General features: G+C 64.2%; 104 protein-coding genes, 2 tRNA genes and 1 pseudogene (2 of these 107 cut by a window edge). 60 read left to right on the forward strand and 47 right to left on the reverse strand.

Annotated features, from left to right (window positions below):
* From SPMU_RS04855 to SPMU_RS04880, 5 genes are all read right to left on the reverse strand, one after another.
* On the reverse strand, positions 1-266 hold the beginning of the coding sequence (locus SPMU_RS04855) for an NAD(P)/FAD-dependent oxidoreductase (RefSeq protein ID WP_088332415.1). The gene continues 964 nt to the left of window position 1, outside the view; only the first 266 of its 1,230 coding nucleotides appear in the window; it begins with the start codon at positions 264-266; its stop codon lies beyond the left edge, outside the window.
* Positions 267-730: 464 nt separating this feature from the next.
* Entirely contained in the window at positions 731-3,211 is a 2,481-nt protein-coding gene (locus SPMU_RS04860; protein ID WP_245832756.1) for a putative bifunctional diguanylate cyclase/phosphodiesterase, read from the reverse strand.
* 610 nt (positions 3,212-3,821) lie between these two features.
* Positions 3,822-4,235 carry a hypothetical protein gene (locus SPMU_RS04870; protein WP_245832758.1) on the reverse strand — a complete coding sequence of 138 codons (414 nt, stop codon included), beginning with the start codon at positions 4,233-4,235 and terminating at the stop codon, positions 3,822-3,824.
* An 84-nt stretch (positions 4,236-4,319) separates the two neighbouring features.
* The gene (locus tag SPMU_RS17060; protein WP_245832760.1) at positions 4,320-4,643 is read right to left on the reverse strand and encodes a YdeI/OmpD-associated family protein; all 324 of its coding nucleotides are present in this window, start codon (positions 4,641-4,643) and stop codon (positions 4,320-4,322) included.
* A gap of 438 nt (positions 4,644-5,081) precedes the next feature.
* Positions 5,082-5,978 carry an AraC family transcriptional regulator gene (locus SPMU_RS04880; protein WP_088333173.1) on the reverse strand — a complete coding sequence of 299 codons (897 nt, stop codon included), beginning with the start codon at positions 5,976-5,978 and terminating at the stop codon, positions 5,082-5,084.
* 148 nt (positions 5,979-6,126) lie between these two features.
* On the opposite strand from SPMU_RS04880, the gene SPMU_RS04885 reads away from it, so the two are divergent.
* Entirely contained in the window at positions 6,127-6,852 is a 726-nt protein-coding gene (locus SPMU_RS04885; protein ID WP_088332420.1) for an SDR family oxidoreductase, read from the forward strand.
* Positions 6,853-7,042: 190 nt separating this feature from the next.
* Here the strand turns inward: SPMU_RS04885 and SPMU_RS04890 are convergent, their stop codons facing one another.
* The gene (locus tag SPMU_RS04890; RefSeq protein ID WP_211275709.1) at positions 7,043-7,276 is read right to left on the reverse strand and encodes an SDR family oxidoreductase; all 234 of its coding nucleotides are present in this window, start codon (positions 7,274-7,276) and stop codon (positions 7,043-7,045) included.
* 32 nt (positions 7,277-7,308) lie between these two features.
* On the opposite strand from SPMU_RS04890, the gene SPMU_RS17530 reads away from it, so the two are divergent.
* Positions 7,309-7,464 (forward strand): hypothetical protein, encoded by a 156-nt coding sequence (locus SPMU_RS17530; RefSeq protein WP_425442143.1) that lies wholly within the window; start codon positions 7,309-7,311, stop codon positions 7,462-7,464.
* 792 nt (positions 7,465-8,256) lie between these two features.
* Entirely contained in the window at positions 8,257-10,983 is a 2,727-nt protein-coding gene (locus SPMU_RS04895; protein ID WP_088332422.1) for an FG-GAP-like repeat-containing protein, read from the forward strand.
* 445 nt (positions 10,984-11,428) lie between these two features.
* Here SPMU_RS04895 and SPMU_RS04900 read toward each other — a convergent pair whose 3' ends face one another.
* The 8 genes from SPMU_RS04900 to SPMU_RS04935 form a co-directional block, all read right to left on the reverse strand.
* Complete coding sequence (locus SPMU_RS04900) at positions 11,429-11,629, reverse strand: hypothetical protein (protein ID WP_088332424.1); 201 nt, start codon at positions 11,627-11,629, stop codon at positions 11,429-11,431.
* 496 nt (positions 11,630-12,125) lie between these two features.
* A complete protein-coding gene (locus SPMU_RS04905) occupies positions 12,126-12,914 on the reverse strand; it encodes a hypothetical protein (RefSeq protein WP_140418410.1) in 789 nt (262 codons plus the stop codon).
* Between the two features lie 1,438 nt (positions 12,915-14,352).
* Positions 14,353-14,428: transfer RNA gene (locus tag SPMU_RS04910), tRNA-Lys, on the reverse strand.
* An 81-nt stretch (positions 14,429-14,509) separates the two neighbouring features.
* The gene (rodA, locus tag SPMU_RS04915) at positions 14,510-15,571 is read right to left on the reverse strand and encodes a rod shape-determining protein RodA (protein ID WP_088332429.1); all 1,062 of its coding nucleotides are present in this window, start codon (positions 15,569-15,571) and stop codon (positions 14,510-14,512) included.
* A 47-nt stretch (positions 15,572-15,618) separates the two neighbouring features.
* Positions 15,619-17,712, reverse strand: coding sequence for a penicillin-binding protein 2 (gene mrdA, locus SPMU_RS04920; RefSeq protein ID WP_088332431.1), 2,094 nt, complete (start codon positions 17,710-17,712; stop codon positions 15,619-15,621).
* Positions 17,709-18,143 carry a rod shape-determining protein MreD gene (gene mreD / locus SPMU_RS04925; RefSeq protein ID WP_140418412.1) on the reverse strand — a complete coding sequence of 145 codons (435 nt, stop codon included), beginning with the start codon at positions 18,141-18,143 and terminating at the stop codon, positions 17,709-17,711. Before mreD ends, mrdA begins: the two co-directional genes overlap by 4 nt.
* A 71-nt stretch (positions 18,144-18,214) precedes the next feature.
* Positions 18,215-19,126, reverse strand: coding sequence for a rod shape-determining protein MreC (locus SPMU_RS04930; RefSeq protein ID WP_088332434.1), 912 nt, complete (start codon positions 19,124-19,126; stop codon positions 18,215-18,217).
* Between the two features lie 19 nt (positions 19,127-19,145).
* Positions 19,146-20,186: a rod shape-determining protein gene (locus SPMU_RS04935; protein ID WP_088332435.1), complete on the reverse strand. Its 1,041-nt coding sequence runs from the start codon at positions 20,184-20,186 to the stop codon at positions 19,146-19,148.
* 141 nt (positions 20,187-20,327) lie between these two features.
* On the opposite strand from SPMU_RS04935, the gene mutL reads away from it, so the two are divergent.
* Together mutL and SPMU_RS04945 are read left to right on the forward strand one after the other, a co-directional pair.
* Positions 20,328-22,115 carry a DNA mismatch repair endonuclease MutL gene (gene mutL, locus SPMU_RS04940; RefSeq protein ID WP_088332437.1) on the forward strand — a complete coding sequence of 596 codons (1,788 nt, stop codon included), beginning with the start codon at positions 20,328-20,330 and terminating at the stop codon, positions 22,113-22,115.
* Positions 22,116-22,474: 359 nt separating this feature from the next.
* A complete protein-coding gene (locus tag SPMU_RS04945; protein WP_088333174.1) occupies positions 22,475-22,900 on the forward strand; it encodes an organic hydroperoxide resistance protein in 426 nt (141 codons plus the stop codon).
* 122 nt (positions 22,901-23,022) lie between these two features.
* Here the strand turns inward: SPMU_RS04945 and rplI are convergent, their stop codons facing one another.
* From rplI to SPMU_RS04965, 4 genes are all read right to left on the reverse strand, one after another.
* Positions 23,023-23,616 carry a 50S ribosomal protein L9 gene (gene rplI, locus SPMU_RS04950; protein ID WP_088332439.1) on the reverse strand — a complete coding sequence of 198 codons (594 nt, stop codon included), beginning with the start codon at positions 23,614-23,616 and terminating at the stop codon, positions 23,023-23,025.
* Between the two features lie 12 nt (positions 23,617-23,628).
* Complete coding sequence (rpsR, locus tag SPMU_RS04955; RefSeq protein WP_007403456.1) at positions 23,629-23,853, reverse strand: 30S ribosomal protein S18; 225 nt, start codon at positions 23,851-23,853, stop codon at positions 23,629-23,631.
* Entirely contained in the window at positions 23,853-24,221 is a 369-nt protein-coding gene (gene rpsF / locus SPMU_RS04960; RefSeq protein ID WP_088332441.1) for a 30S ribosomal protein S6, read from the reverse strand. The genes rpsR and rpsF overlap by 1 nt, the downstream gene beginning before the upstream one ends.
* 143 nt (positions 24,222-24,364) lie before the next feature.
* Positions 24,365-24,727 (reverse strand): RcnB family protein, encoded by a 363-nt coding sequence (locus SPMU_RS04965; protein WP_088332442.1) that lies wholly within the window; start codon positions 24,725-24,727, stop codon positions 24,365-24,367.
* 306 nt (positions 24,728-25,033) lie between these two features.
* On the opposite strand from SPMU_RS04965, the gene SPMU_RS04970 reads away from it, so the two are divergent.
* The 13 genes from SPMU_RS04970 to trxA all read left to right on the forward strand — a co-directional run bounded on the left by SPMU_RS04970 (position 25,034) and on the right by trxA (position 42,285).
* A complete protein-coding gene (locus SPMU_RS04970; RefSeq protein WP_169715636.1) occupies positions 25,034-26,371 on the forward strand; it encodes an ArnT family glycosyltransferase in 1,338 nt (445 codons plus the stop codon).
* Between the two features lie 52 nt (positions 26,372-26,423).
* Complete coding sequence (gene fabD, locus SPMU_RS04975; protein WP_088332446.1) at positions 26,424-27,359, forward strand: ACP S-malonyltransferase; 936 nt, start codon at positions 26,424-26,426, stop codon at positions 27,357-27,359.
* A gap of 90 nt (positions 27,360-27,449) precedes the next feature.
* Positions 27,450-28,190: a 3-oxoacyl-[acyl-carrier-protein] reductase gene (fabG, locus tag SPMU_RS04980; protein WP_088332448.1), complete on the forward strand. Its 741-nt coding sequence runs from the start codon at positions 27,450-27,452 to the stop codon at positions 28,188-28,190.
* Positions 28,191-28,270: 80 nt separating this feature from the next.
* Complete coding sequence (locus SPMU_RS04985; RefSeq protein WP_046410516.1) at positions 28,271-28,507, forward strand: acyl carrier protein; 237 nt, start codon at positions 28,271-28,273, stop codon at positions 28,505-28,507.
* 117 nt (positions 28,508-28,624) lie between these two features.
* Positions 28,625-29,884: a beta-ketoacyl-ACP synthase II gene (gene fabF, locus SPMU_RS04990; protein WP_088332450.1), complete on the forward strand. Its 1,260-nt coding sequence runs from the start codon at positions 28,625-28,627 to the stop codon at positions 29,882-29,884.
* Between the two features lie 85 nt (positions 29,885-29,969).
* Complete coding sequence (gene mltG, locus SPMU_RS04995) at positions 29,970-30,938, forward strand: endolytic transglycosylase MltG (protein ID WP_088333175.1); 969 nt, start codon at positions 29,970-29,972, stop codon at positions 30,936-30,938.
* A gap of 75 nt (positions 30,939-31,013) precedes the next feature.
* Complete coding sequence (locus tag SPMU_RS05000) at positions 31,014-33,335, forward strand: sensor histidine kinase (RefSeq protein WP_088332452.1); 2,322 nt, start codon at positions 31,014-31,016, stop codon at positions 33,333-33,335.
* Complete coding sequence (tsaE, locus tag SPMU_RS05005; protein WP_088332454.1) at positions 33,332-33,784, forward strand: tRNA (adenosine(37)-N6)-threonylcarbamoyltransferase complex ATPase subunit type 1 TsaE; 453 nt, start codon at positions 33,332-33,334, stop codon at positions 33,782-33,784. The genes SPMU_RS05000 and tsaE overlap by 4 nt, the downstream gene beginning before the upstream one ends.
* On the forward strand, positions 33,775-34,758 hold the full coding sequence (locus SPMU_RS05010; protein ID WP_088333176.1) for an aminoglycoside phosphotransferase family protein: 984 nt from the start codon (positions 33,775-33,777) through the stop codon (positions 34,756-34,758). The genes tsaE and SPMU_RS05010 overlap by 10 nt, the downstream gene beginning before the upstream one ends.
* Positions 34,755-35,507: a nucleotidyltransferase family protein gene (locus tag SPMU_RS05015; protein ID WP_088332456.1), complete on the forward strand. Its 753-nt coding sequence runs from the start codon at positions 34,755-34,757 to the stop codon at positions 35,505-35,507. Before SPMU_RS05010 ends, SPMU_RS05015 begins: the two co-directional genes overlap by 4 nt.
* Positions 35,500-38,436 (forward strand): double-strand break repair protein AddB, encoded by a 2,937-nt coding sequence (gene addB, locus SPMU_RS05020; RefSeq protein WP_088332458.1) that lies wholly within the window; start codon positions 35,500-35,502, stop codon positions 38,434-38,436. The genes SPMU_RS05015 and addB overlap by 8 nt, the downstream gene beginning before the upstream one ends.
* A 27-nt stretch (positions 38,437-38,463) precedes the next feature.
* Positions 38,464-41,913 (forward strand): double-strand break repair helicase AddA, encoded by a 3,450-nt coding sequence (gene addA, locus SPMU_RS05025; protein WP_088332460.1) that lies wholly within the window; start codon positions 38,464-38,466, stop codon positions 41,911-41,913.
* Positions 41,914-41,961: 48 nt separating this feature from the next.
* Entirely contained in the window at positions 41,962-42,285 is a 324-nt protein-coding gene (gene trxA / locus SPMU_RS05030; RefSeq protein ID WP_088332462.1) for a thioredoxin TrxA, read from the forward strand.
* Between the two features lie 15 nt (positions 42,286-42,300).
* On the opposite strand, the gene SPMU_RS05035 is transcribed toward trxA, so the two are convergent.
* Entirely contained in the window at positions 42,301-43,095 is a 795-nt protein-coding gene (locus SPMU_RS05035) for an inositol monophosphatase family protein (protein WP_245832762.1), read from the reverse strand.
* Positions 43,092-44,318, reverse strand: a complete 1,227-nt coding sequence (gene argJ, locus SPMU_RS05040) for a bifunctional glutamate N-acetyltransferase/amino-acid acetyltransferase ArgJ (protein WP_088333178.1) — start codon at positions 44,316-44,318, stop codon at positions 43,092-43,094. Before argJ ends, SPMU_RS05035 begins: the two co-directional genes overlap by 4 nt.
* Here argJ and SPMU_RS16635 point away from each other — a divergent pair.
* Positions 44,317-44,778 (forward strand): hypothetical protein, encoded by a 462-nt coding sequence (locus tag SPMU_RS16635; RefSeq protein WP_140418413.1) that lies wholly within the window; start codon positions 44,317-44,319, stop codon positions 44,776-44,778. The two genes, argJ and SPMU_RS16635, sit on opposite strands and share 2 nt — an antisense overlap.
* Positions 44,779-44,874: 96 nt before the next feature.
* Positions 44,875-47,610, forward strand: coding sequence for a preprotein translocase subunit SecA (secA, locus tag SPMU_RS05050; protein ID WP_088332466.1), 2,736 nt, complete (start codon positions 44,875-44,877; stop codon positions 47,608-47,610).
* A gap of 159 nt (positions 47,611-47,769) precedes the next feature.
* Here secA and SPMU_RS05055 read toward each other — a convergent pair whose 3' ends face one another.
* From SPMU_RS05055 to SPMU_RS05070, 4 genes are all read right to left on the reverse strand, one after another.
* Complete coding sequence (locus SPMU_RS05055; protein ID WP_245832764.1) at positions 47,770-48,381, reverse strand: CC0125/CC1285 family lipoprotein; 612 nt, start codon at positions 48,379-48,381, stop codon at positions 47,770-47,772.
* Between the two features lie 108 nt (positions 48,382-48,489).
* Positions 48,490-49,659: a glycosyltransferase family 4 protein gene (locus tag SPMU_RS05060; protein WP_088333180.1), complete on the reverse strand. Its 1,170-nt coding sequence runs from the start codon at positions 49,657-49,659 to the stop codon at positions 48,490-48,492.
* A gap of 57 nt (positions 49,660-49,716) precedes the next feature.
* Positions 49,717-51,498 carry a cation:proton antiporter domain-containing protein gene (locus SPMU_RS05065; protein ID WP_088332468.1) on the reverse strand — a complete coding sequence of 594 codons (1,782 nt, stop codon included), beginning with the start codon at positions 51,496-51,498 and terminating at the stop codon, positions 49,717-49,719.
* A 330-nt stretch (positions 51,499-51,828) separates the two neighbouring features.
* A complete protein-coding gene (locus tag SPMU_RS05070; protein ID WP_088332470.1) occupies positions 51,829-53,049 on the reverse strand; it encodes an NADP-dependent isocitrate dehydrogenase in 1,221 nt (406 codons plus the stop codon).
* 115 nt (positions 53,050-53,164) lie between these two features.
* Here SPMU_RS05070 and SPMU_RS05075 point away from each other — a divergent pair, with 115 nt between their 5' ends.
* From SPMU_RS05075 to SPMU_RS05145, 15 genes are all read left to right on the forward strand, one after another.
* Positions 53,165-53,899, forward strand: coding sequence for a phosphatidylserine decarboxylase (locus SPMU_RS05075; RefSeq protein WP_088332472.1), 735 nt, complete (start codon positions 53,165-53,167; stop codon positions 53,897-53,899).
* Positions 53,896-54,762, forward strand: a complete 867-nt coding sequence (locus SPMU_RS05080; RefSeq protein WP_088332481.1) for a CDP-alcohol phosphatidyltransferase family protein — start codon at positions 53,896-53,898, stop codon at positions 54,760-54,762. The genes SPMU_RS05075 and SPMU_RS05080 overlap by 4 nt, the downstream gene beginning before the upstream one ends.
* Positions 54,763-55,263: 501 nt before the next feature.
* Complete coding sequence (gene rpsB, locus SPMU_RS05085; protein WP_088332483.1) at positions 55,264-56,070, forward strand: 30S ribosomal protein S2; 807 nt, start codon at positions 55,264-55,266, stop codon at positions 56,068-56,070.
* Between the two features lie 168 nt (positions 56,071-56,238).
* The gene (gene tsf / locus SPMU_RS05090) at positions 56,239-57,192 is read left to right on the forward strand and encodes a translation elongation factor Ts (protein ID WP_088332485.1); all 954 of its coding nucleotides are present in this window, start codon (positions 56,239-56,241) and stop codon (positions 57,190-57,192) included.
* A gap of 228 nt (positions 57,193-57,420) precedes the next feature.
* The gene (pyrH, locus tag SPMU_RS05095) at positions 57,421-58,164 is read left to right on the forward strand and encodes a UMP kinase (RefSeq protein WP_088332487.1); all 744 of its coding nucleotides are present in this window, start codon (positions 57,421-57,423) and stop codon (positions 58,162-58,164) included.
* Positions 58,151-58,708 (forward strand): ribosome recycling factor, encoded by a 558-nt coding sequence (gene frr / locus SPMU_RS05100; protein WP_088332489.1) that lies wholly within the window; start codon positions 58,151-58,153, stop codon positions 58,706-58,708. Before pyrH ends, frr begins: the two co-directional genes overlap by 14 nt.
* 118 nt (positions 58,709-58,826) lie before the next feature.
* Positions 58,827-59,543, forward strand: a complete 717-nt coding sequence (locus tag SPMU_RS05105) for an isoprenyl transferase (RefSeq protein WP_088333181.1) — start codon at positions 58,827-58,829, stop codon at positions 59,541-59,543.
* Between the two features lie 47 nt (positions 59,544-59,590).
* Complete coding sequence (locus tag SPMU_RS05110; protein WP_088333182.1) at positions 59,591-60,346, forward strand: phosphatidate cytidylyltransferase; 756 nt, start codon at positions 59,591-59,593, stop codon at positions 60,344-60,346.
* Positions 60,343-61,500, forward strand: a complete 1,158-nt coding sequence (locus SPMU_RS05115; protein ID WP_088332491.1) for a 1-deoxy-D-xylulose-5-phosphate reductoisomerase — start codon at positions 60,343-60,345, stop codon at positions 61,498-61,500. The genes SPMU_RS05110 and SPMU_RS05115 overlap by 4 nt, the downstream gene beginning before the upstream one ends.
* The gene (locus tag SPMU_RS05120) at positions 61,497-62,630 is read left to right on the forward strand and encodes a M50 family metallopeptidase (RefSeq protein ID WP_088332493.1); all 1,134 of its coding nucleotides are present in this window, start codon (positions 61,497-61,499) and stop codon (positions 62,628-62,630) included. Before SPMU_RS05115 ends, SPMU_RS05120 begins: the two co-directional genes overlap by 4 nt.
* 56 nt (positions 62,631-62,686) lie before the next feature.
* Entirely contained in the window at positions 62,687-65,401 is a 2,715-nt protein-coding gene (gene bamA / locus SPMU_RS05125) for an outer membrane protein assembly factor BamA (protein ID WP_425442129.1), read from the forward strand.
* Positions 65,401-66,045: an OmpH/Skp family outer membrane protein gene (locus tag SPMU_RS05130; protein WP_088332495.1), complete on the forward strand. Its 645-nt coding sequence runs from the start codon at positions 65,401-65,403 to the stop codon at positions 66,043-66,045. The genes bamA and SPMU_RS05130 overlap by 1 nt, the downstream gene beginning before the upstream one ends.
* Positions 66,046-66,053: 8 nt before the next feature.
* Positions 66,054-66,530 (forward strand): 3-hydroxyacyl-ACP dehydratase FabZ, encoded by a 477-nt coding sequence (gene fabZ / locus SPMU_RS05135; RefSeq protein ID WP_088332497.1) that lies wholly within the window; start codon positions 66,054-66,056, stop codon positions 66,528-66,530.
* Positions 66,531-66,637: 107 nt separating this feature from the next.
* Positions 66,638-66,865 carry a 50S ribosomal protein L31 gene (rpmE, locus tag SPMU_RS05140; protein ID WP_066778564.1) on the forward strand — a complete coding sequence of 76 codons (228 nt, stop codon included), beginning with the start codon at positions 66,638-66,640 and terminating at the stop codon, positions 66,863-66,865.
* Positions 66,866-66,902: 37 nt separating this feature from the next.
* Positions 66,903-67,214 (forward strand): PilZ domain-containing protein, encoded by a 312-nt coding sequence (locus tag SPMU_RS05145; RefSeq protein WP_088332499.1) that lies wholly within the window; start codon positions 66,903-66,905, stop codon positions 67,212-67,214.
* 185 nt (positions 67,215-67,399) lie between these two features.
* Here SPMU_RS05145 and SPMU_RS05150 read toward each other — a convergent pair.
* Positions 67,400-67,489: transfer RNA gene (locus SPMU_RS05150), tRNA-Ser, on the reverse strand.
* Positions 67,490-67,613: 124 nt separating this feature from the next.
* Here SPMU_RS05150 and SPMU_RS05155 point away from each other — a divergent pair.
* The 10 genes from SPMU_RS05155 (at position 67,614) to mazG (ending at position 76,385) form a co-directional block, all read left to right on the forward strand.
* Positions 67,614-68,627 (forward strand): lytic murein transglycosylase, encoded by a 1,014-nt coding sequence (locus tag SPMU_RS05155; protein WP_245832856.1) that lies wholly within the window; start codon positions 67,614-67,616, stop codon positions 68,625-68,627.
* Complete coding sequence (locus SPMU_RS05160; RefSeq protein ID WP_088332501.1) at positions 68,611-69,510, forward strand: SPOR domain-containing protein; 900 nt, start codon at positions 68,611-68,613, stop codon at positions 69,508-69,510. Before SPMU_RS05155 ends, SPMU_RS05160 begins: the two co-directional genes overlap by 17 nt.
* A 23-nt stretch (positions 69,511-69,533) precedes the next feature.
* Positions 69,534-70,709 carry a D-alanyl-D-alanine carboxypeptidase family protein gene (locus tag SPMU_RS05165; protein WP_088332503.1) on the forward strand — a complete coding sequence of 392 codons (1,176 nt, stop codon included), beginning with the start codon at positions 69,534-69,536 and terminating at the stop codon, positions 70,707-70,709.
* On the forward strand, positions 70,706-71,332 hold the full coding sequence (gene tmk, locus SPMU_RS05170) for a dTMP kinase (protein ID WP_088332505.1): 627 nt from the start codon (positions 70,706-70,708) through the stop codon (positions 71,330-71,332). Before SPMU_RS05165 ends, tmk begins: the two co-directional genes overlap by 4 nt.
* Positions 71,329-72,276, forward strand: coding sequence for an AAA family ATPase (locus SPMU_RS05175; protein WP_088332507.1), 948 nt, complete (start codon positions 71,329-71,331; stop codon positions 72,274-72,276). Before tmk ends, SPMU_RS05175 begins: the two co-directional genes overlap by 4 nt.
* Before the next feature lie 15 nt (positions 72,277-72,291).
* Entirely contained in the window at positions 72,292-73,839 is a 1,548-nt protein-coding gene (gene metG, locus SPMU_RS05180; protein ID WP_088332510.1) for a methionine--tRNA ligase, read from the forward strand.
* Positions 73,839-74,615 (forward strand): TatD family hydrolase, encoded by a 777-nt coding sequence (locus SPMU_RS05185; protein WP_088332512.1) that lies wholly within the window; start codon positions 73,839-73,841, stop codon positions 74,613-74,615. The genes metG and SPMU_RS05185 overlap by 1 nt, the downstream gene beginning before the upstream one ends.
* Positions 74,612-75,376: an MBL fold metallo-hydrolase gene (locus SPMU_RS05190; protein WP_088332514.1), complete on the forward strand. Its 765-nt coding sequence runs from the start codon at positions 74,612-74,614 to the stop codon at positions 75,374-75,376. The genes SPMU_RS05185 and SPMU_RS05190 overlap by 4 nt, the downstream gene beginning before the upstream one ends.
* Entirely contained in the window at positions 75,373-75,552 is a 180-nt protein-coding gene (locus SPMU_RS05195; protein WP_088332516.1) for a hypothetical protein, read from the forward strand. Before SPMU_RS05190 ends, SPMU_RS05195 begins: the two co-directional genes overlap by 4 nt.
* 65 nt (positions 75,553-75,617) lie before the next feature.
* Positions 75,618-76,385, forward strand: coding sequence for a nucleoside triphosphate pyrophosphohydrolase (gene mazG / locus SPMU_RS05200; RefSeq protein WP_088332518.1), 768 nt, complete (start codon positions 75,618-75,620; stop codon positions 76,383-76,385).
* 49 nt (positions 76,386-76,434) lie between these two features.
* Here mazG and hflX read toward each other — a convergent pair whose 3' ends face one another.
* The 7 genes and pseudogenes from hflX to dusB all read right to left on the reverse strand — a co-directional run bounded on the left by hflX (position 76,435) and on the right by dusB (position 85,526).
* The gene (gene hflX / locus SPMU_RS05205) at positions 76,435-77,745 is read right to left on the reverse strand and encodes a GTPase HflX (protein WP_088332520.1); all 1,311 of its coding nucleotides are present in this window, start codon (positions 77,743-77,745) and stop codon (positions 76,435-76,437) included.
* Positions 77,742-78,296, reverse strand: a pseudogene (hfq, locus tag SPMU_RS05210) (RNA chaperone Hfq); the annotation flags it as partial. The pseudogene hfq and the gene hflX, both read right to left, overlap by 4 nt.
* Before the next feature lie 62 nt (positions 78,297-78,358).
* A complete protein-coding gene (gene ntrX, locus SPMU_RS05215) occupies positions 78,359-79,729 on the reverse strand; it encodes a nitrogen assimilation response regulator NtrX (protein WP_088332524.1) in 1,371 nt (456 codons plus the stop codon).
* 2 nt (positions 79,730-79,731) lie between these two features.
* Complete coding sequence (locus SPMU_RS05220) at positions 79,732-81,969, reverse strand: sensor histidine kinase (RefSeq protein ID WP_088332526.1); 2,238 nt, start codon at positions 81,967-81,969, stop codon at positions 79,732-79,734.
* A 52-nt stretch (positions 81,970-82,021) separates the two neighbouring features.
* The gene (gene ntrC, locus SPMU_RS05225; RefSeq protein ID WP_088332528.1) at positions 82,022-83,467 is read right to left on the reverse strand and encodes a nitrogen regulation protein NR(I); all 1,446 of its coding nucleotides are present in this window, start codon (positions 83,465-83,467) and stop codon (positions 82,022-82,024) included.
* Complete coding sequence (locus SPMU_RS05230) at positions 83,464-84,528, reverse strand: two-component system sensor histidine kinase NtrB (RefSeq protein WP_088332530.1); 1,065 nt, start codon at positions 84,526-84,528, stop codon at positions 83,464-83,466. The genes ntrC and SPMU_RS05230 overlap by 4 nt, the downstream gene beginning before the upstream one ends.
* The gene (dusB, locus tag SPMU_RS05235) at positions 84,528-85,526 is read right to left on the reverse strand and encodes a tRNA dihydrouridine synthase DusB (protein WP_088332532.1); all 999 of its coding nucleotides are present in this window, start codon (positions 85,524-85,526) and stop codon (positions 84,528-84,530) included. Before dusB ends, SPMU_RS05230 begins: the two co-directional genes overlap by 1 nt.
* 83 nt (positions 85,527-85,609) lie before the next feature.
* Here dusB and SPMU_RS05240 point away from each other — a divergent pair, with 83 nt between their 5' ends.
* From SPMU_RS05240 to SPMU_RS05250, 3 genes are read left to right on the forward strand one after another with little or no spacing between them, the layout of a single operon-like run.
* Entirely contained in the window at positions 85,610-86,734 is a 1,125-nt protein-coding gene (locus tag SPMU_RS05240; protein WP_088332534.1) for a bifunctional 2-C-methyl-D-erythritol 4-phosphate cytidylyltransferase/2-C-methyl-D-erythritol 2,4-cyclodiphosphate synthase, read from the forward strand.
* Positions 86,731-87,261 (forward strand): hypothetical protein, encoded by a 531-nt coding sequence (locus SPMU_RS05245; protein WP_088332536.1) that lies wholly within the window; start codon positions 86,731-86,733, stop codon positions 87,259-87,261. The genes SPMU_RS05240 and SPMU_RS05245 overlap by 4 nt, the downstream gene beginning before the upstream one ends.
* Entirely contained in the window at positions 87,258-87,788 is a 531-nt protein-coding gene (locus SPMU_RS05250) for a CinA family protein (protein WP_245832766.1), read from the forward strand. The genes SPMU_RS05245 and SPMU_RS05250 overlap by 4 nt, the downstream gene beginning before the upstream one ends.
* Here the strand turns inward: SPMU_RS05250 and SPMU_RS05255 are convergent.
* Positions 87,722-88,207 carry a type II toxin-antitoxin system RatA family toxin gene (locus SPMU_RS05255; RefSeq protein ID WP_088332540.1) on the reverse strand — a complete coding sequence of 162 codons (486 nt, stop codon included), beginning with the start codon at positions 88,205-88,207 and terminating at the stop codon, positions 87,722-87,724. The two genes, SPMU_RS05250 and SPMU_RS05255, sit on opposite strands and share 67 nt — an antisense overlap.
* Complete coding sequence (gene lipA, locus SPMU_RS05260) at positions 88,194-89,114, reverse strand: lipoyl synthase (protein ID WP_088332542.1); 921 nt, start codon at positions 89,112-89,114, stop codon at positions 88,194-88,196. Before lipA ends, SPMU_RS05255 begins: the two co-directional genes overlap by 14 nt.
* A 55-nt stretch (positions 89,115-89,169) precedes the next feature.
* Between lipA and SPMU_RS05265 the strand changes: the two genes are divergently transcribed.
* Positions 89,170-89,802: a carbonic anhydrase gene (locus SPMU_RS05265; RefSeq protein WP_088333185.1), complete on the forward strand. Its 633-nt coding sequence runs from the start codon at positions 89,170-89,172 to the stop codon at positions 89,800-89,802.
* Positions 89,803-89,836: 34 nt separating this feature from the next.
* Here the strand turns inward: SPMU_RS05265 and SPMU_RS05270 are convergent, their stop codons facing one another.
* Complete coding sequence (locus tag SPMU_RS05270) at positions 89,837-90,316, reverse strand: DUF892 family protein (protein WP_088332544.1); 480 nt, start codon at positions 90,314-90,316, stop codon at positions 89,837-89,839.
* Positions 90,317-90,355: 39 nt separating this feature from the next.
* Positions 90,356-92,179, reverse strand: a complete 1,824-nt coding sequence (aspS, locus tag SPMU_RS05275; RefSeq protein WP_088332546.1) for an aspartate--tRNA ligase — start codon at positions 92,177-92,179, stop codon at positions 90,356-90,358.
* Positions 92,180-92,354: 175 nt separating this feature from the next.
* Between aspS and rnd the strand changes: the two genes are divergently transcribed.
* Complete coding sequence (gene rnd, locus SPMU_RS05280; RefSeq protein WP_088332548.1) at positions 92,355-93,530, forward strand: ribonuclease D; 1,176 nt, start codon at positions 92,355-92,357, stop codon at positions 93,528-93,530.
* Positions 93,527-93,808 carry an I78 family peptidase inhibitor gene (locus SPMU_RS05285; RefSeq protein ID WP_088332550.1) on the forward strand — a complete coding sequence of 94 codons (282 nt, stop codon included), beginning with the start codon at positions 93,527-93,529 and terminating at the stop codon, positions 93,806-93,808. The genes rnd and SPMU_RS05285 overlap by 4 nt, the downstream gene beginning before the upstream one ends.
* Positions 93,809-93,829: 21 nt before the next feature.
* Here SPMU_RS05285 and SPMU_RS05290 read toward each other — a convergent pair whose 3' ends face one another.
* The 4 genes from SPMU_RS05290 to SPMU_RS05305 are packed head-to-tail and all read right to left on the reverse strand — an operon-like array spanning position 93,830 to position 99,320.
* Complete coding sequence (locus SPMU_RS05290; RefSeq protein ID WP_088332552.1) at positions 93,830-95,287, reverse strand: Ppx/GppA family phosphatase; 1,458 nt, start codon at positions 95,285-95,287, stop codon at positions 93,830-93,832.
* A gap of 4 nt (positions 95,288-95,291) precedes the next feature.
* Positions 95,292-97,457, reverse strand: a complete 2,166-nt coding sequence (locus tag SPMU_RS05295) for an RNA degradosome polyphosphate kinase (RefSeq protein WP_088333186.1) — start codon at positions 97,455-97,457, stop codon at positions 95,292-95,294.
* Positions 97,457-98,074 carry an HdaA/DnaA family protein gene (locus SPMU_RS05300; RefSeq protein ID WP_088332554.1) on the reverse strand — a complete coding sequence of 206 codons (618 nt, stop codon included), beginning with the start codon at positions 98,072-98,074 and terminating at the stop codon, positions 97,457-97,459. The genes SPMU_RS05295 and SPMU_RS05300 overlap by 1 nt, the downstream gene beginning before the upstream one ends.
* Before the next feature lie 10 nt (positions 98,075-98,084).
* A complete protein-coding gene (locus SPMU_RS05305) occupies positions 98,085-99,320 on the reverse strand; it encodes a hypothetical protein (RefSeq protein WP_088332556.1) in 1,236 nt (411 codons plus the stop codon).
* 64 nt (positions 99,321-99,384) lie between these two features.
* Between SPMU_RS05305 and purM the strand changes: the two genes are divergently transcribed.
* The 4 genes from purM to SPMU_RS05325 are packed head-to-tail and all read left to right on the forward strand — an operon-like array spanning position 99,385 to position 101,997.
* Positions 99,385-100,476, forward strand: coding sequence for a phosphoribosylformylglycinamidine cyclo-ligase (gene purM, locus SPMU_RS05310; RefSeq protein ID WP_088332558.1), 1,092 nt, complete (start codon positions 99,385-99,387; stop codon positions 100,474-100,476).
* A complete protein-coding gene (purN, locus tag SPMU_RS05315) occupies positions 100,473-101,030 on the forward strand; it encodes a phosphoribosylglycinamide formyltransferase (protein WP_088332560.1) in 558 nt (185 codons plus the stop codon). Before purM ends, purN begins: the two co-directional genes overlap by 4 nt.
* A complete protein-coding gene (locus SPMU_RS05320; protein ID WP_088333187.1) occupies positions 101,015-101,401 on the forward strand; it encodes an MmcQ/YjbR family DNA-binding protein in 387 nt (128 codons plus the stop codon). The genes purN and SPMU_RS05320 overlap by 16 nt, the downstream gene beginning before the upstream one ends.
* On the forward strand, positions 101,398-101,997 hold the full coding sequence (locus SPMU_RS05325; RefSeq protein ID WP_088332561.1) for a hypothetical protein: 600 nt from the start codon (positions 101,398-101,400) through the stop codon (positions 101,995-101,997). The genes SPMU_RS05320 and SPMU_RS05325 overlap by 4 nt, the downstream gene beginning before the upstream one ends.
* On the opposite strand, the gene SPMU_RS05330 is transcribed toward SPMU_RS05325, so the two are convergent.
* The 4 genes from SPMU_RS05330 to SPMU_RS05345 all read right to left on the reverse strand — a co-directional run bounded on the left by SPMU_RS05330 (position 101,979) and on the right by SPMU_RS05345 (position 104,934).
* A complete protein-coding gene (locus tag SPMU_RS05330; RefSeq protein WP_088332563.1) occupies positions 101,979-102,503 on the reverse strand; it encodes a GNAT family N-acetyltransferase in 525 nt (174 codons plus the stop codon). The genes SPMU_RS05325 and SPMU_RS05330 overlap by 19 nt on opposite strands.
* Before the next feature lie 4 nt (positions 102,504-102,507).
* The gene (gene ndk / locus SPMU_RS05335) at positions 102,508-102,930 is read right to left on the reverse strand and encodes a nucleoside-diphosphate kinase (RefSeq protein WP_088332565.1); all 423 of its coding nucleotides are present in this window, start codon (positions 102,928-102,930) and stop codon (positions 102,508-102,510) included.
* 91 nt (positions 102,931-103,021) lie between these two features.
* A complete protein-coding gene (locus SPMU_RS05340; RefSeq protein ID WP_088332567.1) occupies positions 103,022-103,462 on the reverse strand; it encodes a DNA polymerase III subunit chi in 441 nt (146 codons plus the stop codon).
* On the reverse strand, positions 103,462-104,934 hold the full coding sequence (locus SPMU_RS05345; RefSeq protein WP_088332569.1) for a leucyl aminopeptidase: 1,473 nt from the start codon (positions 104,932-104,934) through the stop codon (positions 103,462-103,464). The genes SPMU_RS05340 and SPMU_RS05345 overlap by 1 nt, the downstream gene beginning before the upstream one ends.
* 144 nt (positions 104,935-105,078) lie before the next feature.
* On the opposite strand from SPMU_RS05345, the gene SPMU_RS05350 reads away from it, so the two are divergent.
* From SPMU_RS05350 to rsmA, 4 genes are all read left to right on the forward strand, one after another.
* Positions 105,079-107,328, forward strand: coding sequence for an LPS-assembly protein LptD (locus SPMU_RS05350; protein ID WP_088332571.1), 2,250 nt, complete (start codon positions 105,079-105,081; stop codon positions 107,326-107,328).
* Positions 107,329-107,408: 80 nt separating this feature from the next.
* Positions 107,409-108,776: a peptidylprolyl isomerase gene (locus tag SPMU_RS05355; RefSeq protein WP_088332573.1), complete on the forward strand. Its 1,368-nt coding sequence runs from the start codon at positions 107,409-107,411 to the stop codon at positions 108,774-108,776.
* Position 108,777: 1 nt separating this feature from the next.
* Complete coding sequence (gene pdxA / locus SPMU_RS05360; protein WP_088332575.1) at positions 108,778-109,782, forward strand: 4-hydroxythreonine-4-phosphate dehydrogenase PdxA; 1,005 nt, start codon at positions 108,778-108,780, stop codon at positions 109,780-109,782.
* A complete protein-coding gene (rsmA, locus tag SPMU_RS05365; protein ID WP_088332577.1) occupies positions 109,779-110,597 on the forward strand; it encodes a 16S rRNA (adenine(1518)-N(6)/adenine(1519)-N(6))-dimethyltransferase RsmA in 819 nt (272 codons plus the stop codon). Before pdxA ends, rsmA begins: the two co-directional genes overlap by 4 nt.
* 548 nt (positions 110,598-111,145) lie before the next feature.
* On the opposite strand, the gene SPMU_RS05370 is transcribed toward rsmA, so the two are convergent.
* The 3 genes from SPMU_RS05370 to guaB are packed head-to-tail and all read right to left on the reverse strand — an operon-like array spanning position 111,146 to position 114,320.
* A complete protein-coding gene (locus tag SPMU_RS05370; RefSeq protein ID WP_088333188.1) occupies positions 111,146-111,649 on the reverse strand; it encodes a tetratricopeptide repeat protein in 504 nt (167 codons plus the stop codon).
* A 34-nt stretch (positions 111,650-111,683) separates the two neighbouring features.
* Positions 111,684-112,856 carry an RsmB/NOP family class I SAM-dependent RNA methyltransferase gene (locus SPMU_RS05375; protein WP_088332579.1) on the reverse strand — a complete coding sequence of 391 codons (1,173 nt, stop codon included), beginning with the start codon at positions 112,854-112,856 and terminating at the stop codon, positions 111,684-111,686.
* Positions 112,857-112,862: 6 nt separating this feature from the next.
* Positions 112,863-114,320, reverse strand: coding sequence for an IMP dehydrogenase (gene guaB, locus SPMU_RS05380; RefSeq protein ID WP_088332581.1), 1,458 nt, complete (start codon positions 114,318-114,320; stop codon positions 112,863-112,865).
* Between the two features lie 120 nt (positions 114,321-114,440).
* On the opposite strand from guaB, the gene SPMU_RS05385 reads away from it, so the two are divergent.
* Positions 114,441-115,343 carry the 5' portion of an SPFH domain-containing protein gene (locus SPMU_RS05385; protein WP_088332583.1) on the forward strand. 72 nt of this gene lie beyond the right edge of the window, so only the first 903 of its 975 coding nucleotides appear in the window; the start codon lies at positions 114,441-114,443; its stop codon lies beyond the right edge, outside the window.

Genomic DNA, 115,343 nt, shown 5'->3' on the forward strand with positions numbered 1-115,343 from the left:
TGCTCCTCGGCCTCCGCGGGATCCCGCGTCTCGTCGTAGGTGACATGACTGCTCAGGTGGTGTCCGCCAGCGTCGATGAGGGCGTCATAAAGCGCCAAGCGCTGGGTCTCGGTGACGCCCCACGGCGCGATCCATTCGCCGCGCACCTTGTCTTCGTAAACGAGGCTCTTCTCTAGAAGAAGCACGGAGCGTCCGGCGCGCGCCATTACGGCGGCAAGCGCCGATCCGCCGATCCCGCCACCAACGACGATGATGTCGTACGTCATGCCCGCTCTCCCGCCGTTACCGGCCATCACGGGTCGGCAATCGGAGCATTAAGTCAGTCGACCTAATTTCACGACACGTACGAGCGTGGTCATGGCCAAGTCAATGGGGCTTTGCCGAAGCATGGCTGAAACGGGTGCAACCGGCGTGTTCCGCAATGCGGCGCCGTGCCCCCAAGAGGGCGGCACGGCAGGCGCGGTCGGAGACGATCAAATCAGATGTTGTCTGGTCAGCGCTGCGCCTGGAGCAGCTGGTGGCCGCAGCTGTGGGAACCACAAGAAACCGGCTAGATGGCGCGGCAGCGATTCTCCGAAAGAGCGAAATCGGAACCCGGACGGCAAACTGGCATTGAGGAGTGAGGGAAGGGCGGTGAACGTGCCGATGAAGCGCGTGAACAAAGGTCCGCTTGCGGCAGTCGACCGAGAGGTTCTGCTTGGTTGGGAGCCGTCTAATCGACAGCGAGTACCTATCGTCCGAGATCCGACCGTGGGAATGCGCGCAGCACCCCGCGCTCTTCCGGCTCCATCGGGAATACTGGGATATCCAGCAGTTGTGGCTGTGGTCGGCCGTAGAGGTATCCTTGGCCAAGCTGGCATCCCAGTTGCCGCAGTCGCAACGCCTGAGCCTCGGTCTCAATCCCCTCCGCGACGACGACTTTGCCGAGGCCACGGCCAAGGCCGACGATGGCGCGCACGATCGCTATTGTTCCTCCATTCGGTTGATCGATGCTGGAGACAAAAGAGCGATCGATCTTGATGCGGTCCACGGGCACGCTGCGTAGATGCGCCAGCGAGGCGTAGCCGGTGCCGAAATCGTCGAGTGCGATGGAGACGCCGGCGTCGTGAAGCGTCCGCAGGTTGGCGAGGATGCTGTCCGCCGCCCGGTCGAGCATCACTCCCTCCGTGACTTCGACACACAAGGATGAGGTCGGGATCTTATGATGCGCCAGCCGGTCGAGCACGCGCTTGGCAGCCCGAGGGCCTGCCAGTTGTGCCGATGTGAAGTTGACGCTGAGCACGCCGATCGCGTCGCCTTGGTCGCGCAACCAGGCAAGCGCGAGCTCCAAGACGTGCTCCTGAATTCGCAGGCCGATCCTCTCCGCGATCAGCACATCGGCGAAGCGGTCTGGCGTCAGCAATCCGTGCCTCGGATGGTTCCAGCGGAGCAGTGCCTCATACCCACACACTGTTTCTGTCACGAGCGACAGGATCGGCTGCAGGTACAGCTGAAATTCCCCGTTCTTGAGAGCCGCTTCGGCATCACCGGCGAACTCAATCTGCAGGTCGCGCAGGCTACGGTGCAGCGGATCGTAGCGACAGTGGCGCGCACGGCCGAGGCGCTTGGCCGTGTAAAGAGCGAGGTCCGCGTTTTGGAACAACAGGTCCAGCGCCGCCGCGTCCGCGGGATAGGCTGCCGATCCGATGCTGAGCGAGGTGGCGCGTTGCTGGTCGGCATACTGCCAGACCTCACCTTGCAGGACGGCTAGCTCCTCGACCAGCGCATTCTCCGCCGAGGCGCCGCCTGGGCAAAGGATCGCGAACTCGTCGCCACCCACGCGCGCAATCCTGGCGCCCTGACAACGCTCGGTGGCGACGGCGAGCGCTGATCCGACGTGGCAGAGAAGGGCATCGCCGCCGGCGTGTCCCAGTCGGTCGTTTGCGTCCTTGAGATAGTCGACATCGATCAGAAACAGGCTGAACGGCGTGCCGGCTGCTATGAGATCGTGCGCGTTTTTCTGAAAGGCAGCGCGATTACCGAGCCCCGTCAGAAAGTCCGTATGTGCCGCCAAACGAAGAGCTTTTGTTTCGGCTAGATCGATCTCGCGCCGCTGACGCGTTTGGTCTAGTTCCTGGCGGATCAGGCGAAATCGATCTGCAATGGCGAGCGACAGCACCAGCGCTTCAAAGGCGAGCGCCGCAAACGTCGCCATGTCGACGAGGTCGTTCTGCGGCACGAAGCCGAGATTGCGCGCCAACCGGGCCAGGAAGACGCAGATCACCGGCCCCCAGCCGATCATATAGAACCAGATCACTCGGCTGCCGCGTCGAACCGCGACCCAGCAGGAGACAGCCACCAGCACCGCGGAGCCAGCAATGACGTCGTTGAGAAGCCGATCGGTCGCGACGGCTGGCAGCCACGTGTCGGCTGCGGCCAGAAAGCCCAGAACCGCACCCGAGGCCGCGAACACTCGCCCAATGAGGATCAGGGCGCGGGGCAAAACGCCCTCCTCGATCACGGCGAAGAAGAACATGTTGCCGGCGGCCACCAAGAGCCCGACCAGCACGAAGTCGAGCCGGACTGCCAGTGGCCCGACTAGACTTGGCACGACGAACGCCGCCATGTTGGTCCAAATCAGACCGTAGGCAAAGGCTGTGGTGACCCAAACCAGATACCAGCGCTGAAACGCATGCCGGTGCCCGGTGTGGATGACGAGATTGTAGAGCAGGGCGGAGAGCAGCGTTCCCGCAAACAGGCCCATCAGCAGCAACCACCGGGCGTCGTTGGCCGTCATCGCCGTCCCCGGCATCGCGGCGACCTTCCGCATGAGGGATAGGTCGTCGATCTGCCTGAACCCGAGGTAGAGTTCATCGACGTCCCGCCCGGCTGGCTCAATCTCGAACTTCAGCAGGCCGCCCGGCGCCCAATGACCCTTCAGATCCGCAGGCGCCTTTACCTGCCGCATCGTGCCGAAGTCCCCCGCTACCAGCACGGAAATCCGGTCAAAGCGAGTCTGGTCTACGAGCAGGTGCCAGCGCGCTGGAAGGTCTTGCAGGCGGGAGGTGTCTAGGCGAAGCCAGAGCCAGTCGACACTGTTCGTCGGGGCCTGGTCGCCGCAGCGATATCGGGCCACGGTGATCGCGGCATCCGTTGCTTTGTCGGACAGCGTCGCGGTGCAGGCGTTGCGGCGAAGGTCGATGCCCGAAGCGGATGCCGCCTGCGGCGCCAAGCTTAAGGCGAGCAGTAATGATGCACACCAAAGCTTCTTGAACCAACCAGTCACTCTTGCAGCCCCCACCGCAGCTTCATCGGAGCGCCGATAACGGGCACACCCTAACGAGTGGCAACCATCCGCCTTAACTAAAAACACAGCAGCGCCGGTGAGCGGAAGCCGTGCAGCCCTGTCGCGAGCCTTTCCGCGAACGACAGATCATTGTAGCTGAGGATCAGGTGCTTAGGTCAAGCAACCCGCTTGAACCAACCACCGCGAGTTTTGGAGCAACCGACATCCCACGCAAACCAAATTACGACTTTGAGCGCCGCGAGCGTGAAAAGACCAAGGCGGCTGAGTCCGCGAAGAAGGCGCAAGCCAAGGCGGAGAAGCGGGCGGCTGAAAAGGGAGCGTCGGATGCGGATCAGTCCGGCGGATCGTAGATCCCCTGACGCAAAGCTGGCGGCAGGCGATCGCCCGCGCGGAGTTCGGCTGGAGATACTTGTGGCATGCGCAGCTGCGCGTCGAACAGGACCACCTGTTCATATCAAGGCTCGTGCGACGAATGTTCTGCAAGCCATGACTGGCTGACGTCACTTGACGCACACGCTTGACTGATTGCGACATGTCATCTCTGATAGCGGAGTTTGTTCGCAAACCCTTCGTTCGCCTTTGTCATCTTTGCGATCTTTCTCAGGTTCGCTCGGATGTACCGCTCCACGCGGCGGTCGTCATAGATGCCCGTTATCCGATACTCGTCTTTGGCGAGCAGTTCCTTGATCTGCGCGGCGAACGCCACCTGATCGTGGGTGCATCCCGCGGTCTTCAGCGTCCGGCATACCCATTCTTCCGCAGCTGCTTTGTCGTAATCGTCCTGGGCCTCATACCCGCGCCTGTCCGCCGCCGCTTGCTCGACCCTAGCGGCGTCGACACGGCTTTCCAGCCACTCGAGAATCAGCTCGCCGTTCCATGCTTTCGGTGTTTCGCTCATGATGCTCTCGGTTTGAGTGCGACTTGGGTAGCCGAAAGCCAGCAATCGCAACACGGCCCCAGGGGGAGGTCCAAACGCTAACCGAGTATCCGGTTGAGCTCTGCGAAGGACCGGTGGGGTGGGGAATGTGGGTTCCTAGTGGAAACGCTCTCCTCGACGTAGCTGCTCGAGGATCAGGTGCATTCGACGTGTCCGTGTCTCCGGCCGCTTGGCGGTCTGAAGGCGATAGTAGATCGGGTACAGGTTCTTGCGGTCAAGCGTCCGGAAGAACGCTTCGGCTTCCGGCAGGGCTGCCAACGCGTCGAGGAAGTCCTGCGGGATGACCATGCCGGCCGAGCCTTCATAGGCTGCGTCCCAGCGACCGTCCGCACGCGCAGCCTCGACGTGAGCAAGGCCGGCAACCGTCATCCGTCCTTCGGCGATCAGCCGGTCGGCGCGACCCGGTTCTTGGCAGACCAACTGGAGTCCGCCCGGCGCGGCGTCAAACGCTGAAAATAACAGCCTTCATCACCTGACTGTTTCTTTCCGTCGATCCAACCGTAGCGGATCGCCTCCACGACGCAGTCGGTCCATGAAACTGAGGGCTGTCCCGAACCCGCCTTGTAGACACGCACCACAATTCGCTGCTGGTGGCGTGGTTCTCGGCCAGCCAGCCGGCGAGATCCTCGGGTCGCTCGAATGGGAGTGCATCGCTTGAAAGGTTTGCCATCGCTCGATCCTATCCGCGGCTGATGCCGGTGAGAAGCGAGGCCGGTTCTGTCTCTGATGCGACGGCACTACGGTTCAGAGCGGGCAGTTTAAGGAAGGGCGGACGTCTGGGCACCTGCAGCATCTGTGCACGTTGCCCAGGTCGTCGCGCCGCACTGTTACTGCCCAGGTCTCCTTTCGTGCTAGCGTCTAAAGCGCCATGCTCGCGGCGGGCTCAGCTTGAAGCCGCTCGATATCCTGGCGGGGCGGAGCCCCGAACAGCCGGCGGTACTCGCGACTGAACTGGGAGGGGCTCTCATAACCGACGGCAAAGCCGGCCGTGCCGGCCGTTGCGCCACCGACCAGCATCAGCCGGCGCGCCTCCTGTAGGCGGAGCTGCTTTTGATATTCGAGCGGCGTCATACGCGTGATTGCCTTGAAATGCGCGTGGAGCGAGGAAGCGCTCATTCCGGCCTCCGCCGCGACCTCCTCGATGCGTATCGGCCCGTCGAAGCGACGACGGATCGCCGCGATGGCGCGGCTAACCTGATTGAGATGGCTGCCGGCGGTTGCGACGTGGCGGAGCATGGGCCCGTGCGGCCCGGTAAGAAGCCGGTACAAGATCTCGCGTTCGATGAGCGGCGCCAGCGCTCCGATCGTTTCGGGTCGATCAAGCAGCCGGACCAGCCGGTACGCAGCGTCGATCAAGTCGGGGTCGCTCGGGTACACGCCGAGCACTTGTAGGTCGGTAGGTGGTACTCGGCCGCCCTCCGAAACCATCAGATCGGCAAGCATGGGGGTATCCAGATCGATCTTGCAGCAGAGATACGGCCGATCCGGGCTCGCATCGATGATGTGGCCGACGAGCGGCAGATCCACCGAGACGAGCAGATAATGCGCGGCGTCGTAGACGACGCTATGCTCGCCGATCGACACGCGCTTCGACCCCTGGGCAATCAGGCAAAGCGAAGCCTCGTACACGGCGGGCGTGGGCGTGCTCGGCTGGTCGGCGCGGATCAGCGATACGTGCGGCAACTGGGTGGAGCAAATGCCCATCCCGACGACGTGGCGGTCGATCAATGCGGCGAGTTCGGTGATCCGATCCATGTAGGTTTTGATCCACCACCCGTCGCGATGCTGCAAGCCCAAACCAATGGTTTTGGAGGATCGGGCAAAGCCTTCGGGCGATCACGCTACCGCTGGGAGCCACCCCAGCGCCATCTTGTTTGCGTCACCCCAATCAGAAGGAAGCATCATGTCAGGAATCATCGACAAGGTCGTGCTCATCACGGGAGCGTCTAGCGGCATCGGCGAGGCGACCGCGCGGGAATTGGCGGCGGCGGGCGCGCGGCTGTTCATCGGCGCAAGGCGCGGTGAGCGACTGAAGGCGCTAGCCGACGAACTCGGCGGTACCGTTGCGTGGCGCGAACTCGACGTCACCGACGGCGCGGACTTCGACGCCTTTGTGGATGCCGCCGCCGCCCAGTTCGGCCGTATTGACGTCCTGGTGAACAATGCCGGCGTGATGCCGCTCTCGCCGCTCGCTGCCTTGAAGCGCGACAAGTGGAAGCGGATGGTGGACGTGAATATCCACGGAGTGCTGAACGGCATTGCCGCGGTGCTGCCGCGGTTCGTAGCGCAGGGGAGCGGCCATGTTGTCAACGTCGCATCCGTCGCTGCGCACATGGTGATGCCGACCGCTGCGGTTTATTGCGGCACCAAGCACGCCGTCCGGGCGATTACCGAAGGGTTACGGCAGGAGCATGACGAGATTCGCTCCACGCTCATCTCGCCGGGTGTCGTGGCCACTGAACTTGGTCACGACATCACCGAACCGGACATCGCCGCGGCGTTGAAGGGCTGGCGCCAGAAGTCGCTGACACCGGACGCAATTGCTCGCGCAGTACGCTACGCGCTGGAGCAGCCCGAGGGCGTCGACATCAATGAGGTGATCGTTCGCCCGACGGCGGCAGATATGTGATGCCGCAATTTGCCAGCCTTTGGGTAGTATCTCATCGGCTGGCACCTTTAACGGTTCGCGGTGATAGCAATTGGCCCCTTCGCCAAAGCTAAGGGACTAACTGCGCTTGTTACGCGGACGCCCCGCCATCGATGTTGAGCGTTGTGCCAGTGATCTAAGTCGCCTCCGGTCCGGCTAGGAACGACACCGCTCAAGCGATCTTCTTCACCGTGCCATAGCGGCTGAGCGGGATGGCTCCGATCATCTGCTGGGCGAACGCGCTGTCGGGAGTGGCCATGTCGGTGTCGATCGGCCCCGGCTGCACGGTCTTGATCAGGATGTTGCGGGAGGCGAGATCCTTCGCGCAGCCGCGCCACCGCTGCCTTGGCCGGACTATAGACGGCGGTCGTCGGAAGGCGACCACCGCCGACTTGGACCGCATCACTCAAGGCGATTTGTCAATTTGCCGGTTTCACTCTGAACAACGATCCTTGCGGCGAGAACGGGTTCGGAAGCGTCGCAGTCGACGAAGCAACACTCTTCTGGAAGATTATTGCTACCATACAAACCTGGAGCTCGGACCGCTTTCACCGGCCGCCGAATGCTCACCTTGATGGTTGCTGCGTACCTTAAAGAAGGTTGTTTATCGCTTCTGATGGCCGACTGCTAGTGATGACGGAAGTCGGCGCAAGCTGTTCCATAGGTTCAGATACCAACGCCGCGGTAAGGCACTCAACCATGTCGATCGCCGCAAGGTATTTCTTCAACTCAACCGCTGCCGTAGTCTTGTTCTATAGCCATCCAATTGGCCGAACCATCCTGTGCGGGGTAACGGTTGCGGCGTGCACTTGCGACGGAAATGTCTTTGTGCCTGTTTGGCGGACGAAAGTAGTAAGCGAGGACGTCGCCGGCGTTAGCGAACTGGAAGAACTGGAGGAATGCCGTTGACGCACTCTCCAAGCGGCCCGGGTTACTGTTTAGTGTCGGCTGCCTGCCCCTGGATAGTGTGAGCAGGCCTGTGGGAGTAGCTTCCGCAGTGACGCTTGGTCATAGTTAGGGGGCCGCAAATGGGTGGATGACTCCCGCTCACGTCATCTGAGTGCCAAGCTAGCGGCGGGCCTCGTCGGCATGGAGGCGTGCTGTACCCCCGCACCATTGGCCCGCGAGGCGCCTTGGCGACACTGACGGTCTGCGAACGGGCATCAGCCGCGGCGCGAACGCCTCAAGGCGGAGAGCAAGCCGCGCCGCAACGATGACCGCTTTTCGCTTCCAAGCCGCCAGCGTCGCGGCTACGCCGACGCAACAGGAAGCAGTGACCGCTTCCTGCGGATTCAATCGTCGACAACGCCCCGACCGGCCCTTTATCTATGGCAAGGGTCGGGCCTGCGCCATGGCGAGGGAGAGTCGATCGAGGGGGAAGCGAGCATGACCATCCATCAGCCGTGGCGCCGTCGTGAGTCTGACGGATGGAACGCAAGCGAGGTGTTCGTTCTGGGTGCGAAGACCCGGAACGTTCAGGACGGCTACGCTGTCGGAACCGCAATCACTCAGTTCGATGGCAACGGTGGCGAAGCGCTGACGATCCGCGCCGACTCGGTACCGCTGATCCACCTCGACGAAGAGATCAACGACGCGGGAACTGGTGGGAACGACACGCTGGTCGGCGATGGCGGCGCCAACACGATCTACGGCTTCGACGGCGACGACGTGATCGCGCCCAGGGGCGGGCACGACATCGTGGATGGCGGCGCGGGCAACGACACGCTGGTGCTCGATGGCACCCGCGCGAGTTACGCCGTGCATACGGTTGATGGCCGTACGACCGTGACCGGGTCGGGAGGCACTGTGCAGGTCGCCCGAATAGAGCAGGTCAGGTTCGCCGACACGACGGTGAGCTTCGGGGAGGCGAGCGCCTCCGCCACGCTGGGCGCACCCGCGTTTATCACCGACGTCACGGACGCCACCATCCCGCTGACGCTCACCCTGCGTCAGGCTGCCGGCACCTCCGGTACCGTGTCCGTGTCGCTGAACGCCAGCTCCACCGCGTTCAACGGCAGCACCGTTACGGTTCCGGCCTATTCGGGCAGCTACACCGTCCCGACCTCACATACCGGTGACTTCCTTATCAACCTGTCCTCGATTGCCGGGCTTGACGACCTGATCGCGGGGGCCACCAAGCCGGCGCGGCCGCGGCCCGGCGCGACCTCGACGGTCCCGACCACCGCCACCAGCGAGACGCCAAGCGCCGTGATCGTGCAATCCGGGGACAGCATCGGCGCCGGCTTCACCGCCAACTATGCGGCGATCGATCATCTCGGCTTCCTGGACAGCGTCGCGATCCACAACGTCAGCGTCGTCGGCATCACGCAGCAGACCGGCTATCGCCAGCGCGCGACCGACCTCTTTTCGTTCAACGATCCACGGGTTGCCTCCGTGCTGGTCATCGGGACGGGCGCTAATGATCTGCTCGGCGGCGGCTCGGGCAGCGTTCTGTACGACAGCGTGCTGCGGCCGTTCGTGGCATCCGCGCAGGCAGTGGGTTTCTATGTGGTGGTAAATTCGCTGCTGCCGGTCGGCGTCTTCGGCTGGACCGCCGAGCAGGAGCAGGAACGGCTCACCTACAACCAGGTGGTGCGCGCTAACGCCGCCGGCGCCGACGCGATCAACGACTTTGCCGCCGATCCGCTGATTGGAGACGCGACGCATCCAGCGACCTCGGCCTATTACAACGATGCCCTGCACCCTTCCGTGGCCGGCCAGCAACGGCTGGCCGTGCTGGATGCCGGGACCCTCGCGCCCTTTGTTCAGCCCCTGCCTCCATCTTCGCTGACGCTCAACGTCACCGTCAGCGGCCAGACCTTTGCCAACGGCACCGACACCACATCCGTGACCGTGCCGCTCATCGACAAAGGCGCTCCCGGCACGACCGGTGACGACGTGATCGCCGTCTCCGCCGCGCATCCGTCGTTCACCGGCAACGGCGGCAACGACGTGTTTCAAGGATCGGCCGCGCACTTTGCGGGCAATTACATCACCGACTTTGCCGTCGGCGACCGGATCACGGTCACCGACGCCAGCTATGCCGACTTCGCGTTCCAGCAAACCGGCGCCTTGCTCGGCTTCAACGGCGCGTTTCTTAACATCGGCACCGCGAACGTACGCCTGGTGACAGCGGCGTCCGCAACGGAAGGCGTCGACCTGATTGCGACCAACCGTTTCACCGGTCTTGCTGACTTCAACGGCGACGGGCACAGCGACCTGCTGTGGCGCGAGGCTGGCGGTGACTTCTCGACCTGGAGCGTGAGCGGCAACATAGGGGGCAATAAGCTCGCGATGAACAGCACCTACGTGGGGGGTGTCGGGACTAACTGGACGATCGCTGAGACGTTCGACTTCAATGGTGACGGGCGCTCGGACATCCTGTGGCGCGAGCAGAACGCCGGCCAGTTCACCATCTGGAACGGACGGGACAATAGCTGGGCCCAGAACAGCTATTCCAACAACACCGTGGAAAGCGACTGGACGATCGCCGGGGTCGGCGACCTGAACGGCGACGGCCGTGACGATATCGTCTGGCGGCGCGACAGCGGTGCCTTCTCGACGTGGCAGTCGACCGGCACGGGGTTCAACACCAACGTCACCTACAACAGCTCCGTTTCGCCCGAGTGGCAGATCGTTGGGCTTGCCGACTTCAACGGGGACAACAAGGACGACCTGCTCTGGCGCAACCAGAGCTCGGGGGCCTTCTCCATCTGGAGTTCGACCGGCGACGGTTTCACGCCCAACACATATTATAACGCGAGCGTCGACCGATCATGGCACATCGACGGGCTGGCCGACTTCAATGGTGACGGCAAGGACGACATCCTCTGGCGCCACGATGGCGATGGCGTGCTGACGACATGGCAGTCGACCGGCAGCGGCTTCATCTTGAACGTTTATGACGATCATAGCGTCAGCCCCGTGTGGCAGGTCGCTAATACCGGTGACTTCAATGGCGACGGCAAGGCCGACCTGATGTTCCGCAACGTGGCGGACGGCACCTTCAAGACACGGGAGTCGAACGGTGACGGTTTCGGTCCCGAGATCGTTTCGGTCAGCAGCGTGGGTACGAACTGGCAGGTGCAGGCGCACGACTTCCAGTTCGGGTGAGATCGGATCGAAGGGCGCTGAAGCGCGGCGGCTAACCTCAATCATTCCGCGAACGTCCGCTTTGGGCGTTTTCAGCCCGCTTTCGCGAGCCGCCCACGCAATCCTGAATGCGGGGAATGATGGACAGCGGCCGTCCGCTTTCAGCTCTCACGTGGCGTAACGCGGACGTTTGTTCATGGAACTCGCAACTATAGCCAAGCGCCCCCATTGTTGCCGTTCCGCCCGGGTGCTGCCGATCCCGAAACTGCCGTTGCTTAACAGACCCCCATTCCGCCCAGCCCTCATTGGTTCGAGAGCGTTTTCCACGGAGTTCGCGTGCCATCGATACCTGCTGGCGCGCCCGCGCGCAGCCGACCGACCGAAACGGTGACCATGACTCGTCAAAGTTCCCGCTCGCCGGACACGATCAATGCGCACTCTAGTCCCGAGGCCCCCGTGCGGGAGGTTAAAGGCTGAGCCAGGCGAGCAGCATTTGATCGCTCACAAGAATGAATCCTGGCCCAAGGCCCGCAAGACCGGGATTTATCATCCAGACCTGCTTTGCAAGCGGTGCAATGGTGTCCTCGGCCGCCTGGAAGGGCGATGCCTTCACCTTGATCCAGCGGTTCCGCGCCATCAGGGCGCCGCTTGGCACGATCGCCGACATGGGACGATCGATGGCGACATGCTGCTACGCTGCCGGCTGCATCGCATCGCCTGGAGATTCGCGCCACTCAGTCGCGGTTCGGCCCATCAGCATTGGCCCTTTGCGTCGGCAGTGAACGACGTCGCTCAGCCAGGCACGGATCCCATCGACGCTGGAAATTGCCGTCGTCGGCCTCGTCAAGCTGATTGAGAGGTTTACTTTACCGCGCGGCTTTGGCGGTTCGTCAGCGGTATGAGCGTCTTCTTTTGGGGGTCGCGTAGCTGCGCGTGAGTATCTGCAAACTGGGTCTTTTGTGCCGAACGGGGTCTCAAAGAAGCGCCAAAAAACGGACCGGTCGAGTTCGCATTGGAAGGGCCACAAAAAAGCGGGCGGGCGAGGCGGGAGAAAAGCATGTTTGCGGGGTCGGAGACCGTGAGCGGCACCTCGCCAGGAAAGCCCGTCATGATCGACGGTTGCGCTTCGTTCTTGCCACTGACGTGACGAAGACGACGACCTATCAATGAGGCAAAAGAATCGAGACGTCCCCGGGTGCAATAGCCGGCGATGTTCCGGTGTCGGCCGGGACCGGGTCGTTTCCGCTCAGCGTCTCAGCCGCGACCGGCGGGGCCGACACAACGGGTATTTCGGTGGTTTGCACCGCTGGTGGCGGAACAACCAGTGGCGGAGCCGGTTGATAATAGTCGCGCCAGGTGTCGTATGCGGCATAGAATTCAACGAACGGACGATCGAGGCGCAGCAGCGACGCTCTGGCGAAGGTCGGCAGATCGTAATCGGCAACCTGACCGACCTTCGAGACCTCCTCGCGTGCCACTGCGCAAAAGGCTGCCCGCATCGCCGGCTGCGCGTAGAAATTGTAGATGCGTGTCTGATTGTCGTCATAGACACGTTGCCAGTCCCACCAACCGGGCGCCTGCCATTCCCGGATATAGGCTTGGTAGTAGCGATCGATTACGGCGGCATGCGTCTTAACCCACGCATTATAAGGCTCGATGATCCCGCCACCTGCCTGGTCGCAGCCGAGCGCGGCGACGTTCAATGCGTTGCGCAGATGCCACACGGCGGCCTGATCAGTATTGTCGAGATTGGGCGTGAAAAAGGTACCGTCAGCGCGCTTGGTCGGGCTTTTCATGCCAATATAGCCACCTGCCGGCATCGGCGGCGGCGGCGGCGGCGGCGCCGCGATAATTGGCGGCTGCTGCACGGGAGCGGGCGGCGTGGCGCAGCCAGACATGACGAGGGCCAGTCCGCCTAGCAGGCCCCAGCCGAGGTTCGCGCGCAATCTCATCGTTTCGCCCAGATAATCCGTTGCGGGCGCGCTGCAACCCGTACCGGAGGAACATCACAAGAATGGCTGATCTTTCCGAGCACTTTCCTGCTCTCGATCAAGGTTGCGGCAGGCCGAGGGGGCGGCGCCGATCTGGCCTGTTGCGGTAGCTCCGGCCTCTTGGAGCGCGTCGCCGCAACGGATGACAACTGCCGGAAGGAGCGGCGCTAACAGCCCGCCTGGTCCAGCACCTCCTACGAACCAACGTGCTGCCCGACGGCCTGTTCTGCGCAACGGGCTTGCGACAACCGCCGACGTCGCCGCATTGGTAATCACACGGGAGCGCGCAGCATTCCGCGGCCCGACGCCGCGCTTATGTGGTGGGATCAGGCGGCTCGTTGCCACTTGGTTGTCTCACCTATGCGATTTGCGCCGAGGAGATCATCGCGCAGGAGCGAGCGGCGGGGCTCCGCTTCGCTCGGATCATCCTGCCGAACGGCAGCTCTGGCACACACACCGGCCTGGAAGCGGGACTGAGGGCAGCCGGAGATAAGCCAGCCAGGTTGTGTCATTCACGGCACTCGCCTCGATCGAAACGGCACCGGCGACCACAACCGAACTCGCCGGGCAGGCACTGGCGCTCATCGATCAGGAGAGCGCGTTCGCGCGTGGCGACATCGTAATATCGGGCGGCCAACTCGGTGAAAGCTATGCCGTGCCCACACACGCGATGCGCGAAGCGGTGCGGCTGGTCGCCCGCTCGGAGGCACTGTTACTTGGTCGAGTTTGTGGGGGAAATGCCTTCGCTGGTATTATCGAGGCCATCTGCAATGATACCTGCTCGACGCCTTCGTTGGCCGAAGCGGGTGCGTCCGATAGTTCTGTTGTGGAAGGCCGATGCCGACTACCTACTCGTGCACCAGGCGGGCATATTGTCGCGTGCTCATGTGCGCCATGTAGCCCTTACGATGGGGCGATCACGGATCCGCCCGCCCGAGACTACATTTTCCGATCCGGACTTTAACCACATCACAGCTACGAAGCTTGCTATTGATGGCGAAGGCGAGCAGCCCCGTTCACGCAGTCGCCTATGCTGGTCAAGCCAAAAGCGGATGGCTCAGGCCTGCTGCTGCTTGCTGCCTTGTCGCCGCCCGTCTAGCTTGAACAGGCAAGCCGGATCGTAGGATCCGAACCCGCTGTACTGCCAGGCGTCGCCGTTGATATAGTTTGAGCCGTGATCGATCGCGGTCGGATCGCGAGCAGCGAGCGCACTATGTCGCTGTTTACCCCGCCAGCTGCACCAACGTAAACAGCGCGTGCTCCGCGCGGTTTAGAATACGCCGAGCCGGAGTCGCTAACAACACGTGAGATGCGGCGGGCACTTTCAGCCCGAGGCGCCACTAGGTGGCTGCTGGACCGATGAATAAACGCATCGGCCCCGCCGAAGCTATTGAAAAGGTGGTGGACGCACTTGGGCTCGAACCAAGGACCCGCTGATTAAGAGTCAGCTGCTCTACCAACTGAGCTATGCGTCCATGATCGTGTTGGGCGGCTGCCCCGATCGGAGGCGCGCCATTAGCATTCGATTTGTGCGGCGCAAACCCTTTTTCGCGGAATCACCAACTTTTTTCCACGCGGTTGCTGCGGTCGATCGACATGAGAATTCCCAGGCACACGAAAACCGTCATTTGCGCGGAGCCGCCGAAACTAACGAGGGGCAGGGGGATGCCGACCACCGGAGCTAGGCCCATCACCATCGCTAAGTTGATAGCGACGTAGAAGAAGATGGTCGTCGCAAGCCCTGCGGCCGCCAGTTTGGCAAAACGGCTTTGCGCCTGCAGTCCAACGTTGATGCCCCAGCGGATCACCATGAGATACGCGACGATAATGAACAGGCCGCCCAAGACGCCCCACTCCTCCGCCATGGTAGCGAAGACGAAGTCGGTATGACCCTCCGGCAGGTAATCGAGATGGCTCTGGGTGCCGTGCAAGAAGCCCTTGCCGGTCATGCCGCCGGATCCAATGGCGATCTTCGACTGGCTGATATGGTATCCGGTGCCGAGCGGGTCACTCTCCGGATCCATGAAGATGAGCACGCGATTGCGCTGATAATCATGAAGCAGGAAGTTGACCGCCAATGGCGCAGCCACGGCCAGCGCGAGGGCTCCGCCAACGAAAAGCCGCAACGGCACGCCTGCTAGGAACATGACCGTGAGACCGCCCGAGGTGATCATCAATGCCGTCCCGAGATCGGGCTGCAGCATCACCAGGCCGGCCGGCAACGCGATGAGCAACGCTGCAGGCCAGATCGCGCCGAAGCGGCGGGTCTCGTTGGGCGGCAGCAATTCGTAGAAGCGCGCGCAGGCCAGAACGATTGCCGGCTTCATCACTTCGGAGGGCTGTAGGCGGATAAAGCCAAGGTCCAGCCACCTTTGACTACCGCCGCGCACCGCGCCCAGAAGCTCGACGGCAAACAGCAGTGCGACGATGAGCACATAACCAGGCAGCGCGGCTTGTCGCCAGACATCCTCCGGTATTCGCGCGATGAGCAGTGCCCCGGACAGGAAAACAACGAAGCGAATGCCTTGCGACAACGCCCACGGGCGAACGCTTCCGCCAGCCGCCGAGTAAAGGATGACAAGGCCAAAGGAGGCGATCGCGATCACGAGGATCAGCATTCGCCAGGGCAGGCGAGCGACGGGCGCGGGAACGAAGGAGGGACCGATCACTGCGGCTCCGATGGTTCAGTTGTGCCAACGCTGGCGGGGCCCACCCCGTTTCCGATGTCGCTGACTGTCGCTTCCTGGGCTGCGTTCGATGCATCGGTGGCTTGTTCCACCGCGCGCGCCCGCGTCGGCGCGGGAGCGTCCGTCTCGGTTGCAACCGCCTGGGCGGCAGCCGCAGCCGTCGTCGTCGCGCGATATGCCGCTTCCTGCGCCGCCATCCTCGTTCGGATATCGCCGCCCCAGGTTGGCTCTACCTCGGCAAGAGACTTGAGGGCTCGTTCCTTGTCGAAGAGGTACGTCATAATGTCACGACCGATCAGCGGCGTGTCCAGATTTCGCACGGTATGTCCGTTATGCTCGAGCACAATGCTCGCTGCGTAACGCGGGTTCTCGACGGGCGCGAAGCAGACGAACAATGCGTGGTCACGCAGCTTGAACGGCAACTGCGCGTTGCTGAGAACGCCGGAGCGGCGCTCTGCCATGGTGATCCGGCGCACCTGAGCCGTGCCGGTCTTCGCGGCCAACTCAACGCCTGGGATATGCAGCCGTGAAGCGCCTCCGGTGCCGCCGCCATTTACGACTTTCCACATCCCCTCACGCACGACCCGCAGATTTTCGGCGCTAAAGGGCAGGGCAGGGGCATTGCGCGCCACCTTGTCCATCAACAGGCTCGGCTGAAGCATACGCCCGGATGCGATGCGCATCGCCATCACTGCCAATTGCATGGGGTTCGCCAGCACATATCCCTGGCCAATCGACGAATTGAGCGAGTCGGCGACGGTCCACTTCGTCTTGTACTTGCGCTCTTTCCAGGCGCTGTCAGGCACGGTGCCGTAGCGCTGGGCTGCCAAGGGCAGGTCGTATTTTTCCCCGAGGCCGACCGCCCGCGCGACCGGCGCCACACGATCATAGCCGAGGCGCCGGATCATCTCATAAAAGTAGATGTCGCAACTTTGCGCGATCGCCCCGCGAAGGTCGATGGCGCCATGGCCGCGCCGCTTGTGACAGTGGAACACGCCGCTGCCGACCCGGAGTGCGCCTCCACAGAACACGCGCTCATCAGGGCTCACGCCGGCCTCGAGCAGCGCAAGCCCGTTCATCGGTTTCACGGTGGATCCGGGCGGGTACAGCCCCTGGGTCACCTTGTTCATCAGCGGCACGTGATCGTCAGCCGATAGCATCTTCCATTCGAGCTGGCTGATTCCGTCCGAAAAGCTGTTCGGATCATAGGCCGGCATTGAAACCATGCAGAGCATCTCGCCCGTCAAGCAGTCGAGCACCACGGCGGAGCCAGAGTTGGTACCAAGCCGCCGCGCGGCATATTCCTGCAAGCCCGCGTCAATGGTCAGGCGCTGCGTCTTGCCCGGTACGTCTACCCGGGTCGCCAGCTCCGCGACCAACTTTCCGCGCGCGGTTACCTCGATACGCTTAGCGCCCGGCTTGCCGCGCAGTTCATCTTCTAGCGTCTTTTCAAGGCCATCCTTGCCCAACTTGAAGCCGGGTGTGACGAACAGGGGATTCTTGGTCTGCTTGTATTGCTCCGCTGTGGCACTGCCCACGTAGCCCGTCAGGTGGGCGACCGCCGCGCCGGCGGGATAGTTGCGGGCGAACCCGCGCGTTGGCGCCACCCCTGGAAGCTCCGGCTGGCGAACTTGAACTGCCGCAAATCGCTCCCAGCCGACGTTCTCCGCGACCTTCACGGGCTGGAACCCCGCGGCGTGCTTCAGATCGGCTCTGATGCGCAGCAGGTCCTCTTCGGTGAGCGCCAGTAGCTGGCGCAGCGCTGCCAGGGTGCGCTCCTCGTCGACCACGCGATCAGGGATCAAATCCACGCGAAAGTCGGTGCGATTGTCTGCGATCGGGTTCCCGTGACGATCAACCAGCCAACCCCGCCGTGGCGGGATCAGCGTCATGTTCACACGATTGCTTTCGCTCAGGAGATTATAGCGCTCGTTCTCGGCAATCGCGAGCCAACCCATGCGACCCGCCAGCACCGTGCCGACGCCGATCTGCGCCGCCCCAAGCAGCCAGGCGCGGCGCGAGAACGTATATCCTTGCTGCGCTTCGGTAGCGATCCGCGGCGGACGGTTCATTCGACGACGCGCCGACGATCGACCCACGCAACCATCCGCGCAGCAAAGGGAAACAGGAGAATAGACACGGCTATCTGCACCAGTAGCATGGAATCGACGTGCCCGCCGATAGGGGTGGCGAGCAATCGTCCGCCCACCAGGCATAGAGCGATCGCGGCGGCGGCAATGAGCCAATCCTGCGCGAAGGCGCGGAAGATGGTGCGCTGATCAAACAGATCGACGATGAAGAAGGAGAGGGTCCACAAGAGAGTGGCGCTACCCATCGGCTGGCCGCTGAGGCAATCGTCGAACAACCCCAGCAATGCCGGTGCCCAGCGACGCAGCGCCAGCGGGGCGAGCAGACGCCAGGCGAGCAGCATCAGTAAGCCAAACGGCGGCAGCAAGGGCAGCGTCGCCACAGCTGGAACGATCGTCACCAGAGAGCCTGCCATGACCGTCGCCCATGGAAGCGCTCGCGCCCTCGTGCGCGGCAGGGGCGGTTCGAACGGTCGGGCGGCGACGGTCACGGCTGGCCGGCACGCGGTGGCGGTGGAGCAGCCGGGACAGGAGGCGGCACGGGCGACGATGGAAGTGGCGGCAGGAAGGGCTCGCTGACCAGTACGAAGTCAAAGGTGTCCGGATGCGCAAAGGGCGCAGCCGGGGCACTGTCCGAACCTGGCTTGAGGACCCGAGCGACTAGGACCCCGGGCGTATAGAGGCCGCCAACACCAGAGGTGATGAAACGGTCGCCCGGCGCCAAACGCGCGTTGGTGGTGCCAACGGAGCGGATATCGATCAGCCCGTCACCGCGCCCGGCTGCAAGCGCCGGCAGCCCGTCGCCAATCCGGCGAACCGGAACAACGCTTTCCGGATCGCTGGTAAGCAATACCCGGGCCGTGTTGGGGCCGGTCTCGACCACTCGCCCGATCAGGCCGTCCGGGCCACGCACGGGCATTCCAGGACGAACGCCCTGCCAGCGGCCCGCGTTCAGGGTTCCGAACCGGCGCGTGCTCGTCGCGCTGGAACTCACCAGCCTGGCGCTCACGACAACGTTGGGGGTCACATCGCGAAGTTTCAGCAAGGCGCGCAGTCGACGGTTGTCCCGCACGACGATTCTGGCTTGGACCAGGGCCTCGTGCGTGCGTGCGACCTCCGTTCTCAGCGCGGCGTTTTCTTCGTGAACGCGAAGATACGTCCCCGCCGTCTGCGGAACGGCGGCGATCGTCCTGATCACGGCGGATACGCCCGACGACACCGGCGTCGTAAACTCGGCAGCAGTGGCACGAAAGGCGGCGAACGCTGGAGGATTGAACTGCGACAGGACGAGCAGAACCGCCCCGACCAGCGCTCCCGCGACGGCCAGAATGTAGCTCAAGAAGAGCGAATATTGTGCCCGCCGCGAGAAACCCGTGCGTCGGTCCCGCGACGCCACCATGCGCTAAGCCCTTCTTCGATCAGCCGTTCTGCAGCACGCCGCGATACATGGGATCTTCCAGTGCACGACCGGTTCCCAGTGCAACGCAGGTCAGCGGTTCGTCGGCAACCGTGACGGGAAGCCCGGTCTCGTCGCGAAGCACTTCGTCCAGCCCCTGCAGCAGCGCGCCACCGCCGGTGAGGACGATACCTTGATCGACGATATCAGCGGCGAGCTCCGGAGCGGTATTTTCCAGCGCCACGCGCACGCCTTCCACAATGGTCGCCACCGGCTCGCTGAGTGCTTCGGCGATCTGACCCTGGTTGATCTGGATCTCCTTCGGCACGCCGTTTACCAGATCCCGGCCCTTGATGTGGATGGTGAGCCCGATCCCGTCCGCCGGCGGCTTAGCGATGCCGACTTCCTGCTTGATCCGCTCCGCTGTCGCTTCACCGATCAGCAGATTGTGGTTGCGGCGGACGTAGCTGACGATGGCTTCGTCCATCTTGTCACCACCCACACGAACGCTCGTGGTATAGGCAAGGCCGCGCAGCGAAAGCACCGCGACTTCGGTTGTGCCACCGCCAATATCGACGACCATGCTGCCGATCGGCTCGGTAACCGGCATGTCAGCGCCGATCGCCGCCGCCATCGTCTCCTCAATCAGCCACACGCGGCTCGCGCCTGCATTGGAGGCGGCGTCACGGATGGCGCGGCGCTCGACCTTGGTCGACCCGGAGGGAACGCAGATCACGATCTCTGGCCAGCGCATGAACTTGCGCTGCCCATGCACCTTGTAGATGAAGCTTTTGATCATCTGTTCGGCGACGTCGATGTCCGCGATCACACCGTCGCGCAGCGGGCGGATCGCCTCGATGTTGCCTGGCGTCTTGCCCATCATGAGCTTGGCGTCCTCGCCGACAGCCTTCACCCTCTTGATGCCGTTGATCGTTTCGACCGCCACCACCGACGGTTCGTTCAGCACGATACCGCGGCCCCGCAGATAAACCACGGTGTTCGCAGTCCCGAGGTCGATGGCCATGTCATGCGACATGAACTTGAAGAAACGCGAGAAGGCCATGTTCAGCTAGATTCCGTTCCCGAGTCGCCGAGGCGACTTGCACCATTCATCCCGCGGCCACGGTCGAAAGGCGCTTCTTGTGCGCTGATTGCTGTTATCTCGGGGTCGCGGGATGGCGTCGATTGGGCTAGGGGCGTGGCTGTGTCAATACGCCGACTGCCCGAACATCTCATCAACCGTATCGCTGCCGGTGAAGTGGTGGAAAGACCGGCCAGCGCGTTGAAGGAACTGGTTGAGAACGCCATCGACGCCGGCGCAGGCCGGATTGCCATTCGCCTCGTGGAAGGCGGGATAGGGCGCGTTGAAGTGGCGGATGATGGCTGCGGCATGGCCCCCCACGACATGGCGCTCGCCTTGGAGCGACACGCGACATCCAAGCTCACGAGCGACGACATCGATCGGGTCGCCACCATGGGCTTCCGGGGCGAGGCGCTTCCCTCTATCGCGAGCGTGGCACGGCTCACGCTGGAAAGCAGGATTCGTGGGGCGGACGGGTGGTGCCGCGTAGTCGACAATGGCGTTCTCGCGTCCGAAGGGCCCGCCGCGCTTCCGCCGGGCACGCGCGTTGTGGTCGAGGGATTGTTCGAGAAGGTCCCGGCACGCCGCAAGTTCCTGCGCTCGGGTCGCAGCGAATATGCCGCGTGTCTGGACGTGGTCCGGCGACTGGCGATGTCTCGACCCGATGTGATCTTCACAGTCGAGCATGATGACCGGCGTGTGCTTGCTGCTCTTCAGCCGGAGGATCGGCCAGCGCGGGTTGCGGCGCTGACCGATCGCGCGCTGAAAGAAAATAGCGTTGCCATCGACATGGTACGCGATCAGGTCGTGCTTGGCGGCGTCGCCGGCCTGCCGACTTTTCATCGCGGTGTCGCCGATCACCAATATCTTTTCGTCAACGGGCGGCCGGTCAAGGATCGCTTGCTCATCGGCGCGATCCGCGGCGCTTACGCCGAAATGATGCCTCGCGATCGGCATGCCGTTGTCGCGCTCTTCATTGACCTTCCGTCCGATCAGGTCGACGTGAACGTTCACCCGGCGAAAACAGAGGTGCGTTTTCGCGATCCGGCGATGATCCGCGGCCTGATCGTCTCGGGGTTGCGGCGCGCGCTGGATGAAGCGGGGCATCGCGTGGCGCATCGCGCACCGGACGATATGATGGCGGCGTTCCGGGCTGATCCCATGTTTGGCTCTGGTCAGATGCCTGCTGGGCACGGTCAGGACGCCACACTTGGTGGATATCGCAACCTTGCTGAAGCTAGGATGCTGCGCGAACAGTCTGCGACGTTCTTTGCGCCGCCCCCGCAAGCGCGGGCGGAAGCCGCGATCGCACCGCCGCCAGAGTCGCAAGTATACCCGCTCGGCGTCGCGCGCGGGCAGGTGGCGAGGACGTATATCGTCGCCGAGGCCGAGGACGGGCTGGTGATCGTCGATCAGCATGCAGCGCACGAGCGGCTGGTATTGGAGCGGATGCGTGCTGCGCTAGCCGGAGGGCGAGTGGCGGGTCAGGCGCTGCTTATCCCGGAAGTGGTCGAGCTGGACGAATCCGGCTGCGACCGACTGGACTCCCGCATTGCAGAATTGGCGGAACTTGGCCTGGAACTGGAGCGATTTGGCCCGCGCGCCATGCTGGTACGCTCCACCCCGGCCGTGCTCGGTAGCGGCGATCCATCAGGGCTGGTCCGCGACCTGGCCGACGAGCTGGCCGCCTTTGACGAGGCGTTGTCGCTGCGCGAGCGCCTGGAGGCAGTAGCGGGCACGATGGCCTGTCATGGCTCGGTCAGGGCCGGACGCATGTTGTCGGTCACCGAAATGAACGCATTGCTTCGGGAGATGGAAGCTACCCCCCATTCGGGCCAATGCAATCACGGCCGGCCCACCTGGGTAAAGATGCCGCTGGATCAGATCGAGAAGCTCTTCGGCAGGAAATGAGAAGCGGCAGCTAGTGCCTGCTGTGGCTTTGGCGGAGGCGGCGTCGTCATGCCGCACCCTTACAGACTGGAGGTGAAGGCCGGCTATCTGTTCATCCTGCGGAAACCTTTGTGTCCATCCTGCATTCTTTGCTGGAATGTGTCTCCAGTGGTACCTTTGATGAAGCAGATCGTTCCCATTTTCCTGGCCTTGATCCCGTTCGCCGCTGTGGTGGGGGCGTGTGTAACGGTGCCCTAAAGCATCATGCTAACAAGCGTTGCTGGTCTCGCGCAGCAGTAGCTGCCGGACCAATTTTCTCGCAACTTGCAATTAGGTTGTGCACAATCTAATCCTCTGCCGAGCTAAGACGGAGGATGATGATGAGCACTCTCTATTCCACCAAAGTGACTGTCGTGGGCGGACGTAGCGGCACCGTTCGCAGCGACGACGGCGTTCTCGACCTGTCCTTGGCCGTGCCGAAGGAGCTGGGCGGGAAGGGTGGTGCGACCAACCCGGAGCAGTTGTTCGCGGCAGGGTACGCAGCTTGTTTTGAAAACGCCGTGATCCACGTGACCCGTGCGCAAGCCGATAAGGTCCGGGACGGTGATATCGAGGTGGTCGGCGAGGTTGGCCTGCTGCCCGGCACCGGCGGCGGGTTCCATTTGGCGGTCACGCTGGACGTCACCATCGCCGGTGTTGCCCAGGACAAGGCGGAAGAGATCGTCCGGGCCGCGCATGCGGTATGCCCGTATTCGAACGCGGTGAAGGGCAACGTGGATGTCACGTTGAACGTCTCCACGCGATAACGAGTAGGTGGCGACACCTGCGGGAACGCCAGCGCCGGCTAGCCTTTAACCGTCAGAATAACGAAAGGCCCGCCAGGCGATGTGCCTGGCGGGCCTTTCGATTTCATCGGCAGACCGGGTGATTAGCCCTGCGCTTCGTCTTGGCGGACTTCAGCGCTGGCGCCCGGTTCGGCGTTCGCATCATACTCTTCGATGAAGCCGCCCTGGTCACGGCCCTCTTCGAAGACCTGCGCCATCACGTCCACGCCCTGCGACTGCAGGTCCGCTTCTTCCGGCGAGCGAGCGACGTTGACCTTCACGTTCACCGACACTTCGGGATGCAGCGCAACCCGGACGTCGTAAACGCCAATCGCCTTGATCGGGCGATCCAGCACGATTGAGGCCTTCGCCACCTTGTGACCCGCCTCGTTCAGCGCCTCGACCAGATCTCGCACCGCGACCGAGCCGTAGAGCTGGCCGGCGTTGGAGGCCTGGCGGATGATCGTGACCTGCGCGTCCTTGAACGACTTGGCTTCGATCTCGGCTTCGCCGCGACGATTGGCATTCTCCGATTCGATCCGCGCACGGTTCGCTTCGAACACCTTGCGGTTCGCTTCGTTGGCGCGAAGCGCCTTCTTGTTCGGCAGCAGGAAGTTACGGGCGAAGCCGTCCTTCACCTTTACCACGTCGCCGATGCCGCCGAGCTTCTCGACGCGCTCAAGCAGAATGACGTCCATCTGCTTTTCTCCTTACTTAACGACGTAGGGCAGCAGGCCCAGGTGCCGGGCACGCTTGATCGCCTGGGCGAGCTCGCGCTGCTTCTTTGCGCTCACCGAAGTGATGCGCGACGGAACGATCTTGCCACGCTCAGAGACGAAGCCCTGCAGCAGACGCACGTCCTTGTAGTCGATCCGGGGTGCGTCCTTCGCGGAGAAGGGGCAGCTCTTGCGACGGCGGAAGAAGGGACGAGCCATTATGCGTTCTCCTCTTCACGACGGCGACCGCGCTCACGGTCCCGCTCTTGCTTGCGCATCATCACCGACGGGCCCTGCTCATGCGCATCGACCTTGACGGTCATGTAGCGGATGATGTCCTCGTTGATGGAGTGCTGACGCTCGATCTCGGCAACGGTATCGCCCGGTGCGTCGATCTCCATCATCACGTAATGCGCCTTGCGGTTCTTCACCATGCGATAGGCGAGGCTGCGCAGACCCCAGGTCTCGGTCTTCACGACCTTGCCCTGATGATCCTCGACGATCTTGGTGACGGCTTCCGCCATCGTGTCCACCTGCGCTTGTGCCAAATCCTGGCGCGCAAGGAACACGTGCTCATAAAGAGCCATGTGCTTTCCTTCGTTGGCCGATCGCTGACATGGCCCCGTGCCATGCCCCTCCGACTGTCGTCCAAAACAGCGAAAGGCGAGGAGACGACGCTCCCCGCCTATGCTGCCGGTCCCTGTACGCGAAACCGGCGAAGAATCAAGCCTTAGAAGGCGCGCCGGATGACGCGCAGGATCGTGCCATTACCGGCAATCAGCACTGCGTCTCGGCCGGAGCGGACCCACTGCTGGCCGCGACCTGGCGCGTACAGGTTCGCCCGACGGTATTGGCGATAATCAACAACGCGATAGTTTGCCGCGTAGCGACGATCGAAGCGCTGTCCCTGGCGCCAGTTGCGATAGGCTGGCTGGCGGGAAACGGTTGTCTTTCTCACAACCGTGCCGTTCGGGCGCTGCTTGACGGTCGTGGTGGTGGTGACGTCGCGTCGTTGCGCCTGCGCACTGGTGGCGATCATCGGCGTTGCGATCAGCGAGGCTGCGACAATGGCCTGACCCAGCTTTTTGAACATGAGATGCTCCTCTTTCCTGCGAAACAAGCGGCGCCGCCGCTGCGGCGTCGAGAACCAATCTGGGGAGCGTACGTATCCAGCTCTTGTCGTCGGGCTATCGATTTGGTCGCGATTTGTCGCAAAAGGGCGTTGGCGATGAACGCCGGTTCAGAAAGCAAGCATTTCTACATGCGGCAACGCTAAGCCATGTTCATGACAAGCGCTCGATCAGATGCCCGTGTTCCCAAAGCTCCTGTGCGATCAGGCTGGCTTTTTGCGGTGTTGCTGGCGATGGCCGCCGCGCTCTTCGTGGGGTGGATCGGCTTCATGGCATCCGACGATTCGCTATACCATGCCGGCGCAATGCGCTGGCTGATCGATCCACCGTTTGCCGGCAGCGATCACTGGTCGACACGCTTTCCGTTGACCCTCTCCTTCGCCGCCGTGATCGCGGTTTTCGGCAATAACTTCACCGCTTTCGCGGTTACCGCCATAATCTTCTATGTCGTTTTGGTCGCGGCAGTCGGGGTCTTCGCGGCGAAAGCCTTCACGCCGCGTACGGGATGGATCGCCGCCCTGCTCGCCGCGACACTGCCGGTCGTGGTGGTGCATGCCAGCACGGTCAGCGTGGATTTGCTGGAAGCCGCTGCGCTGCTGACGGGCGCCTGGCTGGTCGGATCGGCTGCGGAGGATCGCGTCGGGCTAATGCGGGCCGCAGCCGGCGGGGCGATGTTCGGGGTCGCGGTGCTTTGCCGGGAAACCAGCGTGCTCGCGCTTGCGGTGCTCGGCCCACTGCTGATCGGCCGGCCCTTTTCGCGCCGCGTACTGATCGCCTGTGCCTTCGGCGCGGCGCTGGTGCTCGTGGGCGAGGCCCTCTTCCAATACGCCATGACCGGCGAACCGCTGCGGCGCTACGTCATCGCTTTCAATCACGACGAGCATATCGATCGTGCCGCCAATCATGAGGGCAACTTTCTCCTGTGGGCGCCGCTTGATCCGCTGCTCGTCCTCTTGATCAACGATGATTTCGGCCTGTTGTTCTGGATGGCCGGTGTGGCGCTGATCGCCGGGACGTGGCGAGTGACGCCGGCAAATCGACGCGCGCCGTTCCTGCTCCTCGCGCTCATCGCGGCCAGCAGCTTCCTGCTCGTTTCGGTTCTTTATACCAAGCTGGTGCTCAACCCCCGCTATTTCATGCTGGCAGCGCTGGCGGCAATCATCTTGGTCGCAGCATGGCTCGACCGGGTGACGCCGCTGGTCCGCACACTCGTTCTTGCGCTGCTCGTTTCCACCAACCTGCTGCTCATGAGCGTGGGCAACGCGCATCCCCGGTGGGGCATGGAGGCGCTGGTGCTGGCGGCAGAGGCGCATCCCCGCGCCACCATCGCTGGGGCCCCTAACGACGTCGCTCGCGCCGACATCGCGATGAACTTTCTGGGACAGTCGAACATCCGGCCGCTGCCCGCACATGGTGGCGACCTGATCGTTGCGCCCGCGGACGCTGCGCCCGCTGGGAACGTGGTGGCACGCTATCCGTCGCCGCCGACGCGCCTCGGCGCTGCGCTCCGATGGCTCGGGCTGGAGCCCCTGGTGCCCGCCTCCATCGCGCGCCGCATGTTCACGCCAAGCCCGGACATGGTGCTGGTGCGGCCGCAGGGCGGTTGACCCCGCCGCCCTGACCGCTCTACCGCGCGCCTCTTCGATTTGGGAGAGGCAGATGCGAGCGTTCATCTTTCCGGGGCAGGGCAGTCAGGCAGTCGGCATGGGCCAGGCGCTGGCCGCGGCCAGTTCCCATGCGCGTGATGTCTTCGGCGAAGTGGACGATGCGCTGGGCCAAAGCCTCTTTCGGCTGATGACGGAAGGTCCGGCAGACGAACTGACGCTAACTGAGAATGCCCAGCCCGCAATCATGGCCAATGCGCTCGCCACCCTGCGCGTGCTGGAGAAGGAAGGCGGCGTCCGCCTGGCGGAAAAGGCGGATCTCGTCGCCGGTCACAGCTTGGGCGAGTATAGCGCGCTCTGTGCCGCGGGTGCGCTCGATCTTTCCACCACGGCGCGATTGCTGAAGCTGCGCGGCCAGGCAATGCAGGCCGCTGTGCCGGTGGGCGAGGGCGGCATGGCAGCGTTGCTGGGTGCGGATCTTGCGAAGGCTGAGGCGATCGCATCCGCCGCTGCCGAGGGCGAGGTCTGCACCGTCGCGAATGATAATGATCCAAGCCAGGTTGTGATCTCGGGCGCCAAGGCGGCGATTGATCGCGCGATTGCGCTGGCAAAGGACCATGGTGCGAAGCGCGCGATCGCGCTCCCCGTCTCCGCCCCGTTTCACTGCCCGCTGATGCAGCCCGCCGCCGACGCGATGGAGAAAGCGTTGGCGAGCGCGCAGGTCTCGGCACCGCTCGTGCCGGTCTACGCGAATGTCATCGCGGCGCCGGCGAGTGACCCCGACACCATTCGCCGCCTGCTCGTCGAGCAGGTGACCGGCATGGTGCGTTGGCGCGAGTCGGTGCTGGCGATGGTTGATGCTGGCGTATCCGAGTTCGTTGAATTCGGCGGCAAGGTGCTGGCGCCGATGGTCAAGCGGATTGCGCCGGACGTAACCGCGGTCAGCATCGTGTCGATGGACGATGTCGAAGGCTTGCTGAAGAGCCTGTGAGGCTGATGCATCAATATGCCGGGGCAGACGTTGCGCGCTCGGTATCGGCATCCGCGTGCTGTGCGCCGGATGTGAATACAGGAGATTGATATGTTCGACCTCACGGGAATGACGGCGCTGGTAACCGGCGCGTCCGGCGGCATCGGCTCGGCGATCGCGCAGGCCCTGGCGGCGCAAGGCGCACGCCTCGCCGTGTCGGGCTCCAATGCCGAAAAACTGGCGACCTTCTGCGGTGAGCTTGGCGGCGATCACGTGGCGGTGCCGGCGAATCTGTCCGATGCGGCTGCGGTCGACGGCCTCGTTCCCGCTGCGCTGGAGGCGCTTGGTGGCCGGCTCGACATCCTGGTCAACAACGCCGGCGTGACGCGCGACAATCTCACGATGCGGATGAAGGATGACGAATGGGATCAGGTGATCCGCGTCAATCTGGAGGCCGCATTCCGGCTGATGCGGGCGGCAGCCAAGCCGATGATGAAGCAGCGGTTCGGCCGCGTGATCTCCATCACGTCGGTGGTAGGGCAGACCGGCAATCCGGGGCAGGCGAACTATGCGGCGTCTAAGGCCGGCCTCGTAGGCATGTCAAAGGCGGTCGCGCAGGAGCTCGCAAGCCGTAACGTCACGGTCAATTGCGTCGCGCCGGGCTTTATCCGATCCGCGATGACCGATGGGCTCCCCGAAGCCCAGAAGGCCGCGCTTCTCACCAAGATCCCCGCCGGTGATCTGGGCAAGGGGGAAGACGTGGCCGCGGCGGTGGTGTATCTGGCCTCGCGCGAGGCCGGCTATGTCACCGGACAGACCCTGCACGTGAACGGCGGGATGGCGATGGTCTAAAGCAGACTTGTATCGCAACGAACCCCGTTCTACCTGCGTTCAGGATTCAACAACCCCTCGACGAAACAAAGGGAATATATATGAGCGAGACCGCCGACCGCGTGAAGAAGATCGTCGTCGAGCATCTCGGCGTCGAAGCCGACAAGGTGACCGAAGACGCCAGCTTCATCGACGATCTCGGCGCGGACAGCCTCGACATCGTCGAGCTGGTGATGGCATTCGAGGAAGAGTTCGGTGTGGAAATCCCGGACGACGCCGCCGAAAAGATCACCACCGTGCGTGACGCGATCACTTATATCGACGAGCACAAGGGCTGATCGCGCACGGGGCAGTGGGCTTTGAGCCTGCGCTGCCTCGGCCCGGATTTGAGCGGCTCCCCGTCCCCGGCTAGAGGGCGGGGAGCCGTTTCGTTGTAATGTTCATGGAGTAGCGCAATGCGCCGCGTCGTCGTCACCGGTCTTGGCCTCGTTACCCCGCTCGGGGCAGACGTGGAGAAAGTTTGGGCCCGTCTTATCGCCGGTAAATCCGGCGCCGCGCCCATCACGCGCTTTGACGCTTCTGATCAGAAGTGTCGCATTGCGTGCGAGGTGAAGCCGGCGGACCATGAATATGGGTTCGACGCGTCCAAACGGGTGGATCACAAGGTTCAACGTCAGGTTGATCCTTTCATCGTCTATGGCATCGATGCAGCAGGTCAGGCGCTCGAGGACGCAGGTCTGACCGAGATGACCGAAGAAGAGCGCTACCGCGCTGGTTGCTCGATCGGGTCGGGCATCGGTGGCCTGCCGGGCATCGAGATCGAGTCGATCGTCCGCCACGAAAAGGGTCCTAGCCGGGTGAGCCCGCACTTCGTGCACGGCCGTCTGATCAACCTCATTTCCGGCCAGGTCAGCATCAAGTACGGCTTGATGGGGCCGAACCATGCCGTGGTGACGGCGTGCTCCACCGGCGCGCACTCCATCGGTGACGCTGCCCGGATGATTGCGATGGACGATGCCGACGTGATGCTGGCGGGCGGCGCCGAGAGCGCGATCTGCCCGCTTGGCATTGCCGGCTTCGCGCAGGCGCGGGCGCTCAGCACCAATTTCAACGATCAACCCGAGAAGGCCAGCCGCCCGTACGACAAGGATCGCGACGGCTTCGTCATGGGCGAAGGCGCCGGCGTGGTGGTGCTCGAGGAATATGGGCGGGCCAAGGCGCGCGGCGCGAGGATCTATGCCGAAGTGATCGGCTACGGCCTGTCGGGCGATGCTTATCACGTCACCGCGCCGCATCCCGAAGGCTCGGGCGCCTTCCGCGCGATGGAGATGGCGATGCGCAGGTCCGGTCTCCAGCTGGAGGACATCGACTATATCAATGCGCATGGCACCTCCACGCCGCTCGGTGACGAACTGGAGCTCGGTGCCGTCCGCCGGCTCTTCGGCGACCATATCGGCTCGCTCTCGATGTCCTCGACCAAATCCGCGATCGGCCATCTTCTTGGCGGGGCGGGTGCGGTGGAGAGCATCTTCTGCATTCTCGCGATGCGTGACCAGATCGTGCCGCCGACGCTGAACCTCGACAACCCGAGCGATAATTGCGCCGGTGTCGATCTTGTGCCGCATGTCGCGAAGAAGCGGCAGGTGCGCGCCGTGCTGAACAACAGCTTTGGTTTTGGCGGCACCAATGCGTCGCTGGTCATGAAGGCCATCTGATCGCAATCGCCTGCTCCGGCCTCGGCCGGAGCGTATTTCTTGGCCGGCCATGAACTGGACCTCCGGCCACCGCCGGGGTGAAATGATGCGCAAGGCTGGTTGCCTGGGATTGTTAATCGGTCTTGCGCTGATTGCCGCGCTCGCCTGGGTGGCGCGTGACTGGTCGGGCGAAGGCCCGGCGCCCAAGCCGCTGGCGGTGGTGGTTCCGGAGGGCGCAAGCCTCGCCCGCGCGGCGGGCGAAATGGAGAAGCAGGGCGCCATCCGTTCGGCCTGGCGCTTCCGCGGCTACGCCCGCTTTTTTGGCACAGGCAAGCCTATCAAGGCGGGGGAATATGCTATTCCCGCACGCGCCAGCGCGTCCGATATCCTGACCTTGCTTGAGGACGGCAAGGTGCGCCAGCGCCTCGTGCCGGTGCCGGAAGGATATCCGTCTATCCTGGTGCACGAGGCACTCATGCGCGCCGAGGGGCTTTCCGGCGATGTCGCCGTGCCACGTGAAGGCTCCGTGCTTCCGGACAGCTACGCTTATCAACTAAACGACACACGCGCGGCGGTGCTGGCGCGAATGCAGAAGGCGATGACAGATTATCTCGCGCGCGCGTGGGAGAAGCGCACGCCGGCAAGCGTCGTGAAGTCTCCGGAGGAAGCGGTGATCCTCGCATCGGTCGTGGAGAAGGAAACCGGCAAGCCCTCCGAGCGTCGGATGGTTGCTGCCGTTTATACCAACCGCTTGAAGCTCGGGATGCCGCTCCAGGCGGACCCCACGGTCATTTACCCGATCACCAAGGGCAAGCCGCTTGGTCGCCGCATCAAACGGTCCGAACTGCAGGCAAAGAACGGCTACAACACCTACGCCAGCGCTGGTCTGCCGATCGGCCCGATCGCGAACCCGGGGCGCGAATCGATCGACGCCGTTCTTGATCCGGCAAAAACGTCCGCGCTCTACTTCGTGGCCGATGGCACGGGCAGACACGTGTTTGCCGACACGTTGGCGCAGCACAATGCGAACGTGGCGAAATGGTATGCGATCCGCCGCGCCCGGGGAGAGATGTAGGCTGTTCAATTCACGGCTCGCGGGCGTAGAAGTGTTCATCCTCATCACGGACTCGCCCCGTTCTTGACCACGCCTATGTTAATTGCCGCTGGCGTCGTCCTGTTGTTGCTGGTCAGCGCCGCTACCGCCGTGCTCCACCGCGGCCTCAAGGCGCTCGCCGCGGCGCGGGGTCAGGCCCAGCGGTTGTCACTAGCGGAGGGGCTGCTGGCGAGCGCCCCGATGCAGCCGATCCTGATCCGCGGCGACCATCGCATCGAGATGCCGGCGCGGATTGCTGACCTTTTTGGCCTGGTGCAGCCACCGACAGATTTCGACGGGTTGAGCGCTGCTGGTGGCGGCCTCGATCCGCGCGATGCGGAACAGCTGCTCGCCGACGTGAAGACGGTTCAGCGGTCCGGCGGATCGTTCGTGCGGCAGGTCCGGCCGCGCGGCGCCGCGCGCACGCTGACGCTGCGTGGTGCCAGGGCGCCGATGGGTACCGAAACCACGGACGTCGTGATCTGGGTTCATGACGCCAGTGAGGCGCAGGAAGAAGTGGAGCGGCTCGCCGCAGAGCAGGCGCAGGTTCGCGACGCTTTTGATGCGCTGACCGGCCTGATCGAAGCCGCTCCGTTGCCGATGTGGTATCGCGGGCCGGACCTGCGCCTGTCCATGGTCAACTCCGCTTATGTTCAGGCTGTGGAAGGCGCCGATGCTGCCGACGTCGTCGCCCGCGGCGTGGAGCTGATCGAAGGATCTGGCCAAGGGGGGCCGTTGGCAGGCGCGGCGGCGGCACGGGAATCAAACCGACCGGAGGTTCGAGTGTTGCCCGCCACCATCGGCGGGGCGCGCCGATCGATGCAGCTGTACGACGTTCCGCTGCCCGGCGGCGGCGTTGCCGGGTTCGCCATCGACGTGGAGGAGCTTGAAGAAGCCCGCGCGCGTGAGCACCGTTTCGCGGCCGCGCAACGCGCCATGCTGGACCGCCTGTCGGCCGGTGTGGCCCAGTTCGGCCGCGATCGGTCGATGATCTTTTGCAATCAGCCGTTCCGGCGAATGTTTGCGATGCGCGGCGAGTGGTTGACCGATCGACCGGAGTTCGACCGGGTGCTCGAGCGTATGCGCGAGGCAAATCGCCTGCCGGAGGTGCGCGATTTTCCAGGCTGGAAAGCGGAGCGGCGGGACTGGTTCACCCGCACCGACGCGGCTACCGAAGAAACTTGGCATCTTCCCGGCGGTGTCCACATCCGCGTGCTTGCCCAGATGCTGCCCGACGGCGGCCTCTTGCTGATCTTCGAGGACCGCACCGAGGAGGTGCAGCTCGCGTCCGCCAGGGACACGCTGCTCCGCGTGCGAACCGCCACCTTCGATAACCTGTTCGAGGCATTGGGCGTGTTCGCTGCCGATGGCCGGCTTCAGCTTTGGAACAATCGGTTCCGCGCACTCTGGGAGTTCGAGGAGGAGTTCCTGAACGGTCACCCCAGGGTGGATGCCGTTGCGGAAAAGATCGCACCCAAGCTGCGCACACCCAACAGGGCGACGCTGGTGACAGAACTCGTTCGCTCCGCAACGAGCGATCGGCAGCAGCGCAGCGGGCGGGTGGCGCTCGCAGATGGCCGGCATTTCGCGTTTGCCGCGGTTCCTTTGCCGGATGGCAACGCGCTGTTCACGATGCTGGACATCAGCGACAGCCGGCGCGCGGAACAGGCGCTGCGCGATCGCGCCGCTGCGCTTGAAGCGGCCAACAAGGTGAAGACGGCGTTCGTCGCGAACATGAGCTACGAGCTGCGCACGCCGTTGACCTCGATCAGCGGCTTCGCCGAAATGCTTCAAGCCGGCTATGCAGGCGCGCTGACCGAGCAGGCGGATCAATATGTCGCGGCGATCCTCGACTCGGTCAGCCGGCTGGGCGTGTTGATCGACGAAGTGCTCGATCTGACCCAAGGCGAGCGCGACATGCCGCTACGGCGCGAGACGGTCGATCTCGAGGAGGTCGCGCGTGCGGCGGCAGCGGCAGTGGCGGACTCGGCAGCCGAAAGGGACATCGACTTCGCGACCGAAATCGCTTCCAGCGCCGGGCATCTGAACGGCGACGTGCGCCGCATCCGCGAGACGATGGAGCATCTGCTGCGACACGCCATCAACGCTGCGGCGAGGGGCGGGCGCGTGCTGCTCCACGTCGATGGCACGGACGAACATGCCCGCATCATCGTGTCGGATGACGGCGATGGTATGGACGAGGAAGCCGCGCGGCACGCCTTTGACCGGTTTGCCAAGCCAACGACGACGCGCGGGGTACGCGCGCTGGATCTTGGCTTGCCGCTCGCGAAGCAGTTCGTCGAGGCGCACGGCGGCAGTATCTCGCTCGTCAGCGAGGTCGGGGCCGGGACCTTGGTCAAGGTGGAGCTGCCGCGATGAAAACGGGTGCGCTGAACCTTGCCGATCCTCTTGCCACCGAGGCGGTCGGCATGCGTCTTGCCGAGGTGCTCGGGCCAGGTGACGTAATCACACTGTCGGGGCCGCTTGGGGCCGGGAAGACCAGCATCGCTCGCGGGCTGCTGGCTGCCCTGGGGCTCGCCGGCGAAGCACCCAGCCCGAGCTTCGCAATCGTGCAGCCCTATGATCCGCCCGAGGTTCGTTTCCCGGTGCTCCACGTCGATCTCTATCGCCTCGACGGGCCAGATGATCTGCGGGAACTGGGGCTGGACGAGGCGTTGTTCGATGCGGCGCTGATCGTCGAATGGCCGGACCGTGCAGGTGAGGGCGCTTGGCCGCATGCGCTGCGACTTGCGATCGCTATCGAACCGAATGGCGCGAGGCGCTTGACTTGGGAAGCGCCGGCGGCATGGGAGCGCCGATGGTCCTAGACATGACGCCGCCCGCCGAAGCGCACAATTTTCTCGCTGCGCACGGATGGGCCGAGGCGACAGTGCTGCCGCTCGCCGGCGACGCTTCGTTTCGACGCTATTTCCGTATCGTGGACGGCGCGCGCCGCGCCGTCTTGATGGACGCGCCGCCGCCGCATGAAGATCCGCGCCCGTTCATCGCAGTGGCCGAATGGCTCGCCGAGCGCGGTTTCGGGGCGCCGAAGATCCACGCCATCGATGAGGCGCGCGGCCTCGTATTGCTGGAGGATTTTGGTGACAATCGCATGCGCGAGGCGATCGATGCCGATCCCGGCCTTGCCACGGAATTGTACGCCAACGCCGTTGATCTGCTGATCGCGCTCCGTGCCCATCCGGCGGGGCCCTGGCGGGCCTATAATCGTGCCGAGCTGCAGCGGGAGGCAGGGCTTCTCGTGGAATGGTATTGCCCGGCGCTGGGGCTGCACGTTGATGCACAGGGCTACGTCGATGCGTGGGACGCAGTGTTGCAACACGCCGCCTTCGATGACGCTGTCACGGTGCTGCGGGACTATCACGTCGAAAACCTGATGCTGGTGGGCGCGACCCGTTCACTCGGCCTGCTCGACTTCCAGGACGCGCTTGCCGGCCACCCGGCCTATGACCTCGTGTCATTGTTGCAGGACGCTCGCCGCGATGTGGACCCCGCATTGGAGCAGGCGATGCTGAGCCGCTATTGCGCGGCGACCAGCGAAGGCGAGGCATTCCTGCGCGCCTATCACGTGCTCGGCGCGCAACGGAACGCTAAGATCATCGGCATCTTCACCCGGTTGTGGAAGCGCGACGGCAAGGATCGCTATCCCGGTCTGTGTCCGCGCGTGTGGTCCTATCTGGAACGCGACCTTGCCCGACCGGAACTCGCGCCGGTAGCGCGCTGGTTCGATGCCAACATCCCCGCCGACCGTCGCGGCGATCCCCTGCTGCTGAGCGCCCAATGATCAAGCCGCGTGTGATCCGCCCCGAGCTTGCGGCACCAATGCCGACAACGGCGATGGTGATGGCGGCCGGGCTCGGCAAGCGGATGCGGCCGCTGACGGCCACACGTCCCAAGCCGCTGATCAAAGTGGCCGGGAAGACGCTTCTCGATCACACGCTGGATCACTTGCGCGCGGCAGGGGTGAAGCGGGCGGTGGTCAACGCGCATTATCTCGCGGACACGCTGGAGGGGCATCTCCAATCGGTGGACGGCATCGAGGTGCTGGTCTCCGACGAGCGGGCGCAATTGCTTGAAACCGGCGGCGGCTTGATGAAGGCCAAGCCGCTGCTCGGGGATGACCCCATCTTTGTCGTGAACAGCGACAATTTCTGGCTCAATGGCCCGATCGACGCACTGTCGTTGTTGGCGGCGCGCTGGAATGCGGCGGAGATGGACGTTCTGCTGCTGCTCGTGCCACTTGCCCGGGCGCATTGCCACAAGGGCCAGGGCGATTTTCATATCGGTGCTGACGGCCGGATCACCAGCCGGCGGCGGCCGGGCCGGCTGGCGCCCTTTGTGTTCATCGGCGTGCAGATCCTCAATCCCGCGATCCTCCAAGATGCGCCGGAGGGGCCGTTCTCGACCATGTTGTTCTGGGAACGAGCGATTGCGGCGGGACGCGCCTACGGCGTTGTCCACCAGGGGTTGTGGGTCGATGTCGGGACACCTGCTGCGATCGCCAGGGCGGAAGCTCTGCTGATCGATGGGTGAGCGGACGGGGCCGCGGCTCTACACCATTCCGGCGCACCGGGCATTTGCCGACGCGCTCGTCACCGGCCTGATCCGCCGCTTCGGGGGTGATCCGCTTCAGCTCGCCCGGGGGTTGGTACTCCTGCCGAACAATCGCGCGAAGCTGGCGGTGACCAACGCCTTTGTCCGCGCAAAGGGGGGCGCGCTGGTGTTGCCGCGTCTGGTCGCCATCGGTGCAGACGATCTTGGTGAAGCGATCGGCGCAGCATTGGATCCCGCGGACGCGCCTGACCCGCCCCCCGCGGCTGTCGAGCCCCTGACGCGACGCATGATCCTTGCCCGGCTGGTCAAGGAGGCGAAACCAGCGCTGGATACGGCAGAAGCGGTCCGGCTGGCGGGTGATTTGGCGCGCACCCTCGATCAGCTGATCGTCGAGGAGGTGGACCCGGCGCGCTTGTCCGAGCTCGACCTCGGCGAGCTCACCGATCATTGGCGCCAATCGCTCGAGCTCTTCCGCGTGATCCTGGATCACTGGCCCGGTGAGCTTGCCCGCCTTGGCCGGATCGACAGCGCCACACGTCGCGTGCTGCTGCTCCGTCGCCTCGAGGAGCGCTGGCGGGTGAGCGCGCCTGACGGCTTCGTCTGCGCAGCCGGTATCACGGACGCAGCACCGTCGGTCGCCAGATTGCTTGGTCGGATCGCCGCGCTGGACAACGGATTGGTCGTGCTAGCGGGCGTCGACCGCGACATGGCAGAGGACGAGTGGCAGTCGCTCGGGCCGCACCAACCCGATCCGGTCACCGGCCGTGTCGCGCGGTCGATCGAAGTGCATCCACAGTTTCACTTGAAGCAACTGCTCTCGCGCATGGGGCTGGCCCGCGACGATGTCGCGCTGTGGCCTGATGGCAGCGACCACGACGCGTCGGCTGCGCGCGGTCGGACGATCGCCACCGCGCTCGCGCCCGCGGAATACACGGCGCGCTGGACCGAGTTGCGGCCGCAGCAACGCCAGTTGGCAGGCGTTCGCATTGCCGAGCTTTCGAGCCCGGCAGAGGAAGCGCAGGCCATCGCGCTGGCGCTAAGGGCAGCCGTCGAGGAGCCGGAGCGCACCGCTGCGCTGGTGACGCCTGACCGGGCACTGGCGCGGCGGGTTTCGGCGCATTGCGCACGCTGGGGACTAGACGTCGACGATAGCGCCGGACGACCGCTATCGATCACGCCCCCGGGCACGTTGCTGACCGCGATCTGCGACGCTGCCACCGAAAGCTTCGCGCCGCTAGCGCTGCTCACCCTCCTGAAGCACCCGCTCGTCCGCGCCGGCGATCAGCGCGGCGCCTGGCTGGAAGGCGTGCGGCGATTGGATCGCCAGCTGCGTGGCCCGCGGCCAGCGCCCGGCTTGGACGGGATCGCCGGGCACCTCGGTGATCGTGCCGGCAGCTGGTGGCATCAAATACGATCGTTGCTGGATCCGCTGGCAACGACGTTCGCGGGCGGCGCGGCACCTTTGCCGGCGTTGGTCGCCGCCGTGCGAGACACCGCAAGCGCGCTCGCCGGCGAGGAGGCCTGGAGCGGCCCGGCGGGACGGGCCGCGGCGGACCTCCTGGCCGATCTCGAGGCCGAAGCAGCGCTCGGGCCGGCCGACGCGACGCCGCAAGACTTGGCTCCCATGCTGCGCCTGCTGATGGACGAAATCGCCGTCCGTCCGCAACAGGGCGGGCACCCGCGCCTCGCGATCTACGGCCTTATCGAAGCGCGTCTGCAATCGGCCGACCTGATGATCCTGAGTGGCCTGAACGAGGGTGTCTGGCCGGGCAGTACTGCGCCCGATCCCTGGCTCGCCCCGCGCATCCGCGTTGCGCTCGGCCTTCCCGGGCTTGAGCGATCAATCGGCGTTGCCGCGCATGACTTCGGCCAGGGCCTGGGCGCTCGGCAGGTTCTGATAACCCGGGCACGCCGCGATGCGCGCGCGCCGGCAATCCCGTCGCGCTTGTGGCTGCGGCTCGCTGCCATGGCCGGTGACGAATTCGAGCGCGCACGTGATCGCCAGCTGGAAGGCTGGAGCCGGCTGATGGACGATGGCGGCACGCCGCAGCCGGTGTCACGGCCAGCGCCCAGCCCCACAGCAGCGCTTCGCCCGCTCGCGATGTCTGTCACGCAGGTCGATCGCCTTAAAGCCGACCCGTTCGCCTTCTATGCCCAGCGGATCCTGCGCCTGTCCGCGCTCGATCCGGTTGATGCCGATCCTACGGCGGCATGGCGCGGCACCGCGGTTCACGGGGTGCTGGAGGCCTGGGCGCGAGACACCGGCTGCCGCGTGGACGCGCTTCGCCCGCTGGCGATGGACATGCTCAGCGACCCGAAAACGCACCCGCTGATCCGCGCGCTCTGGCAGCCGCGCTTGCTTGCAGCGGTGGAATGGATCGCGCAGCGCATGGCGGCGGAACAGGATGCCGGACGAAAGGTGATCGCCGCGGAGGGGAAGGGTGGCACAACCATCGCCGGCATCGAGCTTTCAGGCCGGTTCGATCGTATCGATCTCCTGCCCGACAACACGCTGGCGATCGTCGACTACAAGACCGGCAAGGCGCCTTCCGCTGCTGCCGTCCGGGCGGGATTTTCCATGCAATTGGGCTTGCTTGGCGCGATTGCGGAGGCGGGTGGTTTCGCCGGCATCAGTGGCACGGCCGGCGGCTTCGAATATTGGTCGCTCGCCAAGAACCGCGAATCCACGTTCGGCAGTGTAAGCACGCCCGTAGATCCCAACGGCAAGAATGATCGCATCCTCACCAGCGAATTCGTGGAGCGCGCCCGCGCGGTTTTCGCCGAAGCGGCCGCTCGCTGGCTGACCGGTGACGAGGCTTTCGTCGCCAAGCTGCACCCCGAATATGCCCCTTACGCCGAATATGACCAGCTGATGCGGCGCGATGAATGGTACGGCCGTGATAATTGAGATGATCCAGATCCGGCAGGCGCGGAAGTGAGCAGCACAACGGGCGCTCGCCCGCTTCCCCCGCTTCGAGGCGAGCAGCGCCGCGCCAGCGCCCCCGATGCGCACGTGTGGCTCTCCGCTTCCGCTGGCACGGGCAAGACCCAGGTGTTGTCCGCCCGCGTCTTCCGCCTGCTGCTGCGCGGTGTGGACCCCTCGGCGATCCTTTGCCTCACCTTCACCAAGGCCGGTGCCGCGGAAATGGCTGCGCGCGTCAGCCAGCGGCTGGCGGCGTGGGTGCGGATGAAGGACCGTGACCTGTTTGCCGACCTCGTCGCCCTCGGGGAGCCGGGAGATCCGGCGCAGCGGGATCGCGCGCGCACGTTGTTTGCCAAGGTGCTCGATGCGCCGGGCGGCGGCTTGCGCATCCAGACGATTCACGGGTTCTGCCAAGGGCTCCTCGCCGCATTTCCGACCGAGGCCGGCCTCGTGCCCGGCTTCCGCCCGATCGAGGCGCGCGAGGAATCGGTGCTGGCCCGTGCCACGCTGGCAGATCTTCTGGTCGCGGCGGAGGTGGAAGGCCGGCTTGCGCCCGTCGAGGCCGTCGGCAAGCTCAGCATCCGCTTGGGCGAGGTCGCCGCCGAACGCTACCTCACCGATTGTGCGCGCGCCGCCCCAGCGCTTGAGGAACTGCCCGCCGGCATCCAGCCGTGGTTGCGCCGCGAGCTCGAGCTGCCGAGCGGCGATGTGGAGGAGCATATCCGCGGCGCCTGCGACGACGACGCGATCGATCGCACCACGCTCGAAGCACTTGCCGCGCTGAACCGCGGCTGGGGCGGGAAGAAGGGCACGGCGCGCGCGGAAACGATTGCTATCTGGCTGTCGGCCAACGCCGAGCAGCGCGCGGCGACACTCGACGATTTGCATCTCGTATGGGCCAAGGCGGACGGCGATCCACGCTCCTTCGGCAAAGGGCAGGCTCCGCCGGATCCGGACTATGCCGAGCTCGCGGCGCGACTGCACGGCACGTGCGGGGAATTGCTCGGGCTGCGGGTGCGCGCAGCCTATGCGGATCTGCTGGCGGAGGCGCTGACCGTCGGGCGGGATTATGCGCGCGCCTATGCCGCGGCGAAGCGCCGCCGCGGGCTCGTTGATTTCGACGATCTGATCACGGCAACCGTGCGCCTCCTAGACGTGCCCGGCATCGGCGATTGGGTGCGGTTCAAGCTCGATCAGACCACCGAGCACGTGCTGATCGACGAGGCACAGGACACCAACGTCGCGCAATGGCGGATCGTCCGTGCGCTGGTGGACGAATATTTCGTCGGGCGCGGGGTTTATGCGCCGTCGATGCGCACCCTCTTCACGGTGGGTGATCACAAGCAGGCGATCTTCGGCTTTCAAGGCACCGATCCGGTCAACTTCCGCGCGGCGGAGATGCATTTCGCGCGCAAGGCAGCCGAGGTCGCCGGTGATGATCGAATGCCCGACGAGGAACGCGGCCTGCCGTTTGAACAATTGTCGCTGGTCTCCTCGTTTCGCTCTACCCGGCCGGTGCTGGAGTTCGTTGACGCGGCGGTCGAGGCGCTCGGGTCCGACGCGCTCGGGCTCGACACGGCCATGCCGCCGCACGCCAGCGAAGTTCCCCGCCCAGGGTGCGTCGAATTGTGGGCGCCCATCAGCGCGGGCAACATCGAGGACGACGCCGGCGATGAAGAGTGGATCGACGATGCGGTGCGCGCCAACGCCACCCGCATCGCGCGCCAGATCCGCGGCTGGCTGGACAGCGGCGCGATGCTCGAAAGCAAGGGGCGCCCGATCCGGCCCGAGGACATCATGGTGCTGGTCAAGCGGCGAGGCGAAATCGCGCAGCTGCTAGTTGCTCGCCTGTATGCAGAAGGCGTGCCGGTGGCCGGGGTGGATCGGCTGCGGCTGAACGCACCGCTTGCCGTGCAGGATCTGCTGGCTGCCGTCCGGTTCGTGCTTCAGCCGGACGATGATCTCAGCCTGGCGAACCTGCTCGTGTCCCCGCTCATCGGCTGGACACAGGAGGAACTGCTCGCGCGCGCGGTCCCGCGCACGGGAAGCCTGTGGCGCCACCTGTCCGAGCATCATCGCGACCTCCTCGGCCCTTTGGACAGAATGCTTGCACGGGCGGACTTCACCACGCCCTATCGCTTCCTTGAGGAGATCCTGTCCGGCCCGCTCGAAGGCCGCCGTCGCCTGCTTGCGCGGCTGGGCGAAGAGGCACGCGATCCAATCGAGGAGCTGCTGAGCGCCGCCCTCGATTTCGAAACCACCGCCACCCCCTCGCTGCAACGCTTCCTGGATTGGTTCGACCGCGGCGAAGTGGAGGTGAAGCGCGAGGCCGAGGGCGTTCTGAACGCCGTCCGTGTGATGACGGCGCACGGCGCGAAGGGCCTTCAGGCGCCAGTCGTGATTTTGGCCGATGCCACAGCCGATCCGGATGCCACGCGCGGCGGAACGCTGATGTGGACGCCCCAGGGTGCCGACGCGCCGATCCCGGTATTCCCGCCTCGGCCCTCCGAGCGCGCTGGGCCGATCGCTGACGTGGCGGCGCAGGCAGCGACGCGCGAGCGGCAGGAGCATTGGCGGCTATTCTACGTCGCTGCGACCCGCGCTGAGGAAAGGCTGGTCGTCGCGGGCTCGCTCAGCCCCAAATACCGCGCCGGGCCGCCGGAGCTGAGCTGGTACGCCGCCGCGCAGCGTACGTTCGACAGCCTGGACGTGCCGGCAGGGGATGTGCGCGTGTTTCGCGGCGCCACTCCGGCGGAGGCGGTGCCGCTCCGGCCATCCGCTGCGTCCGATACGTTGCCCGCCGAACCGCTCCCGGACTGGGCGCTGCGGCCGGCGCCGCCGGAGGCACGTCCCCCGCGTCCGCTGGCGCCGTCATCGATCGGGGAAGACGCCGTTTCCGATCCACCGCCAACGCCTGCGATGCGCGCCGCCGCGCAGCGCGGCCGCCTGATCCACGGGTTGTTCGAACGCCTTCCGGCGGTACTCCCGGAGAACCGCAGGGCAGCGGCTGATCGATGGTTGTTGCAGGTCGGCCAAGTGTCCAATGCCGCGGAGCGATCGGATCTGATCGATACCGTGTGCGGCATTCTTGCCGACCCGCAAACCGCCTCGCTGTTCGGCCCCGGCTCGCTCGGCGAAGCGCCGATCAGCGCGGTTGTGGAAGGGGGCTTGGTGATCGCCGGCACGGTCGACCGCCTGCTCGTCACACCTGACCGGGTTCAGCTGGTCGATTTCAAGACCGGCCGCTTCGCGCCTGCCGGGCTCGATGACGTTCCAGCATATCACCTCCGTCAGATGGCGGCCTATGCCGCAGCGCTGTCGGTTATCTTTCCCGATCGGCCAGTGGAGGCGTCATTGCTGTACACCGCGGCGCCATTGCTGATCCGGCTGCCCCCGGCGCTCCTGGCCGCGCACAAGCCCGGCTTGGGCCGCGCGGAGCAAAGCTTGCCTGCCGATCGTTGAGAGTGCCGTTTCGCGGACCTAGATGGGTGCGCAAAGGAGAAAGTAGACATGGCCACCAAGCAGATCACCGACGACAGCTTCCATGCGGACGTGATCCAGTCGGACAAGCCCGTGCTTGTGGATTTCTGGGCGGAATGGTGCGGCCCGTGCAAGATGATCGGCCCGAGCCTTGAGGAGATTTCCGAGGAGCTTGGTGAACAGGTCACCATTGCGAAGATCAACATCGACGAGAATCCGGATGCCCCCGGTCGTTACGGCGTGCGCGGCATCCCGACGATGATCCTGTTCAAGGCCGGTGCTCCGGCTGCCACCAAGGTCGGCGCCGAGCCGAAGGGCCGTATCAAGGCATGGCTCGAAGGCGAGCTCGCCTAAAAGTTTTCGCTGAGTTTACTCGGCGAACACCGCCGCGGCCCGATCCCAAAGTTGGGGTGTGGCCGCGGCCAGCAGCCCGGTCGCCGCATCGTCGATGCGGTACGGCCCGCCATCAAGCCGCGCGACCTTTCCCCCGGCTTCCTCGACGAACAGCGCGCCGGCGGCGTGATCCCAGGGATATGTTCGTTCAAAGAGCGCAACGTCGCAGCGACCATCGACCAGCGCAGGATATTGCGCGGCCGCACATCGCAGCCCCTCCTCCAGCGCCAGAGTGCCTTGCGCCCGCTGCTCCAGCCGCGCAGCCTTCTCGCTCGACATCCAGTAGCGCGAAAACGTTGCGATTGGCAGCGAGCGTCCCGATCCCGTCGCGCTGACCCGAACGCCGTCAACGAAAGACCCGATGCCGCGCCCGGCATGGCAGAGCCGATCGGCAACCGGATCATAGAGCCAGCCGTGGCGAACAATCCCGTCTTCCGCCAGGGCGATGAGCATCCCGAACGGCGTGCGGCCGGCCGCAAAATTGTTCGTCCCGTCGAGCGGATCGACCAGCCACAAGCGCCCTCGGCCAATATCCTCAAGCAGCGTCGGATCGAGCGCGCATGCCTCCTCGCCGACCACCCGCGCATCGGGATCGATCGCCTGCAGCCCCGCTGCCAGCAGTAACTCGCTTTCGCGATCGGCGATGGTCACCCAGTCGCCGGGCGACTTCTCCTCCCGATCACCGTCGGCCATGCGGCCGAAGCGCGGCAGGATCGCCTCGCGCGCCACATCGGCGAGCAGCGCCCGAACCTGGCGATCGCGCGGCGTCAACTCCGGTAATCGGCGTTGATGGAGATGTAGCCATGCGTCAGATCGCACGTCCAAACAGTAGCCCGCCCGTCGCCCAGCCCCAGGTCGACGCCGATCTCGATTTCCTGACCCTTCAGGTGCGCCGCCACCGGCGCCTCGTCATATCCTTCAACGGCGAGACCGCCGCTCGCGACCTGTGTGGCGCCGAAGCGGATGGCCAGCTTGTCGCGCTCCGCCGGCTCGCCCGCCTTGCCCACCGCCATCACCACGCGGCCCCAATTTGCGTCCTCTCCCGCGATCGCGGTTTTGACCAGGGGGGAGTTGGCGATCGACATCGCAATCCGATGCGCCGAACGGTCGCTCTCGGCGCCTTCCACCGTGATTTCGATCAGCTTGGATGCGCCTTCGCCGTCGCGCACGACAAGCAGGGCCAACTGATGACACAAGTCGGCTAAAGCTGCCCGGAAGGCATCCGCACCCAGGCTGTTTTCATCCGACAACGCGACATTGCCGGCCGCTCCCGTGGCAAAGGCCAGCACCGTGTCGCTCGTTGACGTATCTCCGTCGACGGTGATGCACGAAAAGGTGCGCGCGTTTGCGGCATTGAGCGCAGCTTGCAGAAACGGCGCCTCGACAGCGGCATCGGTGAAGATGAACCCCAGCATGGTCGCCATGTCCGGCGCGATCATCCCCGATCCCTTGATCACCCCGACCAACGTCACGGTCCGCCCATCGACAACCGCTGTGGTGACGGCGCCCTTGGGGTAAGTATCTGTTGTACCAATAGCTTCCGCGATCTGGCGCCAGTCGCTCGGGGACGCGGTGAACGCCGCATCAAGCCCTGCCTCGGCCTTGTCGATCGGCAGCGGCACCCCAATCACCCCGGTCGAGGCGACGAACACGTCCGACGGCTGGCAGCCAAGATGGGCCGCCGCCCGCGCCGCAATCGCCTCCACCGCCGCACGCCCGCGATTGCCGGTGAACGCGTTGGAATTGCCTGCATTCACCACCAACGCCCGCGCTTGCCCGAGCACCAGCGCCTTGCGGCACCATTCCACCTCAGGCGACGGACACTGCGACTGTGTCAGTACGCCCGCAACGCTCGTCCCGGCGTCAAGAGTAACGAAGCTGAGGTCACAGCGGTCCCAGGTCTTATATCGTGCACGTGCCACTCGCGGAGTAGCACCCGCCACTGGGGGCAGGTCGGGGAAGGGCAGGGCGAGGGGAGACACGGCGTGCGACATGGCCGACGCCATGCCGCGCGTGATGCAGAATGTCACCTGGAAGCGCGAGCAAGTGCATGCCGATTGTCGTGACGCTCGAACGCCGGATAAATCAGCAAACTGTCGCGAGGCGTCAACAGCGGGAGACGGCGCTCAACCCGCGTGCGTCATATCTGACGCTTTTGGGTTGGCCACGCCCACTTGCCACCCTATGTCCGCACCCGTGAACCTGCTGCTGCTTCTCTCCGCGGTGCTCTCGGCGCTGACCGGCGTCGGTGGCGGCGTGCGCGCGCAGGGTCGAGCGCAAGCGGTAGCGGAAGGCACGGTCGCGGCCGTACGGGTGGCGACATCGCCGCGGATCGCACCAAGTCGGCCGTCCGTTGGGCTCCCGACGCTGGTCAAGGCTGCTGCTTTCAACGGCGGCGATATCCTCGCGCTAACGCCGATCGAGCCCGTATTCGCGACCCGTCGACGGGAATAGGCGCACTTCCCCGGCGCTCGCGCCGGACCAGCATCGCTTTATCTCGCGCGCGCCCGCACGGGCTAGTCGCGCCGTACCGCTATCAGGGATCCATCCATGTTCGGCAACATTGCCAAGTCGCTCTTCGGTTCGTCCAACGACCGCTACGTCCGCTCGCTCAACCCTCTTGTTGCGAAGATCGCCTCTTTTGAGCCCTCGCTCGAGGCGATGGATGATGCCGCGCTCTCCAATCAGACCGTGCTGTTCCGTGAGCGGCTGGCGAACGGAGAGAAGATCGACGATCTGTTGCCGGAGGCATTCGCCACGGTGCGTGAGGCGGCGCGACGGGTGCTTGGTCAGCGGCATTATGACGTTCAGATGATTGGCGGTATCGTGCTCCACCGCGGAGAGATCGCCGAAATGCGCACCGGCGAGGGCAAGACGCTCGTCGCGACGCTCGCCACCTACCTGAACGCGCTGCCGGGCGAGGGCGTTCACGTCATCACCGTGAATGATTATCTGGCCGCCCGCGACGCGGACTGGATGGGCCGGGTCTACCGATTCCTGGGCCTGACCGTTGGGGTGATCGTCCCCAATCTATCGGACGAGCAGCGGCGTCAGGCCTATGCCGCAGACATTACCTACGGGACGAACAACGAGTTCGGCTTCGATTATCTGCGCGACAACATGAAGTACGATCGTGCGTCGATGGTTCAGCGACCCTTCGCCATGGCGATCGTTGACGAGGTCGACTCTGTCCTGATCGACGAGGCGCGCACCCCGCTCATCATATCCGGCCCCACCGACGACAAGAGCGACCTCTACATGAAGGTCGATGCCGTCGTGAAGCAGATCACGCCTGATGATTACGAAAAGGACGAAAAGCAGAAGACGATCGTCCTGACCGAGGAAGGCACCGAACGCATCGAGCGGCTGCTGGAGGCGGCGGGGCTGCTGGAAGGCGCCAACCTGTATGACTTCGAGAATACGCAGGTCGTCCACCACCTGAACCAGTCTCTGCGCGCCAATGTCATGTTCAAGCGCGACACGGACTATATCGTGAAAGACGGCAAAGTCGTCATCATCGACGAGTTCACCGGCCGCATGATGGACGGCCGGCGGTGGTCGGATGGTCTCCACCAGGCGGTTGAGGCGAAGGAAGGCGTGCAGATCGAGCCCGAGAACCAGACCATGGCCTCGATCACTTTCCAGAACTACTTCCGCATGTACCCCAAGCTCGCCGGCATGACGGGAACGGCCTCGACCGAGGCGGCGGAATTCTTCGACATCTACAAGATGAACGTCGTCACTATTCCGACCAACAACCCGATCCGCCGGGTCGATGAGGAAGACGAGTTCTACAAGGACACGCATGACAAGTTTCGTGCGATCGCCAAGCGCATCCGACAGCATGCGGAGAAGGGTCAACCGGTTCTGGTCGGCACGGTGTCGATCGAGAAGTCGGAGCTGCTTTCCGACTTCCTCAATCAGGAAGGTGTCGACCACTCGGTACTGAATGCCCGCTACCACGAACAGGAAGCGCATATCGTCGCACAGGCCGGCCGTCTGGGTGCCGTGACAATCGCGACCAACATGGCCGGCCGCGGCACCGACATTCAGCTTGGCGGCAACCTCGAATTTCGCGTCGAGGACGAGCTTGCCGGAATGCCGGACGGGCCGGAACGCGACGCTGCGGTTGAGCAGATCAGGGCGGAGATCGCGGCCGAGAAGGCGCGGGTGCTTGAGGCAGGCGGGCTGTTCGTGCTCGGCACGGAGCGGCACGAAAGCCGCCGCATCGACAATCAGTTGCGCGGCCGCTCGGGACGTCAGGGCGATCCGGGTCTCAGCCGCTTCTATCTCAGCCTCGACGACGATCTGCTGCGTATCTTCGGCCCGGACACGCTGTTCGCGCGGATGATGCGTAACAACATTGAGGACGGCGAGGCGATCGGCAGCAAATGGCTGAGCAAGGCGATCGAGACCGCCCAGAAGAAGGTCGAGGCGCGCAACTACGATATCCGCAAGCAGGTCGTCGAATATGACGACGTGATGAACGATCAGCGCAAGGTAATTTACGAGCAGCGCGCCGACATCATGGACGCAGAGACGGTTGGCGACGTTGTCGAGGACATGCGCGCAGAAACGGTCAACACGATCGTCGGTGAAGCCTGCCCGGTCGGCTCTTATCCGGAGCAATGGGATATCGACGGCATGAAGGCACGGCTGGCCGACGTTCTGAACGTGCGGCCTGCGATCGACGATTGGCTGAAGGAAGACGCAATCGATCCGGAGTTGGTTACGGAGCGCGTGCGGGCCGAAGCTGATGCGATGATCACCACCAAGTCTGCCGAATTGGAGCCGGACACGTGGACCCAGGTCGAGAAATCGATCCTGCTTCAGAATCTAGATCACCACTGGAAAGAACACCTCGCGACGCTCGATGCGCTGCGGCAGGTCGTTCACTTGCGCGCTTATGCCCAGAAGACGCCAATCAACGAATATAAGCAGGAGGCGTTCGCGCTGTTCCAGCGTATGCTCGACAACATACGCGAAGATGTGACGAAGACGATCGCGCACGCCGAGTTCCACCTGCAGGCGCCGCCTCCGCTGCCGGATCTGCCGGACTTCATCACGACGCACTTCGATCCGTTCTCGGGCGAGGACAACTCGGCGGATATTGATGCCGGGACCCTCGGCCTTATTCAGACGCAAATGCCGCCCATGCAGATCCCGCAGCCGACTGCGGCGGATATGGGGGAAGATCCGGAAATCTGGCGGGGCCAAGTGAGCCGAAACGCTCCGTGCCCATGCGGCTCCGGTCGCAAGTACAAGCACTGCCACGGCACGGTTTGAGCAACGCGTAGGAACGCAGGCGCCTGCTCTGCCGAAAGCGCAGGTGCTCGCGTGTTCTCAGCGCTACTGAAGGTTGCGTTCTTGCCGAGTAGCCCACGGACACAAAAAAGCCCTCGCCAGTGATGGCGAGGGCTTTTCGCATTCACATCGAGGCGGAGATCAGCGGCGGCGCTGCTGCTCCGGCAACACGATCGTCGGCCCAAGCCGATCCATCACATCACGCGCCCTGAAGGCCCGGACCTCGCCGGCAGGCGGTGTGCCCCTGCCCATCACGATCTCGGCCGAAGCCTCGTAGCGATCAACTGTGCGAACGTCGAAGTCGTTGAAGCCGCCGCCCCACGGACCCCAGCCTCCCCAGCCGCCCCATGGCCGGCCGTAGAAGCGCCAGGACGGACCCCAGTAGCCCCCCAAGCCGCCGTAACCCCAGCCAGGGCCGAAGCCAACGCCAGCGCCCGGCGTCGAATAGGTCCGCGCCTGGCGATCGGTCTGCCGATCGACGGTCACGAAATAGTCGAAGCCGTTCTGAACTGTCAGTTCCGCCGCCCGGAACAGCAGGTAGCGCTCAACCGTGTCACGGTCAGTGACCGTATTGCCGGCGAAATTGACTAGGAACCGATTCGCTTCAACCTGGCGTTCGCTGAACCCGGTGCGGTTGAAGCCAGAACCTGTTGCCGGCCGATATGGCGTCTCTGTGGCGCAGCCAGCGACCAGCAAGGCGCCGGAAACGGCCGTGGCCATCAGCAGGCTGCGACCGGTACGCAAGATTCCCATTATGAAGTCTCCGAAACCGCCAAGGCGGCGGTATGACTCGCCTTTAGCTGTTAAAAGTGGAACGTCCGATGAACGGATTGGCTCCAAAAAACACCGGCCTGTCGCGCGTTACGCCAAAATCCTGAATGCATTGCTCATGGCGTGAGCATCCTGAAGATACGCGCTGAGTACGGCCTCGTTGATCACGTCCCACCGATAACCCCCGGCGTGCAGGTTGCCGGCGCGGCCCATCTCCTGGCGACGGCTGGGATCCCCGATCAGGATTGAGAGCGCGTCGGCATAAGCAGCCGTATCCCGTGGCTGGACGAGAAACCCGGTGCGCTCGTCATCAACCAGGCCGACTGCGCCCGAAGCTCGGGCCGCCACCACCGGTACGCCCGCAGCCATCGCTTCTAGGGTCACATTCCCGAACGTCTCGGTCACACTAGGGTTGAAGAAAACGTCCATGGAGGCAACGGAGCGTCCAAGCTCATCTCCTGCCTGAAAGCCGGCGAATGCCGCATCCGGAACCTGGGACGCAAACCAGTCCCGCGCAGGGCCTTCGCCGATCACCAGAACGCGGTGGGCAACCTTGCGACGTTTTAGCTCGGCCGCAACCGCTGCAAAGACGTCCAGTCCCTTCTCCTTCACCAGGCGCCCGAGAAAGCCGATGGCGACCTCATGATCGGCGATCCCTAAACGTCTCCGCCATTCCAGGTCGCGTCGCGCCGGAGAGAAGCGGTCATGGTCCACACCCCGGGACCAAACGGTGGTTGGCGTTTGCACACCCCAGCTTTCCAGAATTTCGCCAAGCAACGGTCCAGGAACGAGCACGCGATCGACCCGATCATAGAAGCGCGCGAGCATGCGTTCGAAAAGCGGCTCGATGAAACCCAGGCCGTAATAGCGAGGGTAGGTTTCGAAGCGCGTGTGGAGCGAAGCGACGCGAGCGATACCATGGCGGCGAGCGTAGCTGACCGCTCGATGGCCCAGGATGTCGGGGGCCGATACGTGGATGAGGTTGGGCGCAAAGGCCGCAAGGTCTTGTCTCACCTTCGCAGGCAAGCCGCGCGCTAGACGATATTCTCCGCGTTCGCCCGGAAGTGGTATGGCGGGAACATCAACGAGGTCACCGGTCGCGGGGAATGCCGGGTTGGCAACCGTCGGTGAATAGACCCGCACGGTCACACCGCGGCTGAGAAGGTGGCCCACCAGCAGGTTGAGCGCCTGGTTCGCGCCATCTCGCGTATAGTTATAATTGCCGCTGAACAGTGCGACACGAAGATCCGACGGATGCATGATCATAGGAGACTAACGATTGATTGCGGCGAACGCTGGGCAGCCCGCGCGTGCAGCCTAAGAGGCGGAATTTAGCTCGCCTTTACGTGGCAAGCGCCGAATGCGCGGCTCCCGGCTAAGCTTCGCCTCCTGCCGGATCGTCTGGCGGAGTTCGTCGCGCTTTTCATGAATCGAAGCGATCACTGGTCCCATGGCAACGCCCAGGTCGACCAGCAATGCCTCCGAAAGCTGAAGCGAGCTTTCCAGCGTCTCAGGCACGGCATCGGTGGCTCCTGCACGGTAAAGCTCCGCAGCGTGCGCTGCGTCGCGCGCCCGAGCGACGATTGGCAGCTCCGGCGCGAGGGCGCGCACGCGCCTTGTGAGACGCACCGTGAGGACTGGTTCATCCATGGTCAGAACCAACGCGCGCGCGCCGGGCAAGTTGAGCCGGTCCACCAACTCGGGGCGGATGACGTCCCCATACATGATGGACTTTCCGGCCGACCGGGCGGCTTTCACCACATCGATGTCCGCCTCGACCGCCAGGTAGGGCTGGGCGTGGCGATCGAGAAGGTCCGCGACCATTCGGCCAACGCGTCCAAACCCGATGATGACGGTATGCTTGCCGTCCTCTGGCGGTGCTGCCGAGAGGTCGGCTGCTCCCTCGATCCGCTTGGAAGCGGCGCTCCCTGCCTTGGCGAGTACGGGCGTAATGGTCAGCCCTATCGCGGTGACGGTTTGCCAGAATGCCGCTGTTGATGCTTGAATCAGCTGCGCCTGTGCGGCGGTGGCGAGCACGATCAGCGTCGTTTCGGACGGGCTACCCATCAGCAACCCTGTTTCCGCCGCTATACCGCGCCGCGCATTTGCGAGGCGCAGCAGGAAGTAGGTCACCATGGTCTTGACTGCGACGACGCCGACCACAGCGATCAGCAGGTCCGACCAGTTTTTCGCGATCAATCGCAGATCGAGGCTCATTCCCACGCTGATCAAAAAGACGCCGAGCGCCAAGCCCTTAAAGGGCGCTGTGATCACCTCGACTTCGGTGTGATATTCCGTTTCGGCGATCAGCAGCCCAGCCAGCAGCGCTCCGACGATCGGCGACAGGCCGGCCGCCGTGGTCGCAACGCTGGCGACGATGACGACTAGGAGAGAGGCAGCAAGGAAGAGTTCGGGGCTCTTGGTGCGGGCCGCCTGTGCAAACAGGCGGGGAAGAATCATCCGGCCCGCGATGTAGATCGCGACCACGGTCAGGCCGCCACGCAATGCCACCATGCCAATGTTGCCCATCCCCCCCTCCGCGCCGGCGGAGGGGGCGAGCGCTCCCAACGCAAAGATAATCGGTACTAGCGCCAGATCTTCAAACAACAGCATGGCAAAGGCCCCACGACCGACGGCGCTGGTGGTGCCAACGAGCGGGAGGACCAGAGCCGTAGAAGACAGTGCGAGCGCGAGACCAAGCCCGATCGCTCCCGGCCAGCTCTGTCCGAGAAGGTGCAGGGCGGTGCCGATGATCAGCGCGGAGCCGAGTAGCTCCGCCGGGCCGATCCCGGAAATAAGGCGACGCATGGCCCAAAGTCGCCTGAAAGAGAGTTCCAGCCCGATTGAGAAAAGCAGCAGAACAATGCCGAATTCGGCAAACGGCTCAATCGAATGGGGATCAGAAATCGTCACATAGTAAAGCCAGGGGGCGCGCTCCACTTGGCTTCCGAGACCCGCCGGACCGACCAGTAGCCCAACGAGGATAAAGCCGATCACTGGGCTGATCCTGAAGCGAGCGAATGCGGGGATAACGAGGCCGGCCGCGCCGAGGATCACCAACGCGTCAGAGAATTGCGGGTTTTCGAGACCGATCGCCATTCACATCCCTTGCCCCGATAACGGACGCTTGTCAGCAGCGCTGTCGGCGAATGCGCCCATGGGTACGGCATTGCTGGGCCGCGGCGGCGCCCAAGGCCGGCCTGACGATAAGCGATGCTCAACGGCTGCAGATCTTTAGGAAGGTACTTAGGCGCAGGACGGCTGCCAGTGTGCCGCGGACCGCGGGTCGTTGATGTCCTGGCAATCGATAAAAGGGGGTGTGAACGCACGCCGTCAGAATCGCCGATCCGCGGATCACTCGAAGGAATGATGTCCGTTTGCAGGTCCCGGCCATCCGCCGGGACCTGTCTTGGTATCAAGCGGCTGAGCTTATGCCCAAGTCGCCATCTTGTTCTCGAGGTTTACGCGCACAGCCTCGAAGAACTGCTCGGTCGTCATCCACTTCTGATCCGGGCCGATCAGGATCGCGAGATCCTTAGTCATGTCGCCGTTTTCGACCGTCTCGATGCATACCTTCTCCAGTTCCTCAGCGAAGCGGGTCACGTCGGGCGTGTTGTCGAACTTGCCGCGGAACTTGAGGCCGCCGGTCCAGGCGAAGATGGACGCGATCGGGTTGGTCGAGGTCGCCTTGCCCTGCTGGTGCTGGCGATAGTGACGCGTCACGGTACCGTGCGCCGCTTCCGCCTCGATCGTCTTGCCATCCGGCGTCATCAGCACCGAAGTCATGAGGCCCAGCGAGCCGAAGCCCTGTGCCACCTGATCCGACTGAACGTCGCCGTCATAGTTCTTGCAGGCCCATACGAACTCGCCGTTCCACTTCAGCGCCGATGCGACCATGTCGTCGATCAGGCGATGCTCGTAGGTAATCCCCAGTTCCTTGAACTTCTCGGCGAATTCCGCCTCGTAGATCTCGGCGAAGATGTCCTTGAAGCGACCGTCATATGCTTTGAGGATCGTGTTCTTGGTGCTCAGGTACACCGGCCAGTTGCGGTTGATGCCGTAATTCAGGGAGGCGCGCGCGAAATCGCGGATCGACTCGTCGAGATTGTACATGCCCATCGCGACGCCGGAGCTCGGAAAGTCGAACACCTCATGCTCGATTTCATGGCCGTCCTCGCCCGTCCACTTCATGGTCAGCTTGCCAGCGCCCGGCACCTTGAAGTCGGTCGCGCGATACTGGTCGCCAAAAGCGTGACGACCCACAACGATCGGGTGGGTCCAACCGGGAATCAATCGGGGAACGTTCTTGATCACGATCGGCTCGCGGAAAACAACGCCGCCCAGAATGTTGCGGATCGTGCCGTTCGGCGACTTCCACATCTTCTTGAGGCCGAACTCCTCGACGCGCGCCTCGTCGGGGGTGATGGTCGCGCACTTCACGCCCACGCCATACTTCTGGATCGCCTTGGCGCTGTCCACCGTGACCTTGTCGTCGGTGGCGTCGCGGTGCTCCATGCCGAGGTCGTAATAATCGAGATCAATATCGAGATATGGCTTAATCAGGCGCTCACGGATCCATTCCCAGATGATCCGGGTCATCTCGTCGCCGTCGATCTCCACGACGGGCGTTTTCACCTTGATCTTCGCCATCTTCTGTTTCCTTTGAGGGAGGTTCTGGCGTGGTCGATACGGGCAAGGGGGCGGGGGATCAACCATCGGTGCACCCGCGTTGTGCCCATCGGCTCACCCCGCTACACGAGGCCACATGCCTTCATTACCAAAACCCGAAGATCAGGGTCTGCCCATCACCACCACCGTCAAGTGGCGCTTTCCCGCGGTTCATCCCGAGGGGCAGAAATTCACTGCGATCGCTTTTGGCATCACCTTGTTGATGACGATTGTTCACAGCGTGTTTTTCTGGCCGCTTCTCGGCGTCACGCTGTGGGTCGCGGCCTTTTTCCGCGATCCGATCCGCACCACACCGCGTGGTGAAGACCTGATCGTATCACCGGCGGATGGCCTGGTGACCATGATCGCCGATGTTCCTGTGCCGCGCGAGCTGGTGATGGAACTGGGCGCCGGGCGCATGACCCGCGTGTCCGTGTTTATGAGCGTGTTCGATGTTCATATTAATCGCTCGCCGATCGCCGGAACGATCCGCCAGGTGGTCTATATTTCGGGCAAGTTTCTCAATGCCGATCTCGACAAGGCATCTGAGGACAATGAGCGTCAGCATTTCGTGGTAGAGGGCTTTGACGGTCGCAAGGTCGCCTTCACGCAGATCGCAGGGCTCGTCGCGCGCCGCATTATGGGATTCGTCAAGGTCGGCGATATGGTTGCGGCAGGCCAACGCATCGGGCTCATCCGCTTTGGTAGTCGTGTCGATGTTTACCTCCCTGCTGGCTACGCGCCGCAGGTGGCGCTCGGGCAGCGGGCAATCGCCGGGGAGACCGTCCTAGCGCGCGCGGGCGCGGCATCGGCATCGGGGGTGGCGCAGTGAGGCGCCCAACTCGTCCGCGCCGAGGGCTTCCGCTTCGCGCGGTCGCGCCCAATGCGATCACCGCGCTGGCGCTTTGCTCTGGTCTCAGTGGCGTTCAGTTCGCCGTTAAAGCGCGGATGATGGAAAATGATCTGCCCCTGCTGCAAGGGGCGGAGCTTGCCGCCTTGGCCGATCGTGTGGCTACCCACTGGCAGCTGGCCGTGGCCTTTGTTCTCATTGCCGGCCTGCTTGATGGCATTGACGGCCGCATTGCTCGATTGCTGCACGGGGAAAGTCGATTCGGCGCCGAGTTGGATTCTCTGGCGGACGCGATCTCCTTCGGCGTCTCGCCCGCGCTCATTCTCTACCTATGGTCGCTTTCTTCGCTGCCGCGCTTTGGCTGGATAGCCGCGTTGATGCTCGCAGTGTTCGCGGCGCTGCGTCTCGCGCGGTTCAACGCAAACATTGATGCGGATGATCAGCCACATAAATCGGCCGGCTTTCTCACGGGCGTACCAGCGCCCGCCGGTGCCGGGCTGGCGCTGCTTCCGATATTTCTCTGGTTCTGGACGGAGCAGCCAGCGCTCCGATCGCCTTACATTGTCGCACCATGGACGGTGCTAGCAGCGCTACTGATGGTCTCTAGCGTCGCAACCTGGTCATGGTCGTCGCTGCGACTACGGCGGAATATCCGTTTCGAGGCGCTGGCGCTGGTGGTGATTGTTGCTGCGGCGGCCGTTACGGCGCCGTGGCACACCGTTAGCGCTCTGAGCTTCGGCTACCTGCTAGCATTGCCTTTCAGCATCGCCAGCTATGCCCGCGTTAAGCGGCTACGCGCGTCCGGTATCCCGGCGCAGGGCGCGCCTGTGCCGCCCAGCGCCTGACGGCGATGCGCTGTTCTGCACGAACCAGCGCCGCCAACGGTTGACGTTCTTCCGGCGTTTGCTTGCGCAATGCCCCCAAGATCCGGTCGAGACGCGGCGTTATGGTAATGGACAGAGTGTAAACTGAAATCGCAAACGCACCGGCAAAAACCGCAAAACTTACCACTGCCATCATCGTCCGTCTCCATGGCACTTGCGAACCATAACCCGTAAACCGCTGAAAACAGATGCTGTTCCGCCATATGCCGAGGGAACGTCACGGCTTCATCTGAAAAGGTGCAGCATTTTCGTCGGTCTGGAAGGCAGGTTCTCCATCCGTTCTTTGGAATGTTCCACATATGTTCACGCTGGTCAAGGGCGATCTGTTTGCTTGCCAGTTTGTGGGAGTTTCGCTAATGGCGCGGGCCTCAACTCCGCATGGGAAGCATAACCACCGGTGCGCCGGCCTTTGAGGCAAGCGCCATCCGCTCCCCAGAGGCCTAACCGGAAGGAACACAGATTATGGCGGCACCAGTCGTCACGATGCAGCAGCTTATCGAAACCGGCGCGCACTTCGGCCACCAGACCCATCGCTGGAACCCGAAGATGAAGCCGTATCTGTTCGGTGATCGCAATGGCGTCCACATCATCGACCTCTCGCAGACGGTGCCGCTGTTCGCCCGCGCGCTCGAGTTCATCAGCTCGACGGTCGCTTCCGGCGGCAAGGTGCTGTTCGTCGGCACCAAGCGTCAGGCGCAGGAGCCCGTTGCTGACGCAGCACGTCGCGCTGGCCAGCATTTCGTCAATCACCGCTGGCTGGGCGGCATGCTCACCAATTGGAAGACGATCTCGAACTCGATCAAGCGCCTGAAGGCTCTTGAAGAGCAGCTGTCGGGCAACACCGCGGGCCTCACCAAGAAGGAAGTGCTGCAGCTCACACGGGAGCGTGACAAGCTCGAGATGAGCCTGGGCGGCATCCGCGACATGGGCGGTATTCCCGACATCATGTTCGTGATCGACGCGAACAAGGAAGAGCTGGCGATCAAGGAAGCGAACACGCTGGGCATCCCGGTTGTCGCCATCCTCGATTCGAACGTGTCGCCGGATGGTATCGCGTTCCCGGTTCCGGCGAATGATGACGCCAGCCGCGCGATCTGGCTCTACTGCGAAGCCGTCGCGATCGCGGCGACCCGTGGCAATGCCGAGCAGCAGCGCCGTGGCGGTGTTGACTTCGGCGCGATGGCTGAGCCGCCGGCTGAGGAAGCACTGGGCAGCGACCCGGTCGTGGCGACCGCCGGTGCAGAGGAATCGCGCCAGATCGACGCGTAAGAACTGCGGCTTCGACAAGCCTTTCACCTTTTTCGTGCCGAGTTTGTCGAAGCACTGTCTCTTTCCTGCAATGACGCGGAGAGAAGGGCGGTACTTTGGTAGGCTCGGCACGAGCGGTTTTCATTTGGGCTGATCCCACCTCACCGGATCGATAGGAAGGATTATACGATGGCCGATATCACGGCAGCGATGGTCAAGGACCTGCGCGAGAAGAGCGGCGCAGGCATGATGGACTGCAAGAAGGCGCTGAACGAGACCGGCGGCGACATGGATGGGGCGCTCGATTGGCTGCGTACCAAGGGCCTGGCAGCCGCCGCCAAGAAGTCCAGCCGCACCGCGGCCGAGGGCCTCGTCGGCGTGGCAACCAGCGGCACCGTGGGCGCAGCAGTGGAAGTGAATTCGGAAACCGACTTCGTAGCGAAGAATGACCAGTTTCAGGATTTCGTTCGGGAAGTGACCCAGATCGCGCTCGCCACCGGTGGCGACATCGACGCGATCAAGGGCGAGAAGATGCCCTCCGGCACCACCGTCGAAGAGGTGCTGACGAACAACATCGCGACCATCGGTGAGAACCAGTCGCTGCGCCGCGCAAAGCGCCTCGAGGTGTCCAAGGGCGCAGTGGTCGGATACGTCCACAATCAGCAGTCCCCGGGTCTTGGCAAGATCGGTGTTCTCGTTGCGCTTGAGAGTGAGGCGTCGGACGAGGTGCTTCAGAGCCTTGGCAAGCAGCTTGCAATGCACGTTGCGGCTGCCTTCCCGAAGGCGCTGAACGAGGAAGACCTCGACGAGGCGGAGATCGAGCGCGAGCGCGCGATTGCGACCGAGAAGGCCGGCGAAAGCGGCAAGCCGGCGGATATCATCGCCAAGATGGTCGAGGGTTCGATCGCCAAGTACCGCAAGGAGCACGCGCTCGTCAGCCAGTTGTTCGTAATGGACGGCAAGACGCGCATCAGCGACGTTATTGCAAAGGCCGGCAAGGACGCGGGCACCGCGATCGTGCTCAAGGACTATGTCCGCTTCCAGCTGGGCGAGGGCATCGAGAAGGAAGCGTCTGACTTTGCCGCCGAAGTTGCCGCCGCCTCGGGTGTTCCGCAGAACAAGCAGGCCGAACCAACTGCCTGATCGCGCAGGGCGGCGGTAGATCGTCGCTTTGCAATCATCATCCCGGTCTCGCCGGAACCGACTCTGGGCTGCTCGCAGTCAGTTGGGAGATTGGTTCGCGGAGCGAGGCCGGGATGAACCATGTTAGAGGGGCAGCGCTCGTTCGCGAGGCGGCCGCCATGTAGTGGTTGCGGCTGCTGCGTAGCTTCCCTAAGGTTTCGCTGCCCGACCTCAGTCGTATCGGATCAAATGACCAGCCCTCGTTACAAACGCATCCTCCTGAAGCTTTCGGGCGAAGTTCTGATGGGGGCAGATGGTTTAGCCATCGATCCTGCCGTCACCGGAAGGGTTGCTGAAGAGATCGCGGATGTTAAGGCGCAAGGCTATGAGCTTTGTATCGTCGTTGGCGGCGGCAACATCTTTCGCGGACTTGCAGCGGCCGCCAAGGGGTTCGAGCGCGCTACCGCGGATTACATGGGGATGCTGGCGACGGTCATGAACGCGCTGGCCGTCCAGAACGCGCTGGAGCAGATCGGGATCGATACCCGCGTACAGTCAGCGATCCCGATGCAATCTGTTTGCGAGCCGTTTATCCGGCGCCGGGCGGTCCGTCACCTCGAGAAGGATCGCGTTGTGATCTTCGCAGCGGGTGTCGGCTCGCCCTTCTTCACTACCGATAGCGGCGCGGCCTTGCGTGCCGCGGAAATGAACTGCGATGCTCTGTTCAAAGGCACGAGCGTTGATGGAATCTACAGCGCCGACCCCAAGCAGGATCCCGGCGCGACGCGTTACGAGACAATCTCGTACGACACGGTATTGTCCAAGAACCTCAAGGTGATGGATGCGAGTGCCGTGGCGTTGTGCCGCGACTCGAATATCCCGATCGTCGTTTTCAACATCCGCGAACACGGTAACTTTGCTGATGTGCTTCGCGGTGAGGGCGTATCGACGGTCGTCACGAACGAACAGGAGATGATCGATGCCCGCGTATGACAAAGCGGATCTGGAGCGCCGCATGGCCGGCGCGGTGGAATCGCTGAAGAGCGACCTGGCCGGTCTGCGCACCGGCCGCGCTTCCACGGCGCTGCTCGACCCGGTGACCGTTGAAGTCTACGGCTCGCATATGCCGCTCAACCAGGTTGCTACGGTTTCCGTGCCCGAACCGCGTATGCTGTCCGTGCAGGTGTGGGACAAGAGCAACGTCGGTCCGGTGGAAAAGGCGATCCGGTCAGCCGGTCTTGGCCTCAACCCTATCAATGATGGCCAGACGCTCCGCTTGCCCATCCCGGATCTCACCGAAGAGCGCCGCAAGGAACTGGCGAAGCTCGCAGGTTCCTATTCTGAGAAGGCGAAAATTGCTGTGCGCAACGTGCGCCGCGACGGCATGGATAACCTGAAGACCGACGAAAAGAAGGGCGTGTTCGGCGAAGACGATCGCAAGCGTCACGAGGTCGAGGTGCAGAAGCTTACCGACGCCACGATCGCCGAGATCGACACAGTCGCGAGTGCCAAGGAAAAGGAAATCCTGGGCAAGTGAGCTCGGGACTTTCTGGTTCTTATCTGCGCGCCCGTGCCGCTTTGCCGGCAGCGCAGTGTTTGCCCGTGAAGACCGTTCGGCGGGAGTCCAGCGCCGGTGCGGGCGGGAACTCGTATCGATGAGCGTCGCGCCGGTGCTCCAATCTGCCACCTCGGCACGACCGCGGCATGTCGCCATCATCATGGATGGCAATGGGCGGTGGGCCAAGAAGCGCCTGCTGCCGCGCGCCGCCGGGCACAAGGCCGGCGTCGAAGCGGTTCGTCGCGTCACCCGCCATGCGCGTGCGATCGGCATCGAAGCCCTGACGATCTACGCCTTTTCCTCCGAGAACTGGCGACGACCAGAAGAGGAGATCGGCGATCTGATGGGATTGCTGCGGTTGTTCATCCGCAGCGACCTCGCCGAGCTCGTTCGTGAGAACGTGCGCCTGAAGATCATCGGCGACTATCGACGCTTTCCGCACGACGTAGTGGCGCTGATTGACGATGCGGTCGCCCGCTGTGCAGCCAACACAGGTCCCATTCTGGCGATCGCGCTTAATTATGGCGCTCAGGACGAGCTGGTCCGCGCCGCGCGCCGGCTTGCGGAGCGGCTTCCGCCCGACCAGATCGATGCCGCGGCGATTGAAGGGGAGTTGGAGACGCGCGACATGCCGCCGCTCGATTTGCTAATCCGCACGTCGGGCGAGCATCGGCTGTCCAATTTCCTGCTGTGGCAGGCGGCCTATGCCGAGTTGTTGTTTGTGGATACACTCTGGCCCGATTTCGGCCCGTCGGATCTTGATGCGGCGGTTTCGGCATTCGGCACGCGCAATCGGCGGTTCGGAGGCCTGTGACGCCACCCGACGCGCAGTTTCGGACGCCATCGAACCTGCGGCTGCGGATGATCGCCAGCGTGGCGATGATTGCGGTTGCGAGTGCTGCGCTCTGGTTCGGCGGCATTGCCTTCTGGGTTCTGGCTGCGGCCATTGCCCTGTTCATGATGGCCGAATGGTCCGATCTCCATGCCGTGACCTCGCGCGAGAAACGCATGGCTCAATATGGGCTTTCGGTCCCGTTAGCGGTGATGGCGCCTGCGTCATTGGTGCTGGAGGAGCACAACTTCTTCTCACTGGGGTTGCTCGTCGGCGCGGCCTTCTTTGTCGCAATCGTCACACGCCGGTCAGCGTTGGGGAAGGGGGTCGTGTATTGCGGCCTGCCGGTCCTCGCCCTCGTGTTCCTGAGGCGTCAGGATGAAGGACTGCTGTTCGCCTTCTGGGCCCTGGCGTTGGTATGGGCGACCGACATTGGCGCCTTTTTCGCCGGGCGCTCGATCGGCGGGCCGAAGCTCGCGCCGAAGCTCTCTCCCAACAAAACATGGGCGGGGTTGATCGGGGGCGTCGCCGCTGCGAGCGCCCTCGCGATGATTTTGCACGTACGCTATGGGCTGCCTTGGCGGATGACGCTCGGGACACCATTCCTCGCTGTCCTCGCACAGGGAGGCGATCTTTATGAAAGTTGGCTCAAGCGGCAGGCGGGCGTGAAGGATTCAGGCAACATCCTCCCGGGCCACGGCGGTGTCCTCGATCGGCTTGACGGGCTCGTACCCGTCGCCCCCGTCGCGGCTCTGCTCATGCTCGCGCCGCATCTTCACCGATGAAGACAGTCACTATTCTCGGGGCCACCGGTTCGGTCGGCACGTCGACGCTCGACTTGGTAGAGCGCTCGCCCGAGGCCTTTCGTGTTGTGGCGTTGACGGCCAATTGTGACGTGGCCGGGCTTGCAGCCGCTGCCATCCGCACATGCGCCGAGCGGGCGGTCGTAGCCGACGAAACGTGCCTGCCGGCGCTGCGTGATGCTTTGGCCGGTAGCGGCGTAGAAGCGACCGGCGGCGAGGCGGCGGTTGTTGAAGCGGCTGCTATGGGCGCCGAGGTCACGGTGGCCGCTATCGTCGGCTGTGCGGGGCTCCGGCCGGCGATGGCCGCTGTTGAGCAGGGCGGCACGCTCGCCCTCGCCAACAAGGAAGCGCTGGTTTCAGCTGGTGACGTGATGAAGGCAGCCGTGGCCCGCACTGGCGCCACTCTCCTCCCGGTCGACAGCGAACACAGCGCCATTTTTCAGTGCCTAGACCCGCAACTCGCCGGTCGGGTCAGCCGCATCATCCTGACGGCAAGTGGCGGGCCTTTCCGCGACCGCTCGCTGGACGATATGCGGGCCATCACGCCGGCGCAGGCCGTGGCGCACCCGAATTGGTCAATGGGCGCAAAGATTTCCGTCGATTCGGCGACGATGATGAACAAGGGCCTCGAATTGATCGAGGCCTATCATTTGTTCCCCGTCAGGGCCGCGCAGATCGAGATTGTCGTTCATCGCCAGTCGGTGATCCACTCGCTCGTCGAATATGTCGACGGGTCCGTGCTGGCACAACTCGGCACGCCGGACATGCGGACGCCGATCGCGTGTGCGCTCGCATGGCCCGATCGCATGGCGACCCCGGGAGAGCGGCTTGATCTCGTCCGCATCGGCCGCCTGGACTTCGAAGCTCCCGATGAGCAGCGGTTTCCGGCGCTGCGGCTGGCGCGTGAGGCGCTGGAGGCAGGCGGTGCCCGACCGGCAATCCTCAATGCGGCCAATGAGGTAGCCGTCGAAGCCTTCCTAAAGGAACGGATCGGTTACCTCGAAATCGCCGCAATCGTAGCCGATACGTTGTCGCGCTTTGATCCGGCTGCACCTATGTCGCTTGACGCGGTTCTCGATGTGGATCGCGAGGCGAGGGCGCTGGCGGAAGAGCGTGTGAAGGATCGCGTCGCTTGATCGAAACTCCCGGCCTGCCATTGACGCTGCTCGCATTCGTGCTGGTAATCGGTCCTCTCGTGTTCGTGCACGAAATGGGGCATTATCTGGCTGCGCGCTGGTTCGGCGTGAAGTCCGAGGCCTTCTCGATTGGTTTCGGCCGGGAAATTGCCGGTTGGACCGACAAGCGCGGTACGCGGTGGAAGGTCGGATGGTTGCCGCTCGGCGGCTACGTCCGCTTCGCTGGTGACATGAACGCGGTGAGCCAGCCGTCGCCGGAATGGCTGTCCTTGCCTGCCGAAGAGCGCGGCAAGACTTTCCAGGCCAAGCCCGTCTGGCAACGTGCCATCATCGTGGCGGCCGGGCCGATCGTGAACTTCGCGATTGCGATGGTAATCCTTGGTGGCTTTGCCATGGCGTTTGGCGACACCCGTACACCGCCAGTGGTTGGAAAGGTTGTTCAGGGCAGCGCGGCGGAGCGCGCAGGATTGCAGGCGGGTGACCGCATCACGCGCCTGGGCGATCGGGACATCGCCATTTTCGAGGACATGCTTTCCTATACTCGAATACACCCGGGCGAGGCGACGCAGGTTGTCTTCGAGCGCGGTGGTCAACAGCGGACCAGCCCCGTGACGATCGGCGTCGATCAACAGAGGGATCGCTTCGGCAACAGCTATCGTATCGGCATGCTCGGCATCGCGCGCGGGGAGCGCGTGACGGTGCCGGTGAGCCTCCTCGAAGCTCCGGTGATCGCAGTTCGGCGGACCGGCGAGATCGTTTCCATGATGGTCGAGACGATCGGCCAGATCATTTCCGGGCGCCGTTCCGTGAAGGAATTGGGCGGGCCGCTTTCGATCGCGAAGGTCTCGGGCGAGCAGATCACACTGGGGCCAGAGGCCTTTGTGTTTCTGATCGCGCTCGTTTCCATCAATCTGGGGTTCATCAACTTGCTGCCAGTTCCCATGCTGGATGGTGGACATTTGCTCTTCTATGCGATCGAGGCGCTGCGCCGGCGCCCGCTGGGGCCGGAAGCGCAAGAATGGGCGTTTCGCGGCGGTCTTGCGGCGATCCTCAGCCTCATGCTGCTGGTGACCTTCAATGATCTTGGGAATTTCGGCCTTTGGCGCAGCCTCGCCCGCTTGATCGGTTGACGATTCAAGGGCAGGGCGCTGCGCTTACGGGCTTGTTTGGGCTTACCGGGGTGGATTTGGTGACTGTATTGAACACTTCGTTTGCTCGACCGCGTGCGGCTGCGCTTCTGCTCGGCTGCACGATGCTTGCGGGTATTCCGTCGATGGCTTTGGCGCAGCAGCAGACGACTGCTCCGGCCCAGGCAGCGCCAGCTGCGACAGCGGTTGCTCCTGCGGTTGAGCGAACGATCCGTTCGTTGCGCGTCGAAGGCTCGCAGCGCATCGAGCCAGATACGGCGCTTAGCTACACCAAGCTGCGCGTCGGCCAGGCGTATACCAATGAGACGCTCGATCAGGCGATCAAGGACCTCTACGCCAGCGATCTATTCGCGGACGTGACCGTCGCTGGCGCGGAAACGGGCGATATCGTCCTGCGCGTGCGCGAGAACCCGATCATCAACCGTGTGATCCTTGAAGGCAACAAGCGCCTGAAAGAGGACAAGATCACCAAGGAGATCCGGCTGAAGCCCCGCCAGGTCTTCACCCGTTCTTCGGTGCGGCAGGACGTCGCCCGCATCGTCGAGCTATACCGCCGCCAGGGACGTTTCGGTGCCAGCGTCGAGCCCAAGATGGTGTCGCTTGATCAGAACCGCGTAGACGTGGTTTTCGAGATCAGCGAGGGCCCGAAGTCCAAGGTTCGCCAGATCAACATCATCGGCAACGAGGTGTTCGACGACGACAAGCTTCGTCAGCAGATGGCGACCAAACAGTCTCGCCTGTTCCGCCTGCTTTCATCGAACACCACCTATGATCAGGATCGCCTTGCGTACGATCAGCAGAAGCTGCGGCAGTTCTACCTGACCGAAGGCTATGCCGATTTTCGCGTCACCAGCGCGGTCGCCGAACTGACGCCGGACAAGGAAGACTTCATCATCACCTATGTGGTGGAGGAGGGGCCGCGCTACAAATTCGGTGAGATCACGGTCGACAGCGACATTCGCGACTTCGACGACAAGGCGCTCGCCCGCACTTTGGCGGTGAAGCAGGGCGACTGGTACAATGCCAAGGCGGTGGAAGACACCGTTGACGGCATAAGCCAGACCACCGGCCTGTTCGGCTATGCGTTTACGGAGATCAATCCGGAGTTCCAGCGCGATCGCGAAGCGCTCACCATGTCCATCAACTTCCACATCGCGGAAGCCAAGCGGACATATGTCGAGCGGGTCGATATCACCGGCAATACGCAGACGCAGGACAAGGTGATCCGTCGCGAGATCCGCCTGGCGGAAGGCGACGCATTCAACAGCTTCCAGGTGCGCCGCTCGCAGGATCGCATCAACAGCCTGGGCTATTTTCAAGACAAGTTCGAGATCAAGCAGACGCCGGGCTCCGGTCCGGACCGTGTAGTCCTGGGCGCGAATGTCGAGGAGCGGTCCACCGGCGAGCTTCAGCTGTCGGCCGGCTTCTCGAGCCTCGAGCGCTTCATTCTTCAGTTCAACCTCACCCAGCGCAACTTCCGCGGCAAGGGCCAGGAGCTGCGCTTCGGCGTGAACTACTCGACCTATTCGAAGTCGGTCGAGGCAGGCTTTACCGAGCCTTACTTGTTCGACAAGAACATCGCGGTCGGCGTCGACGTCTTCCGCCGCGATTTCAACGCGTTCAATTTCACCAACAACAGCCGCCAGACCACCTACGGCCAGGTCTCGACTGGTTTTCAGGTGCGCGCGGGCGTTCCGCTGACGGAATACTGGTCTTTGTCGGCGCGATACGGGCTGTCGTATGACGAGGTGTCGCTCGATCGCAACCAGTTCTTCCGGAACGGACAATGCGATCTTCTGCTGGCAGGTCGCTACTTGTGCGACGCGCTGGGTAATCGCCTGACGTCGTCGGTCGGCTACTCATTGATCTACGACAGCCTCAACAGCCGGCTTCGGCCGACTAAGGGTCAGCGCTTCACCTTCAGCCAGGATTTTGCCGGACTGGGCGGTGACGTGAAGTATCTGCGTGCCCGTGCGGACGGCGCGAAATATTGGGGTATCGGCGGTGGGTTCGTCCTCTCCACGCTTGCGGAAGGTGGCTACATCCATCCGCTGGAAGACAGCCCCAGAGAGGGCGTTGACCCAATCCGGATCACCGATCGCTTCTATCTTGGCGAGCCGCAGTTCCGCGGGTTCAACATCCGCGGCGTTGGTCCGCGCGTGCTGCGTCAATTCTACACTACCGATGAAAGCGGTAAGCAGGTCCTGATCACGGATCGTGACCAGATCGTAGACGACGCGCTTGGCGGAACGGCTTACTACCTTGGGCGGATCGAGCTCGAAATTCCGCTCGGCTCTGGGGCGCGCGAGCTTGGCCTGCGCCCGTCGGTCTACGTGCAGGCCGGCAGCCTGTTCAATATCACCCGTCCGCGACCAACCGCCGTGTTCCCGACGACCACGGATGCCAATGGCAACACGATCGTGCTGCCCCTGCCGCAACTCGACGCCAATGATAACCCGCTGTATTTCTACACCAATCCAGCTGGTGGCGTGGTATCGACAATCTGCGCCGCCGGCATTCCGGATGGTAGCGGCACGTGCAACGGCGTGATACCGAACACGCCGCAGATCGCGTCGCAGCCGTTCGCGGAACGGTTCCTCGGCAATTCGGCAAAGCCAAGGCTGTCGATCGGTTTCGGCGTGAACTGGACTTCGCCGTTTGGCCCGCTGCGGATCGATATCGCTCGCGCCTTGATCAAGCAGGAAGGCGACGACGACAAGCTTATCACCTTCAACGTAGGGACTCAGTTCTGATGACCAAGTTCAAGCACATGCTGCTCGCCGCAGCTCTGGTGGCACCGATGGCGATCTCCGCAGGCACTGCCTCGGCGCAGGTGTCCGGTATCGCCGTGGCGAACCCCGAGCAGGCGGTCGCCAACTCCCGCGCGTGGACCGCTGCGCGCCAGCAGATCCAGACCCAGTACAAGGCGCAGCTCGATCAGGCGAACACCCGCCGCACCGCAATCCAGGCCGAGCTGCAGCCGTTGGTGACGGCTTACCAGACGGCGGCACGTGCGCCGGGCGCGTCCGAAGCATCGTTGCGTCCCCAGGCACAGGCTATCCAGACGAAGCAGCAGGCGGCGCAGCAGGAACTGGGCCGTCTGACCGAGCCAGCCCAGCGCGCCGAAAGCTACGCCATCGAGCAGATCAGCGCGAAGCTCTCGGATGCCGTTCAGGCTGCCGTACGCGCCCGCAACGTCACGCTGCTGCTGCGTCCGGAAGCGGCATTGTTTGCGCAGCCGGCAGCCGACATCACCTCGGCGATCACGGCAGAGCTCGACAAGGCAGTTCCCAGCGTCGGCATCACGCCGCCGGCAAATTGGCAGCCTGGGCAGGGTCAGGGGCAGGGTCAGCCCGCAGCGCAGCCGGCGCAGCGTAGTCAGCCGCAGGGTCGTTGATCCCGGCCATGACTGATACGGCGATCGAAGCGGCGCGCGGTCCCATGGACGTCACACGGGTGATGGCGGCGCTGCCGCATCGTTATCCGATGCTGCTGGTGGACCGTGTGGAAGAACTGGTGCGGGACGTGTCGATCACCGCCATCAAGGCGGTGACGATCAACGAAGGCTTCTTCCAGGGCCATTTCCCGGGTCGGCCGATCATGCCCGGCGTGTTGATCGTGGAGGCGCTGGCGCAAGCCGCCGGCGTCCTCGCGGTCGAGAGCCTGGGTTTGTCCGGCAGCGGTAAGCTGGTGTACTTCATGTCGATCGACGGGGTGAAGTTTCGCAAGCCGGTGGAGCCTGGCGTGCTGCTGCGGCTGGAAGTCTCCTTCGTTCAGAAGCGTTCCAGAGTGTGCAAGTTCGCCGGACGCGCGCTGATCGGCGATGAACTGGCCGCCGAGTGCGAGTTCACGGCCATGATCGCGGATCCGCCCGCCGCCTGAGCGGCCGGGCTGGGCCAAAAGCTCTGCATTGCAGGGCGCGCGCGCGTCTGCTAGGCGCGCCGCTTCCTTCAGGCTGGTCGGAACCAGCCATTTCCGGAGACGAAGACGTGAAGAAAGATACCCACCCCGACTACCACATGATCAAGGTGCAGATGACCGACGGCACCGTGTACGAAACCCGCTCCACCTGGGGCAAGGAAGGCGACACGATGACGCTCGAAATCGATCCGCTCGCGCATCCGGCATGGACCGGCGGTCGCGGTCAGATGCTTGACCAGGGTGGTCAGGTCGCACGCTTCAACAAGCGTTTCGGCGGGCTCACGCTTCGCAAGTAAACGTCCGGTTTACCACCGCGGTCATAGCGTCATCGTAATGTTCGCGGCGGAATATGAACCAGCTGAGATAATGAGCCGGCGCCGCAACCCGCGTGCGCCGGTTTCTTTTGATGTACCGATCGGCGAGGGCGGGCTTCGGCGCGCATTATGCAAGATCGTCGACATCTCGGTTCACGGCGTGCGGATGCAGACCCATTCCGCGCTGCGCGTGGGAAGCACCATTTGGCTGACCCTGCCGCTGGTCGGCATCGTCACGGCTGATGTGATGTGGGCCGACGACTTCAACGCCGGCTGCCGCCTGCGCAAGCCGTTGGCCGATAAGCTGTTGCAACAACTGCTCGCCCTCTAGCAGGGAAGCGTGTGCCCGCACCTGTGATCGAGCGGCACAACCCAGCATCAAGACCGTGAGGCAGCGCGGGATCGCCAAAGGTGATGTACAACCGACACTCACCTATGCTCACCAACCTACGGGGCTTAGGCGCGTCCGGCGGTGAGCTCGCGGAACGTGTCCTACAGTCTCACGCGAGTGTCGTGTGGCGGATGGGGTGGGATTCGAACCCACGGTGAGCGCAAACCCACGGCGGTTTTCAAGACCGCTGCCTTAAACCACTCGGCCACCCATCCGTCTGCGATGCCCTGTGGCGCGGTGCGGCGATACGTGCAAGCCCGTCGATGATTGACGGTTCCGAATACGGGCCGCCTGTGTCACACAGCGGGGGTGAAGGTTTTCAACATCACCGCTCGTTTTTTGCGGCTCGCCGTCGCCTCGCTCGTGGGCTGCACCGTGGCAGGTGCCGCCGCCGCGCAGGACGAAACAGGCTTTCAGGCCTACCTGCCCGAGCTTCGGGCGCAGGCGCTGCGCGAAGGCGTGCGTCCATCGACGATCGATGCCGTGCTGCCCACGCTGACATACAGCGCCCGCGTGGTGGAGCTGGACCGCGCGCAACCTGGCAATCCGCAGTCAACAACCAGTCCGCCGTTCGCGCCGTACAAGGCCCGCCATGTGGATGCCGCACGGATATCCCGCGGGCGTAGCGCTTACGCCGCCAACAGGAGCAAGCTGGCGCAGGTTGAGGCGGAAACCGGCGTGCCCGAGTCGATCATGGTCGCGATCTGGGGCCATGAAACCAATTACGGCAGCTACACCGGCAATTTCGATCTCCTGCGCAGCCTCGCCACGCTGGCCTATGAAGGCCGGCGCCGCTCGCTGTTCGCTGGCGAATTCGTGGCGACGCTGAAGATCATGGAGCGCGGCATCCCGCGCGAGACGCTCAAGGGAAGCTGGGCCGGCGCGACGGGCAATCCGCAGTTCCTTCCATCCATGTATCTGCGGCTCGGCAAGGACGGGGACGGGGACGGCCGCGCCGATATCTGGAACAGCCAGGCGGATACGCTGGCTTCGATCGCGAACTACTTCGTCAACGCTGGTTGGCGGCCAACCCAGCCTTGGGGGCTTGCGGTCTCGGTCCCGTCCGGTTTCGACCGATCGGGCCAGCGGAACCGCCTGGTCTCGCCGCGCTGCCCGCGCGTGTTCGAGCGGCACAGCGGCTGGCGAACCATGGCCGAATGGCGCGCGCTCGGCATCGTGCCGCAGGGCCGCGCCTGGCCGGCGGATGACGTGCTGGCGACGCTGATGGAGCCCGATGGCCCTGGCCAGACGGGCTATCTCCTGACCGGCAATTACCGGGTGATCCTGGATTACAATTGCTCGAACTTCTACGCGCTTTCGGTGGGTCTGCTGGCCGATGCCGTGGAGCAATAGCGCGCGGCTGCTGCTGGTCGCGCTCGGCCTTGCCGCAGTTGCCACCGCACATGCCACGCCGACGCCGCTTCAAACGGCGGCGCAGGTCCCGCTGCCGCCAGAGGCGGGGCAACCCAGCGGCCCCGCCGCCACGTCGGGTATGGGCACCTCGCGCTACGACCAGGTGGGTTTGGCAAGACAAGCGCCGGCCGACGTACCGCTTGGGAACATGACTGGAAACACGGCGGCCAGCACCGGTCCGATCGTCGCTGGCCATCGCCAGCTTGGGCCCGGCTCCGTGGCGGAAGTCACGGCTTTGGACACCGGGCGCACGATCCTCGTTCTGATCGACCGCCGAACAGACTCGGCTCCTCATGGGGTGGAAATCGAGCTTTCGTCCGCCGCCGCCGCGATGCTGAGTCTTGCGGGCAAGACGGACGTTCCCGTTCGTGTCCGCAGCGTCGTTGCGAGTGCGGCCGATCTTGGCGAGTTGAAGGCGGGTCGTCCCGCGGGAACACGGCTCGATGCTCCCCCGGCATTGCTGGCGGCACTACGGCAACAGCTGAAACCTGCGTCGCCGCCATCGGCGACCGTCGCAAAGCCACCCGTGACGGATCCTCGAACGCCGCAGCGCTCCGCCGCCGCACCCGTCCGGGCGGCCGTCCGGCCAGCGGCTGTCACGCGGCAGCCCACATCGGGCAAGTATCTGGTGCAGGTGGCCGCACTATCGAACGCGGCGCGCGCCCGCGCACTGGCACAGACGCTGGGCGGGTATGTGGAAAGCGCAGGTCAAATGCACCGCGTCCGCCTTGGGCCGTTCGCAGACACGAATTCGGCCCAACGCGCGCGTGACGCAGCCAAAGGCCGCGGCTATGGCGATGCCACGATCATTATCCAGCCCTGAGAAAAGCACCGAGTAGAGCGTCCATGACCAAGCTTTTGTCCTATCTGGCGGTGCCGGCGATCGCCCTTTCGATCGCCTACCCTTCCGCCGCTTCCGCGCCTCAATTCCAGACGGTCGCCCCCGTTGCCTTCATGAAGGATCTGTCCTCGGGCGCGGTGCTGTTCGCGAAGGATGCCGATCGTCGCATGCCTCCCGCATCGATGGCCAAGATGATGACGGCCTATGTGGCGTTCGATCTCATCAAGCGGGGCGAGTTGAAGCTTGATCAGGAGTTCGAGGTTCGGCCCGAGACGTGGCAGCGCTGGCACGGCCCAGCGGCGGGCTCGACCATGTTCCTTTCGCCTGGCGAGCGGGTCTCGGTCGAAAACCTGCTGTACGGGATCGTTGTGCTCTCAGGGAACGACGCATGCGTCGTCCTGGCCGAGGGGATCTCCGGCACCGAAGAAGCCTTCACGCAGCGGATGAACGAAGCTGCCAAGAGGCTCGGCCTGGCCAACAGCAACTTCGGCACGTCCAATGGCTGGCCAGACAACGGCCGCACCTATGTGACGGCGCGTGATCTCGCAAAGCTGGCGGCCTCCACCATTGAGGATCACCCCCGCCTCTACAAGCAATTCTACTCGCGCCGGGAATTCACCTGGGGCAAGACGCTGGGCGCGGGTAACGCGATCACGCAGGCAAACCGCGATCCGCTGCTTGGGCGCGTCGCCGGTGCCGACGGGCTGAAGACCGGGCACACCGAAGAGGCAGGCTATGGCTTCACCGGCTCTGCTGAGCAGAACGGTCGCCGCCTTGTCATGGTGCTCGCCGGCCTTACCAGTTCCAATCAGCGCATCAGCGAATCCGTTCGCTTCATGGATTGGGGCTTCCGTGCCTGGCAGGCGAAGCCAGTCGTGAAGCAGGGCCGCAAAGTGACGGATGCCGACGTGCAGCTTGGCGATTCGTCCACGGTCGGGTTGGTCGCGCCGCGTGATCTGAAGGTCGCCCTGCCGTCTGGTGCCGTGCCTGCAATGACGGCAAAGGTCGTGTACCAGGGGCCGATCAAGGCGCCGATCAAGGCCGGCGCGCATGTTGCCGATCTCGTTATCACGTCACCGGGCTTGCCAGTGCAGACGCTGCCGCTCGTCGCCGAGAAGGACGTTGAGGAAGCCGGCTTCTTTGGGCGGGCGTGGACCGGGCTCACCGGATTGTTCGGATGAGCGGACGCTTCCTCTCGCTCGAAGGCGGGGAGGGGGCGGGGAAGTCGACGCAGGTTCGGGCGCTGGCAGCGGCGCTCGAATCGCGTGGGCTGTCCGTGGTAGTCACCCGCGAGCCTGGCGGCAGCGAAGGTGCCGAAGCGATCCGTGAGCTGTTGATGCAGGGTGATGTCGCCCGCTGGGGTGCACGGGCTGAGGCGCTGTTATTCGCCGCCGCCCGGTCGGATCACGTCGATAAGGTGATCAGGCCGGCGCTCGAGGCGGGGACCTGGGTGATCACTGATCGCTTCATCGATTCGACCCGCGCGTATCAGGGCGCGGCAGGAGGCATCGACGATGCGTCGATCATGGCGCTGCACGGCTTCGGGTCGCGCGGGCTGCTGCCCGATCGCACCTTCATCCTCGATCTACCCGCTGCCGAAGGAGCGCGCCGCGCGGCTCTGCGCGATGGCGAGCGGGCCGACCGGTTCGCGCAGCGTAGCGCGCATTTCCATGCCGATGTCGGCCGCGCCTTTCGCACCTATGCCGCTCGTGAACCCGGCCGCTTCCGCATCGTCGATGCCGGTCGGTCTCCCGGGGACGTGACGGCCCTTTTGCTGTCCGACCTGAGCGACCTTCTGCCGTGACGGCCCTGCGCGGCAACGAGGCGGCGCGCGGAGCTTTTCAAGCGGCGGTGACCAGCGGCACCATGCACCACGCCTGGCTCTTCGCCGGTCCGCAAGGCATCGGCAAAGGCAGCTTCGCGCGTGAGGCGGCGATCGATCTGCTGGCCCGCGCTTCGGGCGACTTAGGGGCGGACCGGACGCGGGCACTGGTCGAGGCCGGCTCACACCCGGACTTTCGCGTGCTCGAACGCTTGCCCAAGGACGGCAAGCCTGATGGTGACCTAGCGCGCAGCGTCACCATCGCACAGGTTCGAGGTCTCCAGTCGCTGTTTGCGACAACGCCTTCGCTGGGGCCGCGCCGCGTAGTCCTGATCGACGCGATCGACGATCTCGAGCGCGCGGGGGCCAACGCCCTGTTGAAGAATTTGGAAGAGCCGCCCGCCGGCACCGTGTTCCTGCTGATCAGCCATGCGCCCGGCCGGCTTCTCCCGACGATCCGGTCGCGGTGCCGTCTCCTTCGGTTCGATCCGCTCAACGGTGCCGAGATGCTCGCCGCGCTGGCGGATCTGCTGCCCGAAGCGAGCGATGATGAACGCGGGACACTGGCACGGGCAGGGGCGGGGTCACCGGGGCGCGCGCTGCGCTTCGCGGGCCTGGAACTCGATAGGATCGACGCGGCGCTCGCAACAATCGCGCAGCACGGCGATCGAGACAACGTGGAACGGGTCAAGCTGATGCGCGCGCTGTCCCTCAAGGCGGCGCAGCCCCGTTACGAGGCATTCCTCGATCGGGTGCCGACCTTTGTTGCCGAGCAGGCGCCATACCGGTCGGGGCCCGCGCTACGGGTGACGCTGGACGCCTATGACGAAGTGCGCCGGATCGCGGCCAGCGCCCGCGGCTTGTCGCTTGATCCCGGCGCCACGGTGTTTGAACTGGCGGGGGTGGTCGCGCGGCTCGCACGATAGTAGAGGCGGCCTCCTATGGGCGAACCCTTCTACATCACCACTGCGATCAGCTATCCCAACGGCAAGCCGCACATCGGCCACGCCTATGAAGCGATCGCTGCCGACGCCATCGCGCGGTTCCAGCGCCAGGCCGGCCGCGACGTGCGTTTTCAGACCGGCACCGACGAACACGGGCTGAAGATGGTGCAAACCGCGCGGGACCGCGGCATGCCCGTTGCTGACCTCGCGTCGGAAATGTCGTCTCATTTCCGCAGGATGTGCGACACTCTCAATATCTCTTATGACCGGTTCATCCGCACGACCGATGCGGATCATTATCGCGCCAGCCAGGCGATCTGGCAGGCGATGGAGGCTTCGGGCGACCTGTACCTCGACCGTTACGAAGGTTGGTACTCGGTTCGCGACGAAGCCTTCTATGACGAGAAGGAGCTTGTCGTTGGGGAAGGGGGCGAGAAGCTCTCCCCGCAGGGCACGCCCGTGACTTGGACGGCGGAGGAAACCTGGTTCTTCCGTCTTTCGAAGTATCAGCAGCCGTTGCTCGATCTTTACAGCGCCAATCCCGACTTCATCCGTCCGGAGGCGCGCCGCAACGAGATCATGCGTTTCGTCGAAGGCGGGCTGTCCGATCTGTCCGTTTCCCGCACGAGCTTTGACTGGGGCGTGCCGGTTCCGGGCAGCCCCGGCCACGTCATGTACGTGTGGGTCGACGCACTGACGAACTACTTGACCGGGGCGGGCTATCCGGAGGCCGATATGCATCACTGGCCGGCCGATCTGCACCTGATCGGCAAGGACATTGTCCGCTTCCACACCGTTTACTGGCCGGCATTTCTGCTTTCCGCTCAGCTCCCGCTGCCACAATCGGTCTTCGGGCACGGCTTCGTTCTCCACCGCGGCGAGAAAATGTCCAAGAGCGTGGGTAACGTCGTTGACCCGGCAGACCTGGCGTCGGCCTTCGGCGTCGATGCCCTGCGCTACTTTCTCCTGCGCGAGGTGAGCTTCGGACAGGACGGCAGCTATTCCGCGGAAGCCATTGTAACGCGGGTCAATGCGGAGCTCGCAAACGCGTTCGGCAATCTCGCGCAGCGCACGCTCTCGTTTATCGCGAAGAACCTCGGCACCTTGCCCGACACGGGCCGGGCGGAGGATGCTGATGGTGTTCTGATTGAAGAGGTTGTCGTTGCCGTTGCGGGCCTTAACCAGACCTTTAGTGATCTCATGCTAAGTCAGGGGATCGAAGCTTGGATGCGCGGGGTGTTCGCCTGCAATCAATATATCGATGCGCAAGCGCCCTGGACCTTGCGCAAGACTGATCCCGACCGGATGAACGCGGTGCTCCGCACCTTGGTGCGCGCCATTCGCATCCTCGCCATCGCAATCCTGCCGGTCGTCCCTGCCGGTGCCGGAGCGATCCTGGATCAGCTTGGCGTGCCGGAAGACGAGCGCGACCATGCCGCGATCGATGACGATGGCTGGTATGCGCGGCGGGTCGCAAGCGGCGCACCCTTGCCGCCACCAACCCCAGCCTTCCCGCGCCTCGAGTTGCCAGCGGAGACTGCCTGATGCTTGCCGACAGCCATTGTCACCTCAATTACAAGGGCTTGGCGGAGGAACAGCAGGCGGTTCTTCAACGTGCGCGAGCCCGCGGAGTGACGGCAATGCTGAACATCGCCACGCGCGAAAGCGAGTGGGACGATGTTCTTGCAACGGCTGAGCGTGAGCCAGACGTCTGGGCGACCGTCGGCATCCACCCGCATGAGGCGGACCAGCATGCGCATGTCGACACAGTACGGCTTGTGGAGCGTGCGCGTCATCCGCGCGTGGTCGGTATCGGCGAAAGCGGATTGGACTACTTCTACGACCACTCCGACCGCGGTAAGCAACAGGCAAGTTTCCGCGCTCACATCGCGGCAGCCCGCGAAGCTGGCGTTCCCATTGTGGTTCACACGCGCGATGCCGAAGATGATACCGCGGCAATACTTAGGGATGAGTTGGGGAAGGGTGCCTTCACCGGCGTGATCCACTGTTTCACGGGGACGAAGGCCTTTTCCGACGTCGCAATCGACCTCGGCTTCTACATCTCGATTTCGGGCATCGTGACATTCAAGAACGCACGGGATCTACAGGAGACCGCATCGCAACTACCGATTGAGAGATTGTTGGTCGAGACGGATGCACCGTTCCTGGCGCCTGTCCCGCATCGGGGTAAAACCGGTGAGCCGGCGTTCGTGGCAGATACAGCGGCGTTCCTGGCAGAACTTCGTGGCGAAAAGGTCGAGTATCTTCAGGAGGCTACCGCCAGAAACTTCCATGCCTTGTTCACCAAGACCGGCGCGTGAGAGTCAGGGTTCTCGGCTGCGGCACATCGTCCGGTGTGCCCAGGATCGGCAATGACTGGGGCGCCTGTGATCCGGCCGAGCCCCGAAATCAGCGAACGCGCGTATCCGTGTTGGTGGAGCATGACGACACCCGCATCCTAGTCGATACCGGCCCCGACATGCGCCAGCAATTACTGGCGGCAAACGTCGGCACCATCGACGCCGTCGTGTGGACTCATGAGCATGCCGACCACGTGTTCGGGATCGACGATTTGCGGCAAGTGTATCATCAACTTGGACGTCCGGTTCGGGGATTTGCGCGCGCGCGCACCGGTGCACGGTTGGAGACGATGTTCGGCTATGTGTTTCACGGGAAGGACGAGTATCCGCCCACGGTCGATCTTCAGGTGTTGCCAGACGAACTGACAATCGGATCGGTGAAGCTGAGCGTGGTTGATCAGCCTCATGGATCGATCACGTCCGCCGGCTTGCGCTTCGAAGCGGATGGTAAAGCATTCGGCTATGCCACTGATATTAGCGCTATGTCGGTTGCAATGCGCGAGATGTACCGCGGCCTTGACCTTTGGATTGTAGACGCATTGCGTCGGCGGCCACATCCCACGCACCCGCATCTGGCGCAGGTGCTTCGATGGGTCACCGAGCTCGCGCCGCGCCACGCTGCGTTGACCCATATGGATCATTCCATGGACTACGCGTCGCTGATTGCCGAACTGCCCGACGGGGTCGAGCCAGCCTATGATGGGCAGGAGTTTGCCTTGTGAGCAACGGGCCTGAGGTATTCCTGCTGGCGATGATGCTGATCCTGCCGCTATCCGCCTTGGTGGCCCGTCGCTTGCCATTCACACGCATCGCCAAACTGGCGGTGCTTTGGACCTTGATCTTCGCAGCTGCAACTGCGGCGGCGCTCATGTGGAACAGTTGGGGCGTTGAACAGTGATCGACCGTCAGAAGCTCACCGCATCCGGCCCTGCCTTAACATAATACATATTATCGGCGTATGACATGTCACATGAAGAGCGCTCCCCCCTTGAACGACTAAAAGCCATCATGGCGCGGTTGCGTGATCCCGAACGAGGCTGCGAATGGGATCGCGAGCAGACGTTCGAGACGATAGCGCCTTACACGATCGAGGAGGCCTATGAGGTAGCGGATGCGTGCGCCCGCGGTGATCTGATCGATCTTAAGGATGAGCTGGGCGACTTGCTACTCCAGGTTGTCTTCCACAGCCGAATGGCGGAGGAAGCTGGCGCCTTCAGCTTCGATGAGGTGGCGACCGCCATCAGCGACAAAATGGAGCGCCGCCATCCACACATTTTCGGTGATGCGCCTGAGGGCGGTCACCACCTGTGGGAGGTCATCAAAGCGCAGGAGCGCACCGCCAAAGCCGAGTCCGGCGCCCTAGCTGGCGTGGCCCGCGGCTTACCTGCTTTGCTGCGCGCCGAGAAGCTGCAGAAACGCGCGGCGAGAGTGGGGTTCGATTGGCCCGATGCAACTGGGCCTCGTGCGAAGATCGACGAGGAACTGGAAGAGGTTTCGACCGCCCGCGATCAGGACCGTGCTGAGGAAGTCGGCGATCTGTTGTTTGCGGTTGTGAACTGGGCTCGTCACCTCGGCATCGATGCCGAAGCCGCGTTACGAAATGCAAATATGAAGTTCGAGCGTCGCTTCGCGGCGATGGAAAAGGCGGCTGGCGGGTCCATCGCTGGGCGCGAGCTTGCCGACCAGGAGGAGCTGTGGCTTGCCGCGAAGCGCGCTGAGCGGGGTCACTAACACCTCTTCCGGCTCGTCTTCGCCAGAGACGCACCGCTTACCCGCTCAGCTAAGAGGAGACCCCGCTTTCTCCCCTGCTTTCGGCAAAGCGCTCAAAATCCGTCGGCGACATTCGCACTTCATATACAGCCTTGTCGCCTTCGACCGATCGGTCGAGCACCTCGCCGTGCTGGTGCAACCAGGCCGCGCTTGCGCCATCTCCGGGCTCCAGCGTGATGGAATAGCGCTTGTGTCCTTCGGTGAGGCGGGTGGAGAGCAGACGAACGAGCGTCTCCGTTCCCTCCCCGCTCAGCGCGGATAACGCGACCACATCATCGCGGCGCGCTGCCTCACTCGTCATCTCCTCACGCGCGTCAGGATCAAGGAGATCGACCTTGTTCCACACCTCGATCTGCTGGGTGGCTTCCGACACGCCAAGCTCGGCCAGCACCGCCTCGACGTCCGCTTTCTGTGCGAGCGTATCTGGGTGCGCAACATCACGGACATGGACAAGCAGGTCCGCCGATATGACCTCCTCAAGCGTCGCCTTGAACGCGGCTACCAACTGGGTCGGTAGCTCGGAGACGAAGCCCACGGTGTCCGACAGGATCGCCTTGTCGATCCCCGGCAGGCTGATTTGCCGAAGGGTCGGGTCCAATGTCGCGAAGAGGAGGTTCTCCGCCATGACATGAGCCCCGGTCAAACGGTTGAAGAGCGTGGACTTTCCCGCGTTCGTATACCCCACCAGCGCTATCACCGGCCACGGCGCACGTTGCCGTCGCTCGCGATGGAGCCCGCGCGTACGGGTGACTTGATCCAGTTCGCGCCGGAGTCGCGCCATCCGGTCCCGGATCAAGCGACGATCCGCCTCGATCTGGGTTTCGCCCGGACCGCCTAGAAAGCCGAAGCCGCCGCGCTGCCGCTCGAGGTGGGTCCAGCTACGGACCAACCGACCCGCCTGATAATCGAGATGCGCTAGTTCGACCTGGAGCCTGCCCTCGGCCGTGGCCGCGCGCTCACCGAAGATCTCCAGGATCAGACCCGTGCGATCGATCACCTTTGCTTCGAGCGCCGTCTCTAGATTGCGCTGCTGGATTGGCGACAGCGAGGCATCGAACACGAACAGCGAGGCTTCATCCTGCCGCCCCAACACGGCAAGCTGCTCGATCTGGCCGGAGCCGATCAGCGTAGCCGCACGCGGGGTGCGAACCCGCACTGCCTGCCGTTCGACCACTTCAACGCCGATGGCCGCAGCGAGGCCGGCGGTTTCCTCCAGCCGTGCGTCAGCATCGCGGGAGGAACCGCCAAGATCGGGATATACTACGATCGCGCGCGCGCCACGCGCGAACTCCTCACGATCGCGATCAAAGCCGGTGGTCAATCGTCCTCCGAACCCGCAGCATCATCCGACAGATTCAGCGGCCGGGCCGGCTGGATCGTGGAGACCGCGTGCTTGTACACGAGCTGCGACGTGCCATCACGTTGAAGCAACATGCAAAAAAGATCAAAGGCCGCGATTTGGCCCTGAAGCATGACACCGTTCACGAGGAACATGGTGACTGAGTCTTCCGACTTGCGAACGGCGTTCAGGAAGATTTCCTGCAGCAGCGGCTGTTTACGGCTCTGTTCGCCCAGCTGATCGACAATGGCATGTACGTCGACCTGAGCCCCGGGCATGATCGTCGAGATGGCATGCTTATAGATCAGCTGGCTCTGCCCGTCCCGACGCAGGAGCACGGAGAAGTTATCAAACCAGGTTACGATCCCCTGCAGCTTCACACCTTTCACCAGGAACAGGGTAACCGGCGTCTTGGACTTGCGGAGTGCGTTGAGGAACAGATCCTGTAAGGAGCTTTGCTTGTCGGCCATAGGACGATGCCCTTTCGTTTTTTGGCGGAGTTTGCTCCGCGATGCGCCGGTGCCCGGCGTCGGATTGCGGCTAGTGCCGCTCGCGAAGGGTCATGTAGGAAGCGCCTCGCCAATGGTCCAGCGGATCAATCGTCCTTGGTCTCCGTAATGCCGAGCAATTTCAGCTTTCGATGAAGCGCGGAACGCTCCATCCCGATAAAGGTCGCCGTGCGCGAGATGTTGCCGGAGAACCGACGTATCTGAACCTTGAGGTATTCGCGTTCGAACGTCTCGCGTGCTTCGCGCAGCGGCGCCCCCATGATGGCGTTCGCACCGCCGCCGCCGCCCTGATCGCCCAGCACCTCCTGCGGTAGCAGATCCACGTCGATGCGGCTGATCCGGTCACCGGGCGCAAGAATGATCGTTCGCTCCACCACGTTGCGCAGCTGGCGTACGTTTCCGGGCCAATCGAAGGATTGCAGCGCCACCATGGCATCCGTTGCCACTTCCGGCGTGCTCACCCGTCGTTCGGCGGCATAATGAGCGACGAAATGCTCCACCAACGCTGGAATGTCTTCACGTCGCTCGGACAAGGGCGGGATGGAGACAGGCACCACGTTGAGCCGGTAGTACAAATCTTCCCGGAAGCGACCCTCGGCAATCTCCTGCGTCAGGTCACGGCCGGTCGCCGAGACCACGCGCACATCCACTTTCACGATCCTGGTGCCACCCACGCGCGTGAAGCTTTGATCGGTTAGGACGCGGAGGATCCTGCCTTGCGTCGTGATCGGCATATCGGCGATCTCGTCGAGGAAGAGCGTCCCGCCATGCGCCTGCTCGAGCAGGCCGGGGCGGACCAGATCGCCACCCTCCTCTACGCCGAAAAGCTCCTCCTCCACGCGTTCCGGCGTCATGTTCGCCGCGCTGACTACGACAAAAGGGCTGCTCGCGCGCTGGCTCCACCCATGAAGCAGCCGCGCCGCCACTTCCTTGCCGACGCCGGCGGGGCCGACGATCATCACGCGGCTGCCCGTCGCCGCGACCCGCTTCAACGTCGCGCGCACCGTGTTGATCGCGCCCGAGCTGCCGGTCAGGTCCGTATCGCGTCCGGCAGAAACGCGCAGGCTCGCCACCTCACGCCGCAGACGCTCAGTTTCCGTGGCGCGCTCCACCATCAGCAGCAAGCGCTCGGCTTGGAACGGCTTCTCGATGAAGTCCGCCGCCCCCTGCCGTATCGCCGCAACGGCGGTGTCGAGGTTGCCGTGTCCGGAAATAACCAGCACCGCGATCGACGGGTCGCGCCGCTTAATTTCCGCCAGAAGCTCAAGCCCGTCCAGCCTCGAGCCCTGCAGCCATACATCTAGAATGACCAGGCTGGGACGGCGTGCCGCGATTGCTTCCAGGGTAGCATCGCTGTCGGCAGCCGTGCGCGCCTCATATCCTTCGTCTTCAAGGACGCCGGATACCAATTCGCGAATGTCGAGTTCGTCGTCGACGACAAGAATGTCTAGCGCCATGATTATGCGGTCCGATTTCGCGTGAGAGCGGCGAGCTCCCCGCCGTCGTTGTTGCTGGCGTCGTTATCCTGGCCGGTCAGGCCGCCCAGCATGGTTGCGTCGAAAGTCATCGTTACAAGCGTTCCGCCACCGGGACGGTCGGCGAACGAAATCGTTCCGAAATGTTCCTCCACGATCTTCTTGACGATCGCGAGGCCGAGCCCGGTACCGCGCGCGCGCGTGGTCATATAAGGTTCAACGATCCGATCTCGCTCGGCGGGCAGGCCTACCCCGTCGTCGGCCACCGTGATCACCGCGCGCCCGCCTGCCTCAGCCACTTCCATCAGGATTTCTCCTCCACCGCGGCCGGTGGCTTCGATCGCCTCCACGGCGTTCTTGACGATATTGGTGAGCGCCTGGCCGATCTGGCGACGGTCGCAGACCAATGTCGGGCCGGGCTCGTCATGGCGCATTTCGAAGCGAATGGCGGCATGTGCGACTTCGTGGAGGAACATCGTCTGGCGCGCGACGTCGACCAACGCTTCCTCGCGAAACTCCGGCTTCGGCATTCGTGCAAACGAGGAGAACTCATCCACCATGCGACGCAGGTCGCCCACCTGACGAACAATGGTCTCGGTAAGCCGGGCGAAGGTCGTGTCTCCCTCCTCCACCTTCGCGCCATATCGCCGTTGCAGCCGCTCGGCGGCGAGTTGAATGGGCGTAAGCGGGTTCTTGATCTCGTGCGCGATCCGACGGGCGACGTCGGACCAGGCGGCCCGCCGTTGATCGAGCAGCTGCTGAGTGATATCGTCGAACGTCAGGATCGGGCCGGTTCCGTCGCGCGCGATCCGCACGGCAAGCGTCCTGGCTTCCCCAGCTGCGTTCAACTGAATGATGGCCTCACGCGCCGTCCCCTCAAGCAGCGCATCCAACTCGGGCGCCACCATCGCGAGCGGTCGCCCGGTCGGGGTATCGGACAATCCCAGCAGTGATTGCGCGGAGCTGTTGATCAACCGGATAGTCCGGTCGGGTGCGATCGAGATCACGCCAGCCGACACGCCGGACATCACCGCCTCGATCAGCGCGCGCCTGTTATCGAGCTGCGAATTCGCCGTGACCAATGCGGTATTCTGCTCCTCCAGCCGCTCGGTCATGCGGTTGAAGGTATTGGAAAGCGTGCCGACTTCATCACGCGCCCGTGTTTCCGGCACCCTTGCCGCCAAGTCCCCGCGCTCAACGCGACGCGCCGCATCGACGAGCTCCGCGACGGGACGCACCAACCGGTCAGCGACCGCGAGTGCAATCCAAACCGCCACGCCGACGATCAGGAGCGACAACAGGAGCAACGCAGCGTTGAACTGGAGTTGCAGCGTTCGCGCGCGGACCAGCAGGCTCCGGTAATTCGCCAGAGCGCCTTCTGCCCGCTGCGTCTGGGTCGTCATCTCCTTCGGGTTCGTAACTCGCGCAGCATAGAGATACACCCTGTCCGATCCGGGAAGCCGAGTAACGGTCTGGATACGATCGCCCGTAACCGTCACCACGCTGCGCTGTCCGCGCCTGAGTTGCTTCACCGCATCGGCGGACACTTGCCGTGCGAGATCAAGATCGTACGGGTTAACGAAAGCGAGCGTCTGTAACTCGCCGTTCTGCGAAACTTGAAACAACAGCGCTTCCGACAAGCTACGGAAATACGTCTGCTGAAATAAGAAAGCGCCGAACTGCGGATCATCGATCGCGCGTTCCTCCAACTCACGGCTCACGTCGGTGGCCATGGTGACGGTGGCTTCTTCCCACCGCTGGAGGATCTGATTGTAGGACGTTCTGGTCAGTGAGGTTGCGTTTTCGAACACGCCGCGCGCGCGATCCGAATACCAGAATTGCACGCCATATTGGAACAGCAGCGAGGCGGCGATGGTAACAAGAACCATCGGCACTGCAGCAACGCTGGAAAACAGCGCAACGAGGCGAACGTGCAGCCGACCCTCACCCCCGACCGGGGAGCGCGCCGCGCGCCGGCGCGCGATCCGCCTGCCCAGCAGCATCATCAGCGCCACGCCCGGCACGAGATTGGCAACGAGCAGCAGCGCGATCACACCGGGTGCGATCAGCCCCTCGGGTCGGCCCGTGTGCGCGATCACATAATAGGTCGCCAATGCGATCGCGACGGCGATCACGAGAACCCCGGCCTCGATGGCAGGTGTGACCGTCAAGCGCTGCGGCGCGGCGGCTGGGTCAATCGCTGGTGCCGAACCGGCGTTCATCGAAGCAAGGCTACAACAAGAGTGTTGCAGAGAAAACACATAAATGCGGTATTCACCGCATGTCGTGCGCGGGCGGTCGCAGTCCTGGATCGATGCCGAGCATATCCAGCCGCTTCCGAAGCGTGTTGCGGTTCAGCCCGATTGCCCGGGCAGCGCGCAACTGGTTGCCACCATGCCGTGCCAGCATCGCCTCGATCAGCGGCCGTTCGACTTCGGCAAGCAGCCGATCGTACAGCGTGCCGTTATCCATCACCGCCGGCTCGGACATCGCCAGCCTGTCGAGGTAAGTGCGCACGGCTGCGTCCAGCCCGACATCCTGCAGCGGGGATGGCGGTTGATGGCCCGAGCCGAGCATGGCCGCGATCTCGGGCGCGGAGATCCGATCGTCACGAGACAAAGCGGCAAGGCGCCGCATCAAATTTTCCAGCTGCCGCACATTGCCCGGCCAGTCGTGCTGTTCCAGCAATGTCACCGCATCATCATCGAGCATCTTGCGCGGCAGCCCGGACTCAGCGGCCCGTTCCAAGAAGTGCCGCGCCAGCATGGCGATATCGCCGCGTCGTTCACGCAGCGCCGGTAGGGCGACCGGCACCACGTTGAGGCGGTAATATAGGTCTTCGCGGAATTGCCCGGTGGCAACCGCTTGCTGAAGTTCGCGGTTCGTCGCGGCAACGATGCGCACATCAGCCCTGATCGTGCGGGCACCGCCCACCGTGGTGAACTCGCCCGATTGCAGGACACGCAGCAAGCGCGTCTGTGCTTCGATCGGCATGTCCCCGATCTCGTCCAGGAAAAGCGTTCCTCCCGCTGCTTGCTCGAAGCGACCGGCCGTCCGCTGCGCCGCGCCGGTAAAGGCGCCGCGCTCATGCCCGAACAATTCGGCCTCGATCAGCTCGCGCGGGATGGCCGCCATGTTGATCGCGATGAATGGCGCCGAACGACGGTGTCCGAGATCATGGATCGCCCGCGCGACCAGTTCCTTGCCCGTGCCCGATTCGCCCGAAACGAGCACCGTGAGGTCGTTGGAAACAACCCGGGCGATCACGCGATAGACCTCCTGCATCGCGGGCGAGCGCCCGATCAGCGGAAGGCTCTTGTCCTCCTCCTCCACGTGCACGGGCAGCTTCGCACCGCGGCGGTCCAGGGCTGCGGCTACCGTCCGGGTCAGCGTGTCGAGGTCGAATGGCTTGGGCAGGTAATCATACGCCCCGGCCTCATTGGCCCGAACCGCGGTCGTCAACGTGTTGCGCGCCGACAGAACGATCACCGGCACTTCCGGCGATGCTGCATTCAGCCGCGCCGCGATCTCGATCCCGTCCCCGTCCGGCAGCACCACGTCGGTAAGCAACACGTCGGGCAGGCCCTGTTGAAGCTCACGGTCCAGATCGGCGACACAAGCGGCGGTCCGCACGCGATGGCCCGCGCGGCGAAGTGCGTGCGCAACTACGGTGCGGATAGCATCATCGTCGTCGACGAGCAGGACGTTACCACCGCTCACCCTTGCGGTGCCCGCGGCAGGAGGATGCGGAAAACCGTCTCATTTGGTGTGCCCTCGCGCGAATATTGCACGATTCCGCCCATGTCGCGCACCAGCTTGTCCACGAGTGCGAGGCCAAGCCCCTTCCCCTCCGGCCGACTGGACACAAAGGGGTCGAACAGATGCTCCGCTATGTCTTCCGGGGCGCCCGGCCCGGTATCAACGACGCAAATCTCGATCGGCAATGGCAGGCGGGGCCGCCCTGGCGCCGGGGCGATCGACATGCCGTGCCGGTATGATGTCGTCAGCGTAATCCGCCGCTCGCCGCGATCACCTAAAGCGGTGGCAGCATTTTTCATCAGATTGATCAGCACCTGAAGCAAGGCGTCCCGGTTGGCGAGGACGCGCGGCAGCGACGGGTCAAACCGCTCCTCGATCGCAATGCCCCGCGCAAAACCCGCCAGCGCCGCGTCCCGTGCATGCGCCAGCAGCGGATAGATGTTCAGCGGCTCGACCGCGAGCGGGCGCGTGTCCGTGAAGTCCTCCATGCGGTCGATCAGCGCGGTGATACGGTCGACCTCATCGATGACGAGCTTCGTCATGCCATGCGCATCCACCCCATCGGCGATCAACTGGGCGGCGCCGCGAATGCTGGACAACGGGTTCTTGATTTCATGCGCCAGCATGGCAGCCGCGCCCACGGCGGAGCGGGCGGCTGCGGCACGATCGGCGGAGACGCCCAACCGGCGCGAGCTTGCCGCATTGTGCAGTGTGATCATGCGCCAGCCGGGATGGTCGACCAGTTCGACCGCGGCAAGATCGACGCGCAGCCGGTGCCCGCGCGCCGTCTCCAGTGCCAGATCAAAAGCGGTGAACGCCCGTCCGTCCTGCCCCACGGCTTCCTTCGGCAGCGCGAGAATGTCGCCAATCGACCGGCCGCGCATGGCGCGTTCCGACAGGTTCAGCAACAATTCGCATTCCGCATTGGCCTGCGCGATGCGACCCTCGGCATCAACAACCATCAACGCGACGGGAAGCGCCCCCAGCAGTTCCGCCGCTTCGGGGCCGCGCCGGCTCAGCATCAGGCCGCCACGCGGCTCCGATACGGCGCGTAGAAGTCGGCTAGCATGCTGAGCACCACCTTCGCGTCGGGCTCCTTGTTCACGGCGTTGCGGAACTCGGCCGAGCCGTGAATGCCCTTGGTGTACCAGCCGATGTGCTTGCGTGCCATGTTGACGCCGGTCAGCGTGCCATAGTGGCTTAGCATCGCCTCGTAATGCTCGACAATCACATGATATTGTTCGTTAAGCGAAGGCTCGTCCCGGATCGGCCGCCCGGAAAGCGCGTCCATTACCTGACCCAGCAGCCACGGCCGGCCATAAGCCCCGCGGCCGATCATCACGCCATCGGCGCCCGAATGCTCCAGAGCCGCCTGGGCGTCCTCGACGGAGCAGATATCGCCGTTGACGATAACCGGCACGGTCACGGCTTCCTTCACCCGCTGAACGAAGCGCCAGTCTGCCGAGCCCTTGTACATCTGATTGCGCGTACGCCCGTGCACCGTCACCATCTTGGCGCCGAGATCCTCAGCGATGCGCGCAAGCTCCGGCGCGTTCAGGCTATCGTGGCACCATCCGATCCGCATCTTCACGGTGACGGGTGCCGCCACCGCCTTCACCACCGCGTCGATGATCGCGCCGGCATTCTTCAGATCCCGCATCAGGGCCGACCCGGCGTCGCCGCTCGTCACCTTGCGCACCGGACATCCCATGTTGATGTCGATGATCGCCGCGCCTTTTTCCTCGGCCAGCTTCGCTGCCTCGGCCATTTCATACGGCGTGCAGCCAACGAGCTGCATGGAAACCGGCTCTTCGGACAGATGCCAGGCCGCCTTCTGAATAGACTGGCGTGTTTCACGGATCGCCGCCTGGCTGGCGATCATCTCCGTGACGTTAAGGCCGGACCCATAGCGCCGCACCAGCGTCCGAAACGGTTGATCGGTGACGCCCGTCATGGGGGCGAGAACCACCGGTTCATCGATCCGTACCGGGCCAATCTCAATGGGGGCGAGCGTGCGCATCAAACCGTTTGCCTGAAAAACAGGCAGGTAAGCGATGACGGCAGCGCTGGCAAGGCGCGTCCGATCCCGCTACGGGCGCGCCGATGAAGACCGTTGCGCTGATTGTGGCTGCTGGAAAGGGAGAGCGCATGGGCGGCGCACTGCCCAAGCAGTTCGCCCCTCTTGCTGGCCGACCGATGCTGGCGTGGAGCTACGCCGCTCTGTTGGCGCATCCGGCGATCGACGAGGTGCTCGTGGTCGTCGGGGAGGGCCATGAGCCGTTGCTCCGATCCGCCCTGCCCGGCGCCCGATCCACGATTGGCGGCGCAACACGGCGGGAATCGGTGCGTCGGGGTCTGGACGCGCTGCGAGAGGCCGATCGCATCCTGATCCACGATGCGGCGCGGCCATTTATTTCTGCCGACGTCATAGATCGCCTCCTCGCGGCGCTGGATGAGGCCGACGGTGCCGTTCCCGTGCTGCCGGTTGCGGACACGCTGGTGGCGGCGAATGGCGCCAACGTGCCGCGCGACGGTCTTTCCCGCGTTCAGACGCCGCAGGCGTTCCGCTTCGCCACCGTCCGCCGTGCGCACGCGGACTGGTCAGGTGACGAAGCAACCGATGACGCGCAAATGGTTCGCGTTCTTGGCGGATCGGTGGCACTCGTGCAGGGCGATGCGATGCTTGAGAAGGTGACCTGGGCTGGAGATCTCTCCGCGGCCGAAGCACGGATCGGCTGGGAAACGCGCACCGCGACCGGCTATGACGTCCACCGCCTGGCCGAGGACGAAGAGCTTTGGCTCGGCGGCGTGCGCATCCCGCACACGCACGGGCTCTCCGGCCACAGCGATGCCGATGTTGCGCTCCACGCACTGACGGACGCCCTGCTCGGCACCATCGCGGCGGGTGACATCGGCCTTCACTTCCCGCCCAGCGATCCACAATGGCGCGGCGCCGAATCCGGGCAGTTCCTGCAGCATGCGGCCGGGCTTATCGCGGCGAAAGGCGGTCAGATCACCTTCGTTGACCTGACCATCATCTGCGAAGCGCCGAAGATCGGCCCGCATCGTGAAGCCATCCGCATAAGGATCGCGGAACTTCTACGCCTCTCGCCCGATCGCATCAGTGTGAAAGCAACAACAACAGAGCGGCTGGGGTTTACCGGACGAAGCGAGGGCATTGCGGCGCAAGCAGCGGCCACCATTCGTCTGCCGGGAGTACGCGTATGAAGCGCATGTTAGCCGTTCTTGCCGTGCTGGGAATGCCAAGCGCCGCGCTCGCCCAAACGCCGTGCCTGACGACGTCGGAGGCCGAGTCGATCACGCTAGTCGCCTTCCCTGACATCATTCTCGAAACCGGACGCGTTTGCACCACCCTCCCCGCGCGCAGCCTTGTTCGCCGCACCTCGGGCCCGTTCATCAGCCGGTATCAGGTGGAGGCGGACCGCGCATGGCCGGCGGCGCGGGCGGCGCTCGCGAAGCTGAGTGATCCGCGCCTCTCCATGCTGTTGCTTCAGTCCGACTTTGCGCGTCCGCTGATCACGTCCCTGATCGCGCCGCTGATCGTCGGGCGGGTGCAGCCCTCTGACTGCGGCACCATAGACCGGCTGGCTACGCTGCTCGAGCCGCTGCCGCCGCGCAACACTGCAGGGATCGTGGTGACCAGTCTTCAGCACCTGAAAGCCGAAAAGGCGCGCGGCGTTGCTGCCGTGCGCGACGTACCCGATCTGCCCGTGTGCTCGGCGCCCCGCTCGTGAGCGACAGCTTGCTTCCTGAAGCATTGGTCGCATCGGCGACGCGGGTGATCGAGGCCAATCGGGCTGCTGGCCGCCGGATTGCGGTTGCCGAAAGCTGCACCGGCGGCTTGGTCGCGGCCGCCCTCACCGAGATTGCTGGGTCTTCCGACGTGCTGGAAGCGTCGATCGTCAGCTATGCGAACGAGGCAAAGATGGGGCTCCTGCATGTGTCAGGGGACGTCATCGAAACCTTCGGCGCGGTCTCCATCGCGACGGCCTGGAGCATGGCGCAGGGCGCCCTGGAAGTGACCACTGCCGATGTTGCAGTGGCCATCACCGGGATCGCAGGGCCCGGCGGCGGCAGCGCAAAGAAGCCGGTCGGGACCGTGGTGTTCGCGCGGGCCGAACGCGGCGGAGATCCCGCCAATGTCGTGGCGGATCGCCGCGAGTTCGGCGATCTCGGTCGGGCCGGCATCCGCCTTCAGGCGGCGCTGTGCGCGCTCGACTTGCTGATGCCCCCGCCGGCGGAGGAGCCGCCCGCGCCGTAAAGCTTGCGCGCACGCTCTTCGAATGCGCCGATCATCTTGCGCAGCGCCATGGTGAACACCTGGCCTGCCAGCATCTCGAACATTCGGTTCTTGAACTGGAAGTCGACCGAAAAGTCGACAAGGCACCCGCCGCCATCCGGCCGGAAACGCCATTCGTTGTGCAGGTACTTCAAAGGTCCATCGATGTAATCGACGTGGATTTGACCCGGCCGCTGCTTCTGGACCCTTGAGGTAAACGTCTCGCGCAGCCCCTTGAAGCCGACGATCATGTCGGCCACCGTTTCTTCCGGCCCGTCCTGGCGCACGCGCATGGCGATCACCCAGGGAAGGAACTCCTGATACGCCTTCACATCAGCAACCAGATCGAACATCTGTTCCGGCGTGTAGGGCATCGCCCTCGTTTCGCTATGCTTTGGCAAGCTGCGCCTCACGTGCTGCCCGCAGCCTCGCGAAATCATCGCCCGCGTGATAGCTCGAGCGGGTTAACGGGGACGAGGCGACCAGCAGAAAGCCTTTGGCCCGGGCGATCGCGGCATAAGCATCAAACGCCTTTGGCGTGACGAACTCGGCGACCTTTGCGTGGCGCGGGGTGGGCTGGAGATATTGGCCCATCGTCAGGAAGTCGATGTCGGCCGAGCGCATGTCGTCCATCACCTGGTGGATTTCCAGCCGCTCCTCGCCCAACCCGAGCATCACGCCCGACTTGGTAAAGATGGAAGGGTCATGCCGCTTCACGCTCTCCAGCAGGCGAAGCGACGCGTAATAGCGCGCGCCCGGTCGAATGGTCGGGTACAGCCGCGGCACCGTTTCCAGATTGTGATTGTACACGTCGGGGCGCGCCGCAACGATCGACTCCACCGCCGCTTGCGTCTTGTTGCGAAAATCCGGTGTCAGAATCTCAATCGTGGTCGTTGGCGTGTTCCGCCGCAGCGCCTCGATCACCTTCACGAACTGAGACGCGCCGCCATCCGGCAGGTCGTCGCGGTCAACGGAGGTGATCACGATATGCTGCAGGCCCATCTCGGCCGCCGCGACCGCGACATGCTCCGGCTCCAGCGGATCGACGGCACGCGGCATCCCCGTCTTCACGTTGCAAAAGGCGCAGGCCCGTGTGCAGGTGTCCCCCAGGATCATCACCGTGGCATGCTTTTTCGTCCAGCATTCACCGATGTTCGGGCACGCCGCTTCCTCGCACACGGTGGCGAGGTTGAGGCGGCGCATCAGCTGCTTGGTTTCGGTAAACCCGACGGATGAGGGCGCCTTTACCCGGATCCAATCTGGTTTGCGGGCGCGTTCGGGCCTAGCGAGCGGAAGTATCTCGGTCATGTCGCAGTGCGAGATAGCGACTGGCAGCGGCTGAAACAACGCGTATAGGGCGTTGATGACCGTCTTCTCCGATCTTGTAGCCGGCTACAGCCGCTTCCGCGAACATGGCTGGGCACAGGAACGCGAACGGTGGGCAAACCTGGCAGAGGGGCAGTCGCCCAAGGTCATGGTGATCGCCTGCTCCGACAGCCGCGCCGACCCGGCAACCGTTTTCGACACGTCGCCCGGCGAAATCTTCGTGGTACGGAACGTGGCGAACCTCGTGCCCCCATTCGAAACTGGCGGCGGTCGCCATGGCGTCTCAGCGGCGCTTGAATTCGCCGTCACGCAGCTGAAAGTTCAGGAAGTGGTCGTAATGGGCCATGGGATGTGCGGCGGCGTGCACGCGTCGCTGACGAGCCGCTTCGTCGACTCAACCCCGGGCGAAGGCGGGTTCATCGCCCACTGGATCGATCTGCTCGACGAAGCACGCGACCGCGTGATGGCCGAACATGGCACCGGCGACGACGCGGCGCGCGCCCTGGAGCTTGAAACCGTTCGGGTCAGCCTCGCCAATTTGCGCACCTTCCCCTTCGTTCAGGAGGCGGAATCGGTGGGGCAGCTGACGCTGCACGGGGCATGGTTCTCGATCAAAGAGGGCGTGCTCTGGGTCATGAACGAAGAAGGCCGTTTTTCTCCAGCGGACTGACCGCCGCATACCGTGCCGCGGCCGAATTGTGCGCTCACGCGGCCGATACGGGGCCCGCGATCCCGGCGAGCAATTGTGCAAGTTGCGCTTCGATGGCGCGATCCTCCGCGTAATTGGCGGAGAGCGCGGGCAACATCGCCGGCGATTCGCTCCCAGCCAGCGCCATCGCCGTCTCTATCGAGACGATCTCGGCCGCCTTCGCTTTGCGCAATGCGCCGATCAGCGCGATGTCGCGGATCGGGCCCCGCTGATGGCTGCGGGCGTCCCGGTCGGCGTCGTCCAGGATCCCGCTCATCCACAGGTTGGCCGGCGCTCCCTGAAGGTCTGACATATCGTCTAGCCGCGCGGCATGGTGCCGAGCGTTGACGCTGTCGCGCTCAATCACATCCCGTAACCCGCTGTCCGTCGCAGCGTGGGCCAGCGGCGGCAGGCGCTCGACCAGCAACTGCTTGCCAGCGCGCAGATCCTGCAAGGCAATGTGAAGCAGGGCGGCGCGCGATGCGGTAAGCGACATTTTGGCTTAGCGCATGCGTCGCCGCCGAGTTCCCGAGCTTCAGCCCGCGTCGGGTGCAACCGCTTTGGCGACGTCCTTCGGCTGCTCTGCCGTCACCCGGATGTTGAGCTCCCGCAATTGCTTCGCGGTGGCGAAGTTCGGCGCACCCATCATCAGGTCTTCGGCCTTTTGCGTCATGGGGAAGACAATCACTTCGCGGATGTTCGGCTCGTCCGCCAGCAGCATCACGATGCGATCGATGCCCGGTGCGGAGCCGCCGTGCGGCGGGGCGCCATATTTGAACGCGTTGATCATTCCGGCAAAGTTGGTGTCGACATCCTGCTGGCTGTACCCGGCGATCTCGAATGCCTTGTACATGATCTCGGGCCGGTGGTTCCGGATCGCGCCGGATGACAGCTCGATGCCGTTGCAGACGATGTCGTACTGATAGGCCAGGATATCGAGCGGATCCTTGGTCTCCAGCGCCTCCATCTCGCCCTGCGGCATGCTGAACGGATTGTGGCTGAAATCGACCTTCTTCGCCTCTTCGTCATACTCGAACATCGGGAAGTCGACGATCCAGCAGAACTCGAAGCGGTTCGTGTCGATCAGACCCAGCTGCTCGGCGACCCGGGTACGGGCAAGCCCCGCGAGCTTCGCGGCCTGCGCTTTCTTGCCGGCCGCGAAGAACACGCCATCATCTGGCCCAAGCCCCAGCGCTTCGGCAAGTTCACGCATGCCGATGTCACCGTGGTTTTTGGCGATCGGCCCGCCGAATTCGCCGCCCTTGCGGCTGGCATAGCCCAGGCCCGCGAACCCCTCGGATTGCGCCCAGGCGTTCATGTCGTCGAAGAACTTGCGGCTCTTGTCCGCGGTGTTCGGTGCTGGGATCGCGCGCACCACATCGCCTGCTTCCACGATCGAAGCGAACCGGCCGAAGCCCGAGCCCGAGAAGAAGCCGCTCACGTCAGAGATGATCAGCGGATTGCGCAGGTCCGGCTTGTCGTTGCCGAACTTAAGCATCGATTCACGATAAGGAATGCGCTTGAACGGCAGCGGGCTCACCGTGCGGCCTTTGCCCTGCCAGTTGGCGAACTCCTCGAAGACGCCGTGCAAAACCGGCTCAATCGCCGCGAACACGTCTTCCTGCGTGACGTAGCTCATCTCGAAGTCGAGCTGGTAGAATTCACCGGGCGAGCGATCGGCGCGCGCGTCCTCGTCGCGGAAGCACGGCGCGATCTGAAAATAGCGATCAAAGCCAGCCACCATGAGCAGCTGCTTGAACATCTGCGGCGCCTGCGGCAGCGCGTAGAACTTGCCGGGGTGGACACGGCTGGGCACGAGATAATCGCGCGCGCCCTCCGGCGAGGAAGCCGTGAGGATCGGCGTCTGGAATTCGGTAAAGCCCTGGTCGACCATCCGGCGACGGATCGAGGAAATGACGCTCGACCGCAGCATGATGTTGGCGTGCAGCTTTTCGCGACGGAGATCGAGGAAGCGATAGCGAAGGCGAATGTCCTCTGGATAGTCCTGCTCGCCGGCGACAGGCATCGGCAGTTCCTGCGCCTGGCTCTGCACGGTAACGCCGCGCGCGAACACCTCGATCTCGCCAGTAGCGAGATTTGCGTTCACGGTGCCTTCCGAGCGAGCTTTCACGACCCCATCGATCGTGATCACCGATTCGGCCCGAAGCGACTCCAGTATCGGCAGTGCGGGCGAATCGGTGTCCGCCACGATCTGCGTGATGCCATAATGATCCCGCAGATCGACGAAGAGCACGCCGCCGTGATCGCGCTTGCGGTGGATCCAGCCCGACAGGCGGACCTCGGCTCCGACATCAGCGGCGGTAAGCGCGGCACAAGTGTGCGAACGATAAGCGTGCATGTTTCGTTTCTCTCGTCACCCCGGCGGGCGGCCGGAGTCTCGTGCAGCAAGGGTGGCGCTCTCCGCCACGAAGCACCAACGGGTGTCGGAACAACGGGCAAGGCGATAGATCGCGCCCCTCCCCTTCCATCCCCTCTTTGTCAACCCGCCCACACGGGTCTATGGGGCGCCGCTTATGCACGTTCACCCGCTTATCACCGACAGCGCCACGCTCGCCAATCTGTGCGCCCGTCTCGCCGACGCCCCCTTTGTGTGCGTTGATACCGAGTTCATGCGGGAGAACACGTACTGGCCGGAACTCTGCCTGATCCAGATCGCCGACACCGAGGAAGCGGCCGCGATCGACCCGAAGGCACCCGGTCTTGATCTGCAACCGTTGCTCGATCTCCTGGTCAACAACGATGATGTGTTGAAAGTCTTCCACGCCGGCGGCCAAGACATCGAGATTATCTACAATCTCACCGGCAAGACGCCTTACCCCATGTTCGACACGCAAGTCGCGGCAATGGCGCTCGGGCAGGGTGAGCAGATCGGGTATTCGAACCTGGTCGATAGCTGGCTGGGTATTCAGGTCGACAAGGGCGCGCGGTTCACCGATTGGTCGCGTCGCCCCTTGGATCAGCGACAGGTCGATTACGCGATCGGCGATGTCACTCACCTCTCCGCGATCTTCCCGCGCATGCTGGAGCGTCTAAAGAAGACCAATCGTGGCCAGTGGCTTGATCAGGAGATGGAGCGGATTTCCGATCCCGCCAATTACGCCAACGATCCCGATCTCGCATGGAAGCGCGTGCGCATCTCTGGCCGGCGCCCCGACGTGCTTGGCCGCCTGAAGGCGATCGCCCGGTGGCGTGAGGTGGAGGCGCGCGCAAAGGATCTGCCGCGTGGCCGCATCGTCAAGGACGAGACGATTGCGGACATCGCCGGCCATCCGCCGCGCAAACAGGCCGATCTTGCCAAGGTGCGGGGCCTCTCCGCAACATGGGCATCGAACGACATCGGCAAACGGCTGATGGCCGCGATCGAAGCCGCGGAGCCGTTGTCGGCAGATGAAATGCCGCCGCGCGAGGATCGCAAGCCCGGCCTCGGCAAGGACGGGGCGCTCGTTGCCGATCTGCTGAAACTCCTGCTGAAGATTCGGGCGCGCGACATTGACGTCGCGCCACGGCTTCTGGCGCGCAGTGAGGAGCTAGAGGCGCTCGCTGCCGGTCAGCGTGATCAGCTGGCGATCCTGCAGGGATGGCGCTTTGATCAGTTCGGCCGCGATGCGCTCGATCTGGTCGAAGGACGGCTTGGCTTTGGCGTGCTCGGCGGAAAGCTCAAGATGACTCGGACGGAGGATCTGGCGTGAAAGCAATCGTTCTTGCGGCCGTTCTACTTGCAGGGTGCGCGACCACGGATCGGGAATCAACCTCGGCTGAGCCCAAAGCCGGCTGCAACGCAGCCGCCGTGCAGGACCTCGTCGGCAAACCCTTGAGCGCCGCGCAGGCCGATGCGAAGCGTCGCGCGGGTGCCGCCATGGTTCGCAGCTATGAAACGGGCGCAGCGCTCACCATGGACTATCGCGCCGATCGCTTGAACATCGAAACCGATACGAACGGCACGGTCGTCAAGCTCTCCTGCGGCTAAGACAATGCCTGTGCGGTGGTGCTAATGTTTTCGGCTGAGGCGAGCGGGCAGGCCCAGCGCAGCGCCTAACGCCTTTAGCCGTTTCTCCACAGCCTCCCCGCTCAGCGCCAGATCGCCGTCGTCGAAGATCAACTCGATACCATCGCCGGTGCGGCAGATCGCTGTCCCATGCAACGGACCAGCGACGCCGCCCGACAGCCGCTGCGCCAGCCGGATCGCTAGGCCCCAGGCCGTAGCGGTGGAGATATCCTTCGCCGGTGCGAGCAAAGGGATAGGCGTCGGATAAGGTGGCTGCGCGCCCAAGCTGGCCGCCAGCGCTGCCGCCATCATCGCCCGTCCGCGCCCATCTACGGCGACCCAATTGCCGTGCAAGGCCGTTTCGATTCCTAGCTCGACCCGAAATTCGGGATTCGCCCGCCAGCTTGTGTCTGCGAGCAGGCAAGCGGCATGACGGAGCCGCGAATCTGTCACCGGCTCGCTCTCGAACAACGGCGCGATCCACCGGTTCAGCAAATCCCCATGCTCTGGGAAGCGGCCGAGCTGCCGGCCCTCATCGCGCGCTGCGACCACCAGTGGATCCATTGCCGCTTCCGACGGAGACAGTCGTTCGAACAGCAAGCCTTCGCGTAATCCGAAAGCCGAGACGATTGTTCCGGAGCAGCCAAGCACCGGCAAGATCGCGCCCAGCAGATCGGCGGCCGCACACAGGGTGGGAACACGGCCAGCCGAGAGGTGCGGCACTGCCTTGAACTGCGCCTTGTCCAGCATGGGAAGCTTGCGGCGGAGCAGGTCGATGCGGGACGCCGGCATCTCATATCCATGCAGCACGGGCAGCGGATATCCCCGATCGTGAATGTCAACGCGCCCCAGGGAGCGCCAAGATCCCCCGACGAGGTAGAGTGGCTTGCCCCGGCCCGCGCCTGACCAGCCAGCGTCTTCCAGGATGCGCTCTACCCGGCGGGGGAACCCACCCTTGCTGCGCAGGGCAGCCAGGCGGAGAACGCCTAGGGGAAAGGACACATGCTCATGCACGTGGCCCCAAGCGATTCGCACCAGCTCCAGGCTGCCGCCACCCAAGTCTCCGACAATGCCGTCCGCCTCGGGAATGGCGGACAGTACGCCACGTCCCGCGGCTTTTGCCTCCTGTGCTCCGGATAATAGCTCAACGTTGAGGCCCAGCCGCTCTGCAAGCCGGATCAGGTCTGCGCCGTTGGCCGCATCACGCACCGCTGCCGTCGCAACCGTGCGTACGTCGTGGCACGCCATCTCCTGAACAAGCGCGCCGAAGCGCCGAAGCGCGGCACCCGCCAGCTTCATCGCCTCCGCATCGATAGCGCCCGTTTCCGCCAGGCTTCGCCCCAGCCCAGCAAGCACCTTTTCGTTGAACAGAATTGCGGGGAGCCGAGGCGGCCCCTGATACACCACCAGTCTGATCGAGTTCGATCCGATATCGATGATGGCGGTGCGCTTTCCCTCCACCCGATCAGCCCCGCAGGGACAATTTGGGCACGGCGCCGCCCTCGGCCAGCGCGGCGCCTCGTCCCGAAAGCGAAGGGTTGGTCATAAAGTACCGATGTAGATTAAAGGGTTTGTCGCCGGGCGGCGTACGCCCGTAAGTGCCGTCCGCATACAGGTCCCAGCTTTGCTCCGTGTCGATCAGATTGGCGAGCATCACCTGATCCAAAACCTGATCATGCACGCTGCCGCTCTTCAAGGGCAGCATATATTCGACTCGCCGGTCGAAGTTCCTCGGCATCCAGTCCGCCGATGAGATGTAGATGCGAGCGTCGTCGTTGGGCAGCGGTGCGCCATTGCCGAATACGGCGATGCGGCTGTGCTCGAGGAACCGGCCGACGATCGATTTTACACGAATATTCTCGGACAGCCCGGGGATGCGCGGACGAAGGCAGCATATCCCTCGAATGACGAGGTCGATTTCGACGCCCGCGCCGCTGGCTTCATAGAGCTTCTCGATAATGGCTGGATCAACCAGGCTGTTCATCTTGCCCCAGATCGTCGCGGGACGGCCCGCACGGGCGTGTTGGATTTCCGCCTCAATCTCCTCGATCAGTCGTGCGCGCAGCGAACGCGGCGAGAGCACCAGCCCCTCCATATTCTCCGGCTCGACGTAGCCTGTGATGTAATTGAACATCCGGGCGGCGTCTCTTCCGGTAGCAGGATCGGCCGTGAAGAAGCTGAGATCGGTATATATTTTTGCCGTGATCGGGTGGTAATTTCCGGTCCCGAAATGACAGTAGGTGCGGAACTGCCCGGCCTCCCGTCGCACTACCATTGATACCTTGGCGTGCGTCTTCCAGTCGATGAATCCATAAACCACTTGGACACCGGCTCGCTCCAGGGCCGATGCCCAGAGGAGATTTTGCTCCTCTTCAAACCGCGCCTTCAGCTCGACCACCGCGGTCACGGACTTGCCGGCTTCCGCGGCCTGGATCAGCGCGTTGATCACGGCGGATTGCTTACCCGCGCGATAGAGCGTCTGCTTGATCGCAACCACGTCGGGGTCGTTCGCCGCTTGCTTCAGAAAGGCGAGAACGACGTCGAAGGTTTCGTAGGGGTGGTGGACGATGATGTCCTTGGCGCTGATCGCTGCAAAGCAATCTCCGCCGAATTCTCGAACTCGTTCGGGGAACCTGGGTGAGAACGGTAGGAACTTGAGGTCCGGCCGGTCCTCTTCGACGATCTGGTCCAGATCGCCAATACCTAGGAACGATCCCGATTCAGTGACGAGCGCCTGCTCGCCAAGCTCGACGCGCAATACCTTGGCGAGCGACTCCGGCATGCCGCTTTCCAGCTCCAATCGGATCACCCGGCCGCGCCGGCGCCGCTTGATGGCATTGGCGAAATACCGAACAAGGTCCTCCGCCTCTTCCTCGATCTCGATGTCGCTGTCGCGCAGCACGCGAAACTCCGCTGCTCCTTCCACCCGGTATCCGGGGAAGAGCATGGCGGAGAAACGCTTGATCATCGATTCGACCGCGACATAGCGCGCGGGCGTTCCCGGCAGCCGGACAAAGCGGGACATGCCGTTGGGCACCATCACCAATTCCCGGATCGGCTCCTCATCCGAAATGCGGACAAGGTCGAACATTACCGCCAGCCCCTTGTTCGGCATGAAGGGGAACGGATGCGCCGGATCGAGCGCCTGCGGCGTGATCACCGGGAAAATCTGTTCGCGGAAATGGGTCTCCAGCCAGGCCACCTCCTCCTGCGAGAGCATGGCGTCAATCCGGCTCGACCCAAGTACCTGCAGACCCGTGTCGCTGAGCGCGTGGCGGATTTCCCGCCACACCGTCTCCTGGCTGACGAGCAGCGCATCCGCCTCTGCGGTGATGGCGCCCAATTGCTGCGACGGCGTGAGCCCGTCAGCGGAACGCGCTTCGACCTCGAGGATTTGCTGCCCCTTCAGGCCAGCCACGCGGACCATGAAGAATTCGTCCAGGTTCGAGCCCGAGATCGACAGGAACCGCAGCCGCTCGAGCAACGGGTGCGCGACATTGCGGGCTTCTTCCAGCACGCGCCGGTTGAACGCCAGCCAGGACAACTCGCGATTGAAATAGCGATCCGTACCCCGCTCCTGGAACGGATCGTCATCACTGTCGAGACGAGCTTGGCGGACGGATCGGTTCATCATGGCTCCGGCGGTGTCGTAATCAACGCGGCATTTGCGAGCGCTGTCCTGGCTAGAGGAATGGACAGTCGCTTGCGACGTTCCATCACCTCCTGATCGAGCGCATCGACGCATCGTATGACTGCCAGATGACTCCGCTCGATCCTGGTCAACAGCCAGTCGATCAGATCGGGTCGGGCGTCGAGGCTGCGGCGGCCGAACTCGCGCTCCAGCAGCGCGCGCATCAAGGCATCATCGGGTGGCCCGATCTGCGCGAGCGGGGTGGCGGCAAGCCTTGAGCACAGGTCGGGCAGTTGCACCTCCCAGTCGGGCGGCGCCACGTCCGCTACCAGAAGAAGCGGCCGACGCTGCTCCTGTGCGCGGTTCCATTCGTGGAACAATTCGGTGTCCGGCCGGGACGGTGCGTCATCAATGATCGTGCCGCCGCTTTTCGCCGCAAAGATGCGCGCCAACAGGCTTCGGCCCGATTTGCGCGGCCCGACAAGCAGCGCTGTCATGACCGGCCACGTCGCCCACCGATCCAGCGTATGCACGGCCCGTTCGTTTGACGGCGAAACCAGGAACTCATCGTCGCGCGGATCGGCGGGCCAGACCAGCGGCAGCGCGATCTGGCTCATCGGTCGGCCATCATCCCGCGGTCGCATTGTCAGGAGCGAGGTCTGGCGGCAGCAGCCGCGGCGCGCGGCGGATGCGAATGGTCGTGCCGGAACCGAATACCTGCCAGCCGCGCGCTTCCAGCGCGGCCTTCAGCGCCTCCGGTGGTCCTGCGAAGCCGACAGTCATCACCGAAAGCCCGCCGAGCGCCAGGCTGCTGGTCGTCGCAGAGGATACGCCGGGTACCGCGCGCAAGGCCGCCTCGCCCGCGGTCACGGCTGCCACGCCTGGCGTATCGAACTGCACGGAGACGGTGACGACCGGCGCCGCCGGTGCATCGGTCACCAATGTCTCGCCTGCCTCGTCCTCCTCCTCGACGGGCTCGTCGCTGGGCGGCACGTAGGAAAGGCCAGGATCGCTGCGGAGATAACCGGCACGAAGCGCGGATTGATAGGTTTCGTCCAGCCGCTTCACGCCAGCATCGAGCAACTGCGGAATGCCGGCGACACTGCCGACCCGCAACGTGAACTGCGACAACAGACGATTGTCAGGCCCTTGCCGCGCCTGGAAGACGCCAATCACCGGGCCGCCCGGCCATTGACGAAACAGCCGCACGGTCGGAATCAGCACGTCCGTGCCGCCATATTGGTTCAGCACCGCCCGCCACCAGCCGCGGCCAGGGCGCTGCGTCTGTCCCAGATTCAACAGCAGCGGATCAGGGCCGCTGCCGATCGGCCGGATATAATCGATCGCGCTCCCGCCGGTGCGGTATCGCGCCCAGGCCTCCTGCCACAACGTGCGCTGTTCGAAGGCGGTGGCCACGCCCCCGGACCAAGTAATCGGGATCACCACCATCGGCGGAGATCGCATCACATAATTTGAGATGCCGAAGATCGCCCCCGCGCGGTTGCGATCGAACAGCACGCCCAGCTTCGCCACGTAGCGCTTGGGCCCGATCTGCTCGTTCTCGACCACAATGCCTGTCACGATCGAATCGAGCGTGGAATCGGGCACCAGCCCCTTGCCTGCCCCGAGTCGCTTAGACAGGTCGAGCCACGCCTTGCGCTGCGCCACGCGCCAGCCACCCAGCCGCGCGGCGTCCGCATCCTTGGCCGCCACATCGACGCGCACGCCGGACACTTCATAATCGCTGGAGCTGTCAACCGGCGCCACGCCGCGGCCCCCGCCCTCGATTTGGGCGATGCTGACTCCGGCGCCGAGGACAAGCGCCACGGCGGCAGGAACGAGGAACAAGGGCTTCAGGCGCATAAGCTGGCGTCTTTTGGCGAAGCAGGCGTGGAAATCCAAGCGCGTTGTGGCTAGGCGGCACGACATGAGCGGAAGCGGGTACACTTACGAGCAGGCTGGCGTGTCGATCGCGGCAGGTAATGCATTGGTGCGAGCGATCGCCCCTTTGGCACGGGCGACGCGGCGCAAGGGGGCGGATGCCGACCTGGGCGGCTTCGGCGGATTCTTCGATCTGAAGGCAGCCGGCTTCACCGATCCGCTGCTGGTGGCCGCAAATGACGGCGTCGGTACGAAGCTGAAGCTGGCAATCGAGCACAACCGGCATGACGGTGTCGGCATCGATCTTGTCGCCATGTGCGCCAACGATCTGATCGTGCAAGGCGCCGAGCCGCTGTTTTTCCTCGATTATTATGCGTCCGGAAAGCTGGACGCCGCTGTGGCCGAGCGCGTGATCGCTTCCATTGCCGAGGGGTGCCGCATCGCTGGATGCGCCCTGATCGGCGGCGAGACTGCGGAGATGCCGGGCATGTACGCCGATGGGGATTATGATCTCGCTGGCTTTTGCGTCGGTGCGGTGGAGCGCGATCAGGTGCTGACCGGCACTGAGATCGGCGCCGGCGACGTCTTGCTTGGTCTCGCCTCCTCCGGCGTGCACTCCAACGGCTTCTCGCTCGTCCGGCGACTCGCAGCGGACAAGGGCTGGAAGCTTGATCGCCCCGCGCTGTTCGAGCCGGACGTGCTGCTAATCGAGACGCTGATGGCGCCGACTCGTATTTACGTGAAGAGCCTTTTGCCGCTCGTCACCGCCGGCCGCATCAACGGGCTCGCCCATATCACCGGCGGCGGCCTGCTGGAAAACATCCCGCGCGTGCTGCCTGCCGGCGCCCACGCCCGGGTCGACGCAGATGCGTGGCCTCAGCCGCGCCTGATGGCCTTCCTGCAGGCGCAGGGCACGATCGAGCCGGAGGAAATGGCCCGTACCTTTAACTGCGGCGTCGGCATGGTCGTGGTTGTCGCAGCCGACCAGGCGGACGGCGTGGCTGCCGACTTGGAGGCTGCCGGCGAGCAGGTGTTCCGCATCGGCAACATTGAGGCGGGTGAGCGCGGTTGCACTGTCGCTGGCTCCGTGGAGACGTGGAGCGCGCGCGCGCCTTGGTCTGCCACGCATCACGCATGACGGCCAAGCTCGGCATATTGATCTCCGGGCGGGGGTCGAACATGCAGGCGCTCGTGGCGCACGCGGGTTCGGCATATGAGGTCGTCGTTGTTGCCTCGGACCGGCCGAACACCCCTGGCCTCGCCTGGGCGCTGGAGCACGGCATCCCCACGTTCGCGCTGTCCCCCAAGGAGGTGGGCAAGGCGACGTACGAGGTCGCGCTTGACGCTGCGCTTCGTGCGGCCGGCGCGGAGCATCTCGCGCTCGCCGGGTATATGCGGTTGCTGTCGAACGATTTCGTTGGCCGCTGGCGCGGGCGCATCGTGAACATTCACCCGTCGCTGTTGCCGAAGTACAAGGGGCTGGATACCCATGGGCGGGCGATCGCGGCTGCGGATGCGGTGGGCGGCTGCTCCGTGCACCTCGTGACGGAGGAATTGGATGGTGGCGACGTGCTCGGCCAGGCAGAGGTGCCGATCCTACCTGGCGACACACCCGAGATGCTGGCGGCGCGCGTGCTCGCCGAAGAGCACCGCCTTTATCCGCGCGTCGTGTCCGAATGGCTGAGCCGGTAGGACCCGTCGCCGAGGCGCTCGCAAAGGTGCGGGCGATCGCGCTCGCGCTGCCTGAAACGGCCGAACGCCTGTCACACGGCGCGCCCGGCTTCCACATCGCCAAGGGCAAGTTCTTCGCCTATTTCTCTCATGATCTTCACGGGAGCGGTGAGACAGCGGTGGTCCTCAAGACCAGCGGAGCCGAGGAGCAAGCCATGCTGATCGAGGCGGACCCGGATCTCTACTACAAGCCGCCCTACCTCGGCTCATCGGGCTGGATCGCGATCCGCGTCACGGCGCCGGAGACGGACTGGGACCATGTCGCGGATCGGATCGCCGCCAGTTGGGAAATGGTGGCGCGCCGTCGTTTGCTGGAAATGGGCGGCCGATGACAACCTCTTCTGAGGAGCAGAAGCGCCGTCGCCGGTTCATCACGCTTCCGGAAATGGTCGCTGTGCTTGGGTTGGTGATCGGCGCGCTGACGCTCGGGCTCAACTGGAGCGAGAAGCGGCAGATGGCGGAGGAGAAAGCCGCTTCCACCGCAGCCGCCAGCGCGGCCAAGGCGCGCCTTGGACTGGATGCGGACCTGGCACGAGGCGGCAAGGAGATCCGCCTTTCGGACCCGCGCCACGAGTTGATCGATACCGCCATCGACTTCCCAACCGCGCTTCGCATCGAGCGGCAAACGCCAGCCACGGCGCGTATCGATAAGGACTGGTTCGAGCACGCCGTGCTGAAAGCCACCGATGGCGGTGCTGATGACCGGGAGGGCCGCCTCCCCGTTCTCGTCACCGCGCGCTACATGGTGGGAGACACGCCGCGCACAGGCCACGGCATCGTCGAAATCATCTGGCGCACACAGGGCCGTCTGGTCGGCGGCCGAACGCTGACCATCGAGGCAGTCCGGGTGCGGGAATTAGGCGGCGACCGCAAACGGATCGAGGCGCTATGGATGGCCGAGATGAAGCGTCAGAGCGCCCGCGCGTAGATCACGTCATCATACCAGCCAGCACCGACGTTGAACCGCCGCGTCCCGGCAAGTGCAAAGCCTTCCCGCTCGTAAAAAGCGCGCGCCTGCATGTTGGTCCCCAATACGCCCAGCAACACGCGCTTCCCGCCAAGAGCTGCCGCATCGGCCAGCGCCAGCGTCATCAATCGGTGGCCCAAACCGGTGCGCCGCGCCACGGAAAGCGTGTAGATGCGGCGAAGCTCGACGTCGCCGGGCAGCGGATCAATCGGAAGATCCGGCTGCGTGATCACCGAATAGCCCACGGGCGCGTGGCCGACCGGATGTTCGGCCACCGTCACCACGCTGCCGCGATCATCAGCCCACGCCGCGAACTTTTCCGGCGAACTGTTGCGCGCACAATGCGCCACGATATCGTCACCGGGCAGGATACCGGCGAACGTTTCAAGAAAACTGGCGGCAGCTACCATCGCCACCGCCGGCGCATCCGCTGCTGTGGCGCGGCGCAGCCGCCAGTCTTGCGTCATTGGATCAGCCGACGAGTTCTTCGGGCTTGAAGAAGTAAGCGATCTCGATCGCTGCATTCTCGTCCGAATCCGAACCATGCACCGAGTTCGCCTCGATCGACTCGGCCAGCTCCTTGCGGATCGTGCCCGGCTCGGCGTTCTCCGGGTTCGTCGCGCCCATGATGTCGCGGTTGCGCTGAACGGCGTTCTCGCCTTCCAGCACCTGCACGACCACCGGGCCCGAGATCATGAACGACACCAGGTCGTTGAAGAACGGGCGCTCCTTGTGGACGGCATAGAAGCCTTCTGCCTGCTCCTTGGTCATCTGGATGCGCTTGGACGCGACGACGCGCAGGCCGGCTTCCTCCAGCATCTTGGTGACGGCGCCGGTCAGGTTGCGACGGGTCGCATCGGGCTTGATGATCGAGAACGTACGATTGGCGGCCATGATGGTCGCTTGCTCCTGTGTTGGGAATGCGGGAAACTGCCGGGCCGTTAGCCGCCGAAACGGGGAAGCGCAACTGCCTGGCCGATGCGCCTCAGGCCGCCTGCTCCCAGCGGCCAGCCTCGTTTTGCTTCCAATAGCGCCGTTCCACCCCGTCGCGTCCGGCGAGCGCCTTCCACGCCGCTCGGGCGTCCCCGATCCGGTCTTCGTCAAAGAAGTGGAACGCGCGCTCGAACGTCAGCGCCTCGTCGCGCCACTCTCCATCGACCAGCGCAACATGGCGCGCGGCGTTGGCGGCGTTGACATCCGGCGCGATCAGGATCGGCTGCATGGCATCATCTCCGGCCCCAACGCAGGCATGCGGCAGGAAGCTTTCCGGCGCATATTCCCACAACAGTCGATCGAGCGCTGCGCGCTGGCGCTCGTCGCCTGCAACGATCAGCAGCCGCTCGCCGCCGGCGAGCACGCGCTCCGCAATCCGCGGTAGCGCGCGCTCGATCGGCAATTGCGTCAGGTGGTAGAAGTCGACCTGCATCAGCCTTCGAAGTTGCTAGCAACGAATGCGTCGAGCAGCCGCACGCCATAACCGGTCGCGCCCTTCCCCCAGGTCGGGCCGTCCTTGTCGGACCAGACCATTCCCGCGATATCCAGATGCGCCCACCGCACTCCTTCGTCGACGAACCGCTTGATGAACTGCGCTGCCGTGATCGAACCGCCGCCACGCGGGCCGACATTCTTCATGTCCGCGATCGGGCTGTCGATCAGCTTGTCGTATGCCGCGCCCAGCGGGAAGCGCCAGAGCTGGTCGCCACTCGCCTTGCTCGCCGCCAGCAGCTGATCCGCCAGCCCATCGTCGTTGGCGAACAGGCCGCCCTGCTCATTGCCAAGACTGATGATCATTGCGCCGGTCAGCGTGGCGAGGTCGACGATCGTCTTCACCTTGTGCGTGCGCTGCACCCAAGTGACGCAGTCGCAGAGCACCAAACGTCCCTCGGCGTCGGTGTTGATCACCTCGATCGTCTGCCCAGACATGGATGTCACCACGTCGCCGGGGCGCTGGGCATTGCCGTCGGGCATGTTCTCGACCAGCCCCATGACGCCGATCACGTTTGCCTTCGCCTTGCGCAGCGCCAGCGTCTTCATCGCACCGGCCACTGCGCCAGCACCGCCCATGTCCCACTTCATGTCTTCCATGCCGGCGGCAGGCTTGATCGAGATTCCGCCCGTGTCGAACGTCACCCCCTTGCCGACCAGCGCCAGCGCCGGATCACCCTCGCCCGCCCCGTTCCAGCGCAGCGCAAGGATACGTGCCTCGCGGCGGGAGCCCTGCGACACGCCGAGCAGCGCGCCCATGCCAAGCTCGCGCATCGCGGGCTCGTCCAGCACCGTCACCTCCAGGCCGAGCCCTTCCGTCTCCTTGGTAACGATCTCGACGAAGCTCTCGGGGTAAAGAATGTTCGGCGGCAGCGTCACCAGCGTCTTTGTCAGCGCCAGCCCCTGCGTCACCGCATCACGCGCCGCCCATTCTGTGTCGGTACCCTCCGGCGCTCCCACGATCGTCACCTCTGACAGCGACGGCTTTGCCTCTTCCGACAGCTTGGTGCGGTACACGTCATAGCGCCACGCGCGCTGGCCGATCGCGGCAGCGAGGCGCGCTGCGGCGGCGCTGCTCGCCCCGGCGCCGGAAAGGTCCACCGTCGCTGCCGTGACGCCCGACGTGAGCAGACGGGCGGTCAGCGCGCCGCCGGCGCGCTCGTAGCTCGCATCGTCGCCCTCGCCCACGCCCAGCAGGAGAATACGGGTCGCGCCTTGCCCGGCCGGTACATAGGCTTCGGCAACGGTGCCTGCTTCACCCTTGAACCGCTGGCCTGCGGCGGCCGCCGTCACGATCGCCTGTGCCGACTCGTCCAGGCCAGCCACCGCGATCGACGCGGCACCGCTCTTGGTTACCGGCAGCGCAAGCACCGGTGTTTCAGCGGCGCGGTTGGCGACGAAGGTTACGTTCATGACTGTTCCTCTTGTTTCGCTACGCAGATAGGCATTCCACCCGCCGGTGGCAAAGCGTTGCACCGTGCGCCTTCGATGCGATAGGGCCGAAGCTCGACGCGCCATCAGGCGGCGAAAAGGGGTTCAAGCTTTGCGAGTAAGCGAGTGACGCGTCTCGACCTTCTGGCCAGTTGCGCGTTTTCGGTGGCCTTGCTTTCCGGAGCAGCCTCGGCGCAGGATCTTCAGGACCGGCCAGTGCCGCCCCCGGCCGCCGAAGTTGCGGGCGATCCGCCAACCGCCCCGTCCAATCAGGACCAGGTCAATTTCAGCGCCGGCGTTCTCGAATATGATTACGAGCGCGACATCGTCACCGCCACCGATGACGTGCGCATGCTTCGCGCCGGGCAACGGCTTCGCGCCGACAAGGTGGTGTGGGATCGCAAGACCGGAAAGGTCGTCGCGACCGGCAATATCGCCGTCACGAACCCTGAGGGCGACACGGCGTACGGCGACGCGATCGAGCTTACCGACTCGCTGAAGGACGGCCTTGTCGACAACATGCTCGTCGTGCTGGAGCGCGGCGGGCGGCTGGCCGCGGATCGTGGCACGCGCTCTGAAGACGGCACCATTTCGCTTGATCGCGCGGCGTACACCGCGTGTTCGGTGGTCGATTCAGACGGCTGTCCCAAGGAGCCAACGTGGAAGGTGACCGCGGTAAAGGTCACCTATCGGCCGGATCGCGAGCGCGTTTATTACACCGGCGGGCAGGTGCATCTGTTTGGCTTGCCGTCCATTCCGCTGCCGCGGTTTTCGCACCCGATCGGCGAAGGCACCGCCAGCGGCCTGCTCACACCGAACATCCGCTACGATCGCGTCAACGGGTTTGAGGTCGCAACGCCGTACCTCTTCCGCCTCGCGCCCAATCGCAAGCTGACCGTCACGCCGCACGTCTATTCTGCGGTGCTGCCGATGCTCCAAACCAATTATGAGCATCTTAACGAGCTCGGCGCGTTCAGCATCACCGGTTTCGGGACGGTCAGCCGGCGCAGCGACGATTTGTCCGCCGGCTTCAATTCGTCAACCGAGCAGGCATTTCGTGGTTATCTCGACGGCGTCGGCCGATTTCAGCTCGACGAGCATTGGAGCCTCTCCGGCTCGCTGCGGCTTGCCACCGATCGCACCTTTTTGCGGCGTTATGACATTTCCAACGCCGATCGCCTGCGTACCACCGTCGCACTGGAGCGGATCGATCAGGACAGCTATTTTTCGCTTGCCGGTTGGGCCACGCAAACGCTTCGCGTGGGCGAGCGCCAGGGCTTTCAACCGGTCGCGCTGCCCGAACTCGACTATCGCCGGCGGATGAACGAAGGCCTGTTGGGCGGCACGTTTCAGTTCCAGCTCAACACGCTCGCACTCGGGCGAAAGGCGGGTCAGGACACTCAGCGCGCCTTTGCCAGCGCGCGCTGGGATCTGCGCCGGCTCACCAACTGGGGCCAGGAAATCACCTTCACCGGCTTTGCGCGCGCGGATGCATACAACGCTAACGATACCGCCGCGACCGAGGTCTTGAGCTACCGCGGGGTTGAAGGGTTCCGCTCGCGCGGCATCGGCACCGTTGCGGTGGATGTCCGCTGGCCGTTCCTCGGCCCGCTCCTGGGCGGGACGCAGCGTATCACCCCGCGCCTGCAGATCGTTGCTTCTCCAAAGATCGAGAACCTTGACGTACCCAATGAGGACGCGCGCGCGATCGATCTTGAAGATTCGAACCTGTTCGCGCTGAACCGGTTCGCCGGCTATGATCGCTGGGAGGATTCCTCCCGCGCCACCTACGGCTTCGAATACAATCTCGATCTGCCGGACCTCAGCATCGCGACGAACATCGGCCAAAGCTATCGCTTGAACAACCGCTCCAGCATCTTCCCCTCGGGAACAGGCCTGAGCGGTCGCTTCTCCGACATTGTCGGGCGGACCAACGTGCGCTTCCGCGACTTCCTGTCGCTCACGCATCGCTACCGTCTCGACAAGGATGGCTTCGCGGTGCGCCGGAACGAGATTGATGCGACCGTCGGCTCGCGCGATACGTATCTTCTGGTCGGTTATCTCCGGCTGGATCGCGACATCGACGACTTCGAGGATCTGCAGGATCGCGAGGAACTTCGGGTCGGCGGGCGGGTGCAATTTGCGCGCTTCTGGTCGGCCTTCGCGTCTGGCCTAATCGATCTCACCGATCGCAGCGATGACGTCTTCTCGCTGTCCGACGGCTTTGACCCGATCCGGCATCGGCTCGGCGTGCAATATGAAGACGATTGCCTCACCTTGGGGGCGACGTGGCGAAAGAACTACCGCACCACGGGTGACGCCCGGCGCGGCAGCAGCTTCCTGTTGACGCTGGCATTAAAGAACCTCGGGCGCTAAGCCACGGTTCAGCTACATGAATGCAGTGCCGTGTCGCCACCAACGGCGCGCAAGATGGGATTCCGGAACGAGTGACGACGATGGGCAAGAAGGCGCTGCGGTTCGGCCGCGTCGCGGGCATGGTGCTGGCGTTGGCTGCGGCAGGCGCCGCGACCGGGCAGCAGGGTGGGCCGGCGACCGTGAACGACCAATCGCTGCCGGACAATACGGGGCTCAACATCCCGCAGAACCTTGAGATCTTCGGCACGGTCGATCCGAACGTGCGCAAGGCAACGGCGATCGTGAACGACAACGTGCTCACGCGGACGGACGTTGATCAACGTGTGGCGCTGATCATGGCGGCAAACAACGTGAAGCTCCCGGCGGAGGAGATCGATCGGCTGCGCCTTCAGGTGCTTCGTCAGTTGATCGATGAGGTGCTGCAGATCCAGCAAGCCAAGACGGCCGATATCACCATTACCGATGCCGAACTGAACCAAAGCTTCGATCGCATCGCCACCAACTTCAATCGCACGCCGGAGCAGTTTCGCACGTTTCTGCGCGAACAGGGATCGTCGGAGCGCTCCATCCGTCGCCAGATCGAGGGCGAACTCGCGTGGCAGCGCTATCTGCGCCGCCGCATTGAGCCGTTCGTCAACGTCGGCGAGGAAGAGGTGAAGGCGATCCTTGATCGTCTGAAAGCCGCTCAGGGCACCGAAGAGTTTCATCTCAACGAGATCTATCTGTCCGCTACGCCGGATAAGACCGAGCAGGTCTATGGCGCGGCGCGGCAGCTGATCGGCGAGATCCAGAAGGGCCAGGCCCCGTTTGGCTATTTCGCCCGTAATTTCTCCGAAGCGTCGACCCGCGGGGTGAATGGCGATCTGGGCTGGGTGCGCGGCGCGCAGCTGCCGGCCGAACTTTCCGAAGCCGCGGCTCAGATGCAGGTCGGTCAGGTCGTCGGGCCTGTGCCCGTGCCCGGCGGTTTCTCGATCCTGTACCTGGTGGACAAGCGCCAGGTGCTGACGGCTAACCCGCGTGACGCGAAGTTGAGCCTGAAGCAGATGACGATCAAGTTCCCGCGCGGCACCACCCAGGCGCAGGCGAGCCAGCGTACGGCGACGTTCGCTTCCACGCTGACCAAGCTTCAGGGCTGCGGCTCGGTTGAACGGGTGGCTGCCACGATCAACGCAGAGGTGGTGCAGAACGACGCCATCCGCATCCGCGATCTCCCGGCCCCGCTCCAGGAAATCATGCTGAACCTGCAGGTCGGGCAGGCCAGTCCGCCGTTTGGCAATCCGGAGGAGGGCGTGCGCACACTTGTTCTGTGCGGACGCGACGACACGTCCTCAGCCCAGCTGCCTGGCACCGAGCAGATCCAGAACCAGCTGGAGCAGCAGCGGGTGAACCTCCGCGCGCAGCAGGCGCTTCGCGATCTTCGTCGCGACGCGATCGTGGAGTATCGCTGAGATCGCGGCCGTGGCGCCTCTTGCAGTATCTATGGGCGATCCCGCCGGCATCGGACCGGAGGTTATCGCAAAGGCCTGGGCAGCGCGTGAGGCAGCGTCGCTGCCCTCGTTCTTCGCGGTCGGCGACGTGCGCGCGATCGAGCGGGTCTGGTCCGGCCCGGTCGCGCCGATCACCGATCTTCGTGAGGTAGCCGGCGCCTTTAACACTGCGCTCCCGGTCCTGACGGTCGAGGACGGCGGCGATATTGTTCCCGGGCATCCCGATGCCGATGGCGCGCGGTGCGCGCTCCATTCGCTCGAACTCGCGGTCGGGCTCACGCGATCCGGCGCTGCCGCTGCGCTGGTGACTGGGCCGGTTTCGAAGGCCCAACTCTACGGTATCGGCTTCAGCCATCCCGGGCAGACTGAATTCGTGGCAGAGCGGTTCGGCGTGTCCAAGGAAAATTCGGTCATGATGCTTGCCGGCCCGTCGCTGCGGGTCGTGCCGATGACAACGCACGTGCCGCTGGCGCACGTCGCCTCGATGCTCACGATCGAACTAGTGGTGGCAAAGGGCCGCGCCACCGCGCGTGGCCTCCGTCGCAACTTCGGCGTGGCGGAGCCGCGTCTGGCCTTTGCTGGCTTCAATCCGCATGCGGGCGAATCCGGTGCACTCGGGCGCGAGGAGATCGACGTGCTCGAACCGGCCATCGCGCAGCTGCGCGAGGAGGGCATCATCGCGATGGGGCCGTTCGCCGCCGACACCATGTTTCACCAGCGCGCGCGTGATCAATTTGATGCGGCGCTATGCTGCTATCACGATCAGGCGCTGATCCCGCTAAAGGCCCTGCACTTCGATGAAGGGGTGAATATCACGCTGGGGCTGCCGGTGGTGCGCACGTCTCCTGATCATGGCACCGCCTTTGCGTTGGCCGGGCAGAACCGGGCGGAGCCCGGCGCGATGATCGCGGCGATCGCGATGGCCGCCCAGGCTGCGGCGCATCGAGCCGCCTGCCCTAGCCTGTGAGCGATCTGCCGCCGCTGCGCGACGTCATCGCGCGGCATGGCCTCAGTGCCTCCAAGGCGCTCGGCCAGAACTTCCTCTTCGACGCGCAGCTTCTCGCCCGTATTGCCCGCATTCCCGGCGATCTCGACGGTGCCGAGGTGCTGGAAATCGGGCCAGGCCCCGGTGGACTCACGCGCGCGCTGCTCGCCGCGGGGGCGAAGGTGACGGCCATCGAGCGCGACCGGCGCTGCATTCCCGCGCTGGCCGAGCTGGGCGAGGCCTATCCCGATCAACTCACCGTCATCGAAGGCGACGCGCTGGAGATCGATCCCCGGCCGTTGTTCGCCGGCAAGCCGCACATTGCGGCGAACCTGCCCTATAACGTAGGCACCGCGTTGCTCGTGGGCTGGCTGTCCGCGGAGTGGATGCCGTGGTGGCAATCACTTACCCTGATGTTCCAGCGCGAGGTGGCGGACCGGATCGTCGCCGCCGCGGGCTCTGACGCCTATGGCAGGCTGGCGGTGCTCGCACAGTGGCGGAGCACGCCGCGCATCGCCCTGCCCGTGCACCGCTCGGCCTTTACGCCGCCGCCCAAGGTGATGTCGGCCGTTGTTCACATCGTCGCTGACGAGGCGCCCGCCGGCGTCCAGCTCTCTAAGCTCGAGGCGCTGACGGCCGCAGCGTTCGGCCAACGTCGCAAGATGCTGCGGCAGAGCCTGCGGAGCGTGCCCGGCGCGCTCGCGGCGTTGGAGGCGGAAGGCATCGATCCGACCCGGCGCGCGGAAACCGTCAGCGTGGCGGAGTTCCTAGCCATCGCGCGGCGCCTCGGCGGCTGATTAGGCACTCCAGCGCCATCGGCGGGCTGTCCGGGCGCACGGGAGCCGCCCCTTCGGTTTAGGCAACGAGCTCCGCGCCCGCAGCACCGCTACACGCTGCGCGACCCGAGGGTTTGCCGGGAAAGATGACGTGAGACGATCGGCGCGCTGACACGGCCGGCGTTGCTCCCATAAGCTGGAGCACTCCTCGATCACCTGCTCCGGTCGCCCTGAACTTGTCGGAGCGTCTCCCTCCCGCGGTATTGATCGAGGCACGTACTTCGACAAGCTCAGTACGAACGGATTTGGCGGTTCATACCGGTGGAGAACCGCGCTGAACGAGGTTTCGATAAGGACGGTCTAAAAGCGGCGGTGGCTCCGGCTTCGCATGACGCGGGCAGTGAACCCTTCAATGTATCACGACGGAGGAGCGACGCAGCCTTGGGCGAGAAACGCGTTCGCCGCCAACCCATGCATGACGCTCGCCGGGTGCCAGCCGCTTTACGACTAGGCGCTCGATACGTGATTCAGCGCATCGCTGCCGCTGCAGACTCGGCAGCTGCGGCGGGTCAGTTCTTCCCCGGCACCGGAACCGGCGCCTTTGCTTGAGCCGTGGTGATCGGCGGGCCCTTGGCGATGGTCGCTGCCAGCGTGGTCGCCTGCGGGCACGCTGCCTTGCACAGCGTTTTCACCCGCGCCAGATTCTCCTTCGCACGCGCAACGGCGCCTTTGGCGACCAGCGCACGACCCTGGCCGGTCAGCGCTTCCACATCGTTTGGCTCCAAGAGCAGGGCCTCGCGATACAGCCTAATCGCCTTGCCCGGCAGACCGCGGCTCTCCGACACTTCGGCCAGCACGACGAACGCCTCGCGGTTCCGGGGGTCAACCGCCACTGCGGTTTCCAGCAGGTCGATCGCGCCGTCCACATTGCCGGCGGCCCGAGCGGCCTTGCCTTGCTGCAGCAGTACGAGCGACTTCGCGTCGATCTGGTCGTCGGGGCGCTGGCCATGGAGCGATGTCGAAATCGAGACCATTGCAAGCGCGGCTGCGATGGCGACTGACGTATAACGCATCAAGGGCTCCAGCTTCGGCACGGCATCGACGGGATTAGCACGGTGCCGTCAGGCGTGCGACGAAAAAACCGTCGGTTTGGTCGTGCCCTGGGGTCAGGCGAACGCCCGCCCCGTGCGGCACGCCCAGCAGCAGCGCTGGCGCCACAGCCTGCCATCCGGCGTGGCCATCGAGGAAGCGTTCGACCTGCTCCTTGCCCTCGGCGTCAAGCAGCGAGCAAACAACATAAACGATGGCGCCGCCCGGGCGCACCAGCGGCGCTGCCCTTGCCAGCACATGCGCCTGCGTTGCGGCCAGCCGGTGCAACCGCTCCGGCGTCAGCCGCCATCGCGCTTCCGGATTGCGCCGCCAGGTCCCCGTTCCCGAGCAAGGCGCATCAACAAAGACCACGTCGGCCGCCCCATCCAGATCGCTCAGCGCTGCCGCCTCCCGGCCGGGGTCCAGCAGGCGGGTGTCGACGATTCCCAGGGCCGCCTTGGCGGCGCGGGGCGCAAGCCGCGACAGGCGCGCGCGGTCCACGTCGCACGCGATGATACGGCCGCTGCCGTCCATCGCGTCGCCAAGCGCCAGCGTCTTGCCGCCCGCACCGGCACACAGGTCGATCACCGTCATCCCGGGTTGCGCCATGGCCGCGAGCGACACAGCCTGGCTCCCCGCATCCTGCACCTCGACAGCGCCGGCGAGGCTTGAAACATCGGTGCCGGAAGGAAGTCGCCACCCCTGTGACAGGCCTGGGATCGGCGTCGCGCCGGGCAGCGTGGAAAGGACCTCTGCCGCATCAACGCCGCGCCGAATCCGGACGTCCAAGGGCGCGCGGTCAACCAGCGCGGCCCAGGCGGCCGATGATACGCCGGATTGCTCAAGCTCACGGCCGATCCAGGCCGGAACGACACCCTTTTGCGCCACCGCTTCGCCGCGAGCGATTGGCGCGGGGCCATGCGGCGAGCCGTCGAAACCGGCTGCCAGCGCGGGATCGTCCTGCGCCAGAAGCAGCATCGCCGCGCGTCCGTTTGGCGGCGGCTCGCCACATTGCCGGATGGCGGCATAGACCAATTCGCGAACCGCTCGCCGGTCCTTGGATCCAGCATAACGGCGCGTGGCGAAATATCGCGCGATCAGCGTGTCCGCTGCCGCCCCGCCCTCGCGCGCGGCAACGATGATCGCGTCGAGCAGCTCGATCGCCGCCTGAATGCGTGCGGCCGGTGTCATCTGGCCTCAGCGGGTCGGATAATTCGGCGCTTCGCGCGTGATCGTCACATCGTGGACGTGGCTTTCCTTCAGCCCCGCGCCCGTGATGCGCACGAAGTCCGCGCGGTCGCGCAGATCCGCCAGTGTCGCTGATCCCGTATAGCCCATCGCCGCCTTGATGCCGCCCACCAGCTGGTGGATCACATCGCGCGCCGGCCCCTTGAACGGCACCTGCCCTTCGATCCCTTCGGGCACCAGCTTGAGCTGATCCTTGATTTCGCCCTGGAAATAACGGTCGGCGGATCCGCGACCCATCGCGCCCACGCTGCCCATGCCGCGATACGATTTGTACGCCCGGCCCTGGTAGATGAACGTCTCACCCGGCGCTTCCTCAGTGCCGGCCAGCAGCGATCCGACCATGCAGGTCGAAGCGCCAGCGGCCAGTGCCTTGGCAAGGTCGCCTGACATCCGCAGGCCGCCGTCCGCAATCACCGGCACGCCGCTATCGACAGCCGCCTTCGCGCAATCCATTACCGCGGTCAGCTGGGGCACGCCAACACCCGCTACGACGCGGGTGGTGCAGATCGATCCGGGTCCAATCCCCACCTTGATGCCGTCGGCGCCCGCATCGATCAACGCCCGCGTCGCTGCCGCCGTGGCAACGTTGCCAGCGACGACCTGTACCGAATTGGACAGCTTCTTCACGCGCTCGACCGCCCGCGCGACATCGCGATTGTGGCCGTGCGCCGTATCGATCACGACGATGTCGCACTCTGCGTCCACCAGCGCTTCGGTCCGCTCGAACCCCTTGTCGCCAACCGTTGTGGCCGCCGCCACGCGGAGGCGTCCTGCCCCGTCCTTCGTGGCGCCGGGGTAATTCACCGCCTTTTCCATGTCCTTCACGGTGATCAGGCCGACGCAGCGATAGCTGTCATCCACTACGATCAGCTTCTCGATCCGGCGCTGGTGGAGCAAGCGGCGCGCTTCTTCCTGCCCGACACCTACCTGCACCGTCGCCAAATTGTCGCGCGTCATCAGTTCCGACACCGGCTGCATCGGATTTTCGGCAAAGCGCACATCGCGATTGGTGAGGATGCCGACCAGCTTTCCGTCACGCTCGACCACGGGAATGCCGCTGATCCGGTTCTGCGCCATGATCGTCTGCGCCTCGGCAAGCGTCGCCTGCGGGCTGATCGTGATCGGGTTGACCACCATGCCGCTCTCGAATCGCTTTACCTGCCGCACGGCGGCAACCTGCTCCTCGACGGTCAGATTGCGATGAAGCACGCCCATTCCGCCGAGCTGCGCCATGACGATCGCCATGTCAGCTTCCGTCACCGTGTCCATCGCCGAGGAAAGAACGGGGATATTGAGCGAAATGTCGCGCGTCACCCGGGTCCGCGTGTCAGCCTCGCTCGGCAGCACCTCGGATGCCGCGGGAACGAGGAGAACATCGTCGAAGGTGAGACCGAGCCGAATATCCATGAGGTGCCGCTTCCGTGTCGCGCAGGAGTGGCGGGCCATGTAACCGCGTCGGGGACGATCCGCTAGGCCCCCTCGCCTGTCACTGCTAAGGTCGCCAAAACTTGGTGAGGATAAGCACGCATGGCACTCATTACGGCCGCGCTGATTCTGGGTCTGGTGCTGCTATATTTGCTGGCCAGCATCAAGATCGTGCGTCAGGGACATCAATATACGATCGAGCATTTCGGACGCTACACCAGGACTGCGACCCCCGGCTTTAACTTCTACCCGGCATTTTTCTACCGGGTCGGGCGGCGCGTCAATATGATGGAGCAGGTAATCGATATCCCCGGGCAGGAGATCATTACCAAGGACAATGCGATGATCTCCACCGATGGGGTGGTCTTCTTCCAGGTACTCGACGCGGCAAAAGCTGCCTACGAAGTATCCGACCTTTACGTTGCCCTGCTTCAGCTCACCACAACCAACCTGCGCACGGTTATGGGCTCGATGGATCTCGATGAGACCTTGTCCAAGCGCGACGAAATCAATGCGCGCCTGCTTAGCGTCGTGGATCATGCGACCACCCCGTGGGGTGTCAAGATCACGCGAGTCGAGATCAAGGACATTCGGCCACCGGCTGACATCGTGAACGCCATGGGTCGCCAGATGAAGGCCGAGCGCGAAAAGCGCGCGAACATCTTAGAAGCCGAAGGCACGCGCGCGTCTGAGATCCTGCGCGCGGAAGGTCAGAAGCAAGCGCGCATCCTCGAAGCTGAGGGGCGGCGCGAGTCAGCCTACCGGGACGCGGAGGCTCGGGAGCGTGCGGCAGAGGCAGAAGCGAAGGCCAGCCAGGTCGTGTCCGCCGCAATCGAGAGCGGCGGCACGCAGAGCCTGAACTATTTCATCGCGCAGAAATATGTCGAAGCAGTGGGCAAGTTCGCGACCAGCCCCAATGCCAAGACGATCCTCTTCCCGGTGGAAGCGACGCAGTTGATCGGAACCCTCGGCGGTATCGGTGAACTGGCCAAGGCCGCCTTCAGT

The sequence above is a fragment of the Sphingomonas mucosissima genome (assembly GCF_002197665.1).
Classification (GTDB): Bacteria; Pseudomonadota; Alphaproteobacteria; order Sphingomonadales; family Sphingomonadaceae; genus Sphingomonas; species Sphingomonas mucosissima.

Coding starts and splice junctions, on each gene's coding strand:
- guaB (WP_088332581.1), bottom strand. CDS start 114,320: ATGGATATTCGGCTCGGTCTCACCTTCGACGATGTTCTCCTCGTTCCC.
- rpsF (WP_088332441.1), bottom strand. CDS start 24,221: ATGGCTCTTTATGAGCACGTGTTCCTTGCGCGCCAGGATTTGGCACAA.
- SPMU_RS04900 (WP_088332424.1), bottom strand. CDS start 11,629: ATGTCGGCGATCGTGCCAAGCGGCGCCCTGATGGCGCGGAACCGCTGG.
- SPMU_RS05065 (WP_088332468.1), bottom strand. CDS start 51,498: ATGGCGATCGGTCTCGAAAACCCGCAATTCTCTGACGCGTTGGTGATC.
- tsf (WP_088332485.1), top strand. CDS start 56,239: ATGGCCGATATCACGGCAGCGATGGTCAAGGACCTGCGCGAGAAGAGC.
- SPMU_RS05265 (WP_088333185.1), top strand. CDS start 89,170: ATGACCGTCTTCTCCGATCTTGTAGCCGGCTACAGCCGCTTCCGCGAA.
- SPMU_RS05145 (WP_088332499.1), top strand. CDS start 66,903: ATGTTCGCGGCGGAATATGAACCAGCTGAGATAATGAGCCGGCGCCGC.
- SPMU_RS05320 (WP_088333187.1), top strand. CDS start 101,015: ATGGCTGAGCCGGTAGGACCCGTCGCCGAGGCGCTCGCAAAGGTGCGG.
- metG (WP_088332510.1), top strand. CDS start 72,292: ATGGGCGAACCCTTCTACATCACCACTGCGATCAGCTATCCCAACGGC.
- SPMU_RS04985 (WP_046410516.1), top strand. CDS start 28,271: ATGAGCGAGACCGCCGACCGCGTGAAGAAGATCGTCGTCGAGCATCTC.
- trxA (WP_088332462.1), top strand. CDS start 41,962: ATGGCCACCAAGCAGATCACCGACGACAGCTTCCATGCGGACGTGATC.
- SPMU_RS05295 (WP_088333186.1), bottom strand. CDS start 97,457: ATGAACCGATCCGTCCGCCAAGCTCGTCTCGACAGTGATGACGATCCG.
- tsaE (WP_088332454.1), top strand. CDS start 33,332: ATGAAAACGGGTGCGCTGAACCTTGCCGATCCTCTTGCCACCGAGGCG.
- SPMU_RS05160 (WP_088332501.1), top strand. CDS start 68,611: ATGCCGTGGAGCAATAGCGCGCGGCTGCTGCTGGTCGCGCTCGGCCTT.
- SPMU_RS05105 (WP_088333181.1), top strand. CDS start 58,827: ATGAGCGTCGCGCCGGTGCTCCAATCTGCCACCTCGGCACGACCGCGG.
- mrdA (WP_088332431.1), bottom strand. CDS start 17,712: ATGAACCGTCCGCCGCGGATCGCTACCGAAGCGCAGCAAGGATATACG.
- SPMU_RS05115 (WP_088332491.1), top strand. CDS start 60,343: ATGAAGACAGTCACTATTCTCGGGGCCACCGGTTCGGTCGGCACGTCG.
- SPMU_RS05075 (WP_088332472.1), top strand. CDS start 53,165: ATGCCTTCATTACCAAAACCCGAAGATCAGGGTCTGCCCATCACCACC.
- SPMU_RS16635 (WP_140418413.1), top strand. CDS start 44,317: ATGGCCGACGCCATGCCGCGCGTGATGCAGAATGTCACCTGGAAGCGC.
- SPMU_RS05060 (WP_088333180.1), bottom strand. CDS start 49,659: ATGCATCCGTCGGATCTTCGTGTCGCACTGTTCAGCGGCAATTATAAC.
- fabG (WP_088332448.1), top strand. CDS start 27,450: ATGTTCGACCTCACGGGAATGACGGCGCTGGTAACCGGCGCGTCCGGC.
- SPMU_RS04905 (WP_140418410.1), bottom strand. CDS start 12,914: ATGAGATTGCGCGCGAACCTCGGCTGGGGCCTGCTAGGCGGACTGGCC.
- fabZ (WP_088332497.1), top strand. CDS start 66,054: ATGACTGATACGGCGATCGAAGCGGCGCGCGGTCCCATGGACGTCACA.
- SPMU_RS05270 (WP_088332544.1), bottom strand. CDS start 90,316: ATGTCGCTTACCGCATCGCGCGCCGCCCTGCTTCACATTGCCTTGCAG.
- SPMU_RS05230 (WP_088332530.1), bottom strand. CDS start 84,528: ATGCTGAGCCGGCGCGGCCCCGAAGCGGCGGAACTGCTGGGGGCGCTT.
- secA (WP_088332466.1), top strand. CDS start 44,875: ATGTTCGGCAACATTGCCAAGTCGCTCTTCGGTTCGTCCAACGACCGC.
- rplI (WP_088332439.1), bottom strand. CDS start 23,616: ATGGACGTCATTCTGCTTGAGCGCGTCGAGAAGCTCGGCGGCATCGGC.
- SPMU_RS04885 (WP_088332420.1), top strand. CDS start 6,127: ATGTCAGGAATCATCGACAAGGTCGTGCTCATCACGGGAGCGTCTAGC.
- dusB (WP_088332532.1), bottom strand. CDS start 85,526: ATGCGCACGCTCGCCCCCATTGAGATTGGCCCGGTACGGATCGATGAA.
- SPMU_RS05165 (WP_088332503.1), top strand. CDS start 69,534: ATGACCAAGCTTTTGTCCTATCTGGCGGTGCCGGCGATCGCCCTTTCG.
- SPMU_RS05355 (WP_088332573.1), top strand. CDS start 107,409: ATGGGCAAGAAGGCGCTGCGGTTCGGCCGCGTCGCGGGCATGGTGCTG.
- SPMU_RS05110 (WP_088333182.1), top strand. CDS start 59,591: ATGATCGCCAGCGTGGCGATGATTGCGGTTGCGAGTGCTGCGCTCTGG.
- SPMU_RS05340 (WP_088332567.1), bottom strand. CDS start 103,462: ATGCAGGTCGACTTCTACCACCTGACGCAATTGCCGATCGAGCGCGCG.
- SPMU_RS05330 (WP_088332563.1), bottom strand. CDS start 102,503: ATGACGCAAGACTGGCGGCTGCGCCGCGCCACAGCAGCGGATGCGCCG.
- fabD (WP_088332446.1), top strand. CDS start 26,424: ATGCGAGCGTTCATCTTTCCGGGGCAGGGCAGTCAGGCAGTCGGCATG.
- SPMU_RS04965 (WP_088332442.1), bottom strand. CDS start 24,727: ATGTTCAAAAAGCTGGGTCAGGCCATTGTCGCAGCCTCGCTGATCGCA.
- purM (WP_088332558.1), top strand. CDS start 99,385: ATGAGCGGAAGCGGGTACACTTACGAGCAGGCTGGCGTGTCGATCGCG.
- mltG (WP_088333175.1), top strand. CDS start 29,970: ATGCGCAAGGCTGGTTGCCTGGGATTGTTAATCGGTCTTGCGCTGATT.
- SPMU_RS05245 (WP_088332536.1), top strand. CDS start 86,731: ATGAAGCGCATGTTAGCCGTTCTTGCCGTGCTGGGAATGCCAAGCGCC.
- SPMU_RS05345 (WP_088332569.1), bottom strand. CDS start 104,934: ATGAACGTAACCTTCGTCGCCAACCGCGCCGCTGAAACACCGGTGCTT.
- rpsB (WP_088332483.1), top strand. CDS start 55,264: ATGGCGGCACCAGTCGTCACGATGCAGCAGCTTATCGAAACCGGCGCG.
- pyrH (WP_088332487.1), top strand. CDS start 57,421: ATGACCAGCCCTCGTTACAAACGCATCCTCCTGAAGCTTTCGGGCGAA.
- lipA (WP_088332542.1), bottom strand. CDS start 89,114: ATGACCGAGATACTTCCGCTCGCTAGGCCCGAACGCGCCCGCAAACCA.
- SPMU_RS05240 (WP_088332534.1), top strand. CDS start 85,610: ATGAAGACCGTTGCGCTGATTGTGGCTGCTGGAAAGGGAGAGCGCATG.
- SPMU_RS05305 (WP_088332556.1), bottom strand. CDS start 99,320: ATGCGCCTGAAGCCCTTGTTCCTCGTTCCTGCCGCCGTGGCGCTTGTC.
- SPMU_RS04945 (WP_088333174.1), top strand. CDS start 22,475: ATGAGCACTCTCTATTCCACCAAAGTGACTGTCGTGGGCGGACGTAGC.
- SPMU_RS05015 (WP_088332456.1), top strand. CDS start 34,755: ATGATCAAGCCGCGTGTGATCCGCCCCGAGCTTGCGGCACCAATGCCG.
- ntrX (WP_088332524.1), bottom strand. CDS start 79,729: ATGGCGCTAGACATTCTTGTCGTCGACGACGAACTCGACATTCGCGAA.
- SPMU_RS05300 (WP_088332554.1), bottom strand. CDS start 98,074: ATGAGCCAGATCGCGCTGCCGCTGGTCTGGCCCGCCGATCCGCGCGAC.
- rpsR (WP_007403456.1), bottom strand. CDS start 23,853: ATGGCTCGTCCCTTCTTCCGCCGTCGCAAGAGCTGCCCCTTCTCCGCG.
- SPMU_RS05325 (WP_088332561.1), top strand. CDS start 101,398: ATGACAACCTCTTCTGAGGAGCAGAAGCGCCGTCGCCGGTTCATCACG.
- tmk (WP_088332505.1), top strand. CDS start 70,706: ATGAGCGGACGCTTCCTCTCGCTCGAAGGCGGGGAGGGGGCGGGGAAG.
- SPMU_RS05000 (WP_088332452.1), top strand. CDS start 31,014: ATGTTAATTGCCGCTGGCGTCGTCCTGTTGTTGCTGGTCAGCGCCGCT.
- SPMU_RS04970 (WP_169715636.1), top strand. CDS start 25,034: ATGGCATCCGACGATTCGCTATACCATGCCGGCGCAATGCGCTGGCTG.
- SPMU_RS05070 (WP_088332470.1), bottom strand. CDS start 53,049: ATGGCGAAGATCAAGGTGAAAACGCCCGTCGTGGAGATCGACGGCGAC.
- SPMU_RS05185 (WP_088332512.1), top strand. CDS start 73,839: ATGCTTGCCGACAGCCATTGTCACCTCAATTACAAGGGCTTGGCGGAG.
- SPMU_RS05010 (WP_088333176.1), top strand. CDS start 33,775: ATGGTCCTAGACATGACGCCGCCCGCCGAAGCGCACAATTTTCTCGCT.
- rnd (WP_088332548.1), top strand. CDS start 92,355: ATGCACGTTCACCCGCTTATCACCGACAGCGCCACGCTCGCCAATCTG.
- addB (WP_088332458.1), top strand. CDS start 35,500: ATGGGTGAGCGGACGGGGCCGCGGCTCTACACCATTCCGGCGCACCGG.
- SPMU_RS05130 (WP_088332495.1), top strand. CDS start 65,401: ATGACCAAGTTCAAGCACATGCTGCTCGCCGCAGCTCTGGTGGCACCG.
- SPMU_RS04895 (WP_088332422.1), top strand. CDS start 8,257: ATGACCATCCATCAGCCGTGGCGCCGTCGTGAGTCTGACGGATGGAAC.
- SPMU_RS04930 (WP_088332434.1), bottom strand. CDS start 19,126: ATGGTGGCGTCGCGGGACCGACGCACGGGTTTCTCGCGGCGGGCACAA.
- rodA (WP_088332429.1), bottom strand. CDS start 15,571: ATGCTGATCCTCGTGATCGCGATCGCCTCCTTTGGCCTTGTCATCCTT.
- frr (WP_088332489.1), top strand. CDS start 58,151: ATGCCCGCGTATGACAAAGCGGATCTGGAGCGCCGCATGGCCGGCGCG.
- SPMU_RS05375 (WP_088332579.1), bottom strand. CDS start 112,856: ATGACACCGGCCGCACGCATTCAGGCGGCGATCGAGCTGCTCGACGCG.
- SPMU_RS04880 (WP_088333173.1), bottom strand. CDS start 5,978: ATGGATCGGATCACCGAACTCGCCGCATTGATCGACCGCCACGTCGTC.
- argJ (WP_088333178.1), bottom strand. CDS start 44,318: ATGTCGCACGCCGTGTCTCCCCTCGCCCTGCCCTTCCCCGACCTGCCC.
- purN (WP_088332560.1), top strand. CDS start 100,473: ATGACGGCCAAGCTCGGCATATTGATCTCCGGGCGGGGGTCGAACATG.
- ndk (WP_088332565.1), bottom strand. CDS start 102,930: ATGGCCGCCAATCGTACGTTCTCGATCATCAAGCCCGATGCGACCCGT.
- SPMU_RS05370 (WP_088333188.1), bottom strand. CDS start 111,649: ATGCGTTATACGTCAGTCGCCATCGCAGCCGCGCTTGCAATGGTCTCG.
- fabF (WP_088332450.1), top strand. CDS start 28,625: ATGCGCCGCGTCGTCGTCACCGGTCTTGGCCTCGTTACCCCGCTCGGG.
- SPMU_RS05220 (WP_088332526.1), bottom strand. CDS start 81,969: ATGAACGCCGGTTCGGCACCAGCGATTGACCCAGCCGCCGCGCCGCAG.
- SPMU_RS05055 (WP_245832764.1), bottom strand. CDS start 48,381: ATGGGAATCTTGCGTACCGGTCGCAGCCTGCTGATGGCCACGGCCGTT.
- mazG (WP_088332518.1), top strand. CDS start 75,618: ATGTCACATGAAGAGCGCTCCCCCCTTGAACGACTAAAAGCCATCATG.
- SPMU_RS04935 (WP_088332435.1), bottom strand. CDS start 20,186: ATGGCCTTCTCGCGTTTCTTCAAGTTCATGTCGCATGACATGGCCATC.
- mreD (WP_140418412.1), bottom strand. CDS start 18,143: ATGGCAGGCTCTCTGGTGACGATCGTTCCAGCTGTGGCGACGCTGCCC.
- aspS (WP_088332546.1), bottom strand. CDS start 92,179: ATGCACGCTTATCGTTCGCACACTTGTGCCGCGCTTACCGCCGCTGAT.